Here is a 94,437-nt window from a genome sequence, read left to right as displayed (position 1 = left end):
CGGTTTTTGGGGGGGGGGGGGGGGGGGTTTTTTGTGTAGGTGTGGGTGCTCTGTGTGGGGGGGGGGGGGGGGGTGGGGGGGGGGTGGGGGCCTTCCCCCCCCCCCCCCCCCCCCCCCCCCCCCCCCCCCCGGCCCCGCTCGCTCTTACGGGCGGTTGTCGTCGGGGCGGGCGCGGGTGCTGTCGCGCTTGAGCGGCAGGGGCTCCGACGTGCCGAGGCGCTGGCGCAGCTCGGAGAGGCCCTTGAGGGTGATGCGCAGCTGCGGTGCGTCCAGGAGGAGTTCGCCGGTGCGCGGGTGGTGGTGGGACTGCGGGACCTCGGTGAGCCAGCCGGCGTCGACCGCGGACTGGCGGGCGCGCCAGGCGCGGTCGCGGCGCTGCCGGTACGCCCAGCGGAGGTCCTCGAGCGCCCTGAACAGACGGTTCTGGCCGAGGGCGATGGCCGGGTCGCGGGAGAGGATCTTCGCCGCGTCGGCGGCGGAGAACGTGCCGCGCGCGGAGGCGAGGCGGTGCCAGGACTCGGCGGCGGGCGCGAGCGCCTGGACGTGCGATTCGGCCGTGTCGGCGCGGTCGGCCTCTTCAAGGACCATGAGGGCGAGGTCGCGGTTGGTGAGGCCGCTGCGGCGGCGCTCGGTGCGCGGGCTTGGGGTGACGTTCATGCATCCACTCCGTTCGTCGTGCTCTGCAACGACTCTACGGGAGGGGTACGACATTTCCTTCGCTGCGCGAACCCGCGTACGCGCAGCTCAAGAACCGAATTTCAGCGCCGGTCAGAGCCCGGCCAGATAGGACTCCAGGGTCGCGGTGTAGGCCGCCGGGTCCTCGTTCCAGGACGCGGTGTGGCCCGAGGCGGTCTCCATGACGGTGGTCTGCGCGGGGTCGAGCAGGTCGGCGAAGTCGAGCGTCGCGGTGTGATCGACCGTGGCGTCGGCGGTGTCGACGTACAGCAGGACCGGCAGGTCGAACTCGTCGGCGAAGTTGCGCTGGTCGAGGTCCGCGAGGTCGATGTCGGCCCGGAACTCGACGATCCGCTTAGCGGCCCAGGTGATCGGGGCGATCACGTCCCGGTCGGCGGCCTGCATGTCGAGGGTCGAGTTCCAGTCCATGACGGGCGAGTCGAAGACGAGGCCCTTGACGGCGGACGGATCCGCGATGTGACGGTAGGCGGTGGCGACGACCGCGCCGCCCATGGACCAGCCGTGGAGGATCACCTCCTTCGCGCCGTTGGCGAGCGCGTATTCGACCGCGGCGGCCACGTCCTCGCTCTCGTACTCGCCGAGGCTGTGCATCCCGTTGGGGGCCTTGGGGGCGCCTTCGTCGTTGCGGTAGGTGACGGCGAGGACGGAGTAGCCGAGGTCCGCGTAGATCCCGATGCCGCGCAGGGTCTCGGCGGGGGCGGCGTTGCGGCCGTGGACGGTGATGACCCACGTGTCCGCGTTGCCTTGGGCCGCATCGATGCTCGGGACGAACCAGGCGGGCATGCCGCCGAGCTCGGCCGGGACCTCGACGTCCTCGTAGGCGAGGCCGAGACCGGTCTCCGGGTCCTCGCCGAAGGTCCACTTGTCGATCCGGGCCTGGGCGCCGGCGGTGAGCGTGCCGGTGAGCACTTCCTGGACCGCGCGCGTCACCGTCTCGTCGTCGCTGGCGAGGATGTCGCCGAGGACGGCCTGGCCGCCGTCCCACTCGAGCCCCCACGTGCCGGGCCGCTCGGTGGCCTCGGTGAGCGGGAGCGTGACGGTGGCGCCGTCGGCGGCGGCCACGGTCAGCCCGTACGGGTCGTCCTCGTGGGTGACGTTGATGACCTCGCCGGAGAAGTACCAGCCCGCGCCCGCGATACCGGCGAGGGCGAGCACGAGGAGCGCGCTGAGCGTGATGACGACCGGGCGCAGCCAGCGCCGCTTGCGGGCCGGGGCCTCGGTGTCCAGGGGAGTCTTCAAAGCGCGTCCAAGGATCGAGTGGAGGGGTGACGGCTCGATCTTAGTTCGCGCCGTCTCGGGCCGCCTCGCTCGGGAGTGCTACTCCCCCAGGGTGAGGCGGCGGTCAGGCGGGCAGGGTGAGCGTGTTCCGCCAGCCGCCGTCCGAGGTCGCGGACCAGGTCAGGGTGCCGCCGAGGAGCGCGGCGCGCTGGTGGAGGCCGAGGAGGCCGTGCCGGGAGCTCGGCAGCGGCACGACCGGCCGGGTGGGCGCGGTACTGGTGATCGTGACGACGACGCCGCCGCCCTCCTGGACGAGCGCGACCTCCGCGCTGGCGCCCGGGGCGTGCTTGCGCACGTTCGTCAGCGACTCCTGGACGGTGCGGTAGATCGCGCGTTCGGCGGGCGGGCCGAGCTCGGGGTGCGGGCCGATCCGCAGGGTCGCCTCGATGCCGCTGCCCGCCACGAGGTCGGCGAGCTGCGCGAGCGTCGGCTGCGGGGCCAGCTCGGTCGGGCCGGAGCCGCCCGCGCGCAGCACGTTCACCATGTGCCGCAGCTCGTCGAGGGTCCGCACGCTCAACTGCCGGATCGTCCCGGCCGCTTCCTTCGCCTCGGCGTCGCCGGTGCTCACCTGGAGCGCCCCGGCCCGGACCGCGATCAGGCTGACCTGGTGGGACACGACGTCGTGCATCTCGCGGGCGAGCTGCGAGCGCTCCTCGGCGAGGACCTTCTGCGTCGCCATCAGCTGCTCGTGCTCGCGCGCCTCGGTGATCTCCTCCAGGCGCGCCGAGAGCTCCCGGCGGGCCTGCACGAACTGGCCGAGGAACGCCGCCGCGGCGGCCGGGGCCAGCGCGTACGCGATGTACGCGAGCCACCAGGAGTCGATCACGATCTCGCCGAAACCTTCGACCGGCCAGATCATGCAGGTCGCCAGGACCAGGGTGCACACCGCGACGAGCCATTTGCGGTGCGAGACGACCGCGAACGTGAACAGTGCGATGAGGGCCGCCGCGGACTGGCCGATCAGCCACGCGCCCGGCAGCGTCAGGACGAACACGGCGAGCGGAAAGCGCCTGCGCGCGAACAGCGCCAGGACGCCCAGCCCGGTCAGGACCGTCTGCCAGGTGAGCTCGGGCCACCAGTACGTGTACCAGAGGTCGGCGGCGGCGACCGCGACGATCGCGGTGTCCGTCATCCACGGCCGCCACCGGCGGCGCAGCGCGTTCACCGGCGCTCCCGCAGGAGCCCGGCGCGTTCGGCCGCGAGCGCGGCCTGGACGCGCCCGGAGACCTCGAGCTTGGTGAGGATCGCGCTCACGTGGTCCTTGACGGTGCCCACGCCGAGGTAGAGCCGGGCGGCGATGTCGCCGTTGGAGAGGCCGTCGGCGAGGAGGACCAGGATCTCGCGCTCGCGGGCGCTCAACCGGTCGACGAAGCCGCCTTCAGGGGTGCGCCCGGCGAGGTAGCCGTCGACGACGGTGGAGGTGACTTTCGGGGAGAGGACGACGCCGTCGGCCGCGAGCGTGCGCACCTGCAGCGCCAGGTGCTCGGGGTCGGTGTCCTTGAGGAGGAACCCGGCCGCGCCCATGCGCAGCGCGGCGGCCACGTACTCGTCGGTGTCGAACGTGGTGAGCATCGCGACGATCGGCGGCCTGGGCAGGGCGCGGAGGCGTTCGAGCACGGTGAGGCCGTCCACGTCGGGCATGCGGATGTCGAGCAGCACGATGTCCGGGTGGACCCGCCCGACCTCGGCGACCGCCTGGCGGCCCGAGACCGCGCCCACCACCTCGATGTCACCGGCGGCGTTCAGGATGTGCTGGAAGCCGGTGCGGATGAGGGCCTCGTCGTCGACAACCAGTACCCGGATCATTGATGAGGCCTCCTCGAATGCTCTGAGACGATTGGTAGCACGTTCCCGCCACTTCCCGCCCCTTTCCGGGAGGGAGGTGCGGGCAAGACCCGCCGATCGGCGGGTGCATTCCGGCCGGGCGGGGGAACCGTTGCTCCCCGCCAGCGGGCCGGGAACCGCGCATCGCCGGATGGGAACGGCCCTATTACGGCCGCACGCTGGCCCGATGACGAACATCATCGACTTCAAGCCGCGCGCTATCGCGGCCGCCCCGGAGGACCCGCCGCCCGCCCGCGACGCCTCCCTCGGCCGCATCGTCGGCCTCGACGCCGCCCGCGCCCTCGCCGTCTTCGGCATGTACTACTCGCACGTCGGGCCGTGGGCCGACGAGGCGGGCACGTGGAAGAGCTTCCTCATGGACATCCCCCACGGGCGGTCCTCGGCGCTGTTCGCGACCCTCGCCGGGCTCTCGCTCGTCCTCATCGCGGGCGGCTCCCGCCCGAAGACCGGCCGGCCGATGCGGCAGGCGGTCGTGCGGATCGCCATCCGCTCGGTGCTGCTGCTCGCGCTCGGCTCGTGGCTGGTCGCGATGGGCACCTCGATCGTGGTGATCCTCGCGTACTACGGCCTGTTCTTCCTGCTCGCGCTGCCGTTCATCAAACTGCGGGCGCGCACGCTCGCGATCCTCGCCGTCGTCTTCGGCATCGGCGGGCCGATCCTCATCCAGTGGATGTGGAGCGTGGACACCTCGTGGACGGAGGCGTTCAACGCGAAGGACCCGCTCGCGATGTGGAGCGGCGAAGGCGTCCTGACGCTGCTGATCAGCGGCACCTACCCGGGCATCGCGTGGATGGCGTACATGTTCGCGGGCATGGCGATCGGCAAGCTCGACCTGACGAAGCTCGCGGTGCAGGTGCGGCTCCTCATCATCGGCCCGGCGCTGGCGCTCCTCGGGTACGGCGGCGCGTGGCTCATCGGGAAGCTCCTGCCGACGCCGGACACGTCGGCGGCGGACGCGAGCTGGGAGGCCTTCGACCAGGCCTGGTCGAAGGCCTTGGAAGGCAAGGACTCCGCGAACTGGACCGACGAGCAGTGGAAGGCCTTCGACGCCGAGCACGCCTCGCTCTACGACCTCATGCCCGACGGCAAGGACATGACCGGCGGCTTCGACTGGACGACCCTGGTCGCCGCGAGCCCGCACTCGAACATGCCGTTCGAGCTCGCCGGGAACATCGGCGTCGCGTTCACCGTCATCGCCGGGCTCGTGTTCCTGCTGGGCCGCTTCGCGAAGCTCCGGTTCTGGCTCGCGCCCCTGATCGCGGTCGGCTCGATGTCGCTGACGGCGTACGTCGCGCACATCGCGGCCGTCTGGTACCTCATCGACCACCCGGTGAACGAAGTCGGCTACGAGACCGGCTGGCGCATGTGGGCGGTGTTCGTCGTCGTCATGCTGGCCTTCGCGCTCCTGTGGAAGCGGTTCTTCAAACGCGGCCCGCTCGAATACCTCATGCACTGGGCGACCCTCCCCGCCAAGCTCGTCAAGTAACCCCCGCAAGCCGGGAACCGCGGACCGACCCTTGTCTGGGGGCCAGGCCGGTCCGCGGTTCCCTCTACGCTTCCCTCGCGGCAGCAATGAAATCGGCCAGCGCCGGGGTCAGGGGCGCCTTCTTCGGCCAGGCGAGGGCGACGGTGCTCGGGGCGATGCCCTCGACGTCGCGGTAGGCGATGTCGGGGCGGGCGTAGTAGCGGGCGGCCGAGGCCGGGGCGAGGGCGATGCCGTCGCCGTTGGCGATCGCGGTGAGCCAGTCGTCCGGGTGCTCGGTCACCGCGCCCACCCGCACCGGGCGGCCGCCCCGAAGTTCGGCGCCGACCCAGTGGTCCCGGAACGCGCCGGTCGCCGCCGGGGCCGCGATGAACGGCTCGTCCAGCAAGTCGGTGAACTCGAGCGTCTCCCGCTGCGCCAGTGGATGGTTCGCGGCCATCGCGATGCAGCGCGGCTCGGTCAGCAGTTCCAGAAGGAGGTAGTACTCCTGATTCGGAAACGGCAGCCGCATGAACGAGGCCTCGACCTCGCCGGAGACCAGCGCCTCGACCGGTGCGCCCCAGCTCGCCTGGCGCAGTTCGACGCGCCAGTCGGGGCGGCGTTCGCGGAACGCCGCGATGATCTGCTGGGTCTTCTCGTTGGCGGCGCTGGCGAGGAAGCCGATTCTGAGCACTTTGGACGATTCGGCTTCGGCGGCGCGGACGGCGCGTTCGGCCCGGTCCCAGGCGTCGAGGACCGCGCCGGTCGATGCGGCCAGCGCCGCACCGGGCCCGGTGAGGGTCATGCCCGCTTTCGAGCGCTCGAAGAGGACGGCGCCGAGCCGGTCCTCGAGCTGGCGGATCTGCTTGGTGAGCGCGGGCTGCGAGAGGTAGAGGCGGGCGGCGGCCCTGGTGAGGTTGCCTTCCTCGGCGACGGCCTGGAAGTAGCGGAGAAGCCTCGTGTCCACATCCATAACCGCAGGTTATCGATGCATGTATTGGACGGGGCCCGCGGGGCGTCGGAGACTGGAGCCGATCCGGCGGAACGGCCGCCGGGCGCTTTCGGAAAGCCGGGCATCATGGTCGTCGCGTTCGTCGCCGTCACGCTGGTCACCATCGCCGCCAACGCGATCGAATCGGTCGCGAACTTCATGAGGGCCGAGTGGGTGAAGCAGAACTCGCACGCGGTCGGCGTCCCGGACTCGTGGCTGCCGTTCCTTGGAGTCGTGAAGGGCGCGGCGGCGCTTGGCCTCGCGGCCGGGTTCTTCTGGCGGCCGCTTGGCGTGGCCGCCGCGGTCGGGCTGGTGGTGTTCTTCGTGCTCGCGCTGGTGCTCCACGTGCGCGAGCGGGTCTTCCACAACATCGCCGGGCCGATCCTGTTCCTGGCCCTGAGCATCGGGACGCTGTGGCTCATGCTCGCCGCATGAAAACGGTCGGCGGGACCCGGGGAGGTCCCGCCGACCTTGGGGTGGGTCAGCAGATTGCGTTAGCCGATGCCGGCGGCGATGGCGCTGACGAGGTCGCCGTCGCTGGTGTCGCCGGAGAGCTCCCAGGCGAAGGCGCCGCCGAGGCCCTGGCTGTTGGCCCAGGCCGTCTTCGTCGCGATCGTGGCCGGGGTGTCGTAGCTCCACCATTCGCCGTTGCAGTAGGCGTAAGCGGTGCCCGCGACGGTTCCCGTTGCGGGGCATTCGTTCACGAGGACCTTGTAGTCCTCGATCCCGGCTTCGTAGGTGCCCGGTGCCGCGCCTGTCGCCGATCCCCCTGGCGTCGATTGGGTGACGCCGGTCCAGCCTCTGCCGTAGTAGCCGAAGCCGAGTAGGAGTTTCGAAGACGGAATGCCGAGCGATTTGAGCTTCGCGATGGCGGTGGCCCCGTCGAAGCCCGCGATCGGCTGGCCGCTGTAACTGTTGAGCGGCGCGTTCGGGGCGGTCGGTCCGTCGGCGTCCCAGGCACCGAAGTAGTCGTAGGTCATGACCATGTAGAAGTCGACGTACTGGGCGGCCGAGGCGTACCCGCCGAGGTCGATCTTGCCGCCAGAGGTGCCGTCGCCGGTGATCGCGGAGGTGACCAGCTCGCTCCCGAACTTGGCGCGCAGGGCGCTCATGAGGTTCGGGTATGCGCTCGTGCCGCTGGTGTCGCAGGTCAGGCCGCAGGCGTTCGGGTACTCCCAGTCGATGTCGATGCCGTCGAAGACGCCGTTCCAGCGGGAGTCGTGCAGCAGGTTGTAGCAGGACTCGGCGAAGGCCGCCGGGTTCTGCGCGGCCTGGCCGAAGCCGCCGGAGTAGGTCCAGCCGCCGAAGGACCAGAGGATCTGGAGGTCCGGGTACATCTCCTTGAGCTTCTTGAGCTGGTTGAAGTTGCCGCGGAGGGGCTGGTCCCAGGTGTCGGCGACGCCGTCGACCGACTGGTCAGCCGTGTAGGCCTTGTCGATCGCCGCGTACGAGTCGTCCATCGTGCACTGGCCGTTCTTGACGTTGCCGAACGCGTACACGATGTGGGTGAGGTCCTCGGCCGAGCCGGAGGAGACGATGTTCTTGACGTGGTAGTTGCGTCCGTAGACGCCCCACTCGGTGAAGTAGGCCGCGTTGATCTTGCCGCCGCTGCCGGGGTCGCCGGTCGGGGTCTCGGTGGGTTCGTCAGTGGGTGTCGCGGTCGCGGTCGCGGAGGCGGTGGCCGTCGGAGTGGAGTCACCGCCGCAGGCGCCCTTGGACTCCCAGACGCCCCACTCGCCGGTGGTGCCGGGGGTCTCGCCCTGGGTCCACCACTTGGCGCGGTACTCCGTGCCGTTGTAGCTGGCGGTGTCGTTGGCGACGTAGACCTGCGTGGACGACCAGGCCGCGGAGCAGGCGGTCGCCGCGGAGGCCGTGAAGGGGTTGGCGACGGTGTAGATCGCGCCTGCGGTCACCATGGCCAAGGCCGCGGTGAGCGCTGCGATCATCCGTCTTGTTCTCAGTCGTCTCAATGTTCCTCCCAAAAGTAAAGAGACTTAACTGTTAGTTCTCTTTATTTTTACGGGAACGCGGATCGAAGTCAAGACATTCGGCATCGAAAAATTTCAATAGCCGGGAAGGTCTGAAATGGGAGCGTTCTTTTGCAACACAGAGCGACCACTGCCTCCACACTTTCGTCTTGCGCGGCACCGCTACAGTGGTTTGCGAAGGCAGGCAGGGCCAAGAGGGGCGGCACCTCCACGCCGGCGCTCGCGAGTCGAGTGCGGACGCGGGGGCACCGCCCCTCGCTCGTCCTCTTTGTTGCGAATGGGTTTACGGCGCTTTACAACCAGCCGTTTCTCCGGAAGCCCCGGTACAGCATGAAGCAGACGGCGGCCATCAGCAGCAGCGCGAGCGGATAGCCTACGGCCCAGTGCAACTCGGGCATGTTGTCGAAGTTCATGCCGTAGATCCCGGCGACGATCGTGGGCGCGATGGCGATAGCGGCCCAGGCGGAGATCTTCTTCGTGTCCTCGTTCTGCCACGTGCCGATCTGGCCCTGATGGGCGGTGAGCACGGTCGTCAGCAGGCTCATGCACGTCTCGATCGCGGCGTCCACGCGCAGCAGGTGCCCGGCGACCGCGCCGAACCCGGGGTGGCGCAGGACTTCGTTGTGCCCCTGCTTCAGCATGCGCGCGAAGGGAACGAGCGGGCGCACGGCGTTCTGGAACTCGAGGGTCTCGCGGATGAGGAAGTAGATGTCCTGGTTGCGGTCGACCCGCTCGCCCGAGAAGATCGTGCGCTCGAGGTCGCTCACGTCGTCGGCGAGGTCCTCGATCGCGCCGTCGTACTGCTCGACGACCGCGTCGAAGAGCGCGTGCACGACGCCCGGCAGGCCCTCGGCGCGGAACCCGGGTTCGGCGCCGAGGCGGTGGCGAACGGCGGGAACGGGATCGACGAGCCCATGGCGGACGGTCACCAGCGCGCGGCCGTCGGTGTAGAAGGTGAGGTCGCCGGTCTCGACCTGCTGGGTCGCCTCGATGTACCAGACGGTCTTGACGAGGACGAGGACCGCGCCGTCGACGGTCTCGACCTTCGGGCGGCGGTGCGTGATCGACACTGGTGCGGTCGCGAAGCGGTCGAGGCCCAAGGCCTCCAAGGCCTCCCCGAGGACCGCGGGCTCCGGCGCGTCGAGCTCGACCCACACGAACTCGGATTCGGCTGCGGCCACACGCAGATCGGCGGCGCCCCCGCGCCGGCCCTCGGCCCCGCCGGGACCGACCACGGTGTAATCGATCATCCGCACCCCCGAATTCCGGCCCCCAGCGTATAGCCGTCCACAAGCCCCCACCCACCACTGGAGGGGAAAATACAGTCCGCGGCGATCATGGCCCGCCCCACCGACAGAAACGCCCGCCGAACAGGCCGCAGCGGCCGGAATTCATCCGATCGAGTGAATGTCAGGTCTCGTAGACGATGCGTTGCGCCGCGTCGTGGGCGCGGCGCGTGAGCCTGCGGTAGTGGTTGAGGAACTGCTCGGTGTCCTCGCCGAAACCGAGGGTCTGCGCGAGCCCCGCCAGCTCCGGGCCCGAGCGCGGCAGGTCGTCGCGCGGGACGCCGCGCGCGAGCGTCATGTCGTTGCGCACGCGCGACACGAACTCCCACGCCTCCCGCAGCGCCGCGAAGTCCTCGCCGCTCAGATACCCGGCCGCCGCGGCGGCCTCCAGCGCGGGCACCGTGCGGGTCGTGTGCAGGGCGGCGTCGCCGCCGTGCTCGAGCTGCAGCAGCTGCGCGGTCCACTCGATGTCGACCAGTCCCCCGCGCCCGAGCTTGGTGTGGCCGTTGGGGTCCGTGCCGCGCGGCAGCCGCTCGGAATCGACCCGGGCCTTGACGCGCCGGAACTCGATCCGCTCGGCCTCGCTCAGCCCGCCGGGCCGGTACCGCACCTGGTCGGCGAACGCGGTCCAGGCCTCGCACAGCTCCGCGTCCCCGGCCACCGGCCGCGCCCGCAGCAGCGCCTGGCGCTCCCACAGCCGCGCCCGGTCGGCGTAATAGCGCTGGTACGCAGCGAAACTCGGTGCGATCAGGCCGCCCTTGCCCTCGGGCCGCAGGTCGAGGTCGACCTGCAGCGGCGGGTCGGCGGTCGGGGCCGCCAGGAGCGTGCGCACCGACTCGACGATCTTCGTGGCGGCCTTGCGCCCCGCGTCGCCGACTCCCGTGTGGACGAACACGACGTCGGCGTCGGAGCCGAACCCGGTCTCGCGGCCTCCCAAGCGGCCCATGCCGATCACGGCGATCGGCGGCGCGTCCGGGACGTCGCGCGAAGCGATGTGGAGGGCCGATTCGAGCACCGCGTCGGTGAGGTCGGAGAGCGCGAGGCCCACGGCCTGGTCGTCGAGGAGCCCGAGCAGGTCGGCGGCGGCGATGCGGATGAGCTCGCGGCGGCGGATCGCGCGCACCGCGCCGATCGCGGCGGCGGGCTCGGCGTGCCGCGAGGCGGCCTGGCTCATGCCCATCGAGAGCTCCGCGCGCGAGCGCGGCGTCAGGTCGGCGTTGTCCGAGAGGTACCGGAGCGATTGCGGCACATGGAGCAGCAGCGAGGTGAAGTAGCGGGACGTGCCGAGGAGCCGGGCGAGGCGCACCGCCGCAGGGCCGCCGTCGCGCAGCAGCCGCAGGTACCAGGGCGTCGAGCCGAGCTTGTCGGAGACCTGCCGGTACGCGAGCAGCCCGCGGTCGGGCTCGGGCGAGTCGGCGAGCTCGTGGAGCACGACCGGCAGCAGCGCCCGCTGCACTGTGGCCGTTCGGGAGACGCCCGAAGTGAGCTTCTTGATGTGGGTCAGCGCGCTCGCGGGGTCGGCGAAGCCGAGCACGGCCAGGCGCGAGGCGGCCTCGGACTCGGTCATGCGCAGCTCGTGCGTGGGCACGCGCGTGACGGCGTCGAGCAGCGGCTTGTACAGCAGTTTCTCGTGCAGGCGGCGCGCGGTGGTCGCGTGCGCGCGCCAGGCGCCGAGGAACGCCTCGTCGGTCTTGTACCCGAGCGTGCGGGCGAGGTGGTGGAGCGGTTCGCCGCCTTCGGGAACGCGGTGGGTGCGCAGGAGCCGCTGGAGCTGCAGGCGGTGCTCGACGGTGCGCAGGAAGATGTACGTGTCGGCGAGCTCGTCGCCGTCGCGGCGGGACAGGAAGCCCGCGGCCACAAGGACTTCCAGGGCCTCCAGTGTGGACCGCACTCGCAAGCTGGCGTCACCGCGACCGTGGACCAGCTGCAGCAGCTGCACCGCGAACTCGATGTCCCGCAAGCCGCCCGGGCCGAGTTTGATCTCGAAGCGGCGCTCGGCGCGCGGCACCGACTCGGCGACTTTGCGGCGCATGTCGCGGATGTCGGCGACGACGCCGGGCCGGTCGGCCGCGCCCCAGATGAACGGCTGCACGGCCGCGAGCCAGTCGAGCCCGAGCTGCAGGTCCCCGGCGGCGGGCCGGGCCTTCAAGAGCGCCTGGAACTCCCAGGTCCGGGCCCAGTCCTTGAGGTAGGCGAGGTACGAGTCGACCGAGCGCACGAGCGCGCCGTGGCGGCCCTCGGGCCGCAGGCCCGCGTCGACGGGCCACGTCGCGGGCCCGACGATCTGTATCATGCGGGCGGCCTGGCGGGTGGCGAGGTCGAGGTCGCCTTCGGCGACGAACACGACGTCCACGTCGGAGACGTAGTTCAGCTCTTCGGCGCCGGTCTTGCCCATGGCGACCACGGCGAGCCGGGTGTCGCCGGGGATCTCCGCCCGCGCCAGTTCCAGGCCCCGGGCGAGCACCGCATCAGCCAAGCGGGACAGCGCAGCGGCTGTGGCGCGCAGGTCCATGCCGCCGGTGAGGTCGCGCGCGGCGATCCGCAGCAGGTTGGCCTTCCACGCGGCGTTGAGCTCGAACGCGCCCGCGGCGCGCAGGCGCGCGAGACCGGCGTCCTCGTCCTCGGTGAGCGCGGCCTCGGTCTCGGGGCGGGCGCGCATGAAGTCGGCCAGCGCGTTGCTCGCTTCGACGACGGCCTGGCGGGCCTCGTCGGTTCCGGTGCTCTTCTCGGGCTCAGGCATCGAGGACCGGCAGCGCCTTCCGCTCGCCCGCGGCGACGCGCGCGAACCGCTGGATGATCGGCGTCCAGGTGAAGACGATGTGCTCGTCGACCTCGGCGGCCTTGGCGAGCGCGGCGTCGTCGAAGGCCCCGAACCCGGCGAGTTGCTCGGGCGTGAACTCGAAGTGGGACTGGACGCCCCAGGCGGTGTCGCGGATGCGGAAGATCTCCAGGGCCCCTTGCGGGGAGGCCGCGAGCAGGGTGGCTTCCTCTGGGAGTTCGACGAGTTCCTGGCGGCGCCAGCGGATCACGTCGATCGTCATGGGCGCGGGGCCGAAGATGAGGTCGCGTCCGGCGGCGTCGCGTTTGGCGAGCATCCGGGGCCCGAAGGGCTCGTCGCGGTCCTCGACGACGCCGCCGAAGGCCTTGGCGAGCATCCGCGCGGAGGAGCAGATCGCGAGCACGGGGGTGGAGTCGGCGACGGCGGTCTCCATGAGCCCGGTGAGGTCGTCGCTCCAGTCCTTGCCGCGCCCGCCCCCGAGGGCGATGAGGGCGTCGTGCCCTCCGGCGGAGTTCGGTACGGCCTCACCGAGGTGGGGCCGTACCGTGTCGAGTTCCATTCCGGCGTCGGAGAGCCATACGGCGGCCCGTCCGAGCCCTTGCGCGGGGTCGTTCTCAATGACGAGAGCAGTGGTCACTCCCCCATGCTAATCCGTCAGAGGTTGATGTACCGCTTGCGTTCGAGAGGCGTCACGAAGGTGCGGTAGTCCTCCCATTCCTGGCGCTTGTTCTTCAGGAAGTAGTCGAAGACGTGCTCGCCGAGGACCTCGGCGACGAGGTCGGAGGACTCCATCTTGTCGAGCGCTTCGGAGAGGTTCGCCGGGAGCGGCTGGTAGCCGGCGGCGACGCGTTCCTTGTTGGTGAGCGCCGAGACGTCGTCCTCGGTGCCCGGGGGCAGCTCGTAGCCTTCTTCGATGCCCTTGAGGCCGGCGCCGAGGAGCACGGCGTAGGCGAGGTACGGGTTGGTCGCGGAGTCGAGCGAGCGGATCTCGACGCGGGCCGAGTTCGGCTTGCCGTAGGCCGGGACGCGCACGAGCGCGGAGCGGTTGGCCTTGCCCCAGGAGACGTACGAGGGCGCCTCGGAGATCTGGCCGGGCTGCGGGCTGGTGAACAGGCGCTTGTAGGAGTTGACCCACTGGTTGGTGACCGCGGTGAACTCGGGCGCGTGGCGCAGGAGCCCGGCGATGAAGGCCTTGGCGGTCTTGGAGAGCCGCTGCTCGTCGGCCGGGTCGTGGAAGGCGTTGTCCTCGCCTTCGAAGAGCGAGAGGTGGCTGTGCATGCCAGAGCCGGGCTGCGTGTTGTACGGCTTGGGCATGAAGGAGGCGGTGACGCCGGAGGTCAGCGCGATCTCCTTGATGGTGTGCCGGAACGTCATGATGTTGTCGGCGGTGGTGAGCGCGTCGGCGTAGCGGAGGTCGATCTCCTGCTGGCCGGGGGCGACCTCGTGGTGGGAGAACTCGACGGAGATGCCGATGCGCTCGAGGGCGAGGATCGCCTGGCGGCGGAAGTCGCGGGCCACGGAGTGCGTGGTGTGGTCGAAGTAGCCGCCGTCGTCCACGGGCTCGGGCTTGGCGCCGGTCTCCGGGAAGATGTCCTTGAACAGGAAGAACTCGATCTCGGGGTGCACGTAGAACGTGAACCCGCGGTCGGCGGCCTTGGAGAGGGCGCGGCGCAGCACGTGGCGCGGGTCGGCCCAGGAGGGCGCGCCTTCGGGGGTGAGGATGTCGCAGAACATGCGGGCGGACTCGCCGATGCCGCGGCCCTCGAACGGGAAGACCTGGAACGTGGTCGGGTCGGGCATGGCGACCATGTCCGACTCGTAGACGCGCGCGAAGCCCTCGATGGCGGAGCCGTCGAAGCCGATGCCCTCGTCGAATGCGGACTCGAGCTCGGCGGGGGCGACGCTCACGGACTTGAGCGTGCCGAGGACGTCCGTGAACCAGAGCCGCACGAAGCGGATGTCGCGTTCTTCGAGCGTGCGAAGCACGAACTCCTTCTGGCGTTCCATGGTGTGTCCTCCTAGGTCCTGGGGCCGCAATTGTCTCACCTGTTTATGTCACTGACGTTAACCCAGGCAGATGGACGTTAAAACGTGAGATAGGTACCTTGGTGAGCATGTTCGCAGGCGATATCAAAGAGTTGTGGCGGTACCCGGTGAAGGGGCTGCGGGGCGAGTCCCTGCGCTCCGCGGTGGTGGATTTCGACGGGCTGGCCGGTGACCGGCTGTTCGGGCTGTTCGAGCCGGGGACGGACGATGCCGTGTGGGGTGGGAGCCATCCCAAGATGATGGGCTGGGAGGCGGCGTGGCCGGCGCAGTGCGGCTGCGCGGACGCGGTGTCGGGCGAGCCGGTGCTGTACGAGCCGGGCGGGGCGGCGTGGGGCGCGGCCGAGGCCGGGGTCGAGGCGCGCCTGGCCGAGACGATCGACGCGAAGAAGGGCGTCGAGGTCCGCAAGGTCAAGCGCGACTACGGGCGCATCCTGGTGATCTTCGAGGCCAGCGTGCGCAAGCTGAGCGAGCAGATGGGCCGCGAGATCGAGGCCTCGCGGTTCCGCGCGAACGTGGTCGTGGACGCCGACCTGGCGCCGTACGCGGAGTACGAACTCGAACCCGGGTCGAAGATCCGCTTGGGCGACAACGAGTTCACGCTGCAGAAGCCGTGCGAGCGGTGCGTGCTCCCCAGCTGGGAGCCCAGCGGCGCGAACCAGCGCGACATGGAGCTGCACAAGTTCATCATCAAGGAGCTCGACAACCACTTCGGGCTCTACCTGCGGGTCAGCGACCCGGTGACGATCAAGGTGGGCGACCCGGTCAACGGCTAGATAAGAGGACGCCCTGAGCCGGGGATCGGTCGGCTCAGGGCGCATCCCCAGCATAAGGCGTGGGTGCGACAAGCTGGGTTCACGCGGTTCGTTCAGTCACCCAGCGGTGGATGAACGGGTACAGCTCCTCAAGGGAGGCAGCGGAGGCCGTGGCGCGCGGCCAGGGCCGCCCGTAGTGGTCGATGTACGCGGTCGCGCAGCCGCGGTCGGCGGCGGGCGCGAGGTCGTTGCGGGGGATGTCGCCGATGCTCAGCAGGGCCTCGGCGGGGCGCTCCTCGAGCAGCTCGTCGATGATCGCGTCCATGCTCTCGGGCTTGCCCGCGTCGCCGATCACGTGGTCGAAGAGGCCGTCGAGCTCCAGGCGCTCCAGCGCGGGTTCGAGCCCGGCCGCGGGGGCGTTCGTCACCAGCGCCACTTCGATGCCGCGCGGCAGACTCCAGATGAACTCCTGGAAGCCCTTCGGGGCCCAGATGTCGAACCGGCCCTCGGCCATCAGCCTGCGCGTCTCGACGTACGCGTCGTGGCGGACCGCCTCGTCGATGCCGAACTCGCCCGCGAGGCGGCGCACCGCGTTGTCGGCGTCGTAGGCGTCGAAAGTGGAGGCGGTCGTGGGCTTGCCCGCGACGAACGCGGCGTGCGCGGTCAGGAAGGCGCGCTCGTCCTCGGCGTCGAGACGGGAGGCCACGAGGCGGGCGTAATGGGTCGCGTGCTCGGAGCCGAGCCGCACGGTGCCGTCGTAGTCGAACAGCAGGATCGCGTCGTTCACGTACTGAGACGCTACGCGAAAGGCCGCCCCGCCCACAGGGCAAGGCGACCAGTCTCACGGGTTATTCGAAGCTGTGGGCCTTCGTGGGGAACTCCCCGGCCCGCACCTCATCCGCGAAGGCCTTCGCGGCGTCCTGGAGGACGTCGGCGACCTCGGCGTAGCGCTTGACGAACCGCTGCGGGCGGCCGCGGCGCATCCCGGCCATGTCCTGCCAGACGAGGACCTGCGCGTCCGTGTCCGGCCCGGCGCCGATGCCCACAGTGGGTATGGGCAGCTGTTTTGTGATCTCGGCCGCGACGGACGCGGTGACCATCTCCAGGACCACGGCGAACGCCCCGGCCTCGGCTACGGCGTGCGCGTCGGCCTCGACCTCGGCGGCCTGGGCGTCGCGGCCCTGGACGCGGTAGCCGCCGACGGCGTGCTCGCTCTGGGGCGTGAACCCGATGTGGCCCATCACGGGGATGCCCGCGTTGACGAGGGCCCGGATCTGCTCGGCCATGCGGCGGCCGCCTTCGAGCTTGACCGCGTGCGCCCCGGCCTTCATGAACCGGACCGCGGTCTCCAGGGCCTGCGCGGGACCGGCCTCATAGGACCCGAACGGCATGTCGGCGACGACGAGCGCGCGCTCGGTCGAGCGGGCCACGGCCGCGACCAGCGGCACGAGCTCGTCGACCGAGACCTGCAGGGTCGTCTCGTAGCCGTAGACGTTGTTCGCGGCCGAGTCGCCGATGAGCAGCGCCGGGATGCCGGCCTCGTCGAACAGCGCGGCCGTGTACATGTCGTAGGAGGTCAGCATGGCCCACTTCTCACCGCGCTCTTTGGCTTCGATGAGGTGGCGGGTGCGGACGCGCTTGACGTTCTTGCCCGGCCCGTACAGGCTCGGGATCTCGTCGGCGCGCTGCTCGCTGGGGGAAGAAATCGATGAGGACGTCATCGTCGGTACTCCAGAATCTCCTCGTGGCCGGCCTCGCCGGTCCCCGGGTAATACTGATCCAAACTAACGCTCATCGATGTCCGTGTCACCCGGCGAACCGCTTGCTGTGACAAATCACCCGCTCAGTTTGCCCCTGAAGTGGTTGGTGATCGGCAGGCGCCGGTCGCGGCCGAACGACTTCACGGTGATCTTCGTGCCCGGAGCGGACTGGCGGCGCTTGTACTCGGCGCGGTCCACGAGCCCGGCGATGCGCTCGACGACCTCGGCCGGGTAGCCCTGCTCGACCAGGTCCTCGCGCCCGGCGTCGCCGTCGACGTACCCGACGAGGATGCCGTCGAGCACCGCGTAGTCCGGCAGCGAGTCCGAGTCGAGCTGGTCGGGGCGCAGCTCCGCGCTCGGCGGCTTCAAGATGATGTTCTCCGGGATCGGCTCGGTCTCGCCCAGGCTCCGGGCCTTCTCGTTGCGCCAGTTCGCGAGCTCGTAGACGAGCGTCTTCAGCACGTCCTTGATCGGCGCGAACCCGCCGCACGAGTCGCCGTACAGCGTCGAGTAGCCCACGGCGTACTCGCTCTTGTTCCCGGCCGCGAGCACCAGGTGCCCGTGCTGGTTCGACAGGGACATCCAGATGACGCCGCGCACGCGGGCCTGCAGGTTCTCCAGCGCCAGCCCCGAGACGGCGATCTCGGCGAGGTACGCGTCGACGATCGGCTGGATCGGCTCCACCACGTGGTGCAGGCCGCAGCGCTCGGCGAGGTCGGCCGCGTCGTCGAGCGAGTGCTGCGAGGAGTACTGGCTCGGGTTCGCCACGGTGTAGACGCGGTCGCCGCCGAGCGCGTCGCGGGCGAGGACGGCGACGACCGCCGAGTCGATACCGCCCGAGAGGCCGAGGAGCACCGACGGGAAGCCGTTCTTGTTCACGTAGTCGGCCAGGCCGAGGCGCAGCGCCGACCAGACCTCCTCCAGGCGGTCGAGGTCGGGCGCGAACGACGGCTCGATGCGCCGCTCCACGGCCGCGGGCTCCTCGGAGAGGACGTGCAGCGAAGCGCTCATCAGCGTCGCGGAGTGGTTCGCGATGTCGTTGCCGGCCGCCGGGCACTCGACGTCGGTGATCAGGAGCTCCGAGGCGAAGCGGTGGGCGCTGGCGAGGATCTTGCCGCTCGGGTCGGCGATGAAGCTGCCGCCGTCGAAGACGATCTCGTCCTGGCCGCCGACCACGTTGAGGTAGGCGACCGGGGCGCCGACCTGGGCCGCGCGCTCGCGCGCGAGGGCGATGCGCCGCTCGTGCTTGCCCTGCTCGTATGGGGAGGCGTTGATGTTGACGACGAACCCGGCGCCCGCCTCGGCCGCCGCCGTGAACGGCACGCCCTCGTCCCACATGTCGTGGCAGATGGTGAACGCGACGTCGACGCCGCCGATGCGCGCGAGGTGCAGTTCGTGGCCCTCGACGAAGTAGCGGTCCTCGTCGAAGACCCCGTAGTTAGGAAGTTGACGCTTGTAGTAGCGAAACAGGACCTTGCCGTCCTGGATCAGCGCCATCGCATTGCGGATACCGTGTCCGCTGGTCGAGCCCATGGGGCCGTCGGCGTCCAGGAATCCGACGGCGACGGGGAGCATTCCGTTCCCGTCCGCCTTGATTTCTTCGGCGAGCACGGCGAGGCGGTCGCGGCTCGCCTCCACGAAGGAGTGGCGCAGCGCGAGGTCCTCGACCGGGTAGCCGGTGAGGGACTGCTCGCCGGTCGCGAGCAGGTGCGCCCCGGCGGCCGTGGCGGCGGAGGCGGCCCGGCGGATGAGGTCGGCGTTGTGGTCGAGGTCGCCCACGATGGGGTTGTCCTGGGCGAGTGCGATTCGGAGCGTCGGCATGAGCCTATTCTTCCGCGCCCGCACGGCCTCCGTCACCGGAGTTCCGGGAAGTGGTCTGGATCAGAGCGAGCGGGCCAGCAGGACCCCGGAGAGCACGAGGCCGTAGACGACGATCGCGATCCGAAGCGGCCGTTCGGGGATCTTCTGGAAGACCCGCGCGCCGATGTACCCGCCGATGAACGTGGCGGGCACGAGCACGCCGATCGCCCACCATGCGACGTCGGCCCAGATGCCGTACATGACGCTGGTGACGACGCCGACGAGCATGGTGCAGAAGTTCTTCAGCGCGCCGACGCGGCCGAGGGTCTCCGAGACGCCCATGGCGATCACGGCCATGAGGATCAGGCCGAGCGCCGCGTTGAAGTACGAGCCGTACATGCACCCGGCGAACACGCCGATGTGGAGGACCGCAGGATGGAGGGCCCGGCCGCCGTTGAGCTTGGTGACCTTCCGGTTCACCCACGGGCCGATCGCCATGAGCACGGTCGCGGCGAGGACCAGGAACGGCACGATCGCCTCGAACACCGAGTGCGGGGTGTTCAAGAGCAGCAGCGCGCCGCAGACCGAAGCGGCCAAGGCCGTGGGGATCAGACCCAGCGCCCGGCGCTTCTGCCCGCGCAGGTTCTCGCGGGAGCCGACGGCGGCGGCCGCGTAGGCGGGCGCGACGGCGATGCCGTTGGTGGCGTTCGCCTGGAGCGGGGGCACGCCCACGGCCATCAGCGTCGGGTACGTGATGAGCGAGCCGCCTCCGGCCACGGCGTTGAGGCCGCCGCCGACGAGGCCGGCGAGCAGCAGTGCGGAGACCTGGAGCAGATTCATGGCTCAGGCAGCGTACGCTTGACCGCTGGAACGAGTCGGCCAGGCGGTCGCGGCGGATGCGGGAGACCACATCCGGCGAGGAACGTCCGGGCTCCACAGGGCAGGGTGGTTGCTAACGGCAACCCGGGGCGACCCGCGGGACAGTGCCACAGAAAAGAGACCGCCGGCTTCGGCCGGTAAGGGTGAAACGGTGGTGTAAGAGACCACCAGCGCGGCCGGTGACGGCAGCGGCTCGGTAAACCCCACCCGGAGCAAGGTCAAGAGGCGCCGCGAGGCGCTGCGTGAAGGTTCGAGGGCGGCCCGCCCGAGTTCGCAAGAACGCCTTCGCGGGTAGACCGCTCGAGCACGCCAGCAATGGCGCGCCTAGATGGATGGCCGCTCAACGACAGAACCCGGCGTATCGGTCGGCTCGTTCCCCTGGCTTTGCAGTGAGGACTCCCGTTTTGATCGAGGTCATGGCGGCGTCGCGCCCTGGTGGGGCGGCGCCGAACGAGGATTTCCATCTGGTCGGCGACGATTGGGCGCTGGTGCTGGACGGCATCACGCGGTATCCGGACGACGGCTGTGTTCATGATGTGCCCTGGTACGTGCGGCTGCTGGGGGCGGCGATCGCGGTGCGGATCGGCGGAGCGGACCTCAGGGTGGCGCTCGCGGAGGCGATCGAGGCGGTGAACTCTCTGCACGCTCATTCGTGCGATCTGCGGAATCCGGTGACGCCCGGTGCCACGGTGGCGGTCGTGCGGCGCGTCGGGGACCGGGTCGAGTGGCTGGTGCTCGGGGACTGCGCGATCGCGGTCCGGGACCGAAAGAACGCGGTCACCGTTGAGTCGGACGGTCGGCTGGCCGGACTCAAGGGTGTGCCCGCTGTCGATGTGGCCGGGGTGTGGCGGTGGCCCGTGGAGTACGTCGCGAGCGTGCGCAACCGCGAGGGCGGGTACTGGGTCGCGGCGGCCGATCCGGAGGCGGCCGGGCAGGCGTTCACTGGGTCGTGGCCTGTCGAAGAGGTCGGTGACATGCTGCTGTGCACCGACGGGCTGACGCGGCTGGTCGAGCGGTACGGGTTCGAGTGGCCCGCCCTGTTCGAGTCGGGTGTGGAGGACCTGATCGGGCTCGTGCGGGAACTGGAGACGGGCGATACGCGGTTCCGTCCGGGCGCGAAGCGGCACGATGACGCGACCGGGGTGCGGCTGCGCTGGGTTTAGGCGAGCGGCCCGAGCTTGTAGTGGGCCAGGAGCTTCGCGGTGGCGCGGGTCATCTCGGGGAGGTCGTCGACGGGGTGCCAGCCGGCGTCCCAGACTTCGTGGCCGTCGACGAGGATCTGCGTGGTCTCGGGGTCGCGTTCGAGGTGGAAGACGTTGTCGACCCAGCGGCCCGAGGTGTGGACGACCGCGCACGGGTCGGCGGGGACCAGCTCGGCGAGTTCGGCTTCGATGCCGGTCTCCTCGGCGAGTTCGCGGCGGGCGCCTTCGATCGGCTGCTCGCGGCGGTTGAGGAGGCCCGCGGGGAGGGTCCAGCGCTTCCCGGGCGGCTGGCGCAGCATGAGGAGGCGTTCGCGGTCGGCGTCCATGACGAGGACGACCGAGCCGAGCGTGTAGGTCGGCGTGGCGATCCGCACGATCCGGCGGCGCATCACGGGCGGCAGGTTGTAGAACACCACTCCGGCGAGGCGCCGCAGCAGCGGCGCCTTCCGGCGCTGCACAGAGGGAGTCACCGCCAAACCCTAACCTTTCCCCTTGGGGCAACGGGAAAGGCCCGGAGCGAGCTACTCCGGGCCTTCCAACGCGTATCGCTACTGCGGGCCGAGCTTGCGGGTGCCCGTGTAGTACTCGAAGGTCAGGCCGCCGACGGCGAAGAGGATAGCGACGACGCCCGCGAACATCATCCACGGGAGCCAGAACACGACGCCCACACCGGCGAACACGGCGGTGAAGGCCAGGCCCAGGGGCCAGTACGAGCCGGGGCTGAAGAAGCCGACCTCGCCCGAGACGTCGGAGATCTCGCCGTCGGCGCGGTCCTCCGGGCGCGGGTCGATGCGGCGGGAGATCACCCAGAACACCAGCCACACCATGCCGGTGAGCAGGCCGGAGAAGATCAGCGCGACGGTGCCGACCCACTCGACCTCGTTCGGCACGCCGTAGGCCGGGTTCTCGTTGATGTAGGTGACGTACCCGTAGATGGCCGCGAAGATGAACATCGAGACCATGACGATGAAGAAAAGGCGGTTCTCGGTCTTCATAGCTGCTCCCCTAGCTCGCTTCGCCAGTGGCCTGGTCGGTGTCGAACGGGTGGGTCGTGGTCGCGTACGGCTCCTGGCCGATCAGCTCCAGCGCCTCAGGCGTCGACAGGCCCTCGACTCGGGCGTTCACGAAGGTCTCGTAGTCCTCCGGCGAGACGACGCGCATCTCGAAGTTCATGAAGGCGTGGTAGGCGCCGCAGAGCTCGGCGCAGCGGCCCACGAAGGTGCCCTCGGACTTGAAGTCGACCTCCCAGCGGGTGGTCTGCGCGTCCGATCCGGGGATGAGGTCGCGCTTGAAGAGCAGGTCCGGGACCCAGAAGGAGTGGATGACGTCCTCGGCGTTGCCGACGAAGCGCACGTCCTCCTGGTTGGGGACCACGATGATCGGGATGTAGCCCGAGTCGCCGGTCTCGGTGACGGGCTGTCCGTTCGCGCCGACGAGCGGCTCGCACTCCTCGTCGGAGTACGTGAACTGCCAGTTCCACTTGAACGCGGTGACGTTCGTGCAGTTCTGGGGCTCGTCGCTCATCTCGGTGACGTTGTCCTGCACGATGACCGTGTAGTAGAACAGGATGCCGATGAGCACGAACGGCAGCGCCGTGAAGGTGAGCTCGGCGGGCAGGTTGTACTTGGTCTGGCGGGGCAGCTCGGTGTCGCTGTCCTTCTTCTTGTAGGCGGCGATGCACCAGAAGGTCAGCCCCCACACGATGACGCCGACCGCGAGCGCGGCGACCGTGGAGCCGATCCACAGGTCGAACATCTGCTCGGACTGGGTCGTGGGGCGCGTGCGCGGCCAGCCCAGGTAGAACGCGTCGTCAAGGCTGCACCCCGCGAGCACGATCGGGAGCAGCGCGGCGATCCCGGTGAGACCTATCGCGCGGCGGGCTCGGCCGCGACGTTCTCGGGACGGTTTTCCGACCACCTGTCTCATGCCTTTCTCAGCGCTCGGCTCCGCGTCCGCCGCCGGGCGGGCGGCAAGGCGCAGATCTTGACGGCAAGAGCCTACTGCTTGGCCCGGGCCCGGAAGTGCAAGGGGTTGGGTTCGCGGCGGGATGTCTTCTACATTTGACTGGTGACCGACACGTACTTCGACGGCGCGACCGCGCAGCCGCCCCATCCGGCGGCCCGCGATGCTTATGCTGCGGCTTTGTCGGAGGGCTGGGCGGGGCCCGGCCGACTGTACACATTGGGCCGGCGGTCCCGGATGCTGCTGGAGGCGGCGCGCCAGTCGGCGGCCGCGTCCCTGGGCGTGAGCCCTGATGAGGTCACTTTCACATCGAGCGGGACACAGGCCGTGCACGCGGGCGTACTCGGCGTCATCGCCGCCCGGAGCGAGCCGGGGCCGCTGGTGCACAGCGCCGTGGAGCACTCGTCGGTCCTGCACGCGGCCCAGTGGCACGAGCGTTCGGGAGGGACTGTCGTCTCGGTCCCGGTCGACCGGCTCGGGCGGGTCGACGTCGACCCGCTCGCGGGGGTAGAGGACGCCTCGGTGCTGGCCGTGCAGAGCGCGAACCACGAGGTCGGGACCCGTCAGCCGATCGCGGCGATCGCCCAGAACATCGGGGGCGTGCCGCTGGTGTGCGACGCGGCGGCGAGCCTGCCGTGGGAGCCGGTGCCCGAGGGGTGGTCGGTGCTCGCGGCCAGCGCCCGGAAGTGGGGCGGGTTCGCGGGTGCGGGGCTTCTGGTGGTGCGCAAGGGGACGCGCTGGCGTAACCCGTTCCCGGGCGAGGACTCCTCCATCCGGGAGGCGATCGGCGAGGTCGACGTGCCTGCGGCGGTGGCGGCGGCGGCTTCGCTGCGGGCGGTGGTCGCCGAGCGCGAGGAGCTGTCGAAGCGGGTGCGGGCGATGACGGAGCGGATCAGGGAGCACATCGTCGATACCGTCCCTGAGGTTGAGTTGCCGGGCGACCCGGTGGACCGGCTGCCGAACATCGTCACGTTCTCGTGCCTGGGTGTGGACGGCGAGGTGCTGCTGACGGAGTTGAACCGGGCGGGGTTCGCGGTGTCGTCGGGTTCGGCGTGCGCTTCGACGCGGCTGCGGCCTTCGCATGTGCTGCAGGCGATGGGGGTGCTCAGCCACGGGAACGTGCGGGTGTCGCTGCACCGGGAGACCACCGAGGACGAGGTGGACCGGTTCCTGGAGGTGCTGCCGGGCATCGTGGAGGGCATCCGGCGGCTGTCCCGGTAGCGTCCGGAGGCGCCGTGCGTTAGGGCTTGCGCGCCTTCGGGTTCGGTGGTTCGGACCTTGGTCCTAAGACGATCGGGATCACGGGGCGACCCGTGCCGAGTTCTATTGCAAAGAGTTTGCAACTGTGGAAGCGTGGCTGTAGCCAAGTACTGCCAAGAAAAGTGAGAGAGGCGATCATGACCGTCTACACGCTTCCCGACCTGCCCTACGACTACGGCTCGCTGGAGCCGCACATCAACGGGCACATCCTCGAGCTGCACCACGACAAGCACCACGCCGCTTACGTCAAGGGCGCCAACGACATGCTGGAGCGCATCGAGGAGGCGCGCGACAAGGGCGACTTCTCCGGGATCGTCGGGCTCGAGAAGACCCTCGCGTTCAACGTCTCCGGGCACGTGCTGCATTCCCTGTACTGGGAGAACATGAGCCCCGAGGGCGGCGGGCGGCCCGAGGGCGAGCTGGCGGACGCGGTCAACGAGTACTTCGGGTCGTTCGAGGGCTTCCACGGGCAGCTCTCGGCGGCGACGACGCTCGTGCAGGGCTCGGGCTGGGGCGTGCTGTCGTACGAGCCGGTCTCCAAGCGGCTCATCGTGGAGCAGGTCTACGACCACCACGGGAACGTCGCGCAGACCTCGGTCCCGCTGCTGGCGTTCGACGCTTGGGAGCACGCGTACTACCTGCAGTACAAGAACGTCCGCCCCGACTTCGTGAAGGCGATGTGGGAGGTCGTGAACTGGCAGGACGTCGCTGCGCGGTACGCGGCCGCGACCGCCGCCTAAACCGGTTTGCCGCATGGGCCGGGTCCTGGGAGGATTCGGCCCATGCCGATCCCCCCTCGACAGATCCGGGCCGTCTTCGACGACGCCGCGATCACCGTCTACCAGGCCTACGCCCCCGAGATCGCCGAACCCGCGCTGGCCGCGCAGACGTTCGTCCCGCCGTTCAAGCGCGAGCGCATGACGTGGATCAAGCCGTCGTTCCTGTGGATGATGTACCGGTGCGGGTGGGCGGCCAAGCCCGGCCAGACCCGGGTGCTGGCGATCCGCATCAGCCGCGAGGGGTTCTTTTGGTCGCTGGCGAACTCGTGCGGGAGCAGTCCCGCTGCGGGCGAGACCGAGGACGCGTGGAAGGCCCGGCTTGCGGCATCTCCGGTGCGGGTCCAGTGGGACCCGGAGCGGGACGTGCGCCTGGCGCGGCTGGAGCACCGGTCCATCCAGATCGGACTGTCGGGCGAGGCGGTGGGTCTGTATGCGGGCCAGTGGATCAAGGGCATCGAGGACGTGACGGCGCTCGCGCAGGACATCGGCTCGAAGGTCGCCGCCGGTCGCCTTGACGAGGCCCGCGCGCTGCTGCCGGACGAGCGGCCGTTCCCGCTGGATGCGGCCACGGCCGACTTCATCCGGGCCACCCCTAACGCCGTCAGGCTGTAGACGGCCAGCATCGAGTCGAGCAGGGCCTCTTGGGCTGCGGCGCTGTAGGTCTCGGGGTCGAAGCAGGCGAGCTGGGCGGCGCCTTCGGTGGCGCCGACGAGCGCGAAGACGGCGGTGTCGACCCGCTCAGGCCCCCAGTCGGGCGCGGCGGCGGACACGAGGCGCGCGACCCGGTCGCGCCAGACGCGGTTGTTCTTGCGGTGCAAGGCGATCAGCTCCTCGTCCCCCACTGACGCGGCGAGGAACCCCATCCACACGAGCGCTTCCTGGGCGGAGTCCTCGTTGAGCGCCATGCCTTGGGCGAGGACGGCGCGGAGCGCGGCGCGCGGCGACGGGGCCTCGGCTTCGAGGCGTTCGACGCGCACGCGGGTGCGGGCGTGGAGGAGGTCGCGGGCGTGCGTGAGCAGGGCTTTGCGGCCGGGGAACCGGTGCATCACCAGGCCGGTGGTGCACCCGGCTTCGGCGGCGACCGCGCGGATCGTCAAATGCTCGATGCCTCTGCCCGCGAGGATGCTCCAGACCGCTTTCGAGATCCGCTCCTGCTGCGCTTCGTGGTCGGCCCTGCGTGCGATGGCCCTGCCCTCCTCGTTGTCGTAACAAGTGTTACGGTAACACTTGTTACGACAACTCTGACGAGGAGGACCCCATGTCGACCACCCTGACCTGGACCATCGAAGCCCGCGACTGGGACGACCCGCAGGGGACCGCGCTGCGCACGAGCCAGCGCGCCGAACTCGACGAGCGGTACGGCTGCGACGACCACGAACCGGGCCCGCTGCCGTCCGCTGCGGACGTCTCGGTCTTCCTCATGGCGTTCGGCCCCGGCGGTGAGGCGGTCGCGTGCGGCGCGCTGCGCGAGCTCGACGCCGCATCGGCCGAGGTCAAGCGCATGTACGTGGTCCCCGGGTCGCGCGGCTCCGGCGTCGCGGCCGCTTTGCTCGCCGCGCTGGAGGACGCCGCCCGCGGGCGGGGCTGGACCACCGTGAAGCTCGAGACGGGCGTGGAGCAGCCCGAGGCGATCCGCTTCTACGAGCGCGAGGGCTACCACCGGATTCCGCGCTTCGGGCACTACGCCGACTGGGACATCTCGGTCTGCTACGCGAAGGACCTGGTCAAAGCCTGAGTGCGCACGCCTGGGAGCGCTTAGGCTCGGCGGTGGGCCGTGCAGCTCGCGCGGCCCGCCGAGCCGATGGGAGGCCGACCATGGGAAAGCCGGAGGGGCCGCGCCCCGAGGACGCCCCGAACCGCCTCGACGACCAGGGCCGCAAGACCGGCCTGTGGGCCGAGGAGGACGCCCACGGTGGCTTCGTCGTCGGCGACTACGTCGCGGACCAGCGCGAGGGCATGTGGCGCCACTACGCGGACGACGGCCGCCTGCGTTCCGAAGGCGGCTACGCCGACGGCCTCCTCCACGGCCAGTGGACCTGGTGGCGCGCCAACAAGCAGCTCCTCCAGCGCGGCGACTTCGACCACGAGAAGCGCCAGGGCCTCTGGGAGCGCTGGACCGCCGAGGGCGCCCTCATCGACAGCGGCCGCTACGAGCAGGACAAGAAAGTCGGCGAGTGGCACTACTACCACCCCGACGGCACCATCAAGAAGACCACAGTCCACAAGCCCCGCAAGGCCTTAGCGGAACGGTTGATACACGGCCCTGCCGGTGCGCCTCGCTTCGAGTGCGAGGGCGAGCCGCGCCCGGTTGAACTCGCCGCAGCGTTCAAGCGCCTGCTCGGGGGTGAAGAACCCGAACGCCTCGATCTCGCCGGGCCGGGGCCGGATCGCGGCGGGATCATCGATGACGCCCGCGTCGAAGACGTAATAGGTCAAGGGCTCGGCGATGAGGCCGGTGTCGGTCAGCCAGTCGACCACGAGAAGATCGCCGACGTCGAGGCGCAGGCCGAGCTCTTCCTCGATCTCGCGGGCGCATCCCTCATGCGGCGACTCGCCCCGGTCGACCCAGCCGCCCGCGAAGCCCCAGTGGTCGCGGGAAGCCGGTTTGACCAGCAGCACGCGGCCCTCCGGGTCGGTGATGAATGCGGCCGCGCCCGTTCCCGAGACTGCGATCCGGTCGATTCGGCTCGGGGTATCCGTGTCAGTCATGCGGCCGAACCTAGCCTGTTCCACCGACAGCCGCCTCGACTGCTTCGAGGTTCGCGGACCACCAGGCGATGAGGCGGTGGTCGTCGAAGAAGAGGTGGTCGCAGGTGGTGCTGGCGCGGTTGTAGTGGAGGTCGAGGTGCCAGCAGTGGGCGAGCATCTTCCACCAGCGGTGGCGGGCGGCGCTGGTGAGGGCGGCCGGGTCGATCGAGCGGACCGCTCGGTAGCCGGTGAGGAAGGCGGCGGTCTTGTCGAGGTCGATGCGGGCGTCGGGAGTGGAGAACTGCCAGGCGGCGGCCCGCACGAGTTCGAGGGCGTACGAGCCGACCCTGATGCGGTCCCAGTCGATGACGGCTTTGACGCGGTCCCCGGACCAGATGAGGTTGAAGTCCTGGCAGTCGCCGTGCGTCCAGCCCTCGGAGCCGGTCGTATCACCCGGGTCCGGCCGGAGGTGGGCATGGGCGGCGATGAGGGCGCGGCGGTCGTGCAGGAGCGGGACGACGGCGCGGTCGAAGTCGTCTTGGGCGGGGCTGTTCGCGGCGAGTTCGAGGAAGCGCCCGGTTTCGGCGAGCGCCGCATCGGGTTCGATGATGGCGGCCGGGACCGGTTGGGGCGCAGGGAGACCGAGAGCAGGGTCGGCGAGGGCGGTGTGGATGCTGGCGATCACCTCGCCCATGTGCCGGGCCTGGGCGGGCGACATGTCCGCGCCCGGGTGGGTGCCTTCGATCCATTCGCAGAGGTAGTAGGAGTTGCCTGCGGTCGCGAAGACCAGATCGCCCCCAGTGGTGGCGATTGGCGGCGCGACCGGGACGCCAGCCTCCGCTAGGCGGTCGAGCAGGCCGAGATTGCGGCCGACGACGGCTGGGTCGCGGTCGGTGAGGTGTTTGAGGGCGAAGCGGCCGCGTTCGCAGTCGAGGTACCAGTTCCGGTTCATCCGGCCGTCGGGCAGGAAGCGCAACTCGTGGACCGCACCGAGTTCGTATGCGGCGGCGATCGCGTCGAGGTCAGCGGGTTTCGGAGCGTCAAGGTCGGTCGGCACCAAGGCAAGTTAGCCGGGGAGGCCGAGTCATGCAGCACCTGGTCGAGCTTTAGCCTGCTTTCAAGACCGCCTCGATGACGTCGCGGCGGAGCGCTTCGGTCTCGGGATCGCCTGGGTCCCAGGTGCAGGCGATGTTGACGGCAACGGCTCTCCCGGTGGCAGCGATGGTGCTCACCGCGCGCACGAACGTCTCCAGGTCCGGGCCCCCGGCGGCCTGGTAGCGGGCGTCGAGGTGCTCGGCGGGATCGATCGTGTCGAGGTCGAGGTTGACCAGGAGCGGGCCCGCGGGCAGGTCTTCGGCCTGCAGTGCCTCGATCGGCAACCGCCGCAACGGGCTCGAGTCGAGGAACTGCTGCTCGGCCGGGTCGAGGTCGCGGGCGTCGACCAGGACGGCGCGGTCTTCGGGAAGCGGGCGGAGCCCGAGGGGCTCGGCGATGGCTTCGGCGCGGTAGCCGAAAGCGAAACGCAGAGCCATGCCGCCGATGTACCCAGAAGTGGTCGTCTCCATGGTCTGGACGTCGCCGTGCGCGTCGACCCAGACCACCGCCGGATCGAGCCCCGCGCGCTGCAGCCCCGCGAGCATCCCGATGGAGACCGTGCAGTCGCCCGAGACCACCGTCAAGTGCCCGCTCTCGGCGTACGATCCCGAGACCACTTGCGCGACACGGTCGTACAGCGCCACAAGGCGCGCCCACACCTCCCCTTCAGGCAGCTCGGGGCGGATGTCGACGATCGCATTCCCGACCGGGAGTGGGAGGTCGGGAATGCGCTCATCGAGGTGGAAAGGCACGTGGAAGACTGCCATCCCTCGAGACTAGCCGAGCTATTTGACGGCGTGGGTGACGTCGCGCTCCTCCGCGTAGAAGCAGGCCGTCGGGTGCGTTCCCTTGTCCCCCACGTCGAGTGTGGGGACCTCCTCGGCACAGTGGTCGGTGGCCTTCCAGCAGCGGGTGCGGAAGCGGCAGCCCGAAGGCGGGTTGATCGGGGACGGCACGTCGCCTTGGAGGATGATCTCGTCGCGCTGGCCGCGCAGGTCCGGGTCGGGGACGGGGACCGCCGAGAGCAGCGCCTGCGTGTACGGGTGGCGCGGATGGTCGTAGATCTCGCGGCCCGTGCCCCGCTCGACCACCTTGCCCAGGTACATGACCGCGACCTCGTCGGCGATGTGGCGCACCACCGACAGGTCGTGCGCGATGAACACGTACGCCAGCCCGAGCTCGTCCTGAAGGCGCTCAAGGAGGTTGATGACCTGCCCCTGGATCGACACGTCCAGGGCGCTCACCGGCTCGTCGAGCACCAGCACCTGCGGGCGCAGCGCCAGGGCGCGGGCGATGCCGATGCGCTGGCGCTGGCCGCCGGAGAACTGGTGCGGGTAGCGGTTCACGTGGTCGGGGCTGAGGCCGACCATGTCGAGCAGCTCCTTCACTTCGTCGGCGCGCTTCGCCTTCGGGACGACGCCGGGATGGATCTCGAAGGGCTCCCCCACGATGTCGCCGACCGTGAGACGCGGGTTGAGGGAGGTGTACGGGTCCTGGAAGACCAGCTGGATGTCCCGCCGGAACGGGCGTATCTTGCGGGTCGAGAGGTTGCTGATCTCCTTGCCCTGCAACTGGATCGAACCGGATGTCGGGGCTTCGAGCCCGACGAGCAGTTTGGCCAGTGTGGACTTCCCGCAGCCGGACTCGCCGACGACGCCGAGGGTCTTGCCCGGGTAGAGCCGCAGGTCGACGCCGTCGACCGCCTGGACGTGGCTCACCGTGCGCTTGATGGCGATGCCGCGCTGGATCGGGAAGTGCTTCACCAGGTCCTTCGCTTCGAGGACCGGCTGGGTGCCCGTATCCGCCTGGCCCAGTTCAGCGTTCATCGGTGTAGACCTCCTCGGCGAAGTGGCAGCGGCTGCCGTGGTGCTCGGCCGGTTCGAGCCAGGGCGGGATGTCCGTGGCGCACTTGTCCTCGGCCGCGAAGCAGCGCTCGTGGAACGTGCAGCCGCCCGGCAGCTTGGCCGGGTTCGGCGGGAGGCCGCGGATGACCTCGAGTTGCTGCCCGACCGTGTCGACGCGCGGGATCGCGCGCAGCAGCGACTTCGTGTACGGGTGGGCGGGGCGCTTGAAGGTCTCGCGGATACTCGCCCGCTCGACCACCTCGCCCGCGTACATGACCGCCACGTCGTCGGCGACGTCGGCGACCACGCCGAGGTCGTGGGTGATGAGGATCAGGCCCATGTGCCGCTCGGCCTGTATCCGCTTGAGCAGCCGCATGATCTGGGCCTGGACCGTGACGTCGAGGGCCGTGGTCGGCTCGTCCGCGATGAGGACCTCCGGGTCGAGCGCGAGGGCCATCGCGATCATGACGCGCTGGCGCATGCCGCCGGAGAACTGGTGCGGGTAGTGGCCGACCCGGTTCTTCGCGTCGGGGATGCCGACGAGGTCGAGGAGTTCGACCGCCCGGGCCTTGGAATCGGCGCGGCTGAGGCCGCGGTGGACGCGGAACAGCTCGCCGATCTGGAACCCGACCGACCAGAGTGGATTGAGCGCGGACAGGGCGTCCTGGAAGACGATGGCGATGTGGTTGCCGCGCACGGTCCGGCGCGTCTCCTCGTCCTGCTTGAGGAGGTCGACGCCGTGGAGGAGGACGCGGCCGCCGGTGATGTGCCCCGGCGGGGTGTCGAGGATGCCCATGATCGCCTGGGAGGTCACCGACTTGCCCGAGCCGGACTCGCCGACCACGGCCAGTGTGCGGCCCTGCTCGACGGTGAAGCTCGCGCCGCGCACGGCCGGTATCCGCTTGCCGCGCACCTGGAACTCGACGCGCAGATCGTCCACTTCGAGCAGTGGCGCGTTCAGGTCGGCGCCGGGCAGGGTGTCCCCGACGACGCGCATGGTCTCTGCCATCGCGCTCACCTCAGTTTCGGGTCGAGGGCGTCGCGGAGCGCGTCGCCGAAGGTCGCGAACGCGAACACGGTCAGGATGAGCAGCGCCAGCGGCCAGGCGAAGAGGTAGACGTAGCCGCCTCCGGCCCACTCGGTGCCCTTGGACAGCAGCACGCCCCAGCTGGTGGCGGGCGGCTGGACGCCGATGCCGAGCACGGCCAGGGCCGCCTCGGTGACGATGATCCCGCCGATGGTGGTGGGCACGATCGCGGTGACGGGCACGATCGCGTTGGGCAGGATGTGCTTGAACATGATCCGCCGGTCGCTGGCGCCGAGGCACCGGGCGGCGACCACGTAGTCGAGGTTCTTCGACTCCAGCGTCGCAGCCCGGGTGTAGCGGCAGAACTCCATCCAGCCGAACAGGGTCAGCGCGAGCGCCGGTGCGGCGATCGTCTCGAACAGGTTGTCGGCGGAGACGCGGCCGCGGAAGAGGCTGAGGATCAGCATGGCGCCCATGAGCATCGGGATCACGATGAAGACGTCGAGCGCGCGGGAGATGACCCCGTCGGTCCAGCCGCCGTAGTACCCGGCGTAGATGCCGAGGACCAGGCCGATGAGGGCCGAGGCGATGATGACGCTGAGCGCCAGCGTGATCGTGGGCCGGGTGCCGTGGACGAGGGTCGCGGCGAAGTCGCAGCCGAACGCATCGGTCCCCAGTGGATGGTCTCCGGTGAACCAGGTGGCGGGCCGCTCCTTGGCTTCGCGTCCGAAGCAGGTCGTCGGGTCCTTGTCGGTGAACAGGCCCGGGAAGGCCGCCATCGCGAACACGAACAGGAGCACGACGGAGGCGATGATGACGTCGGGCCGCTTCCGCATGGTGTGGAAGGCGTCCGACCACAGGGTCGCCTGCCGTTCAGCGCTCGGGGCGGGGGCGGTCAGCTCACTCATAGCGAATCCTCGGGTCGAATGCGGCATAGAGGAGGTCGACGACCACGCTCACGAAGACCACCACGACCGCCGAGACGGAGAGCCCGACGATGACGAGGTTGCCCTCCTGGCGCTGCACGGCCTCGAAGATCATCCGGCCCATGCCGGGAATCCCCATGACGCCCTCGGTGAGGACGGCCCCGGAGAGCATGAAGGCGAAGAGGAACCCGATGCCGGTGATGATCGGGATCATCGAGTTGCGGATCACGTGCACGATCGTGATGCGCATCGGCTTGAGGCCCTTGGCCTTCGCGGTCCGGACGAAGTCCGAGCCGAGGTTCTCCAGCTGCGCGGCGCGGATGAGGCGGGTCATGGTGGCCAGGCCGACCGTGCCGACGATGATGCCGGGGATGATGATCGTGGTCCACGGGTAGTCGGGGTTGTAGTTGGGTCTGAACACCTGGCCCATGAAGGACTCGGTGCCCCATATACCTCTGGCCCAGCGGGTGAGCGGGACCGCGACTATGTACACGTAGGACAAGAGGATGAGGAACACCGGGACGGAGTCGGCCAGGATGGTCGTGCCCCGCACGGTGTGGTCGATGAGCTTCCCGCGGTGGCGCGCGGCCCAGGTGCCCAGCACCATCGAGACCGCGACGAGCGTGATCGTCGCGAACACGAAGAGCCGCAGCGTGTTCGGGATGTAGATGGCGAGGAGCTGGGCGACGTCGCGGTTGCCGTTGAGGGTGGTGCCGAGGTCGCCGGTGACGTACTGCTGGAGGCGGTCGACGAACGGCACGAGGCAGGGGTCGCCGATGCGTTCGTAGCATTTGTTGTCGAGCCCGTAGAGCCGTTCGACCTGCGCGAGCATCGCCGGGTCGGGCGTGCGCTCGCCTCCGAAGAACAGCGTCGCGGGGTTGCCGCGGATCTGGACCGAGAGCGCCATCAGGTAGTGCAGCAGGAAGAGCACGATGCCGAGGGTGAGCAGCGCTTGGAGGAGACGGCGGATGACGTAGCGTCCCATGGGTTATCCGTTCTGAGGGATGCGGGCGGGCCGCTTCCGGCCCGCCCGCTGTAGGGAGTCGCTGTCTACTTGAAGGTGACTTCGCGCAGCTCGCAGTCGCCGCCCGGGCCCGAGTAGATCGGGTGGACGTAGACGTTCTCGAGGCGGTCGGTGTAGAAGTAGTTGAACTTCTCACCGAACACCGGGGCGCTCGGCATGTCCGCGGCGAGGATCGCCTCGGCCTCCTGGTAGAGCGCGACCGCTTCATCCAGAGTGGACGCGGCACCGGCCGCGGCGATCTTCGCGTCGTATTCGGCGTTCGCATAACCCATGTCGTTGGTGTCGACACCGCCGCCGTAGATCGGCTCCAGGTAGTTCTCGTTCAGGTTGTAGTCGGGGCTCCAGCCGTTGCGGAACGGCCCGTCGAGCTGGTGTCCCTCGCGGGCGGGCAGGTAGTCCGTCCACTCCATGGTGACCAGCTCGTACTCGATCCCGAGCGACTGCGAGATGGAGTCGCCGATGGCGCGGAAGATGTCCACGTTGTCGTTCGCGTCGTTGACCCAGATCTTGAGCTTCTCGCCCTCGGGCCAGCCGCCGGCCTGCGCCAGCAGGTCCTTCGCGCCTTCAGGGTCGTACGTGCAGTACTCGCCGCAGGTGCCCTGGCCGCCGCCGAGGATCGAGGCGGGGACGAAGGTGTCGAGCGGGTAGAAGCGCTCGGGGCCGACCACGTTGAGCACGCCCTCGCGGTCGATGGCCATGGAGATGGCGCGGCGCAGGTTGACGTCCTGGAACTTGGGGTCGTACAGCGGGAACGAGAGCATCAGGATGCTCGGGTCCTCCTGCTGGATCAGGCGCGTCGTGAGGTCCTCGTCGGTCATCGCCGTCTCGTAGTCCGCCGCGGTCGGGCGGCAGACGTCGATGTCGCCGGTGAGGAAGTCGGCCCAGCAGTCGTCGCCCGCGAGGTAGACCTTCCACTTGACGCCGTCGATGCTCGCCGGCATGTCGCCCGCGTAGTCCTCCCAGCGGACCACGCTGCCGCCCGCCTCGATGTCGTACTCCTCTTCGAACATGAAGGGGCCGTTACCGATCGGCTTCTTCTCACAGGCCTCCACATTGTCCAGGCACTCCTGGGCGACGGGGTAGAACGCCTCGTAGCCGAGCATCGTGGGGAAGCCGAGGAACGGCGCGGAGAGCTTGACCTCGAGGGTGAGGTCGTCGACCGCGGTGAGACCGGAGAGGTGGGTGGTCTCGACCGGGTCGTACTCGGGGACCTCCGGGTCGGCCCAAGTGTCCTCGGGCTTCGGCGCGGGGTTCATCGCGTCGTAGCCTTCGACCGTGGCGAAGAAGTAGTTCAGCGGCAGTACGTTGGGCGCGTAAGCGGTACGGTCCCACGAGCGGATGAACGCGTCGGCGTTCACCGCCTCGCCATTGTGGAACGTCAGGCCTTCCTTGATCTTGATGGTCCAGGTCTGGTTGTCGGTCGAGGTGATCTCCTCGGCGGCCAGGTTCTCCGGTTCGCCGGTCTCGCGGTCGTAGTAGACCAGGCCGTCGTAGACGTTCTTGATGATCCGGAAGCCCTCGGACTCGCCCGAGCCCCCCGGAATGAGACTGCGGACGTCGCCGATCTGCATGTTGACGATGGCGTCGCCGCCGCCTCCACCGCCGACATCGCCCTCGTCTCCAGTACAGGCGGCGGTCGCCACCGTCATTCCGGCGGCGGCGACCGCGGCCACCGTCATTCGCATTCGTCGCACTGGACGCTCCAGAGTGTGAGTGGGTCGTGGGATACCTCACACCATGTCGCACAACACACTCAAAAGAAAGAGTGCGTTGTGAAATCGTTACGCAGCAGACGGTTCGCAGAGACTTTGGCGCGCAAGTATTTCGGCTGTGTTGCGCACAGAATCGCAATTATCAAGACACAGGTTTTGATAACGGGGCAAGGCGGTCCCCGCTGATAACTCCGGCAATAGGTACGCGGAGGCCTCGGCCGCGGCGGCCGGTCCGTAGGACTGCTCCAGCCGGTGCACGAACTCGACCGGGTTGACCGCATAGCCTTGCGGACCAACGGATTCGAGGGCCAGCGCGGTCATCTGCGAGCCGACCTCGGCGGACCGGCGCAGGCTCATCCCCCACCCGAGACCGGCGAGGAGCCCTGCGGTGAAGGCGTCCCCCGCGCCCGCGGGGTCGATCGTGTCGCTGGAGCGCGCGAAAGGCACGCGGATGCGGTCCATGTCGTGGCCCGCGATCTCGACGCCGTCCTGGTCGAGCGTGGTGACGCGGACGCGCACCTTCTCGAGGATCTGGTCGTCGCTCAGGCCGGTGGTGGCCTGGAGGAACTGGTACCGCTCCTGGCTCGTCACAAGGAATTTGGCGCCGGTCAGGAACTCGACGGCTTCCTCCCCTTCGAGTTCGCCGGGGTCGGCGCTGAACTCGAGGCCGAGGTCGCGGCACTGGTCGGCGTAGGCGTGCATCGCCTTGGCCTCGCCCGGTCCGATGTGGACGAGGCGGAGGGTGCCGCCGCGCTCCATGACCTCGATGAGGTCGAGCTCTTCGCCGTCGACCACGACGGGCGCCTGGCCGAGCCGGGTCATGCCGTGGCCGACCGTTTCGGCGGTCGAGCCGGTGACGGCGGTCTTCATGCCTTGCACTGCAAGTGCCACTGCGATTGTCCTCGTTCAGTCGGGGACGTGAATGAAAGCGCTAGAAGCGCTACGTGATCGGGCGGTGGGGCCCGTGGTGGGAGCAGACAGCCTAGCGCACGGCTCAGCCCGGCCGATCCGGAGATCGACCGGGCTGGCTGTCCGAATCGATGCTCCTAGTGGAAGGAGTCGCCGCAGGCGCAGGAGCCCTGGGCGTTCGGGTTGTCGATGGTGAAGCCCTGGGCGTCGATGCGGTCGGCGAAGTCGATGCTGGCGCCGATGAGGTAGGGGATGCTCATCTTGTCGACCACGACGCCGAAGCCCTCGTAGTCCTGGACGGTGTCGCCGTCGCGCACGTCGGTGTCGAAGTAGAGGCCGTAGCGCAGACCGGAGCAGCCGCCGGGGCTGACTTCGACGCGCAGTCGCAGGCCTTCCTCGCCCTCCTGCTCGATCAGGGCTTTGACCTTGGTGGCGGCAGCCTCGGTGAGCACGACGCCGACCTTGGTGGCGTTGTCCTTGACGTCTTCGGCCTGCTGAGCGGTGCTCACTGGCAACTCCCTCGTGTGTGTGCGAGATCCACGTCGAACGGGTCTCTTCGACAGGTCAACAGTACCCAACAGGCGCGGACCCGTCGCTATTCCCGTAGCGCAGTGAAGGGAATCTGCAACACAGTCCGGAGGTCACATCCCCGTAGGTGTGACGTGTCCTGCCGACCAGTCCTCGACCGTACCTACTCCTGCCATTCATTCGCCACTTTCTCGGCGAGTGACGTGAGGCCCTGTACGGGTTCGCGCATGGCGGCCTCGGGGCTGCCGACGAGGTCGACGACCGAGTGGACTCCGGCGAGGTCGGGGTGCGAGTCGAGGTCGGAGCGGCCGGCGAGGACGAGGCAGGGCCTGCCGTGGGCGGCCGCGCCGGAGGCGACCTCGGCGGCGAGCTTGCCGCGCAGGCTCTGGGCGTCGAAGGAGCCTTCGCCGGTGATGACGAGGTCGGCTTCGGCGATTTTGGCGTCGAGGCCGACGGCGTCGCAGGTGAGGCGGGCGCCGGACTCGCGGTGGCCGCCGAGGAGGAAGAACGCGAAGCCGAGGCCTCCGGCGGCTCCGGCGCCGGGCAGTTCGGAGGCGCCGACCGGGCCGAGCTTGCGTTCGGCGAGTTCGGCGAAGGCGGAGAGGGACATCTCCAGGAACGGCAGGGCGCTGCCGCTCGCGCCCTTCTGCGGGCCGAACATGTAGGTCGCGCCGTGGGGGCCCAGGAGCGGGGAGTCGACGTCGGTGGCGGCGATGAACTCGACACCGCGGGTGCGGGCGTGGCCTTCGATGTCGGCGCAGGCCGAGAGGACGCCGCCGCCGTAAGGGAGTGCGGCGCCGGTGGAGTCGAGGAGGGTGAGGCCGAGGGCGGTGAGCATCCCGGCTCCGGCGTCGTTGGTGGCCGAGCCGCCGAGGCCGACGACGACGCGGCGGGCGCCGGTCTCGATGGCGTCGGCGACGATGAGGCCGAGGCCGTAGGTGGTGGTGCGGCGCGGGTCGCGTTCGGCGGCTTCGAGGAGGTGGAGGCCGCACGCGGCGGCGGACTCGATGTAGGCGGTCTCACCGTCGCGCAGGTAGTCGGCCTTGACGGGGCGGCCGAGGGGGTCGCAGGTCTCGACGGTGCGGCGGACCGCGCCGGGGAGGGCGTGGGCGAGGACGTCGACGAACCCGGGGCCGCCGTCGGCGAGCGGCAGGGTGACCGTGGCGTCGCCGGGCCGGGCGCGGCGCCAGCCCGCGGCGACGGCGTCGGCGGCTTCGGCGGCGCTCATGGTGCCGGCGAACTTGTCGGGAGCTATGAGGATGCGCACACCAAGAGCGTAGTGGATGCCCGGACGCTGGGTGTAACCGCTTTCCAGCTATGGGCCGGGCCCACCCTGTGGACGGCTTGTCCGGATAGCGGATTCAGGCGCCCCGTACAGGCGTCGAGAAGGTTTAACATTGCCGCCATGACGGGCTTCAACGAACCTGCTTCCACTCAGACCGCGCTCCTGCTCCTCGGACGCGGCACCGACTCCGGCTCCGAGCGCGGCGTCGACTGCCCCGGTGAGCTGCCCGCGCCCTCCGACCCCGACCTGGTCGAGCGCGCCCGCGCCGCCAAGGAGACCCTGGGCGGCAACGTCTTCATCCTGGGCCACCACTACCAGCGCGACGAGGTGATCCAGTTCGCCGACGTCACCGGCGACTCGTTCAAGCTCGCCCAGCAGGCCGCCGCGCGGCCCGACGCCGAGTACATCCTGTTCTGCGGCGTGCACTTCATGGCCGAGAGCGCCGACATCCTCACCGGCGACCACCAGCAGGTCATCCTGCCGGACCTGGCCGCCGGGTGTTCCATGGCGGACATGGCGACCGCGTCCCAGGTCGAGCAGTGCTGGGAGGACCTCAAGCGCGTCGGCATCGCCGAGACCACGGTGCCTGTGACGTACATGAACTCCACGGCCGCGATCAAGGGCTTCGTCGGCCGCGAGGGCGGCATCGTGTGCACCTCCTCGAACGCCGAGCGGGCGCTGCGGTGGGCCTACGAGCAGGGCGAGAAGGTCCTGTTCCTGCCCGACCAGCACCTCGGGCGCAACACGATGGTCCGCGAGATGGGCTACTCGCTCGACGACTGCGTGCTCTACAACCCGCACAAGCCGAACGGCGGCCTGACGGACGAAGAGCTGCGGAACGCCAAGATCATCCTGTGGAAGGGCCACTGCTCGGTCCACGGGCGCTTCACCCTCGAATGCGTCGAGGAGATGCGCCGCCTCGACCCCGAGGTCAACATCCTGGTGCACCCCGAGTGCAAGCACGAGGTCGTCGAGGCCGCCGACTACGTGGGCTCGACCGAGTACATCATCAAGGCGCTCGAAGCGGCCCCGGCCGGTTCCTCGTGGGCTATCGGTACCGAGCTGAACCTGGTGCGGCGCTTGGCGAACCAGTTCCCGGACAAGAAGATCTCGTTCCTGGACAAGACGGTCTGCTACTGCTCGACGATGAACCGCATCGACCTGCCGCACCTGGTGTGGGCCTTGGAAGAGCTGGTCGCCGGGCGCGTGCCGAACACGATCACCGTGGACGCCGCGACCGCCGAGTACGCGCGCGAGGCGCTCGACCGGATGCTCGCACTGCCGTAGCCAACACCGACTGAACGTGCAACCAACGGCGCGGGTCGCAGCGTGTCCCTGAAGTGGGCACCGCGGCCCGCGCCGCCACGTTTTGAACGGCAAGTTCGTTGCCCGGTTTCTGGTGCGCATGATCACCGTGGGTTATGGCGCTACCTGGGCGTTTTTCCCGTGGCCGTTCCGTTATCGTTGGTCCGCCGAGCGAAATCGAGGCGTACGCCGAACTACGATTCGCTCCACTTACGTTCCCGGCTTCAGTCCCAGAACTCCACCCACCGAGGAGACCTCTTGAGCAGCACCGACGCCACCCCTTCCGAAACTGAACGTTCAGAAGACGTGCTGATCATCCACGGCGGCACCCCCCTCGAAGGCGAGGTCCTGGTCCGCGGTGCGAAGAACCTCGTCTCGAAGGCGATGGTCGCCGCCCTCCTGGGCACGTCCCCCTCGGTGTTGCGCTCGGTGCCCGCGATCCGCGACGTCGAAGTCGTCACGGGCCTGCTCCGCGTCCACGGCGTCGACGTCGAACTCGACGGCGACACGCTCTACATGGACCCCACCTCGGTCGAGTCCGCCGGCGTCGAGGAGATCAACGTCCACGCCGGGACCAGCCGCATCCCGATCCTCCTGTGCGGTCCCCTCCTGCACCGCCTCGGCCGCGCCTTCATCCCCGACCTCGGCGGGTGCAACATCGGCGGCCGCCCCATCGACTTCCACCTCGACGCGCTCCGCAAGTTCGGCGCGGTCGTCGAGAAGAGCGCCGACGGCACGCACCTGTCGGCCCCCAACGGCCTCCACGGCATCCGCTACGAGCTCGAGTACCCGTCGGTCGGCGCGACCGAGCAGGTCCTGCTCACCGCCGTGATGGCCAAGGGCACCACCGAACTCCGCAACGCCGCGATCGAGCCCGAGATCATCGACCTCATCTGCATCCTGCAGAAGATGGGCGCGATCATCAAGGTGCACACCAACCGCGTGATCGAGATCGTCGGCGTCGACGAGCTCAAGGGCTACTCGCACCGGGCCCTGCCCGACCGCATCGAGGCCGCATCGTGGGCCTCGGCGGCGCTCGCCACCCAGGGCAGCGTGTACGTGCGCGGCGCGCAGCAGGCCGACATGATGACGTTCCTCAACGTGTTCCGCTCCATCGGCGGCGCGTACGAGGTGAACGACGACCCGAACGAGGGCGGCATCCGCTTCTGGCACCCGGGCACCCCGCTCAAGCCGGTCGCGCTCGAGACCGACGTGCACCCCGGGCTCATGACCGACTGGCAGCAGCCCATCGTCGTCGCGCTCACCCAGGCCGACGGCCTGTCGATCATGCACGAGACCGTGTACGAGAACCGCTTCGGCTACACCTCCGAGCTGCGCCGCATGGGCGCCAACATCGAGCTGTACTCCGACTGCCTGGGCGGCACGCCGTGCCGCTGGGGCCGCCGCAACTTCCTGCACTCGGCCGTCATCGCCGGGCCCACGAAGCTGCACGCCGCCGACGTCCAGATCCCCGACCTGCGCGCCGGGTTCAGCCACCTCATCGCCGCTATGGCCGCCGAGGGCACCTCGCGCGTCTACGGCGTCGACCGCTACATCACGCGCGGCTACGAGAACTTCGAGTCGAAGCTCCTCGGGCTCGGCGCGAAGATCGAGCGGCCCACCAGCAGGTAGCTGAGCCGGAGCTGCCCGAAATGGCGTAGGTATGCTTGGAGGGCAGCATCCCGCAGCGAGTCGAGGAAGGCCTTAAGTCCGTGGCGAAGAAGTCCGTGCAGGCGGAGACACCTGCTCCCGAGGAGACCCAGACGGCTTCCGCCACCGACAAGAAGGGGAAGGCCACTCCCAAGCGGCCCAACCAGTCCAAGGCGCGCCCCCCGGTCAACCCGCCCATGACCGCGAAGGAGAAGCGGGAGGCCCAGAAGAAGGCCGGCCCGCTCACCAAGGAGCAGAAGAAGCAGGCGCGCGAAGACCTCCGCAACGAGCGCTCCCGCATCGCCGAAGGCCAGTGGAAGGGCGACCCGCTCTTCGACAAGTACCACCTGCCGCGCGACCGCGGGGCCGAGCGCCTGCTCGTGCGCGACATCGTCGACTCCCGCTGGTCCTTCGGCCAGTACTACATGTTCGGCGCGTTCGGCATCCTGATCCTCTCGACCTCCGGCTCCGTGCAGCTCCAGAGCTACCTGTTCATCGCGCTCATCGCGCTGACGGCCGTCATCGTGCTCGAATCGGTGTTCCTGGCGCGCCGCGTCAACCGGATCGTGTTCAAGCGCTACCCGAAGACCGAGCAGCGCAAGGGCGGCCTGTACTGGTACGCGATCCAGCGGAGCATCATGCCCCGCTCGATGCGCAACCCGCGCCCGCGCATGAGCTACAAGGCCAAAGAAGACGACCTCGGCAAGGTCGTCAAGTAGGCGAGACGGGTCCGGCTCCGCAAATTGACGACTCGCAAGCTTCGTCGAAGGACTTGTCCGCTTTTACTCCGGTCCGGCCCGGGATCGTTCTGCCGTCGTCCCCGGGTCGTCCATGGCTTACCCTCGAATTGTCGTAGCCCTCCCTGACCCCGGAAAGTAGTCAACGTGGTGGATGTCGCGGCCGACTTGCGGGCGGGGCTGTTCCGCGCCCTCGGCCCGCTCGATCGCGCCACCATGCGGCACGCGATCGCCGACACCGTCGCCCTCCAGCAGATCCGCGAAGAGGCCACGGTCAGGCTCGCCCGCGCCGCAGCCGAGGCCGACCAGTCCCGGCTGCTCGGCGTGCGTGCGGTGATCCTCCGCGTCCTCGGCGACTTCGACGGCGCCGAAGTCGACGCGGCTGCGGCCGTCAAGTACGCCGAAGCGGTCGGCGCCGACCTGCTCCTGGCCCCCGCGCGGGCCCGCCTCGCGCAGGTGCTGCGCGTGCGCGGCCGCCACGAAGAGGCCGACCAGCTGTTCGCGCTCGCCGAAGCCGGAGAGCTCCCCCGGACCCTCACCGGCGCCGTGCGCGCCTACGCGGGCCTCTCGTGCATCGCGCAGGGCCGCATCACCGAATCGCTCATCCACGTGCAGCGCGCCTCCGAGCAGAACCCGCACGGGTTCGTCATGCAGATCGTCGAGACCGCGCTCTCGCTCATCGAGGAGCACGCCGCGAAGAACGGGTTCGGGCCGCCGCCGCGCGGCTGGCCCGAAAGGGCCGGGCACCCCGCGCCCGACCGGTTCCAGGACCCGCAGACCGGCCGGTTCGGGTACCTCGGCGCCGACCAGAGGCCCGTCGTGCAGGCCGCGTTCAGCCAGGCCGGGGACTTCCGCGGCGGCGTCGCGGCCGTGTGCCAGGCCGACTGGGGCGCGATCGACCGCACCGGCACCGTCGTCGTCCCGATGCTCTACAACTCGATGGAGACGCCGACGGCCGACGGGCGGACCGTGACCGGGTTCGTCAACGGCGTCGCCGTCGCCTCCCAGCGCGGGCGCGTGCTCGTCGTGCACAAGACCGGGCGCGTGGTCGTGCCCCCGAGGTACCAGCGCGTCGAGGTCCACCCCTCCGGGTTCCTCGCCACCGACGGGTACTCGTGGGGTGCACTCGGCTTGGACGGCAACGAGATCGTGCCGCTGCGCGCCGACCGGGCCGAAGCGCTGCGCACCCTCGACGCGGCCGTCTCCATCGACGACGGGCCGCTCTAGGCTCACGGCCTGTTCACCTGGCCTGTGATCTTGGAGTCTTGGACGCTAGCCGTGCGGCAGGTAATCTCTTGGGCATGGAGTTTCGTCATCTCGGCCGCTCAGGCCTCGTTATTTCCGAACTGGTCTACGGCAACTGGATCACCCACGGCGGGCAGGTGGAAGAGGACGCCGCCGTCGCGTGCGTGAACGCCGCCCTCGAAGCGGGCATCACCACCTTCGACACCGCCGACGTCTACGCGCAGGGCGCCGCTGAAGAGGTCCTGGGCCGCGCGCTCAAGGGCCAGCGCCGCGACGGGCTCGAGATCTTCACCAAGGTCTACTGGCCGATGGGCGAGGGCAAGAACGACCGCGGGCTCTCCGCCAAGCACATCAAGGAGTCCATCAACAACTCCCTCCAGCGTCTGCAGACCGACCGCGTCGAGCTGTACCAGGCCCACCGCTGGGACGTCGAGACGCCGCTGGAAGAGACCATGCAGGCGTTCGCGGACGTCGTGCACTCCGGCAAGGCCCACTACATCGGCGTCTCCGAGTGGAACGCCGAGCAGATCCGCGCGGGCGCCGCGCTCGCCAAGGAGCTGAAGATCCAGCTCGTGTCGAGCCAGCCGCAGTACTCCGCGCTGTGGCGGGTCATCGAGGCCGAGGTCATCCCGGCCTCGGAGGAGCTGGGCATCGGGCAGATCGTCTGGTCGCCGCTGGCGCAGGGCATCCTCACCGGCAAGTACAAGCCGGGCCAGGCCGCCCCCGCCGGTTCGCGCGGCGCGGACCCGAAGTTCGGCCGCTTCGTCGAGCAGTGGCTCAACGACGACGTGCTCGAGCGGGTCCAGCAGCTCGGCCCGATCGCCGAGGAGCAGGGCCTCACCATCGCGCAGCTGAGCCTCGCGTGGGTCCTGCAGAACACGAACGTGTCTGCGGCGATCATCGGCGCGACCCGGCCCGAGCAGGTCCAGGAGAACGTCAAGGCCGTCGGCGTGAAGCTCGACGACGAGGTCATGGAGAAGATCAACAAGCTCCTGGAGCCGGTCTCGGTGACCGACCCCAAGGAGACGAAGGCGCCGAACCCGCGCGCCTAAGTGCTCAGCCCGTGCTCGCGATCTTCGCGAGCACGGTCTGCAGGAGTTCCGGAGCGGCCGCATCGAACCATTCGATGCGGCCGTCCCGTTTGAACCAGGAGCGCTGGCGGCGCACGAAGCGGCGCGTGCCCTGGGCGGTGAGGCGGAAGGCCTCGGCCTCGTCGTACTCGCCGGAGAAGTGGGCCAGGACCTGCTGGTAGCCGAGGGCGCGGGACGCGGTGCGGCCCTCGCGTAGGCCCTGCTTCTCGAGGTCGCGGACCTCGTCGAGGAGCCCGGCGTCCCACATCGTCTGGACGCGGCGCTCGATGCGTTCGTCGAGGACGGCGGTGTCGAGGTCGACGCCGATGCGGACCGCTTCGAGGTGGGCCTTCGGCTCGGGCAGGCTCGCGGTGAAGGAGCCGGTGAGCTCCACGACTTCGAGGGCGCGCACGACGCGGCGGCCGTTCGAAGGCAGGATCGCGGCAGCGGCGGCGGCGTCGAGGGACTTCAGGCGCTCCCAGAGCGCGGCGGAGCCCTCGGCTTCGAGTTCGGCTTCGAGGCGGGCGCGGATCACGGGGTCGGTGCCGGGGAAGTCCATCTCGTCGAGCGCGGCCTGCACGTACAGGCCGGAGCCGCCGACGAGGACCGGGCGCTTCCCGCGGGCGCGGATATCGCTGATGGCTTCGCGGGCGAGACGCTGGTAACTGGCCACATCGGCCGGTTCGGTGACGTCGAGGACATCGAAGACATGATGCGGCACACCGCGCTTCTCGGCCTCGGTGATCTTCGCCGTCCCGATGTCCATGCCCCGGTAGAGCTGCATCGAGTCGGCGTTCACGACCTCGCCGTCCAGGGCCTCGGCAAGCGCGACCGACAGGGCGGTCTTCCCCGCTGCGGTGGGGCCTACGACGGCGATCACCGGCGGCTGTAGGGTGGGGAGGCTGCCAGCGTGCGATGCAGAGCCCAACGATGAGACCCCTTCGGTTCATGTGTCGGCACCACCCGGCTGGCGGCGACCCGTCAACCACCGTAAGGTACGGGAAGTACGTCCCTAAGTTCGTGTGAAGGATTTGAGATTACCGCGATGAGTGACCTCGGAGACTGGACCAGCTTCGGCCGCGTTGACGCCGACGGCACGGTCTATGTGAAAACCTCCTCCGGCGAGCGCGCGGTCGGCTCGTGGCAGGCCGGCTCCACCGAGGAGGGCCTCGCGCACTTCGCGCGCAAGTACGCCGACCTCGTTGTCGAAGTCGATCTCATCGCCGCCCGCTTGAACTCGGAGTCCGCCGACGTCGAGCAGGCCGCCTCGCAGCTGCGCAAGCTCCGCGAAGGCCTCGACACCGCGGCCGTGGTCGGCGATGTCGACGGCCTCGCCGCGCGCCTCGACGGCCTGGCGAAGCACGCCGACGACAAGCTCGGCGAGTTCAAGGCCGCCAAGGACGCCGAGCGCGCCGAAGCCGTCGCCGCCAAGGAGGCCCTCGTGGCCGAGGCGGAGGAGCTCGCGGCGAAGGACAGCCACTGGAAGGCCTCGGGCGCCCGCTTCTCGGAGATCATCGAGGAGTGGAAGGCGATCCACGGGGTCGACCGCAAGACCGACCAGAAGCTGTGGCGCCGGTTCTCTTCGGCCCGCGACACGTTCACGCGCCACCGCGGCGCGTACTTCTCGCAGCTCGACGCCGAGCGCAAGGTGATCGGGTCGACCAAGGAAGAGCTGATCGCCCGCGCCGAGGCGCTGTCGACCTCGACCGACTGGGGACCGACCGCCGACGCGCTCAAGGGCCTCATGGCCGAGTGGAAGGACGCCGGGCGACTGGCTCCCGACGCCGAGCAGAAGGCCTGGAAGCGGTTCCGTGCCGCGCAGGACGTGTTCTTCAACGCCCGCTCGGAGGTGTTCTCGGCCCGCGACGCGGAGCTGGACGCCAACCAGGCCGCGAAGGAAGAGCTGCTGAAGCAGGCCGAGGCGCTGGACATCGAGGCCGACCCGAAGGCCGCGCAGAACGCGTTCCGCGACCTGCAGGCCGGGTGGCACGACATCGGCGCCGTCCCGCGCAAGAACCAGCAGAAGCTGCAGCGGCGCCTGCGCAACGTCGAGGACAAGCTCCGCGACGCGCTGGACACCGCTTGGCGCAAGGTCCCGGTCGAGAAGAACCCGCTGCTGCTCCAGATGCGCCAGCAGGTCGCCGAGGCCGAGGAGAAGCTCGAGCGCGCCAAGGCCGACGGGAATGCGGGCCGCATCAAGAAGGCGGAAGCGGACCTGGCGAGCAAGAAGCAGTTCCTGCAGCTTGCGGAAGGCTCTAAGTAAGCGAAACCTGCCGTTGTCTCCAGGTTCGCGGAAACGCATGAGCGCGTTCGCGGACCGGTCGGGATAATGGGACAGGGCTACAACGGCGTGGACCGATCCGGTTCACGCCGTTCGCTTTGCCCCAAGGCCGTTCCCCGCCGCGCACCCCGTCGAAAGGAAGGCAGACGCCCATGACCCTTGAGAACGATCCGCTGGAGACGCTTCCCCCGCAGTTCATCCCCACCGAGAACGTGTTCAACCTCCGCGACGTGGGCGGCTGGAACGCCCTGGGCGGCAAGAAGGTCCGGACCGGTCAGGTCTACCGCTCCGACAACTTCGGCAACGCGACCGAGGCCGATATCGACCAGGTCGTCAACCACCTCGGTATCAAGCACGTCATCGACCTGCGCCGGGCCGCGGAATGGGACGAGTCCGCGAAGTTCCCCGACATCGACGGCGTCGATTTCCACCACCACGAGATGCTCCACATCAGGTGGGAGGACATCGGCCTCCACTCCTCGAACTTCACGGAGGAGGCCGAGCTCGTCGAGTTCCTGCGGCACCGCTACACCGGGATGATGGAGTCCGGGTACCTGTCCGTGCGCGACACGCTCGACGTGATCGCGAGCGGCGAGCCGGTCGTCTTCCACTGCATGGCCGGGAAGGACCGGACCGGGATCATCGCGGCCGTGCTCCTGTCGATCCTCGGGGTCGACGACGAGGACATCGCCGCCGACTACGAGCTGACGCGGTTCGGTTCGGCGCGGTGGCGTGCGTGGCGCGACGAGCGTTACGGCAAGCCGGAGGTCGAAGGCGGCCTGGACGTCCCGGCCGAGGCCATGCGCCAGACCATCAAGGAGATCAACGCCCGCTTCGGCTCCATGGAGCGGTACGCCGAGTCGACGGGTTTCAAGGACGCGGACACCCTGCGCGACCTGCTGCTCCAGTAGTCGCTGAGTCTCGCACCGGCCGACCGCTAGCCGGTCGGCCGGTGAAAATCGATTGCCGAGTGTCGGACCCTGCTCGTACCGTGATCCGGTGGGCTCAGAGCGGTTGAAAACTCCAGAACTGTCCGAAACAGACGATCTGCAGCCACGGCGTTCGGCACTGACGAACCTGTGGCGCATCAAGAAGTACCTGTACCCCTACCGGTTCCGGCTGGCGCTGCTGTGGACGATGGTCCTCCTGAACATCGCCTCCGGCCTGGCCATTCCCCCGCTGGTCGGCAGGGCCATCGACGGCCCGATCGCCGACAGGGACATGCGGGGCCTGTGGATCATCATCGGGTTCATCGCCCTCCTCGGCGCGGCCGACGCGATCCTCCAGCTCTCCCGGCGCTACATGCAGACCACGACCGCTATGGCGATCGAGGCGGACATGCGGGCGGGCCTCTACGCGCACCTCCAGCGGTTGCACACCGGCTTCCACGACCGCTGGCAGACCGGGCAGCTCCTCGCCCGCGTCACCTCCGACCTGGGCATGATCCGGCGGTTCTTCGCCGGGGGCCTGGTCTTCGCGATCACCTCGATCGGCATGATCGTGATCATCCTCGGCCAGCTGCTGTTCATCGAATGGCGGCTCGCGCTCATCGTCGCGGCCTCGGCCGTGCCGCTGTTCCTCATCGGCCGCAAGTTCTTCAAGGGCTACCTGCCCGCGGCCAGGTCCGAGCAGGACCAGTCGGGCGAGGTCTCCAGCGCCGCCGAGGAGTCGGCGCTCGGCATCCGGGCGATCAAGGCGCTCGGACGCGGGCCGCTCATGGCCGCGCGCTTCGAGAAGGAGGCCGCCGAGCTGCGGGACCGGGGCATCCGCAAGAGCCTCATCGCGTCCCGCTCCTGGTCGGGCTACGACGCGATCGCCACCGCCGCGATCGGCGCGGTCCTCGTCCTCGGGTCGGTCATGGTCGCCGAAGGGCGGTTGAGCGTGGGCGACCTGACCGCGTTCGTCATGCTGCAGCTCGCGCTGCTGTGGCCGATCGAGGCCTCGGGCTGGGTCATGGCCCACGGCAACGAGGCCATGACCGCCGCCGACCGCGTCTACGAGGTCTTCGACACCGAACCGGCCATCAAGGACCGGCCCGGCGCGAAGGCCGTCGACCGCAGCGACGTGCGGGGCGAACTCGTCTTCGAGAACGTGCAGTTCGGGTACGAGGACGACACGCGCGACATCCTGCGCGGCGTCGACCTGCGGATCAAGCCCGGCGAGACCGTCGCGATCGCGGGCAAGACCGGCTCGGGGAAGTCGACCCTCGTGTCACTCCCTTCCCGCTTGAACGACCCGACTGGCGGCCGCATCCTCTTGGACGGCACCGACATCCGGGACCTGCAGCTCGCGAACCTGCGCTCGGTCGTGACGACCGCGTTCGAGGAGGCGACGCTGTTCTCGATGAGCGTGCGCGAGAACCTCGCGCTCGGCCGGCCCGACGCCACCGAAGCGGAACTCCAAGAGGCCCTTCAGGTCGCGCAGGCCGAGTTCGTGCACGACCTGCCGTACGGGCTCGACACCCGCATCGGCGAGCAGGGCCTCTCGCTCTCCGGCGGCCAGCGCCAGCGCCTCGCGCTCGCCCGCGCCGTCGTCGTGCGGCCTGCGGTGCTCGTCCTCGACGACCCGCTGTCGGCGCTCGACGTGCACACCGAAGAGCTGGTGGAACGGGCGCTCGCGCAGGTGCTGCGGGAGACGACCGCGCTCGTCGTCGTGCACCGGCCCTCGACGGTGGCGCTCGCGGACCGCGTTGCGCTGCTGCACGAAGGCCGGATCGCGGCGTTCGGGAAGCACTCGGCGCTGATGGCCCAGAGCCCTGAGTACGTGGACGTGCTCTCGGCTGAGTCTGAGGAGGTGGCGGCATGACCATGACCGACAAGCCGGCCGACAAACACGTGTCGTGGCGCGGCCAGGCGGAGTCGGCCGAGGCCGACCGCACGAGCGCCGAAGTGGACGACGCGGCGTCGATCAAGGAGCTGCGGACGCAGTCGCGCAAGCTCCTCGGTTCGATGATCCGACCGCATAAGAAGGCGGTCTGGTTCCTGTGCGCGATCCTGCTGGTGCAGAACTTCACGAGCATGGCCACGCCGCTGCTGGTCATGTTCGGGATCGACAACGCGATCCCGGCGATCAGCGAGCGCGGCGACTACTCGGTGCTGATCGGCATCGCGGTCGCGTTCGCGGTGGTCTCGGTCGTCAAGTACGTGTGCGTGCGGCTGTACATCGCGCAGTCGGCGAAGGTCGGCAACGCAATGCTGTTCGCGCTGCGCAACAGGGTGTTCCGCAAGTTCCAGGACCTGTCGGTGTCGTTCCACGAGCGGTTCACGTCGGGCCGCGTGACGGCCCGGCAGTCCTCTGACATGGAGGCGATCCGGGAGCTGACCGAGAACGGCGTGGACGACCTGGTGCTCGCCGGGCTGAACGTCGTCACGATCACCGTGGTCATGCTGGTGATCGACACGCGGCTGGCGCTGGTCACGCTCTTGACGTTCCCGTTGATGATCATGCTGGGCCGCTGGTTCAACAAGGTGTCGACGCTGGCGTACCGGCGGGCGCGCGAGACCGTGGCGCTCCTGATCGTCTACTTCGTGGAGTCGATGGGCGGGGTGCGCGCGGTGCAGGCGTACCGGCGCGAGGACCGCGACCGGGAGCTGTTCGCGGGCCTGAACACGGACAACCGGTTCGCACAGGCGAAGGGGCACCAGCAGAACGCGTTCATGTCCGGCGGGATGCGCGGGATCGGGCACCTGGCGACGATCGTGGTGCTCGCGTTCGGCGGCTGGCAGGTCATGCAGGGCAACACCGAGGTCGGTGTGCTGGCGGCGTTCCTGCTGTACATGAAGCGGTTCTTCGACCCGCTGAACGAGCTGGTGCAGTTCTACAACGTGCTGCAGTCGGCGACGTCGGCGCTGGAGAAGATCTCCGGCGTGCTCGACGAGGAAGTGGAAGTGGCCGAACCGGAGTCGCCGCGCCAGATCGCGTCGCCGCGCGGCGAGCTGCGGTTCGACGGCGTGCGGTTCCAGTACCGGGAGGACCAGGTGGTGCTGCCGGGCCTGGACCTGCGCATCCCGGGCGGGCAGACGATGGCGCTCGTGGGGGCGACGGGTGCGGGCAAGACGACGATCGCGAAGCTCGTGAGCCGCTTCTACGACCCGAAGGCGGGCACGGTCTCGCTCGACGGCGTGGACCTGCGGGACCTCTCCGAGCGGGACCTGCGCGCGAACATCGTGATGATCACGCAGGAGAACTTCCTGTTCAACGGCACGATCGCGGAGAACATCGAGCTGGGCAAGCCTGGGGCGAGCCGCGAGCGGATCATCGAGGCCGCCAAGGTCGTCGGCGCGCACGAGTTCATCGACGCGCTGCCGGACGGGTACGACACGCATGTGCGCAAGCGCGGCGGGCGGCTCTCGGCCGGGCAGCGGCAGCTGGTGGTGTTCGCGCGGGCGTTCCTCGCGGACCCGCGCGTGCTGATCCTCGACGAGGCGACCTCGTCGCTCGACATCCCTTCGGAGCGCCTGGTGCAGCGCGCGCTGCGCACGATCCTGGCGGACCGGACGGCGATCATCATTGCGCACCGTCTGTCCACGGTGGAGATCGCCGACCGGGTGCTCGTGCTGGAGCACGGCCGGATCATCGAGGACGGCCACCCCGATGAGCTGATCGACCACGGCGGCGAGTACGCGACGCTGCACCGGCAGTGGGAAGACAGCCTGGTCTAGCGCTTCGGGGGGGGGGGGGGGGGGGGCCCCACCCCCACCCCCCCCCCCCCCCCCAAAACCCCCCCCCCCCCCCCCCCCCCCCCCCCCCCCCCCCCTCGCCTGTACCGGATAGTGAGTGGTGCAAACGTTCGTGAATAATCGGCATTCAGTGAGCGCTCAACGCCCGTTGAGCGAGATTGAACGCCGGGAGCGGAGCCGTGGAGCGACAGGAGATCGAGGCCTTCCTCGCACTGTGCGAGGAGCTGCACTTCGGCCGCACCGCCAAGCGCCTCCGCGTCTCCCCCGCCCGCGTCACCCAGCTCATCCAGAAGGTCGAACGCCTCGTCGGCGCCCCGCTGTTCGAGCGGACGAGCCGGGGCGTGGTCCTCACCGAGCTCGGGCGCCAGTTCCGGCAGGACCTCGGACCCGCCCACGAGGCCGTCCAGGAAGCGGTGCGCCGCGCTGTGGGTTCGGGGCGCGGCATCGGCGGCGAACTGCGCCTCGGCTTCCTCGGGACCGAGAACGGCAGGCACCTGGTGGCCCTCGGCCGCGAGTTCGAGTCGCGGCACGAGGACGCCACGACGAGGCTCCTCCTCGAATCCGAGATCGGCGACCACCTCCGCCCCCTGCGCGAGCACCGGGTGGACCTGATGGCCACGCTCCTGCCGTTCAACGACCCCGAACTCGTGGTCGGACCGGTGATCATGCGTGAACCGCTGCTCATGGCCATGCCCGAACACCACCCGCTCGCCGCACGCGGCCAGGCCCGCATGGAGGATCTGGCCGACCACGAGGTCATCGTCTCCTCAGCGGAGGACGACACCTGGATCGACTTCTTCGTGCCGCTACGGTCGCCCTCGGGGCGGCCGATCAAGCGCAAGTACCTCGTCGACACACTGCAGGCGGGGATGGCCATGATCGTCACCGGTTCGGCGATCGGCCCGATCATCACCCAGTTCGCGAAGTACAACCAGCACCCCGGCATCACGTACCGGCCGCTGATCGACGCCCCGACCGTCGAATCGGCCCTGGTCTGGCCCGCGGCCAAGGAGAACGAGGCCATCCGCGCCTTCGCCCGCATCGCTGAGGAGCGCGGCCCGATCGACCTCGAATGGGACCCGTTCGCGGCTCAGCCGCCCGGCGAGTCCTGAAACGCCCGCTTCGCGAGGGCGCGCTTGAACGAACGGTTGAAGAACCCGCGCATCATGAACGCGAGCAGCGCGCGGGCCACCGGAGGACGCAGCAGGCCCGAGACCGCCCGGCCGAGCCGGACCCCGTTCAGCCGCAACCGCACCCGCGCGACGGCCCGCCGGACCGACATCGCCCGCCGCGCCCGCATCCCGGCCAGGCGGCATCGCATCGCGGTACCGACCGAGAGGCGCGGCGAAGTCCGCTCGCCGTCGACCGGTGCCGGCAGGTAGACGGGGAGGGGTCGTTCGAGATGTTCGATGTCCATTTCGGTGTTCCTAGGGGTTCGTTCCGCTCTTGCGGCTCACCCTTAGATCCTCGCTGCCCGGCAGCGCCACCGGCAATATTGATCTTGTTAAGGACAGTTCAGCGCTTCTCAACGGAGACGAGGCAACCGTTCGGACCGCCGCGATGTCCTCCGGAGTGGACAACCGCACGACCGCACCGATCTCGGCCATGTACTTGCGTTGTTCGGGAGGGAAACTCGCCAGCACCTTCGCCGGGTCTTTGAGGAGTTCGGTGTAGATGACGAGCCCCTGGGCGTAGAACAGGTCGACCAGGCGCGGTTCGCCTGCGAGCGTCGCCATCACGTTGCTCGGATTGCGGTCGAGGCCGCCCCAGTACGGGACCGTTTCGGCCGCTTCGGCGTTCAAGCGCTCGGCTTCAGCACGGACCGCCGCGACCGGGTCGCCCGGTTCCGCCTCGTCCCAGCGATTCCAGATCGCGGCGGCCTGGTCGCCCTCGGCAGGGGCAAGGAACTCCATGACGGTGATCCGCCCGCCGCCCTCGAGCGGCGAATCGAGCTCGACCCGAGGCAGGAGCGGATGGCCCGGCAGTGCACGGCACAGCCGCACGAACACTTCATAGGCCGGCTCGAACGGGCTGACCCGCGCGGCCAGCTCGCCGTCGGGCGAGCGCCACACCGTCGCCCAGTCCCCGACGCCGCACACGTTCCACCCGTCCGCGAGCAGCCATCCGGCCGCCTCCCGGTGGTTCAACTCCGCCAAAGCGGCCGGATCAGAAAGGAACCCGCACAGCACATCGCTCACGCCCGCAGCCTACGCAGCACCCCGCCGATCCAGAAGCGAATTACCCGCCGCTGCGATCGCCCGGATCATCAGCCGCTGTCCTTGCGAACTGGGACCGAAATGACCGTGCCGACCATCCGGACATTCCCGTTCTCGTCGTACTCCCAGGCGTCGGGCTCGTCCGACAGGTCTTCGAGCGCGAGTCGCACCATGTCGGCGCGGGCCCGCTCCTCCCACTCGCGTCGCTCAAGGCTGCGCAGGCCGCGGCGCAGCATGTCTGAGGTGCTCTCGCCCTTGCGCCTCAGGCTCTCGATGATCCGCTCGTCATCGCCGGTGGGACTGAATCCGATCACCATGGACCCAGTGTCCAGCATTCGCACCACAGCTCGCCCGGTACGTCCGCGGTGTCGGGTTTCAGGGAAATCGCGCTCGTGGCAACCGTTGGGTCTAGCCTCGGAGATAGGAGCGTTATCGCAGGTGGAATGGGGTGGTCGCGATGTTCGAATTGCTCGCTAAGAACTGGGCGTGGATACTGGTGCGGGGTATCTTCACCATCGTGTTCGGGGCCATGGCCGTGTTCTGGCCCGAGATCACGCTGCTCGCGCTCGTCATCCTGTTCGGCGCGTACGCGGTGGTCGACGGCATCACCGCGATCGCCATGGGCGTCAAGCGGTCGAGCGGGCGCGGCATCGTCATCACCATGGGCGTCCTCGGCGTGATCGCCGGTCTCATCGCCCTGTTCTGGCCGGGCATCAGCGCCCTCGCGCTGCTCTACCTGATCGCGATCTGGGCCATCGTGATCGGCATCGGCTCGATCGTGAGCGGCTTCGGGCTCTCGCGCGACGCGGGCGGGCGCTGGCTGTTCATCATCTCCGGCCTCGCCGGAGTCGTGCTGGGCATCGTGCTGCTCGTCAGTCCGGGCAAGGGCGCGGTCGCGCTCGTGGTGACGATCGGGTTCTTCGCGGCCATCTGGGGCTTCTTCACGGTCTTCACGGCCGTGCGGCTGCGCCGCCTCGCCAAGGAGCTTGACGCCCGAGGGGACTTCACGGATATTTAGGACTGTACATATTTGACAACGGAGCGCGAAGGTTGGGCGCGCACCCCTCGACGACCAGGAGTCGCCATCATGCACCCACCGCACTACCTCCGAAACGCCGTGAGGACCGCCCTGGTGGTCCTCACGGCGTTGTTCGCCGTCATAGCGACCGCTGCCCCGGCATCGGCCGCGACCGGCTTCTCCGCCCAGGACACAGGCGAGGACGGCTGCACGAACTTCGCGGTAGAAGGCACCGCCGACTGGTTCGTCATGGGCATCCCCGAGCAGCCGCCCGTCAAGCTCAGCGGGAAGACGTACACCTATTCCGGCGGGTGGGCCTGCCTGCCGATCCTCAATGAGGACCGGCACGTCGAGTTCACCGGCTACGACCGCGACGGCAAAGCGATCGCCGAACTCCGCATCCCCGTCTCGACCGAGCGGTACCCGGGCGGGGCCGCGTTCGAGGAGCACATCGCCGGACCCTTCGGGTCCGCGATCGAGTACCTGACCGTCGCCGTCTGCGTCACCCAGCCCGACACCGGGTCCGGGGAAGAGCGCGACTGCGGCGAGACGCAGTACGTCTACCAGCAGCCTATTCACGGCACGTTCGCGGCGCCGACCTCGTTCTCCCTCAGCGACCTCGGCGAAGACCTCTGCACGCACTACGACACCACCGGCACCGCCGAGTGGCCGGACATCGTCGTCGCCCCGACCGTGGCGATCGACGGCACGGCGATCACGACAGTGGACACCGACCGGGTCTGCCTCGGCGTCGTGCCGAAGCCCCGCCACATCGAGTTCCTCGCCTACTACAACGACGAAGTGGTGGACGGCCGCAACGTGCCGCTCTCGGGCACCGACGGCAAGTTCGAGTACTCGTTCGACCTGACCACCGCCGAGTACAAGTCGATCACCCACGTGACCGCGGCCATCTGCATCACCGACAACATCATCGGCGCGCCTTCGCAGGACTGCACCGAGCCCGTCAAGCTCAGTTAGGCGGACGCGAAAGCGGCCCGTGCGGAATGCACGGGCCGCTTTCGCTCTGCCTACTTGGCTTCGGACGGTCTCGGCGAAGCTTGCGAGCCGTCAGTTAGCCCAGGTTCGCCAGGCGTCGATCTGCTCGCGGACGTTCGCGAGCTGGTCGGCCACCGGTTTCGGGCCGGTCGAGCCCGGGGTCGTGCGGCCCGCCAGCGCGCCGTCCACATCGAGCACGGCCTTCACGGTCGGGTCGAGGTGCTCGGAGATGCCGGCCAGGTCGGCGTCGGCGATCTCGTGCAGCTCGATGCCGCGCGTCTCGCAGTGCGCGACACAGGCACCGGCGATCTCGTGGGCGCTGCGGAACGGGACGCCCTTGCGCACCAGCCAGTCCGCGATCTCCGTGGCGAGGCTGAACCCGGTCGGGGCGGACGCGCGCGGGACCTCGACCTTGAACTTCATGGTCGCGACCATGCCGGTGACGGCGGGCAGGAGGAGCGCCAGGTTGTCGAGCGAGTCGAAGACCGGCTCCTTGTCCTCCTGGAGGTCCTTGTTGTACGTGAACGGCAGGCCCTTGAGGGTGACGAGCAGGCCGGTCAGGTTGCCGACGAGGCGGCCCGACTTGCCGCGCGCGAGCTCGGCGACGTCGGGGTTCTTCTTCTGCGGCATGATCGACGAACCCGTGGAGAACGCGTCGTCGAGGGTGACCCAGCCGAACTCCTGGCTCGACCAGAGGATGACCTCCTCCCCCAGGCGGGAGAGGTGGATGCCGACCATCGAGCACGCGAAGAGCAGTTCGGCGGCGAAGTCGCGGTCCGAGACGCCGTCGAGCGAGTTCGCCACGGGGGCGTCGAAGCCGAGTTCCTCGGCGACGGCGACCGGGTCGAGCGGCAGCGACGAGCCGGAGAGCGCGCCCGAGCCGAGCGGGGACAGCGCGGCGCGCTTGTCCCAGTCCCGCAGGCGGTCCAGGTCGCGCAGGAGGCCCTGCGCGTGGGCCAGGAGCTGGTGGCCGAGGGTGATCGGCTGCGCGTGCTGCAGGTGGGTCATGCCGGGCGCGGGCGCGTCGACGAGGCCGGCGGCCTGTTCGGTGAGTGCCGAGACGAGGTCGGTGAGGTCGGCGGCGAGGCCGCGCGCGTGGTCGCGGCAGTACAGGCGCAGGTCGGTGGCGATCTGGTCGTTGCGCGAGCGTCCGGCGCGGAGCTTGCCACCGAGGTCGCCGAGGCGTTCGACGAGGCCGCGTTCGAGCGCGGTGTGCACGTCTTCGTCGGCGACGGTGCCGGTGAACGCGCCGGAGGCGACGTCTTCGCCGAGCGAGTCGAGGGCGGCGAGCATCTTGTCGAGCTCGTCGGCGGTCAGGAGGCCCGCGCGGTTGAGCACGCGCGCGTGGGCTTTCGAGGCCTTGAGGTCGTACGGCGCGAGGCGCCAGTCGAAGCCGATCGAGGCGTTCAGGGCCTCGAGCGCGGCGGCCGGGCCGCCCGAGAAGCGGCCTCCCCACAGTTTCGCCATTACGCGGCGTCTCCCTTGCTGAGCTTCACGGTCATTGCTGGTGGTCTTGGGACGCATACGGGTCATGAAAGGACGGGGGCGAAGCCCCTCCGGTTTGGGGAGAGGCGTCGCTTGCGGCGCCGGCGGGCGGGGCGACGGGTGCGGGCCCTTTGCCCGCCCAGTGGAGCATCTGGTCGGCGACGTGGGCGCCGGTCACGCCGTCGCGGGCGATCACTGCGATCGTGTCGTCCCCGGCGATCGTGCCGATAATGTCGTGCAGGCCGGAGCGGTCGATGGCGCTGGCGAGGTACTGGGCCGCGCCGGGCGGGCAGCGCAGGACGGCCATGTTGCCGGAGTGGTCGGCGCCGACGAGGAGTTCGCGCAGGAGCCGCTGGAGGCGGTCGGAGGCGATCTCGGTGTCGCGAAGGGGCCGTTCGCCTTCCGCGAAGATCGAGTAGACGGCGGAGCCGCCGTCGGTGCCTCGCACTTTGACCGCGCCGAGCTCTTCGAGGTCGCGCGAGAGCGTGGCCTGCGTTGCCTCGATGCCGTCGGCGGCGAGGAGGTTCGCGAGCTCGGTCTGGGAGCGGATGGGGCTGCCCGAGATCAGCTCGACGATGCGGGCCTGGCGGGCCGCCTTCGTGGTCGGCTGGTTCATGCCTGTTCCTTGAGGAGCCAGGCGAGGAGGGCCTTCTGGGCGTGGAGGCGGTTCTCGGCCTGGTCGAACACGCGCGAGTGCGGGCCGTCCATGACTTCGTCGGTGATCTCCTCGCCGCGGTGGGCGGGGAGGCAGTGGAGGACGATCGCGTCGTCGGCGGCGTGCGCGAGCAGTTCCGTGTTGAGCTGGTACGGGGTGAGCTCGGCGATGCGCTTCTCGTTGTCGGCCATACCCATCGAGACCCACGCGTCGGTGGAGACGACGTCGGCGCCGGTGACGGCCTCGACCGGGTCGGCGGTGACGAGCACGGAACCGCCCGTGGCAGCGTTGATCTCGGCCGCGCGGGCCAGGACCTCGGGGGCGGGCTGGTAGCCCTCGGGGGCGCCGATGCGGACGTGCATCCCGGCCATCGAGCAGGCGATCACGGTGGAGTTGCCCATGTTGAACGCGGCGTCGCCGAGGTAGGCGATGCTCGTGCCCGGGAGCGGCTTGTGCTCGGCGACGGTCTGGAGGTCGGCGAGGAGCTGGCACGGGTGCCAGCCGTCGGTGAGCGCGTTGACGACCGGGACGCTCGCGTTGGCGGCGAGCTCTTCGATCCGGTCGTCGCCGAAGGTGCGGATCACGATCGCGCTCACGTACCGCGAGAGGACCCTAGCGGTGTCGGCGACGGTCTCACCGCGGCCGAGCTGCGTGGACTGGGCGTCGATGACGACCGAGTGCCCGCCGAGCTCGGCGATGCCGATGTCGAAGGAGAGCCGGGTCCGGGTGGAGGGCTTCTCGAAGACGACCGCGACGGACTTGGGGCCCGCGAGCGCGGGGTAGCCGTGGCGGTCGCCCTTCATCTTCGCGGCGAGGTCGAGGACTTCGGCCTGCTGGGCGACGGTGAGGTCGTCATCCTTGAGGAAGTGCTTGAGCGTCACGGTCGACCTCCCGGGGCCGGAACAACGGTGTCGAGGGCGGTGATGAGCTTGTCGCAGAAGGCGTCCAGCTCCGATTCGGTGATCGTGAGCGGGGGCGCGATCCGGATAGTGTCGGGCCGGGGCGCGTTGGCGAGCACGCCGAGGCCGATGAGCTCGGTGACGACCTCCCCGGCGACGGGCTCGGTCAGGGCGATGCCGCGCCACAGGGCCTGGCCGCGGATCTCGGTGACCCGGGGGTCGTCCGCGAGCCGGGCGTCGAGGTGGCGGCCGAGGGCGAGCACGTTCTCGAAGAGGTGGTCGCGTTCGATGGTGTCGATGACGGCCAGCGCTGCGGCGCAGGCGATCGGGTTGCCGCCGAAGGTGGAGCCGTGGACGCCGGGCGTGAACGCGGCGGCGACTCCTGCGCCCGCGAGCATGGCGCCGATCGGGACGCCGCCGCCGAGGCCCTTGGCGAGGGTGATGATGTCGGGTTCGACGTTCTCGGCGTGGTGGGCGAACCAGGCGCCGGTGCGGCCGAAGCCGGACTGGATCTCGTCGACGACGAGGAGCGCTCCGGCTGCGGAGGTGAGTTCCCTTGCGGCCGTGAGGTAGCCGGGGGCGGCGGTGACGACGCCGCCTTCGCCCTGGATCGGCTCGAGGAAGACCGCGGCGGTCTCGTCGTCCACTGCGGCCTTCAGCGCGTCGATGTCGCCGAAGGGCACGAACTCGACGTTGCGGCCGAGCGGCTCGAACGGCGTGCGGATGGCGGCCTTGCCGGTGATCGAGAGGGCGCCGAGGGTGCGGCCGTGGAAGCCGTTCTCGGCGGCGACGATCTTGGTCCGGCCGGTCTCGGCGCCGGAGAGCAGCGCGAGCTTGAGCGCGGCCTCGTTAGCCTCGGTGCCGGAGTTGCACAAGAACACCTTGCCGTCGAGCTGGGCCAGGTCGAGCAGCTTCTCGGCGAGCTCGACCTCCTTCTCGTGCAGGAAGAGGTTCGAGGTGTGGGCGAGCCGGGCGGCCTGGGTGCTGACGGCCTCGACCAGCGCGGGGTGGTTGTGCCCGAGGCTGGAGACGGCGATGCCGCCGATCATGTCGAGGTAGGCGGCGCCGTCCACATCGGTCACGTAGCGGCCCTCGCCTTCGCGCAGGACCACGGGCGGGAGCCCGTAGTTGCCCATGAGGAAGGTGGAGAACCGGAGCTTGATCTCGTCAGAGTAGGTCATTTCGACTCCTGGACCATGGTGCCGACGCCGTCGGTCGTGAAGATCTCCAGCAGGGTGGAGTGGGGGACGCGCCCGTCGATGACGTGCGCCTGGGGGACGCCGCCCTTGACCGCGCGCAGGCAGGCCTCCATCTTGGGGACCATGCCCGCCTGGAGCGAGGGCAGCATGTCGGCGAGCTTGTTCGTGGTGATCTGCCGCAGGAGCGAGTCCTTGTCGGGCCAGTTCTCGTAGAGGCCTTCGACATCGGTGAGGACGATGAGCTTCTGCGCGCCGAGGGCCTCGGCGAGCGCGGCGGCGGCCGTGTCGGCGTTCAGGTTGTAGAGGACGCCTTCGTGGTCGAGGGCCACAGTGGAGACGACGGGGATGCGCCCGGCGGCGATCAGGTCGTCCACGGCGGCGGTGTTGACCGAGGCGACGTCGCCGACGCGGCCCACGTCGACCCGTTCGCCGTCCACGTCGGCCCAGCGGCGCTTGGCGGTGAAGAGCTGGGCGTCCTCGCCGGACATGCCGACGGCGAACGGCCCGTGGTTGTTGATGAGCCCCACCAGTTCCCGGCCGACCTGGCCGACCAGGACCATCCGGACCACGTCGGCGGCCTCGGGGGTCGTGACGCGCAGGCCGCCCTTGAACTCGGAGGCGATGTTCAGCTTGCTCAGCATGGAGGAGATCTGCGGGCCGCCGCCGTGCACGACGACGGGCTTGATGCCGACGTAGTGCAGGAACACCATGTCGGCGGCGAACGCGGCCTGCAGCTCGGGGTTGATCATGGCGTTGCCGCCGTACTTGACCACCACGATGGAGCCGGTGAAGCGCTGGAGCCACGGCAGGGCCTCGATCAGGGTCTCGGCTTTGCCGAGGGCCTTCTGGAGGTGGGGGGCGAGGTCACTGAGACTCATCAGCGTTTACTCCGTTTCGGGGAAGCGAGCGAAGCGAGCGGCGGGCGGGGCGACGGGTGCGGGCGGCTGCTCATGTGCTGTAGGCCGAATTCTCGTGAACATAGTCGTGGGACAGGTCGTTGGTCCAGATGGTCGCGGACGCGGCGCCGTTGTGGAGCTCGATGTCGATCTTCACGTTGCGGCCCTTGAGATCGACGAGGTCGCGGGACTCGCCCGCGGCGCCGGCCTTGCAGATCCACACGTCGTTGACGGCCACGTCGACCGCGTCGGCGTCGAACGGCGCCTTGGAGGTGCCGACCGCGGCGAGGATGCGGCCCCAGTTCGGGTCCGAGCCGAACAGGGCGGTCTTGACGAGGTTGTCGCGGGCGACGCAGCGGGCGACCTCGACGGCGTCGTCCTCGGTCGCGGCGCCGGAGACGGTGATCGCGACGTCCTTCGTGGAGCCTTCGGCGTCCGTGAGGAGCTGGTGCGCGAGGTCCTTGCAGACCTTCGTGAGCGCCGAGATGAACTCGTCCGCTTCGGCTTCGACGCCCGAGGCGCCGGAGGCGAGGAGCAGCACGGTGTCGTTGGTCGACATCGAGCCGTCGGAGTCGAGCCGGTCGAACGAGTAGCGGCAGGCGGTGCCGAGCGCGGCGTCCGCGAGCGGCTGGTCGACCACGGCGTCGGTCGTGATGACCACGAGCATCGTCGCGAGGCCGGGGGCGAGCATGCCCGCGCCCTTGGCGATCCCGCCGATCGTCCACCCGGCGGCGGTCGTGACCGCGAAGTTCTTCGCCACGGTGTCGGTGGTCATGATCGCGGTGGAGGCCTGGACGCCGCCGTCCTCGGCGAGCGCGGCGGCAGCGGCCTCGACGCCCGGGAGGATCTTGTCCATCGGCAGCTGCTCGCCGATGAGCCCGGTCGAGCAGACCGCGATCTCGACCGCGCCGCAGCCGAGGACCTCGGCGGTCTTCTCGGCGGTGGCGTGCGTGTTCTGGAAGCCCTCGGAGCCGGTGCAGGCGTTCGCACCGCCGGAGTTGAGGATCACGGCCTTGAGCTTGCCGGTGGTGAGCACCTGCTGGGTCCACTTGACCGGGGCGGCCTTCACGCGGTTGCCGGTGAAGCGGCCCGCGGCGACCTGCAGCGGGCCCTCGTTCACGACGAGCGCCATGTCGGGGTTGCCGGAGGCCTTGAGCCCGGCGGTGACGCCGGACGCCTTGAAGCCCTTCGGGGTCGTCACAGTCATGCGTTTACTCCGGTCTGGGGAACGGCGAGCGAAGCGAGCCGGCGGGTAGGGCGACGGGTGTGGGTCACGGTGCCACTCCGTTCACGGTGAGGCCCGCGGCCTCGGGGAGGCCGAGCATGAGGTTGGCGCACTGCACGACCTGCGCGGCCGCGCCCTTGCCGAGGTTGTCGATCGCCGAGGTCACGATGATCCGGCCCGAGTCTTTGTCCACAGTGCCCTGGAGCTGGACGGCGTTGGTGCCGTAGGTGGCGGCCGTGGTCGGCCACTGGCCTTCACGCAGGACGTGCACGAAGTGCTCGCCGTCGTAGGCCTTCACCAGCGCGGCGTGCACGTCGGCAGCGGTCACCTCGGCGGTGGCCTTGGCGGTCACCGTGGAGATGATGCCGCGCGGCATCGGAGCGAGCAGCGGCGTCATCGCGATCGATGAAGCGCCGGAGGCCTGCTTGATCTCGGGCACGTGCTGGTGGGCGCCCACCTTGTAGGGGCTCATCGAGCCCATGACCTCGCTGGCGAGGAGGCTCTTCTTGGGGGCGTTGCCCGCGCCGGAGGTACCGGAGGCGGCGACGACCACCACGTCCTCGGGCGAGGCGATGCCCGCGTCGAGGAGGGGCCGCAGGGCCAGGATCGTGGCGACGGCGTAGCAGCCGGTCGCGGCGACCCGGGACGAGGCGATGATCGCCTCGCGCTGGCCGGGCAGCTCGGGCAGGCCGTACGTCCAGGTCCCGGCGTGCGGGCCCGGGTAGTAGGCCTCCCACTGGGCGGACGATTCGAGCCGGTGGTCGGCCCCGAGGTCTACGATCTTCTGACCGGCGGGGAGCTGGGCGGCCAGCGCGGCCGACTGGCCGTGCGGAAGCGTCATGATGACCAGGTCGGCCTCGGCGAAGGCCTCCGGGCTGGTCGGGGTGAAGCGTCGGTCGCCGTACGCCGTGAGGTGGGGGTGGACTGCGGTGATGTACTCACCGGCGTTGCTGTGCGCGCCTGCGGCGACGACGTCGAGCTGCGGGTGGTCGGCGAGCAGCCGGAGCACCTCGCCCCCGGCGTAGCCGCTGGCGCCCGCCACGGCGACCTGATAAGTCACTGGAAACCTCCATGCTGAATGACTATGCAGAGTACTGTATCAGCATTCAGACGAAGCGGCGCACGCCTATTCCGGAGGTTGGGACGTGATCAACGCCCCTGTTCGCGGGCGACGGCCGGTCGCCGGTCGCTAAAGGCCCCCACTCACCTCCCCTGTTCGCGGGCGAAGATCGCCGCTTGCACTCGGCTGGCCAGGCCCAGCTTTGCGAGCACGCGCGTGACGTGCGACTTCACCGTGGCCTCGGCCATGCCGAGCTCGCTCGCGATCTCTGCGTTCGACATGCCCTCGCCGATGAGCGCGAGCACCTCGGTCTCGCGCGGCGTCAGGTTGGCGAGCCCCGCGCCGTCGACCGCGATGGGCGCGTACGCCGGGCGCGAGCGCGCGAACTCGGCGATCAAGCCCCGCGTGACCGCGGGCGAGATCAGCCCGTCACCGCGCGCCACCGTGCGCACCGCCTCGACCAGGGTCTCGGCGTCCGCGTCCTTGAGCATGAACCCGCTCGCGCCCGCCCGGAGCGCGTCGAACACGTGCTCGTCGTCGCCGTAGCTCGTCAGCACCAGCACATCGGCGACACCGCGCAGCTCGGCCGCCGCCGCGATGCCGTCCTTGCGGGGCATCCGGATGTCCATCACGACGACGTCCGGGCGCAGCTCCCCCGCCAGCGCGACCGCCTCGACGCCGTCGGCGGCCTCGCCGACCACCTCGATGTCGTCCGCGCTGTCCAGCAGCATCCGCAGCCCGGCGCGGACCGCCGCGTGGTCGTCGGCGAGCAAGACCCGTGTCATCAGCGTTTACTCCTGTTCGGGGCAGCGAGCGAAACGAGCGGTTGGGCGGGGTGACGGGTGCGGGTCATCCGATGCCTCCCGTGGGGATCTCCGCGCAGACCTTCCATCGGTCGCCCTCCAGCCCGGCGTGCACCTTACCTCCCAAAAGTCGGACCCGTTCCGTCATGCCCACCAGACCGGCCCCGCCGCCCGGCACCGGCTCGGCTTCCGGGTTCAGCGCGTTCTCGACCCGCACGGTCAGCCGCTCGGGCTCGAACGCGATCACCACCGACGCGTCAGACCCGTACTTGAGCGCGTTCGTCAACGCCTCCTGCACCAGCCGGTACACCGTCAGCTCCACCTCGCCGGGCAGATCCGGTTGCGCCCCTTCGATGTCGAACTCCACTTTCAACCCGACGGCGCGGATGCGCTCGACCAGCCCCGGCACCTGGTCGATCCGGTACGAGGCCAGCTCCTCGCCTTCGTCACCGGCGCGCAGCAGCCCGATGATGCGCCGCAGCTCGGCCAGGCCCTCGACGGAACTGGAGCGGATCGCCGCGACCGAGGTGCGCACCGTCTCCGTGTCGAGGTCCTTGCGGGACTGCAGGGCCGTGGACTGCAACGCGATCGCCGACAGGTAGTTGGCGACCGTGTCGTGCAGCTCGCGGGCCATGAGGGTGCGCTCCCGCAGCACCGCCTCGCGGCGGCGCACGTCCGCCAGCCGTGTCGCCTGCTCGGCGCGTTCGGCCTCCAGGTTCGCGCGGTCGTGGGCCTGGCGCACGATCAAGCCCGTGCCGATCGGCGAGAGCAGGATGATGGCCACGATCGCGGCCGTGCTGAGCACGCCCGCCGCGCTGTGGCTGTCGATCCCGACCCACACCGCCGCCCCGATCACGAGCGCCCCCGCCGCGAGCGCCAAGGGCTTCACGCGGTCGCGGCGCCCGTACCGCACGAACGAATACAGGTTGTCGGTGAACACGCAGGCCGTGGCGAGCGAGAACCCGATGAACAGCTCCAGGCCGATGCCGAGGGTGCCCAGCACCAGGCACCACCCCGGGCGCGCCCGCCGGATCACCACGCCCAGGCAGGTGAGCGCCAGCGGCACGAACCGCAGCGCCACCGGCGCTTCCTTGTAGTGCTCGTAGCTGCCGAGTCCGATGAAGACCGCGCCCACCGCGAACAGCAGCGCCGCGGCTATCGCGTCGCCGCGTCTGATGCGGCTGAGGAGACCCGGTGGACTTGTCATGCACCAATCACATCACGTCCGCGTCGAGGTGCCATCGGTCTGAGTGCGTATCCCGGCATGCGACTTTGGTCGTACCCGGCTCAGCGCCTGGACGTACGGGACGCCATCATGGACCCGTGCCCGGAACTGAAAAACCCTTCAACACGCCGCCCGAACCCGAATGGGCGCGCTACACCGGCCCGGTCCGGACCCTCGTCATCGTCAACGCCCTCTTGGCGTTCACTGTGGAGATGGCGATGTTCGCCTTCGTCGGCTGGTGGGCGCTCGCCCTCGACCTCGCCTGGTGGGTCCGCGTCCTGATCGCGGTCGCGGCCGTCGGCGGGCTCATCGCGATGTGGGGCGCGTTCGCCGCGCCCCGGGCCCGGTTCGTGCTGCCGACGGCCGCGGTCGTCGCGGTCAAGGTGTTCGCGTTCGCGTGCGGTGCACTGGCCCTGTGGGGCCTCGGGTTCCCGCTGGCGGGCACCGCGTTCGCGGTCCTGACGGCCGCGAACCTCACCGTCACGACCTACGTCAGGCTGCGCCCCTAAACGACACTGCCCCACAGTCTGATCGCCCAGGTCGGGTCGTCCGTCGGGAAGTCGGTCTGCCAGTCGCCGTTCTCGATCTCGTTCACGGCCGCGCCGAAGAACGCGAACACGAGGACGTAGTAGGCGATCCAGACGATGGTCGCCGCGATCCCGATCCAGCCGAGGACGACTCCGGCGGTGGCCATGCCGTCGCCCTGCTCGCCGGACTCGCGGATCTGGCGCTTCGCGATGGTGCCGAAGATGAGCCCGAGGATGCCGATCGGGCTGCACACGCCCACGATCCCGCAGATCATCGCGGCGATCGCCATGCCGTTGGTCGGGCGCGGCGGCACGTACGGGTAGCCGTACGGCGGATATTGCGGCGGGTAGGGCGCATACGGGGGCGGCGGGGCGGGCTGCTGCGGGGGCTGCTCGGAGTACGGGTCGGGCGTGGTCATCGCGGGCACCTCTCAGAAAGAACTGCCTTCAGAGTAAGCGCTCGGAGCCAATCCCTTGTGCCCTCGCGCCGTCACCCGCCTCGAGTGACGCTTCGCGAAGGGCCCGTTCGCGGTCGAGGAGCGGCGTGAGCGCCCACCAGGTGAGGACGGCGACGGCCGCCCCGGTGGCGGCGCCCGCGGCCACGTCGGTCAGCCAGTGCGCGTGCTGCCAGTTGCGGGCGAGCATCATCGCGAGCGTCAAGGCGACAGCGAACGGCCACCAGTGCCGCAGGTGCCGGGCCGGGACGGCGAGCACGCCGATGACCACCACGATCGCGGCCATCCGGGCGCTGTGCCCGGACGGGAACGCCCAGGAACCGGTGTCCACCATGATGTCCAGCGGGCGCGGCCGCTCCGCGACGGCTTTGATCCCGTCGGTCACGAGCTTGGTCGCCGCGACCGCCGCGCACGCGTAGACGGCCGAGCGCCAGCGCCGCACCACGAGCAGGGCGATGACGCAGGCCGCGCCGAGCGCCAGGCCGAGCTCGGCACCGAGCAGGTTGAAGAAGTCCGCGAGGTACCACAGCGGACCGTCCTCGGGCCCGCCGACGAGCGCGTTCCACCAGTCGTCGAGGCCCTGCCACGGCGGCCCTTCCGGGTCGGCGCGGACCCAGAGGGCGTCGCCGAGCACCGCCAGCGGCACCGCGATCGACAGGATCAGGAGGAGCCGCGACCGCGGGAAGCCGTTGGGGGTCAAGCTAGTAGGTCGAGTAGTCGGAGACGGCGTTCGCGGCGGTGCTGATCACCGTGATCATGATGATGAAGTAGGCGACCCACACGAGGCTGAAGGCGATGCCGATCCAGCCGAGGATGCGCCCAGCCTTCGCCATGGGGCGGCCGATGCCCATGCCCATGTCGATCTCGCGCTGGGCGTTCTTGCCGAGCACGAGCGGGATGATGCCGAGCAGGCCGGTGCAGAACAGCACGCCGGTCACGAGGGCCGCGACGGCTTTGCCGTTGAGCTCCAGGCCGGGAGCGGCCTGCTGCGGGTAGGGGGGCGGGGCCATCGGCATGCCGGGCGGCGGGGGCGGCTGCATCCCCGGCGGCTGGGACGGCTGCTGCTGGGCGTACGGGTCGAACGTCATGGGGGCTCCTCAAAGCCGTTGGGCGGTATTCGCGCACGCACCGTAGCACTCCCGGATCAGCAGAACGGCGGCCATGCGCACTCCGAGGTCGTGGGCTCCGGATCGGGTTCCGAGGAGGTCGTCGGGTCCGGTTCGGGCTCAGAGGAGGTGGGGTCGGGCTCGGGTTCCTCGCTGGTGTCGTCCGGCGAGGGCGAGTCGGAGGCGCTCGGGGAGGAGGAGGTCTCGCCGCCGCAGCCGTCGGCCTCGGGGTTGGCCTCGCAGTAGGCGCTGTCGGGGTCGATCTGGCCGTCGTCGCCGACGATGTCCTCGGTGAGGTCCTCGCCTTCGCCGGACGCGCCGGGCAGCTGCTCGGCCTCATAGCCGTTGGTCTCGATGGCGGTGTCGATGACGTTGCGCCACAGCGACACCCCGCCGTCGGCGGCGGCCTCGCCGTTGGCCCAGGCGGCGACGCTCAGCTGCGGTATCGCGCCGACGAACCAGGCCTGCGTGGTCTCGCCGTGGTAGTCGGCGCCCGCGGCGAAGAAGTCGCGGTCCTCGATGGCCTCGGCTTCGCCGAGGCCGAGGAACTGGAGGTCCTGGGCGGTGGTCTCGGCGACGGCCTGGGTCGTGGCGACGTCCTGCCCGGCAGGGACCTCGTCGTCGCCGGAGTCGATGACGCGCTCGATGAAGTGGGTGTCGGCCTGGAGGCCGCCCGCGGCGATGGTGGCGTAGACGCCCGCCATGTCGACGACGCTCACGGGGTAGGTCCCGAAGTCGGCGGCCTGGAGGCCCCCGTACTCCCCTGCCGCGAGGTCGTAGACGGTGCCCTGGCCGTCGGCGATGGCGTTGAGCCCCATCCCTTTCGCGGTGTCGAGCACCGCTTCGACGCCGTACTTCTCGGCGACGGCGTCCATCGCGCCGGTCCGGGACTCCTGGACGGCGACGGCGAGCGTGACGTCGGTGCTCTCGTCGCGCCACCAGGACTCGATGGAGGCGCCCGCTTCGAGCGCGGTCGCGGCGGTGATCATGTCGAACACCGAGGACGGCGGGTGCGGCGCGGAGGCGCCGATCAGGTCGGTGCCGGAGGTGCGCTCGGCGCCGTAGTAGCAGCGCACCGCGCCGGTGCCGGGCTCGACGGCGACGACCCCGGCCTCGCCGGGGGTCTGCTCGGCGGCTTCCTGGAGGGTCTTGTCGAGGGTGAGGACGACGCGGAGCCCGTCGGGCCGGGAGGCCTGGTCGTAGAGCTGCTCGGGGGTGAGGCCGTAGCGGGTCTCGAGTTCTGCGTTGATCTGCTCGACCAGCGAGGGGTGCCGGTCGGCGAAGTCGTCGGGGAGGGCCTGGCCGCCCGCGTACAGGTAGGCGGCGTCCTCCTGGTCGGCGCCGCCCGCGCCGCCGTCGGGGAGGCTGCCGAGCACGATCGACACGCCGACGGCGATCACGAGGCCCACCGCACCGGCGACGGCCAGGTGGAGCTTGTTCAGTTCGAGGTCGTTCAGCTTGCCGGGCAAGGGGATCGCGACGGCCGAAGCGCCTGCTGCGCGGCGTTTGCCGCTATAGCCGGAACCTCGGGCCCCGGCTCTGCGGTGGACGGGCGAACCGCCCTGCTGCGAGCCGGTCCGCCTCCGCCGCCTGCCGACGCGAGAGGGGTTCCCGTTATTCACGCCACTTACCTTAAAAGGCGCGGACCATGTGCTAACCCCCGGCTCAGACGTTACGGCCTGTAACTATCCGATTCGGACAAACAAATGGGGCGCCCCATCGCACCTGCGATGTTGCGCCCCAAGTGTTTTCGCTAGTTACTCGCACTCGCCTCCGGCGATTAGAAGCGGAGCGCCGCACCGAATCGCTCGGCGGCCACGGCCACGGCGGCGTCACGCACGGCCACGCCCTCCTCGTTCGTGAGGGTCCGGTCGGCGGCGCGCATCTCCAGCTTGAAGGCCAGGGACTTGCGGCCCTCGCCGAGCTTCGCGTCGCGGTAGACGTCGAAGAGCCGCAGCGAGTCGAGCAGTTCGCCCGCGCCTTCGCGCAGCGCCGCCTCGACCTCTCCGGCCGGGACGGCCTCGGCGACCACGATGGCCACGTCGATGAGCGTTGCCGGGAAGTGCGAGATCACCGGCGCGGGGTCCAGGCCCGGCAGCGGCAGCGCCGTCAGGTCCAGTTCCATCGCGGCGGTGCGCCGGGGCAGGCCCAGGCGCTCGCAGACCTCCGGGTGCAGCTCGCCGGCGTGGCCGACGACGACGCCGTCCACGCGCAGCTCCGCGCACCGGCCCGGGTGCCACGGCGCGGCCTCCCCTTGGGCCGCTTCGAGCTTCACGCCCGAAGCCTCGGCGACGACCTCGGCGGCCTCGACCGCGTCGGCCCAGTCCACGGCCCGGCCGGGCGCGTCGACCCCGGCCGGAACGGCCTGCCCGCACAGGACGGCCGCGACGTGGCGCGGCTGCACCGGCAGGCGCCGGATCGCGGCTGCGATCGCTTCATCTTCAGGGCGCTTGGAGACCGGCAGCTCGACCACTTCAAGGTCGGACCAGCCCTCGGCGGGCTGGAAGACCAGGCCCTCCTCGAACACCGCGAGGTCCTTCGCGCCGCGCGACAGGTTCAGCCGCACGGCGTTCACCAGGCTCGCGAGCACCGTGGTGCGCAGCAGCGGCGCGGCGTCGTCGAGCGGGTTGAGCACGGCGACGGCCTCGCGCTGCGGGTCCTTCTCGTCCAGGCCCAGCTCGTCGGCGCGTTCGCGCGAGACGAACGGGAACGTGTACGTCTCGGTGAACCCGTTGTCCGCCAAGGCGCGGGCCACGCGGCGGCGGCGCCGCTGCGAGGACGTCAGGCCGGTCCCGGCGATCGCGCGCGGGATGCTCGACGGGATGTGGCCGTAGCCGTGCAGGCGGGCCACCTCCTCGACGAGGTCGGCCGGGTCGGTCAGGTCGGGGCGCCACGAAGCGGGCGTCACGGTCAGGACCTCGTCGCCCTCGACGGTGCAGCCGGCGGCTTCGAGCATCGAGACGACCGTGGTGCGGTCGTAGTCGACGCCGATGGTCTTGGACGGCAGGTCGACCGGGATCAGGATCGGCGAGACCGGCTGGCGGTGGTCGATATCGGCCACGGATTCCACGAGGGTCCCGCCGCCGTACTCGACGAGCAGGTCCGCCGCGCGCTGGGCGGCGAGCAGCGTGATCCCCGAGTCGGCCCCGCGCTCGTAGCGCTTGGAGGCCTCGGAGGTCAGCTTGTGCCGCCGCGAGGTGCGGGCGATCGACACCGGGTTCCAGTGCGCCGCTTCGATGAGCACGTTCCGGGTGGTCGGCCCGACCTCGGAGGTCTGGCCGCCCATGACGCCCGCGAGCGAGAGCGGGCCGGTGCCGTCGGTGATGACCATGTCCTCGGGGTCGAGCTTGCGCTCAACGTCGTCCAGGGTCTTCAGGGTCTCGCCCGGCTTCGCGCGGCGCACGACCATGACGTCCTCGAGGGCGTCGCGGTCGAACGCGTGCAGCGGGTGCCCGAGTTCGAGCATCAGGTAGTTGGTGACGTCCACGGCCAGGCCCAGCGGGCGCATCCCGGCCTGGGTGAGCCGCTTGGCCATCCACTCCGGCGCTTCCGCGTTCGCGTCCACGTCGCGCACCTCGCGCAGCGTGAACCGCGTGCAGCCGTCAGTCTCCACCCGGATCGGGTAGGGCGGGTGCTCGGTCGCGGCGGGCTCGGCGGCCTTCGCGGCCGGGTCGGTGAACGCGACGCCGAGGCGGTGCGCGACCTCGCGGGCGATGCCGCGCACGGAGAAGCAGTACCCCATGTCGGGGGTGATGGCCAGCTCGAAGACCACGTCGTCGAGGCCGACGTAGGCACGCGCGTCGGCGCCGACCTCGCCCTCGGGAAGGACGATGATGCCGTCGTGCTCGTCGGAGACGCCGAGTTCGCGGGCCGAGCAGATCATGCCGTCCGAGAGGCGGCCGTAGGTCTGGCGCGAGCCGATCTTGAACCCGCCGGGCAGTTCAGCGCCCGGCAGCGCCACGACGACGAGGTCGCCTTCGGCAAAGTTTCTAGCGCCGCAGATGACCGAGCGCGGCTCGGCCTCGCCGACCTCCACCCAGCAGTGGCGGATCGGCTTCTTGAACTCGGTCAGCTCCTCGATGGAGGCGACCCGGCCGACCACGAGCGGGCCGGTCACGCGGCCGCGCAGGTCGTCGACCTCTTCGACTTCGAGCCCGGCCTCGACCAGGGCGGCGTCGAGCGCCGCCGTGGTCAGGTCCGCGGGCAGGGCGGCGTACTCGGCGAGCCAGGAAACGGGAATCCTCATCGTCTACTCCTCCACTCGCAGCCCGGCGGGGAACCGGACGTCGCCGTCGATGATGTCGCGCAGGTCGGTGATGCCGTGGCGCAGCATGAGCGCGCGCTCCACGCCCATCCCGAACGCGAAGCCCGAGTACACGTCGGGGTCGATCCCGCAGGCGCGCAGCACGCGCGGGTTGACCATGCCGCAGCCGCCCCACTCGATCCAGCGCGGGCCGTCCTTGTGCGCGGCGAACCAGACGTCGACCTCGGCGCTCGGCTCGGTGAACGGGAAGTACGAGGGGCGCAGGCGCGTGATCGCGTCGGGCCCGAAGACCGACTTCGCGAAGTGGTCGAGGGTGCCCTTGAGGTCGGCCATGGTGATGCCCTTGTCGACCACGAGGCCCTCGGTCTGGTGGAACACCGGCGAGTGCGTCGCGTCCACCTCGTCGGTGCGGTACACGCGGCCGGGCGCGACCGTGTAGATCGGCGGCTCCTGCGTGAGCATCGTGTGGATCTGCACCGTGGAGGTGTGCGTGCGCAGCACCATGTTCGAGCCGAACTCGCCCTTGCCGTCGGCGATGTGGAATGTGTCCATCATGGTCCGGGCCGGGTGGTCCGGGTGGATGTTGAGCGCGTCGAAGTTGAACCATTCCAGTTCGACTTCGGGGCCCTCGCCGATCTCGTAGCCCATGGCCACGAACAGGTCGGCGATGCGGTCCATCTGGACGTTGATCGGGTGGCGCGCGCCTTCGCGGCGGCGGGCCGTGCGGGCGGTGACGTCGACGGTCTCCTCGCGGAGGATGCGGGCCGCCTCGGCCGCCTTCAGGATCTCCTCGCGGGCCTCGAACAGGCCGGTGATCTCGGTGCGGGCGGCGTTGACGTTGCGCCCGGCCTCACCGCGCTCCTTGCCCGGGATCGAACCGATCGCCCTGCGGGCCAAGGAAACCGGGGCCTTGTCGCCGAGCGTGGCGGACTTGGCGGCGGCAAGTTCCTCAAGGTTGGAAGCGGCCTCGATGATCGCGGCGGCGTCTTTGACGGCCCCGGCGAGGGCCTCGGGCTGGAGCAGGCCAGCCTCGTTATCTGTGCTCATTGATCTCTCTCCTGGCGGGACCTAAAGGAGTCTAGAAAAGACGCGCGGCTCGGCCGCAGCCCGCCAGAGAGGAAGTGGTCGACTAACGCCACAGCCCGCACCCGGCGGGCTGGATAAATTCGCGGTTGTCGGCTCGCATGCCACTAGTCTACCGATCCCTCTCTCGGCGAAGCTTGCGAGCCGTAAGTTAGCGCCGCTGGGCGGCCGCACTCGCGTAAAGGCACACACCGGCGGCGACGGCGAGGTTCAGGCTCTCGGCCTTGCCCCAGATCGGGACGCCGACCTTGCGGTGCGCCAGAGCGGCGGTCGCGTTGTCGAGGCCGTGGGCCTCGGAACCGAACAGCCACACGGTGGGCGCTTCGAGATCCCCCGAGCCGTCCAGCGCGTACAGGTCTTCCCCGTTGGCAGCGGCCGCGAGGATCTGGGCGTGCGGGAACAGGTCAAGGGCATCGCCCGTGTCCGCAGCGCGCACGACGGGCAGGTGGAACAGGCTCCCGGCGGAGGACCGCACGCACTTGCCGTTGTACGGGTCGACCGAGTCGGTCCCGAAGACCACGCAGTCGGCTCCGGCGGCGTCGGCGGCGCGCAGCACCGTCCCGGCGTTGCCGGGGTCGGTGATGCCGTGCAGGACCGCGACCAGCTTCGCTTCCTCAGGGAGGCTCTGGTCGAGGAACTTGCAGACCGCGACGAGCCCCTGCGGGGTCACGGTCTCGGCCAGCGCGGCCAGCGCCTGGTCGGTGCACGGGTGCACGTAGGCACCGGCGCCGACGGCGGCGTCGATCAGGTCCGAGTAGCGCTCGTCGGCGTCGAAGTCGTAGAACAGATCCTCGACGACACCGGCGGCGATCGCCTCGCGCACGGCCTGCGGGCCTTCGGCGAGGAAGCGGCCGGCCTTGTCGCGCTCGCGGCGGCGCTGCAGCTTCCGGGCATTGACAACCCGGGACGACCGTGCCGTGAGCGCGTCCGTCCCGGGTTCGTCAAACGACATGTTTACTGCTCGACCGGAGCGTTGACGTCCGCGGGGAGGGCCTTGCGGGCTACCTCGACGAGGGCGGTGAACGCCGCCGCGTCGTTGACGGCCAGCTCGGCGAGGATCTTGCGGTCCACCTCGACCTCAGCGAGGGACAGGCCCTGCATGAAGCGGTTGTAGGTGATGCCGTTCGCGCGCGCGGCGGCGTTGATGCGGGTGATCCACAGCTTGCGGAACTCGCGCTTGCGGTTCTTGCGGTCGCGGTACGAGTACGTGTACGAGTGGAGCAGCTGCTCCTTGGCCTTGCGGTACAGGCGCGAGCGCTGCCCGCGGTAGCCCTTGGCCTCTTCGAGTACGACGCGGCGCTTCTTCTTGGCGTTCAGCGAACGCTTGACGCGTGCCACAGTTCAGTCTCCTTGCGTTTAAAGCGGATGGGAAGTCAAACGGAGTGCGGGCTTAGAGGCCCAGCATCTTCCGGACCTGCTTCTGGTCGGCGGGGGCAACCTCGTTGCGGCCCTGCGCCTTGCGCTTGAAGCGACCGCTCTTGTGCTCCATGAGGTGGTTCTTGCCGGCGCTGCGGCGCATCAGCTTGCCGGAGCCGGTCACCTTGAACCGCTTCTTGGCACCGCTGTGGGTCTTCATCTTCGGCATCGTGCTTCTCCTCTGTGTTCAATGCCGGTCGGGTGCGGGCGCGCGCTGGCGCCCGCTTCCGGCCGGTGCGTAGTGCTCGGGGTCAGGCCTCGGGCTGCTTCTCGGCAGGCTCCGCGGCGGGCGTCTCGGCGGGCGCGTCCGAAGACGGTTCCGCAGGAGCCTCCGAAGGTGCTTCCGCGGGCGTCTCGGCCGGAGCCGGGGCCTCGGTCGCTTCGGCCTGTTCGGCGTCGCCGCCGCGTCCGCCCTTACGGCCTCCGCCGCCGCTGGCCTTGACGATCTCGCCCTTGGGGCGGATCGGGGCGACGACCATGATCATGTTGCGGCCGTCCTGCTTGGCGGCCGATTCGATGATCGCGAGGTCGGCGAGCTCTTCCGCGAGCTTGTCCAGCAGGCGCCGGCCGAGCTCGGGGCGCGACTGCTCGCGACCGCGGAACATGATCGTGATCTTGACCTTGTCGCCGGCCGTGAGGAACCGCACGATGTGACCCTTTTTGGTCTCGTAGTCGTGCTTGTCGATCTTCGGCCGGAGCTTCATCTCTTTGATGACGGTCTGCTGCTGGTTGCGGCGCGACGCACGGGCCTTCTGAGCGGACTCGTACTTGTACTTGCCGTAGTCCATGAGCTTGCAGACCGGCGGACGGGCGGTGGGCGCGACTTCGACCAGGTCCAGGTCGACGTCGGCGGCCAGTTGCAGGGCTTTGTCGATCGACACGATGCCGACCTGTTCCCCTGCCGGGCCGACCAGGCGCACTTCCTTGGTCCGAATCTGGTCGTTAATGCGCAGATCGCTGATGGGGCCTCCTTGGTTCGCGATTCTCGCCGATGTCAACATCGGCGCCCCTGTGGCTGTTCCGGTCGTCGGGGCGGGAGCCCCGGCGGCTTGTCGTTGCAAGCGTGACCCAGCACAGGCCTCAGCGTGTGAGGTCCCCAAAAGAAAAGACCCCGGCAACAGCCAGGGTCCACTCCAAGGGCACGGCGATCATGTCGCCGTACGTGACCCGTTCACCTGTCGGACTCCCCGTGAGGGGTCCCGGCTGCGGGTGGGAGCTGGACTCCGCTTGCGGCACCGCTCGCCGTCCAGGACGGCTCGGTGCGATCGACACGCAATACTAGCACCTAGCTGCGGGACTGCTCGAAGAGCGCTCGCAGCTGTTTGATCGCCGCCACAGCCCGTTCCTTGTCGCTGACCTGGACGGCCATGATCGACATCTCGTCGTCGTCCGCGAGTTCCACGGTGGCCCAAGTCATCTTGTCCGTGAAGTTGATGGCGGTGACGACCTGCCACGGGAAGTAGCGCTTGGAGGCGACGTTGGTCACCTCGATGCCCTTCGCGTCGGCGCGGACGCGCAGGCGCAGGAAGCTGAGCGAGATCCCGGCGCCGACGACGCCGAGGCCGATCATGGCGGCCTGGTCGGGCCAGGTGATGGTGCCGCCCTCGAAGGTCTGGCTGCCGAGGGTGAAGGACAGGGCGGTGAACCCGCCGAACGCGATGACCGCGCCGATCCAGGCCCCGATGCGGGACTTGCGGGGCCGGTAGTCGATTTGACCGAGATCGCTCATGGTCTGCTCCTGCACGGTGGTCACGCCCACTCCTCCAGTGTCCTTCGGTTCGCGGCTCAAGGCAATTGGTCGATCTCGAGGCTCGAGTCGAATGCAAGCAGCGTCTTCGGCTCGCCCGTCACGATGGGCCAGCCGGGGCGGTTCAGGCCACACCAGGCGACGTGCCCGGCGGCGATGTTCCCGTGCTGGCGCGAGCGCGACAGCATGAGGCCGACGTCGCGCGCGGACTTCTGGTCGAGGTCCATGACGACGGTGACGGGCAGGCCGAGGAGCACGAGCAGGGCGTCGCGGTCGCGGCGGCGGGCCTGCGACCAGGCCTCGGCGAGCGCGCCGGAGGGGATCGCGAGGACCACGTTCTGCTCGAGGGCGGTGAAGACGACGGCCTGCGGATAGGGCATGGAGGTCGCGAAGCCGACGATGGCGGACACGTCCAGGATGCGGCCGCCGATCACGTATCGGCCTCTCCTTCTTTGCCCTCGACGCCGAGTTTCTCGCGGGCCCAGGCCAGGTGCTCGGCGCTGGGGGCGTGGCCCTTGCGCTCGAAGAGGTCCTGGAGGTCGGCGAGCGAGCGGTCCCGTTCGAGGCGTTCGGCGACGGCGGCGGCGACGTACTCGTCGACCGAGGACGCGCGGCCGACCGCGACGAGGCGGCGGATCTGCTCGAGCTGTGAGGCGGGGAGGGTGACGCCCGAACGCAGGGGCCCGGCCCCCGCACCGGCGGGAGGATTGAGCGACGAATTGGCGCGATCGGTCACGATTTCCAGGGTAGCGGTGGCTCAGGCGTTCGCACTAGCCGCCATCGGCTGCTCACGTCAGTAGTACGGTCGTGGTGAGGCACATCCACCTCAGCAGTCTTCATGTTCGGAAGGACCAGTCATGGCTGAGAAGAAGTCCGGCGAGCGGCCCCACGACCCGAAGTTCCCGGAGAAGTTCCTGAACTTCATGCGCACCGGCTGGGGCGCGACGGACCTGGACGTGGCCGAGTCGGCGCAGGCTGCTTACACGGCCCGCCGCCGCGAGGCCGTCTCCGCGGCCTTCCCGGGCGAGACGGTCGTCGTCCCCACGGGCGCCGAGAAGACCCGCTCGAACGACACCTTCTTCCGCTTCCGCGCGGGCTCGGACTTCGCGTGGCTCACCGGCGACCTCGACCCCGAGGGCGTGCTCGTGCTGCACCCGAATGGCTCCGGCCACGACGCGGTCCTGTACCGGCGCCCGCGCAAGGGCACCGACTCCGACGAGTTCTTCCGCTCCGCGAAATACGGCGAGCTGTGGATCGGCCGCAAGAGCTCCCTGCAGGAGACCAGCGTCGAACTGGGCGTCGAAGTGCGCGACGTGGAGCGGCTCGAAAGCGAGCTGGCGAGCGTCGAGCGCGGCAAGGCGCGCGTGCTGCGCGGCTTCGACGCGGGCGTGGACGCGTTCTTCGCGGCCGAGGAGCCGGGCAGGGACGCCGACGGCCGCCCGCAGCTGACCCGCGACGGCGAGCTCGCCGCGGTGCTGTCTGAGCTGCGCCTGGTCAAGGACGCCTGGGAGCTGGAGCAGCTGCAGGACGCCGTCGACATCACCGTGCGCGGCTTCGAGGACGTCGCGCGCATCCTGCCGTCGGGCGGGACGATCCCCGAGCGCACCTTGGAGGGCGTGTTCGGGCTGCGTTCGCGCCTGGAGGGCAACGGCCTGGGCTACGAGTCGATCGTGGGCGCGGGCTCGCACGCGACGACCCTGCACTGGACCACCAACGACGGCCGCACCGCGCCGGGCGAGCTGATCCTCATGGACATGGGCGTGGAGAACAACCACCTCTACACCGCCGACGTCACCCGGACCCTCCCGGTGAGCGGGCGGTTCACGCCGCTGCAGCGCGAGGTGTACGACATCGTGCACGCCTCGCAGCAGGCGGGCATGGACGTCATCAAGCCCGGCACGGAGTTCCAGGAGATCCACCAGACCTGCATGCGGGTGCTGGCCGAGGGCCTCAAGGGCCTCGGGGTCCTGCCGGGCTCGGTCGACGAGGCGCTGGACAAGGACTCGCTGATCTACCGCCGCTGGACCCTGCACGGCTTCGGCCACATGCTCGGCCTCGACGTGCACGACTGCGCGAACTCCCGCCCCGAGCACTACTACAAGGGCGCCGTGCAGGAGGACTACGTGCTCACTGTCGAGCCGGGCCTGTACTTCCAGGCCAACGACGAGCTGGTCCCCGAGGAGCTGCGCGGCGTCGGCATCCGCATCGAGGACGACGTGCGGGTCACCGCCGCGGGCTGCGAGAACCTCTCGGCCGGGCTGCCGCGCACGGCCGACGACGTGGAGACCTGGCTCGGCGAGCAGCGTGCGGCCGGACCTCGCCTGCCGACGCTTGCGGAGGCATAAATTTGCAGAGCTTGGCTGTATAAGACCTGGTAGCGACGGAGGTCACAGGGCCGGTGGAGGCCCTGTGAGCCCGGCGCGTATAGTCCGAATTAAGACTTATATCCACCGCACCGGGCCGGCGGCGGCGAGCATCACCGCACACCGACCGCCAGCCGCCGCCGGCCTTTAAAGCGCCAGATCCGGCCCGGATGCGACTCCCTCTTCAAAAGCCCTCCCCCGCAACGCATCGCGTGAGCGGGTACAGCCTTAGGCTCGGCTAAGAACCCCTCGCGAGACACCGGGTGATACAGTTGGACCCGTTAAATAAGACGGACGTACTGTTTAGAAGCGGATCCACTCTGCGCGACCTCGGCTCCCTGGCCTTGAGGTTGCGGCAGACTGAGACCGATCTTCAGTTCTGAAACCAAGGAGCTCTCATGGTGAGCACGGACTCCTTCGGCGCCCGCGAGACGCTGCGGGTCGGCGAACACGACTACGACATCTTCCGCATCGACAGAGTGGAAGGCCACGACCGCCTCCCCTACAGCCTCAAGGTCCTCCTCGAGAACCTGCTGCGCAACGAGGACGGCGCGGACATCACCGCCGACCACATCCGGGCGCTCGGCTCCTGGGACCCGGCCGCCAAGCCCAGCACCGAGATCCAGTTCACGCCCGCCCGCGTGATCATGCAGGACTTCACCGGCGTCCCCTGCGTCGTCGACCTCGCCACCATGCGCGAGGCCGTCCGCGACCTCGGCGGCGACCCGTCCAAGATCAACCCCCTCGCGCCCGCCGAGATGGTCATCGACCACTCCGTGATCGTCGACTTCTTCGGCAACCCCGACTCCTTCCAGCGCAACGTCGAGCGCGAGTACGAGCGCAACCGCGAGCGCTACCAGTTCCTGCGCTGGGGCCAGACCGCCTTCGACGAGTTCAAGGTCGTCCCGCCCGGCACCGGCATCGTCCACCAGGTCAACATCGAGCACCTGGCCCGCGTCGTCATGACCCGCGACGGCGTCGCCTACCCCGACACCTGCGTCGGCACCGACTCCCACACCACCATGGAGAACGGCATCGGCGTCCTCGGCTGGGGCGTCGGCGGCATCGAGGCCGAAGCGGCCATGCTCGGCCAGCCCATCTCCATGCTCATCCCGCGCGTCGTCGGCTTCAAGCTCTCCGGCGACCTCCCGGCCGGGACCACCGCCACCGACCTCGTGCTCACCATCACCGAGATGCTCCGCGACCACGGCGTCGTCGGCAAGTTCGTCGAGTTCTACGGCGAAGGCGTCACCTCCGTGCCCGTCGCCGACCGCTCCACCCTCGGCAACATGGCCCCCGAGTTCGGCTCCACCTGCGGCATCTTCCCGATCGACGAGCGCACCGTCGACTACCTGCGCCTCACCGGCCGCAGCGACGAGCAGATCGCCCTCGTCGAGGCCTACGCCAAGGCCCAGGGCATGTGGCACGACCCGTCGAAGGAAGCCGCGTACTCCGAGTACCTCGAGCTCGACCTCTCCACCGTCGTGCCCTCCATCGCCGGGCCCAAGCGCCCGCAGGACCGCATCCAGCTCGACCACGCCGGACACCAGTGGCGCCGCGACGTCGCCAACTACGTCCACGACGAAGCCGGCGAAGAGTCCTTCCCCGGCTCGGACGCCCCGGCCGAGAAGGCCAACGGCGCCCGCCCGCACAACCCGCAGACCGTCAAGACCGAGGCCGGCGAGTTCGAGCTCGACCACGGCGCCGTCGTGATCGCCGCGATCACCTCGTGCACCAACACCTCCAACCCGTACGTCATGGTCGGCGCGGGCCTCCTCGCCAAGAACGCCGTCGAGGCCGGCCTGCTCTCCAAGCCGTGGGTCAAGACCTCCCTCGCGCCGGGCTCGCAGGTCGTCACCGGCTACCTCACCCGCGCCGGGCTCTCCCCGTACCTCGACAAGCTCGGGTTCAACCTGGTCGGCTACGGCTGCACCACCTGCATCGGCAACTCCGGCCCGCTCCCCGAGGAGACCTCGGCCGCGGTCCAGGCCGGCGACCTCGCCGTCGCGGCGGTCCTCTCGGGCAACCGCAACTTCGAGGGCCGCATCAACCCCGACGTCAAGATGAACTACCTGGCGTCCCCGCCCCTGGTCGTCGCGTACGCGCTGGCCGGGACGATGGACCTCAACCTGACCACCGACGCGATCGGCAAGGGCAAGGACGGCCAGGACGTGTTCCTGCGCGACATCTGGCCCTCCGCCGAGGACATCCGCGAGGTCGTCGACGGCAACATCGGCCGCGACATGTTCCTCAAGGAGTACGCCTCGGTCTTCGACGGCGACGCGACCTGGCAGTCCCTGCCGATCCCGACCGGCAGCACCTTCGAGTGGGACGACGCCTCGACCTACGTGCGCAAGGCCCCCTACTTCGAGGGCATGCCCGCCACGCCGGGCGCCGTCGAGGACATCACGGGCGCCCGCGTCATGGCGAAGCTCGGGGACTCGGTCACGACCGACCACATCTCCCCCGCCGGGTCCATCAAGGCCGACTCGCCCGCGGGCGAGTACCTGAAGGGCCAGGGCGTGAGCCCGAAGGACTTCAACTCCTACGGCGCCCGCCGCGGCAACCACGAGGTCATGGTCCGCGGCACGTTCGCGAACATCCGCCTGCGCAACCAGCTCGCGCCGGGCACCGAGGGCGGCTGGACCCGCGACTTCACGCAGGCCGGCGGCCCCGTCTCGACGATCTACGACGCGGCCCAGAACTACGCCGCCGCCGGGACCCCGCTCGTGATCTTCGCGGGCAAGGAGTACGGCACCGGCTCCAGCCGCGACTGGGCTGCCAAGGGCACGCTGCTCCTGGGCGTCAAGGCCGTCATCACCGAGTCGTACGAGCGCATCCACCGCTCGAACCTCATCGGCATGGGCGTCCTGCCGCTCCAGTTCCCGGAGGGCGAGTCGCACCAGAGCCTCGGCCTGACCGGCGAGGAGACCGTCTCGATCTCGGGCGTCACCGCGATCAACGACGGCATCCCGGACACGGTCACCGTGACCGCGGTGAGCCCCGACGGCACCGAGACGGTCTTCGAGGCCGTGGTCCGCCTGGACACCCCGGGCGAGGCCGAGTACTACCGCAACGGCGGCATCCTCCAGTACGTCCTGCGCGGACTGCTGGCCCAGTAGCGCCATGAACGGATAGGAAGGGGCGGACCGGAAACGGTCCGCCCCTTTCCCGTTCCCACCCCTCGCAAAGGAGCGAACCATGAACGACCAGCGCGGCGCCTCGCCCTTCGGCTACGGCGTCCACCACGTGCAGCTCGCGATCCGCCCCGCCGGGGAGGCGGCCGCCCGCGCGTTCTATGTCGGGGTCCTCGGGATGACCGAGGTCGAGAAACCGCCGGAGCTGGCCAAGCGCGGCGGCCTGTGGCTGCGCACCGACGCCCTCGAACTGCACCTGGGTGTGGACGCGGGCCACGTGCCCTCCGTGAAGGCCCACCCCGGCATCCTCGTGTCGGACCTGGACGGGCTCGCCGCGCGCCTCGAAGCGGCCGGGCACCCGGTCGCGTGGGACGCGGACTTCCCCGGCTACCGGCGCTGCTATGCGCGGGACCCCTTCGGCAACCGGCTCGAATTCCTGACGCCGCTCGGGGACTGAGATCCCAGTCGACTGGGGTGCGACTGGGTTCCTGTTGCGGGCGTTGACGATGGGGGTGCGGCGCTGGCAGGCTTTCCGACATGACCGACGGATATGAACTGGCGCAGGTGAACATCGCCCGACTGCTCGCGCCGCTGCACACCCCGAAACTCCGCGGCTTCCTGGCGGGCCTGGAGAAAGTGAACGCGGCGGCCGACGCCGCCGAGGGCTTCGTCTGGCGGCTCGTCAGCGAGGACGGCACGGACGCGACCGACTTCCGCTTCTTCGGGGACGGCTGGCTGATCGTGAACATGTCGGTGTGGACCTCCCCGGACGCCCTGCACTCCTATGTGTACGGCGACGTGCACCGCGCGTACCTCCAGCGCCGCCGCGAGTGGTTCGAGCACCTGACCGACGCGTACACCGCGATGTGGTGGGTCCCGAAGGGCGAGCGGCCGACCATCGCCGAGGCCGAGGAGCGCCTGACGCTGCTGCGCGAGCACGGCCCCACTCCTGAGGCCTTCACGTTGAAGGAGAGGTTCGCCGCTCCGGAGGCGTGAACGGGCTCACCCCGCGGAATCGCCAGCGCCGCGGCACCGTTCCAGTAGAGGTGATTCACGAGGTCGAAGTCGTCGTCATCGGGGCCGGGCAGGCCGGGCTCTCGGCCGCCTACTTCCTGCGGCGCCGCTTCGAGCCGGAGACCGGGTTCGCGGTGCTCGACCACGCCCCGCACGCGGGCGGCGCGTGGCAGTTCCGCTGGCCGACGCTGACGTTCGCGACGGTGAACGGGGTCTACCGGCTGCCGGGCATGGACGTGCCCGAGCCCGACCCGTCCACGCCCGTGTCCGGTGTGATCTCCAATTACTTCTCGGACTACGAGCGCGAGTTCGACCTGCGGGTGCGCCGTCCCGTCTCGGTGAGCGCGGTGCGGTCGCTCCCGGACAAGCGGCTCGAGGTCGTCACCGACCAGGGCTCCTGGATCACCCGGGCGCTCATCAACGCGACCGGCACCTGGGAGCGCCCGTTCTGGCCCCGGTACGCCGGGCAGGACCGATTCAGCGGCCGCCAGCTGCACACGGCGCAGTACCGCGGTCCCTGGGAGTTCGAGGGTCGGCGCGTGGCCGTGGTCGGCGGCGGGATCTCCGGGATTCAGCACCTGCTGGAGATCGACCCGCTCGCTGCTTCGACGCACTGGCTCACGCGACGCGAACCGCAGTGGCGCGCAGGGGATTTCAACCCGGACCGGGGGCGCGAGGTGGTCGCGATGGTCGAGGAGCGGGTGCGGCGGGGACTGCGGCCGCAGTCGGTCATCTCGGTGACGGGCGTGCCGCTCACGCCCGAGATCCGGGCCGCGCGCGAGTCCGGGGTGCTCGAGCGGCTACCGATGTTCGACCGGATCACTCCTGAAGGTCTGAGCTGGGACGACGGGCGGTTCATCCCCGTCGACACGATTCTGTGGGCCACGGGGTTCCGGGCGGCGCTGGACCATCTCGCGCCGCTGCAACTGCGCGGGCCGGGCGGCGGGATCGTCATGGACGGGACCCGGGTGGCGGCCGATCCGCGCGTGCACCTGGCGGGCTACGGCCCGTCGGCGAGCACGGTGGGCGCGAACCGGGCCGGTCGGGCGGCGGTCGGCGAGATCAGGCAGTACCTCGGGTCGAAGGCCGCGCCCGCCGGGGCACGAGCCTGATCACGGCCTGCACGGGCCAGTGGTCGGACGGGGTGAGGCCGCCTTCGGTGTAGGCGTTCACGCCGATGCGGTGGACCTCGATGGCGCAGTCCCGGCTGGACCTGGCGAGTATCCAGTCCATGCGGGTCGGGCCTTCGCTCGGCTCGGGGCGCCAGCGGTTGAACGTGGCCCAGTTCGGGGTGACGTGCTCGGCGGCGTACTCCCAGGTGTCGGCGAGGCCGCCGCCGGTGAGCGCGCGGTAGGTCGCGGAGTCGGGGCCGCAGTTGAAGTCCCCGGCGACGATCACCGGGTCGAGGAAGCGCGCGACGGCGTGCAGGAGGATGCCGGCGCCTTTGCGGCGGGCCTTCTCGGAGCGGTGGTCGAAGTGGTTGTCGACCACGTAGAAGCGGTTGCCGGTGGCGCGGTCCTCGAGGTGGACCCAGGTGAGCATGCGGACGGTGCCGCTCCCCCAGTTGCGCGAGCCGATCACGTTGGGGCGCTTGGAGAGCCAGAGGTGGTCGTATTCGAGGGGGACGAGCCGGGCGGCGTCCCAGAAGATCGCGGTGGCCTCGCTGCGGGAGCCGCCCGCGCGGCCGAGGTGGACCCAGTCGTAGCCGTCGAGGTCCTCGCGGAGTTCGAGGAGCTGGCGGAAGCGGCCCTCCTGGGTGCAGATGACCGTGGGCAGCTCGTTCTCGAGGACGGCCTTGACGAGGGGGCGGCGCTTCCACCAGGAGTGCGGGGCGCGGCCGGAGGCGGATTTGAGGTTGTAGGTCATGACGTGCAGGAACGGCGGTTCTACGGGGCCCAGCAGCGGGTGGCTCCCGTCCGTTGCGCCCGGCGGGGCGGCGATCAGCGCGTCGTTCACCTTTTTAAAGTATCCGCGCTGCCGCCGCCCCGGAGTCCGTTTACGGGAGCTCGAGGAGCGCTTGCGCGGCCCAGTGGTCGGAGGGCGTGCGCCCGTCCTTGGAGTAGGTGTTCACGGCGGCGCTGAGGATGCGCACCTCGGGCGTGGTGAGGATCCAGTCGATGCGGCGGCCGGTCTCGGTGGGGACGGGGTCCCAGCCGTTCCAGGTCGCGTAGACGGGGGTGGCGGGCTCCTCGGCGGCGAGCATGGTGTCGACGAGGCCGCCGTCGGCGAGGATCTGGTAGGTCGGGGTCTCGGGGACCTGGTTGAAGTCGCCCGCGACGATGACCGGGGAGGTCCAGGGCGCGATGACGTCGAGGTTCATCTGCGCGCCCTTCTGCCGGGCGGGCTCGGACTGGTGGTCGAAGTGGTTGTTGACGACGTAGAAGTCCTTGCCGGTGCGCAGGTCCTGGAAGCGGACCCAGGTGAGCATGCGGACGACGTTGTTGCCCCAGCCCTTGGAGGCGATGAGCAGCGGGGTGTCGGAGAGCCACAGGTGGTCGTAGTCGAGGACCTTGAGGCGCTTGCGGTCCCAGAAGACCGCGGTGGCCTCGCTGCGGGAGCCGCCCATGCGGCCGAGGTGGATCCAGTCGTGGTCCTTGAGGTCTTCGAGGACGTCCTGGTTCTGGCCGTACAGGCCCTCCTGCGTGAGCAGGATCGTGGGGCGTTCGCGCTTGAGGACCGTGGCGACGAGGGGGCGGCGCTCGTCCCAGGTGCGGGGCGCGGGGTCGCCGCCCTCGTAGCGGAGGTTGAAGGAGAGGACGTGGAGCTGGTCGCCGCGGGCCTGGCCGATGAGGGGGCCGCCGAAGGCCTCTTCTGCCTGGGCCGCACCGGGGAAGGCGGTGGCGGCGAGGGTGGCGGCGCCGGCCGCGAGGCCGGCGCCGAGGACATTTCGTCTACTGAGGATGGTGGTCATGGGAACCTCTATATCTCAGGATGAAACCGGGTGGAGGGTAAGTGAACGACAAATGCCGCGTACCGACAACCCTCAAGCGGTGAACATGCCGTGAATGCACCTGGGCCCCATGCGAAACGCCCTCCTCGAAAAGAGGAGGGCGCGCGTTCATGCTCCTAAAGCGGCAGTGCCGCGGAGGCGGGGATGGTCCGCTTCGCCTCCGCGACCGGCTTCCGGCTCGACTCGCCGGACCCGGGTACGGCTCAGGGCCGCGGGAGGTGAGAAACCCGCGGCCCTGGATCGTACTGCCGGAGATAGGTTAGCATAACCTAACTTGATTGCTCAAGCGGTGTTCACCAGCGCAGGAACGCGCCGACGCCTCCCGCCTTCTCGTCGATCCCGACCCCGTCGCTGAGGATCGAGACCTGCGCGTCCGAGGCCAGCGCCATCTCGATCATCGCCTCGCCCAGCTGGGCGTCCGCGATGGCCGCGGCCAGCTCGGGCTCCCCTGGGGCGATCGAGTCGGCCAGGACCGTGCCGTCGGGGATGCGGCGGCCGCTCCACACCGAGTCGCGCTCGATGACGAGCCGGTCGACCCGGCCGCCCTGGAGCGCGTCGAGCACGGCCTCGGAGCCCGCGACGGTCTTGCGCGGGGACTCGGCGAAGTCGGTGGTCAGGCGCGTGTCCCGGGCCGCCCGCGCGGCCGCGACCTCGGGCGCGAGGGACTGCTGGATCTGCGCGGGAGTGGACTGGCTGAGCACCAGCTGCGAGGCCACGATCTCGGCCTTGAACCCGTTGCTGAGCGACTTGGAGGACGCCTCGACGAGTTCGGGTTCGCCGGTGATGACCAGCAGCTCCCAGCCGAAGGTCGCCACGTGCTCTTCAAGGGAGGAGTGGGCGGCGGCGAGGAATTTCTGCAGGTGCTCGGCGATGCGGTAGTCGAAGAGGTCGTGCTGGTTGTTCGACGTGGCGCCGTCGCGCCCGCCCCAGGCGCTGTGCGAGGCGCTGGGGCCGCGCATGATGCGCCATTCGGCGGTGTCGAGCTCGAAGTGGAGCCCGGAGACCTCCTCGCACTTGCCGAAGCGGCTGTCGAGGAGGCGCATGCCCTTGCCGTCGACGACGGCGATGCCGATCGGGGAGCCCTCGGCCCAGGCGCCGAACATCGGGGCGATGTGGGAGCGGGGGGCGAGGGCGACCCGGTCGGTCAGCGGCGTCTGCATCTCGACGTTGTAGGTCTGGCCGCTGGCGAGGCCGACGAACAGCGCGCGGCCGATCCCGGGCGCGCCGGGGCGGACGAGCTGCTCGAGGTCGAGCTTCATCTCCTCCAGGCGGCGGCCGAGCATGGAGCGCGTGCCGTTGTCGACGGATTCGAGCAGATGCTTCAGGCCCTGGTCGAGCCGGGTCTTCCAGGGCGGCTGTGAGCCTTCCTGCCGGGGGTCGGCGTTGACGTAGAGCGAGAGCACGCCGGTGTCGTCGCGCAGTTTCACCAGCCTGAGTTGTGTCTCGCGGTCCATCGGCATGGCTATCGCCTCCTCGATCGAGCGGAATTCGCCTCAGGATATTCCCGGAGGTGCCCGTTCGTGAAGGTTTCGCCAGTTGCGCCTGGAACGCTCTTAGAGCGCGCACCCGTCGGGGCCGCAGGCTTCCGCGTCCTCGGCGCCGCTGATCTGGGTGAGCGCCGGTCGCTTTTCGCCCCAAGCCTTCTCGAGGATCTCGGCGAACAGCTCGGTGGGCTGGGCGCCGGAGACGCCGTACTTCTCGTCGACGACGAAGAAGGGCACGCCGGTGGCGCCGAGCGCGGCGGCCTCGGCCTGGTCGGCGCGGACCGACTCGCGGTAGGCCTCGGGGTCGTCGAGCACGGCGAGGACCTCGTCCTTGCCGAGCCCGGCGGCGACGGACACCTCGATGACGCGGTCGCGTTCGAAGATCGAGGCCTCGTCGGCGAAGTTCGCGGCGTAGAAGGCCTTCCAGACCTCGGCTTCGATGCCCCGCTCGGAGGCGAGGTGCAGGAGCCGGTGCAGGTCGAAGGTGTTGCCGTGGTCGCGGCCCTCGGCCTGGTAGGCGAGGCCTTCGGCCTTGGCGAGGTCCTGGAGGCGGTACTCGCCGGCCTGGGCCTGCGCGGGACTCATGCCGTACTTCTTGACGAGCATGTCGACGACCGGCGCGGTGTCGCCCGGCTCGCGGTGCGGGTCGAGCTCGAAGGACCGGTGCCGGACCTCCACGTCCACCTTGCCGTCGAGCTGCTGCACGGCCTTGTCGAACCGGGCCTTGCCGACGTAGCACCACGGGCAGGCGATGTCGGACCAGATGTCAACGCGTAGTTTTTCCACGCAATGCCCAACACTTGAAGCTTCCACTGAATTCCGGGCTGTGCCCGACGCCTCTCCCCCGCCCACGATCCGGGACGCCCACCGCACCCGCCACGAGCGCCCGAGTCCCCGTTCAGGTACCCTTTCTCAGGCTCGGCGCGCTTCCGCGCGCCCTCCGGGTGCTTAGCTCAGCGGTAGAGCACCTCCCTTACAAGGAGGTGGTCACAGGTTCGATCCCTGTAGCACCCACCAGCCAAAACGGCCCGCAGCGGAATTCCGCTGCGGGCCGTTTGTCGCCATATCCGGGGCCATCCCGGTGCTATTCGTCCTTCAAGAAGTCCTTTCCGAAGACCCCGTCAAGGAGGTCGGTCCCCTTGGTGATGACCGGCCGCAACTGCTTGCGGTAAACCGTCCGCGTAGTGGAGGTCTTGACGTGACCGACAAGATCGGCGATCAACTCATCGGTCGCGCCTTGATCCGACATCCAGGAGACGAAGGTGTGTCGCAGCTCCCGGGGCGTCCACTCCCCTGCCACCTTCGCCTTGGTCACGATCGACCGGAAGAAGCGCCGCACGTTGCGCGCCTCCTTCACAGTGTCGTGCCGGGTACCGAAGACGTAGACGATGCCCTCATGCTTGTGCTTGTTGCGCTTGCGGTCCTCGATCTGCTTGACGCGGTGGTCTTCCAGGATCGTGAGCACGTATGAGGGCAGAGCGATCGTGCGGCGGCTCTTCTCAGTCTTGGTGTCGCCGTGAATGCGCACTGAGCGCCAGACCTCGACGTGTGGCGGCAGGTCGTCTCCGTGGATGCGCCCGCAGGAGCATCGCTCTCCCTTGATCGGATTGAGATGCGTGTGTTCCCATCGCAGCGGCCGAGCTTCCTCGGTGCGTACCCCGGTGAACATGGACAGCGCCACATACGCGTAGATCCAAGTCTCACTGCTCTTGCGGCACTCGCGCACGATCGCCTTGCCGTTCTCAAGGGTCAGCGCTTTGCTTGGACGCCCGGCCTTCCCTGCGGGCGCGTCACACAGTTCGGCAACGTTGCGCGCGACCTTGTTGCGCCGCTGGGCAAATCGAATCACGCGTCGCAGCGTCCCGAGGACCCGCCGAATGGTGCTCGTGGAGAGCTTCGTCGTCAGGGTCGACAGGAAGTCGTCGACATCATCGGCGGTGAGCCGCTTGAGCTTCGCCCGCCCGAGAGCAGGCACGATGTGGAGCTCGATCTCTTCGCGCCTCCTCTCGACGGTGTTCGCCTGCTGCGTCGGGAGCCCGCGCTTGAGCCAGTCGCTGCATGCCTGAGCGACGGTGTACTTGTCTCCCAGTTCGATGCCGCTGGCGTGGTCTTCCTTGAGCTCCTTGAAGGCGTTCCGCACCTCGGTCTTGGTGCGGCCTCGGACCTTCGGGCGGTTACGGCTGCCATCGGGCTTGTAGCCCAGGGAGATCTCGCCGATGAAGCAGTTCTCGGCGTCGCTCCAGTAGATGGTGCCTTCACCGTGGCTGGCCTTCTTACGTTGCGATGATGTGTCGCTCACGTCTAGTTCTCCTCGGTGCCTTCAGTGATGAGCAGGGTGCGGTACTCGATGAGGAACTCTGCGGGGATGCGGCGGGAGCGGCCGACCGTGACCGAACGCAGGCGGCAGCGGCGCAGCTCCTCGTAGATCCGGCTGCGCCCGATGCGCAGGATGCGTCCGGCTTCTTCAGGTGTGTAGAAGGGCATGACCGGGCCGTCTCCCGCGATAGCGTCGGCGGGCGTGGACTCGGAGTGGGTGTGTGCCATGCTGTGTTCTCAACTTTCTATTTGAGGGCTCCGGCGGGTTTGCGACTCGCGCCGGGGCCTTTTTCGTGTTCGGGGTCGTGCACCGCTTGCACCGCTTGCACCGTTTCGGATGGCCTCTGACCTGGGAAAGTTTCAAACGGTGCATCGTTGCCCTAGAAGGCGGTACAAGCGGCAGGCCTGAAACTTGTCGGGTTCCTACAACGGTGCGGGTAGGGGCTCCTGGTCGTCGTCGCCGAGGTTGGCGCGGTACTTGCCGCGGCCGGTCTTGGCGAAGCGTCCGCTCTTGTCGCGGTCGAGCGTCGACTTGACGGTGTTGGCTCGAATGCCTGTACCTGCGGCGATGTCGGTGGGCCCGGAGTCGGGGTGCTCCTTGAGCCAGGCCTCGATCACGTCAGCGGTCGTGGGCGGGCGGTCGGGCAGCTTGTCGAGAATTGTCCACTTGCCCTTCTTGGCGTCGAAGCGCGCGTTGTACGTGATCTCTTCGACATCGCGGCCAGTGATGCTCAGTGTCGCTTCACTGTCGTTCCTGCCGCGTTTGAAGGCGATGGTGGTGTCGGCTGCCCCGGCGATGCCGTTGGTGCCGGAGACTTCATCCAGGAAGTCGTCATCCTTCTTCTGCGTCTTTTTGTTGGTGTGGTGGATGACGATGATCGCGATCTCGTGGTCTTTGGCCAGGCTGGTGATGATGCCCATGGCGGCGTAGTCGGCGTCGTAGGCGTTGGACCCCCGATGCGGTTGGGGGCGAACCTTGGCGAGCACGTCGATGATGACCAGGCGCGCATCGGGATGCTGCTTGATCCAGTCCTCGATCTGCTCCTTCCCGCCTTGGTCGAGTGGGGGGCATTCGGTCTGGAACGTGACCCGCTTCGATGCCGGTGCGCCGTCGAGCACTTGCAGCATCCGGCGTTGCAGACGGGCGAAGCCGTCTTCGAGGGCGAGGTAGAGCACGTCGCCTTCCTCGACATCGATCTTGTTGAAGACCTTGCCTCCGGAGGCGATGGCAGTCGAGATGTCCATCATCGCGTAGGACTTTCCGGCCTTGGGCGGAGCGACGATGACCGAGACGCCTTGGCAGATCAGGTGCGGAACCGCCCACAGGATTGGTGGGTAAATGTTCGTCGCGAGCACGTCACCGGTAACGGATTCAGGCGCGGGCTTGAACGAGTCTTTGCGGTTGGGATCGGCTGAGCTGAAGCCCTGAAGCACAGGGTCATCGGGGTCCCATAGGTCGGTAATGGTGTCGACCACGAGATTCTCCTTCCTTACTGCGGTTGCTAGTTGGTGGATTCGGGCAGGTGGCGGGGGTTCTTCGCTCCGGCGGTCAGGCCGGAGGCGATGGTGCGGGCGGTCTCGTTCGCGCCCAAGCCCGCCGCGTGGGCGGCTTCGGTGAGCGCTTCGGTGGCTTCGTGCTCGGCGAGGTATCCGGCGGCGACGAGCTGCCCGAGGGCGACCGCAGCGGTGTAAAGGCGGTGGTTGCGGGTGCCTTCGGGTGCGGTGGCGACAGCCTGGGCCTCGCGGTTAACCGCCGAGGTGATGTAGGCGTTCAGGCGCGCGCTGCGGCGCCCGGCTTGGATGTGCCTGGCCGGGGCCAGGGTTCGCGGTGCGGGGCGTTCTGCGGGGCGCAGACGGGTCTGGAGCCATGCCGGGAGCGGCAAGGGGTCGAGCGTGCAGATCGGGGCGTAAGGCTTGCCGCCGATGATCGATCCGGGCGCGAGGACGTACCCGCCGTGCGAGCGGGTGTCGACGAGCGGGGCGAGGCCGCCGTTATTGCCTGCGGTGTTGCGGAACTCGGGGCCGTGCTCGGGGTGGGCGAAGTACAGGTGGAAGCCGCCCGAGGGGGTGGCCACGGTGAACGTCTGGCCGAACCCGGACTCACCACCTCCTACGGCTTCGGCGAGCTGGTCGTAGCCGACCGCGCCGGTGTAGAGCGACCCGTCCGCGTTGAAGCGCTGCTCGCCGCCTTTGGGGCGGTCGAGGTCGACGACGACGAGGTTCGAAGGGCCGCACGCGAGCCCGATGTTCGAGTTGTGGCGGCTCCACCACCAGTGGATACGGTCGGGGTCGACCGTGGCGCGCTGCTCCCACCGGTTCTTGACCTCGGGCTGCTTGGCGTCGTGGATGACGGGGAAGACGTGCCAGCCGCGCGCAGCGCATGCCAGAGCCGCCTCCAGCAGACGGTTGCGGACGGCGGGGCCGAGCAGTGCCGTATCGGGCGTGGCCACTTCAGCCTCAGCCATGGCTCGGTCGTCCTTCTTGGTGTGTCGCATTGCGTTGCAAGTCCTCTCTTCACTTTCCTTGTCGTGCAGAAATATCGCCCCTGGCCGGGTCGTGCCATATCGGACTGTTCTTGTCCGTTATGGATTGCTGGAAATGGTGCACCTCGTTGCGGCGAAAGGCAAGAAAGGTCACGCGACCTCGCCCAAAAACGCACCTGTCCGTTTTGGGATGGGTCGGTTTGTAACCCGGCACACCCCGATGATGGTGTCCACTGGCCACCTTCAGCTCCTGTTTTCCCTGGTCAGGAAGGTGACCGGGGGTGGTGTCCATCAAGGTTGAAAATGGTCGGTGTTTTCGCAGGTCAGGAGCTCATGATGGTGTCCACTGTTCACGTTGGGCCCGGCCCCGTGTTGGGGCCGGGCCGTGGTGGCTAGAAGCAGTCGGGGTCGAGTCCTGCGTTGAGCAGGCAGTCGAGGCAGTCGCCCTCAGTGCAGCAGTCGCCGGGTTCGTCGTCGCAGACGCACCGGTAGGGCCCGCCGCGGCGGAAGTCGCCGCCGCAGTTGTGGCAGGTCGAGCAGTCGGGCTTGCAGTCGATGGTGCAGGCGGTGTTGGTCGGTTCGGGCATGGCTGGTGTCCTCTCGATCGGTGGCGGGGCGGCGCCGAGAGCTGCGGCGTCGGTTGTGGTGCCGGGCTTACCGGCTGCCGAGGTTGTTGGAGATCTCGACGATCAGGGCTTCGATCTCGGCCTCCATGAGGTCGGCTTCGGCGTTGTGCCGCATCTGGTCGGCCTTCCGCCGGGCCTGCCAGGCGTCCCAGCGGTGCTGCTCGATGATGTCGGCGCATGCGACGATCCGGTCGAGCTTGGGGATGGCGGCCTTGCGGTCGCGGGCGGGGATGAGTTCGATGACTTCGGCGCGGGCCTTGGCCAGGCGCGGGCGTTCTTCGGCGGCGAACGCGTGGTTGCCGTTGACGACGGACTTGGCGATGACCTTGGCCTGCTGGGCGAGCCATTCGAGTCGGTGTCGGAGTTTGCGGCTGTCCATGGATGCTCCTTGCGTGAATGTCGTTGTCGGGCTTGTGGTGTCAGGCGGAGAGCTTGAAGATCCCCATGATGGTGAGGCTGCTCATGCGCATGTTCTTGCTGAGGAACGCGGCGACTTCGTCGACCGCTTGCTCGGAGTCGATCGGGTGGGCTCTGGTGACGTACGTGTTGCCGTAGGCGATCTGTGATCGGTGCATGTGGAGGTAGCTGACGAGGTACTTGTGCACGGGTGGCCTTCCGTTGCGCTAGTGCGGGTTCGGGCCGGAGTCGCTGGGGGCTGCGGCGGGTAGGTTGAGGTGTTTGAGCGCGAGGCGGGTGTGGCGGGCGGCGCGGCGCATGGCTCCGCGTTGGACGCCGGTGGGCCGCTGGCCTGCCCACCACGGGTAGCGGGCGGTGAGGGTGCGCATGGCCTCTTCGAGGTGGAACGTGGCCCTGGTGTGGATCTCGGTGAAGTCGGGTGCGATCGGGTCGTCAGGCATGGGTTTCCTTGTGGTCGTTGCTGGTGGCGGCGGCTTCGTAGCGGCCGTGGCCGGTCTTGCGGATGAGCGCGGGGTCGGCGGTGAGGGTCTCGAGGATGTTGAAGACCTGCCGTTCGGACAGGCCCAGGGCCTCGCGCAGCTTCACGGGCTGGTTGACGCCGCGCCGGATGAGGTCGAGGGCCTGGCGGGCGGTGTCGGTGAGAGCGGCTTCGGCCCCGGCGGCAGGGTCGAACTGGGCCCAGGCGGGGAAGTCGATGACCTGCCCGTAGTGGCCGCCGGTCTCCTCGGCGGCCGTGTCGGTCTCGCCGTGGTCGTGCTCGGCGGGTGCGATGCCGGCGCGGCTGGACTCGACGAGCGCGCGCATCGCGGCGAGCTGCATGGTGTCGGTGGCGTTCCGGTTGGTGTAGGCGGGTCCGGCGTTGGTGGCCGAGGCCAGGTCCAGGCGGGCGCGGTCGCTTTCGGGGATCTGGTCGAACCAGCGGATCGAGGCGCCGGAGTCGTCGCCGAGGTGGTAGGCGCGGAACGGCGCGGAGCGTCCGATCGCGCGGCCGTCGCCGCCGGTCGGCGCGGACCGGTACCCGTAGCCGGGGATGTCGGGCAGCTGGGTCGGGTCGATGCCTTTGGCGACGCCGCCGACGAGGTCTTTGGTGTTGCTCGTGGAGGTCTTGAGCATGATCAGGTTGGAGGAGATGATGTTGTTGCGCAGCGCTTCTTCGCCGAAGGTGTTCAGGTCGAGCTGCTGGTCGAGGCCGAGGATGCCCATGCCGACCTTGCGGCCGCGGCGGGCGATGTCGAGCAGGGCTTCGCGGATCTGCTTGTCCTTGCAGGCGGTGGAGAACTCGTCGACGACGATCAGCAGCGCCGGGCGGGCCGGTGAGGGCGTGAACCCGTCCCAGCCTTCAACGGCGTTCTCGGCCTTGCGGAACCGCATGACGCGCTGCGCGGACGCGAGCATGGTGCGGATGGCGCCCATGCCGCGGGCGCACCAGTCGGCGTTGGCCGACAGGGCCGAGGACGACGCGCCGTCTTCGGGGTCGCCGTACCAGATCACGGTGCGGCCGTCAGCGGTCAGGGAGTGGCAGATGATGTCGGCGATGCGGGACTTGCCCGAGCCTTTCTGGCCGACGACGAACCCGCCGTGGAAGGTGTTGGGGTCGAACACCCGCCAGTTCGCGGTGCCGTCGCCGTCGGTGTGGGGGCCGAGGCGGATCTGCTCGGTCGCGCGGTCGAAGGTCGACCCGGTGTAGGGCACGGTGTCGCCGATCGGGCGGCCGGTGACCACGGTCAGGCGTCCCAGGGAGGCGTCTTCGAAGTCGGGGTGGTCTTCGATGATCACCTTGGGCACCAAGGTGTTCAAGCCCGAGGCGATCCTCGGCGCGGCGTTGACCGCGTCGGACAGCGTCTGCGTGCCGGGCACCAGTTGCAGGCCGAAGACCAGGGTGTGCTCGGTCTCGGTCTCCAAGGCCAGGACCGTGCCCGCCAGGACCCCGCTGGGCTTGCCGATCCGCTCGGCCCACTTCGCGACCAGCTGCTCGGCCGGGCCCGGCTGGGGTTCCGGCTCGGGTTCGGGTTCGACGATCTCGCCTTCGAGGACCTCAGGCTCGGGGACGGCGTTCGGGTCGGGGTTGGCCAGACGCCGTGGCGCCCACCAGGGCCAGGACACCGGGAGCCACACGGTGACGCCGACAGCGGCGGTGACCAGGGACGGTCCGGTGGTGATCCACACCAGCGACCAGACGGTAGCGAGTGCGAGGGCGGCCAGGGCGGCGAGGACGCGGGTGCGGGGCCAGGAGCGGGCCTTCGCGGCGATCGCGATACCAACGGCGGCAACGGCAGTAGCGGCCACAGTGGCGGCGATGACCAGGCCGAGCAGCCCGGCGAAGGCCGCCATGGCCCACGCGATGGTGGCTTCGGTGGCCACGGCGGCGGCCAGCAGGTGCGGCAGCGTCTGCGCGCGGACAGGACTGGCAGCGGCTTCGGTGGCGAGGAAGCGCCCCTGGGCGTCACGGCTGAGAGTGGTCACGGCCGGGTTCTCCTTTCAACATGGGGTGGTGGGGGGGGGGGGGGGGGGGGGGGGGGGGGGGGGGGGGGGGGGGGGGGGGGGGGGGGGGGGGGGGGGAGGTGGAGGGGGGGGGGGGGGGGGGGGGGGGGGCGGGGGCGGG

93 protein-coding genes, 1 tRNA gene, 1 other RNA gene and 2 pseudogenes are annotated in these 94,437 nt (G+C 69.6%); 29 read left to right on the top strand and 68 right to left on the bottom strand.

From position 1 onward, the window contains the following. Positions 1–144: 144 nt before the first annotated feature. From ACZ60M_RS14105 to ACZ60M_RS14090, 4 genes are all read right to left on the bottom strand, one after another. The gene (locus tag ACZ60M_RS14105; RefSeq protein WP_465418055.1) at positions 145–657 is read right to left on the bottom strand and encodes a phage antirepressor KilAC domain-containing protein; all 513 of its coding nucleotides are present in this window, start codon (positions 655–657) and stop codon (positions 145–147) included. Positions 658–768: 111 nt separating this feature from the next. Then, positions 769–1,935, bottom strand: coding sequence for an alpha/beta hydrolase family protein (locus tag ACZ60M_RS14100; RefSeq protein WP_465418053.1), 1,167 nt, complete (start codon positions 1,933–1,935; stop codon positions 769–771). Between the two features lie 103 nt (positions 1,936–2,038). Then, a complete protein-coding gene (locus tag ACZ60M_RS14095) occupies positions 2,039–3,139 on the bottom strand; it encodes a sensor histidine kinase (protein ID WP_465418052.1) in 1,101 nt (366 codons plus the stop codon). Then, positions 3,136–3,780 (bottom strand): response regulator, encoded by a 645-nt coding sequence (locus ACZ60M_RS14090; RefSeq protein WP_465418050.1) that lies wholly within the window; start codon positions 3,778–3,780, stop codon positions 3,136–3,138. The genes ACZ60M_RS14095 and ACZ60M_RS14090 overlap by 4 nt, the downstream gene beginning before the upstream one ends. A 205-nt stretch (positions 3,781–3,985) precedes the next feature. On the opposite strand from ACZ60M_RS14090, the gene ACZ60M_RS14085 reads away from it, so the two are divergent. Then, the gene (locus tag ACZ60M_RS14085; RefSeq protein ID WP_465418048.1) at positions 3,986–5,305 is read left to right on the top strand and encodes a DUF418 domain-containing protein; all 1,320 of its coding nucleotides are present in this window, start codon (positions 3,986–3,988) and stop codon (positions 5,303–5,305) included. A gap of 64 nt (positions 5,306–5,369) precedes the next feature. On the opposite strand, the gene ACZ60M_RS14080 is transcribed toward ACZ60M_RS14085, so the two are convergent. Next, positions 5,370–6,254, bottom strand: a complete 885-nt coding sequence (locus ACZ60M_RS14080) for a LysR family transcriptional regulator (RefSeq protein ID WP_465418046.1) — start codon at positions 6,252–6,254, stop codon at positions 5,370–5,372. Positions 6,255–6,359: 105 nt separating this feature from the next. Between ACZ60M_RS14080 and ACZ60M_RS14075 the strand changes: the two genes are divergently transcribed. Further along, entirely contained in the window at positions 6,360–6,707 is a 348-nt protein-coding gene (locus tag ACZ60M_RS14075) for a DoxX family protein (RefSeq protein ID WP_465418044.1), read from the top strand. 59 nt (positions 6,708–6,766) lie between these two features. Here the strand turns inward: ACZ60M_RS14075 and ACZ60M_RS14070 are convergent, their stop codons facing one another. The 5 genes from ACZ60M_RS14070 to glnA form a co-directional block, all read right to left on the bottom strand. Further along, a complete protein-coding gene (locus ACZ60M_RS14070; RefSeq protein WP_465418042.1) occupies positions 6,767–8,218 on the bottom strand; it encodes a glycosyl hydrolase family 18 protein in 1,452 nt (483 codons plus the stop codon). A 335-nt stretch (positions 8,219–8,553) separates the two neighbouring features. Continuing rightward, entirely contained in the window at positions 8,554–9,510 is a 957-nt protein-coding gene (locus ACZ60M_RS14065) for a magnesium and cobalt transport protein CorA (protein ID WP_465418041.1), read from the bottom strand. 160 nt (positions 9,511–9,670) lie between these two features. After that, positions 9,671–12,286, bottom strand: a complete 2,616-nt coding sequence (locus ACZ60M_RS14060) for a bifunctional [glutamine synthetase] adenylyltransferase/[glutamine synthetase]-adenylyl-L-tyrosine phosphorylase (protein ID WP_465418039.1) — start codon at positions 12,284–12,286, stop codon at positions 9,671–9,673. After that, entirely contained in the window at positions 12,279–12,962 is a 684-nt protein-coding gene (locus ACZ60M_RS14055) for a type 1 glutamine amidotransferase (RefSeq protein ID WP_465418038.1), read from the bottom strand. Before ACZ60M_RS14055 ends, ACZ60M_RS14060 begins: the two co-directional genes overlap by 8 nt. Positions 12,963–12,979: 17 nt before the next feature. Further along, complete coding sequence (gene glnA, locus ACZ60M_RS14050) at positions 12,980–14,332, bottom strand: type I glutamate--ammonia ligase (RefSeq protein ID WP_465418037.1); 1,353 nt, start codon at positions 14,330–14,332, stop codon at positions 12,980–12,982. A 107-nt stretch (positions 14,333–14,439) separates the two neighbouring features. On the opposite strand from glnA, the gene ACZ60M_RS14045 reads away from it, so the two are divergent. Then, positions 14,440–15,144: an MOSC domain-containing protein gene (locus tag ACZ60M_RS14045; RefSeq protein ID WP_465418035.1), complete on the top strand. Its 705-nt coding sequence runs from the start codon at positions 14,440–14,442 to the stop codon at positions 15,142–15,144. Positions 15,145–15,223: 79 nt separating this feature from the next. On the opposite strand, the gene ACZ60M_RS14040 is transcribed toward ACZ60M_RS14045, so the two are convergent. The 4 genes from ACZ60M_RS14040 to ACZ60M_RS14025 form a co-directional block, all read right to left on the bottom strand. Beyond that, entirely contained in the window at positions 15,224–15,910 is a 687-nt protein-coding gene (locus ACZ60M_RS14040) for an HAD family hydrolase (RefSeq protein ID WP_465418034.1), read from the bottom strand. Positions 15,911–15,971: 61 nt separating this feature from the next. Further along, positions 15,972–16,844 carry a 3-methyl-2-oxobutanoate hydroxymethyltransferase gene (gene panB, locus ACZ60M_RS14035; RefSeq protein ID WP_465418032.1) on the bottom strand — a complete coding sequence of 291 codons (873 nt, stop codon included), beginning with the start codon at positions 16,842–16,844 and terminating at the stop codon, positions 15,972–15,974. 114 nt (positions 16,845–16,958) lie between these two features. Next, positions 16,959–18,704: an NAD+ synthase gene (locus ACZ60M_RS14030; RefSeq protein WP_465418030.1), complete on the bottom strand. Its 1,746-nt coding sequence runs from the start codon at positions 18,702–18,704 to the stop codon at positions 16,959–16,961. Positions 18,705–18,764: 60 nt separating this feature from the next. Further along, a complete protein-coding gene (locus ACZ60M_RS14025; RefSeq protein ID WP_465418028.1) occupies positions 18,765–19,523 on the bottom strand; it encodes a sulfite exporter TauE/SafE family protein in 759 nt (252 codons plus the stop codon). A gap of 31 nt (positions 19,524–19,554) precedes the next feature. Between ACZ60M_RS14025 and rnpB the strand changes: the two genes are divergently transcribed. Both rnpB and ACZ60M_RS14015 read left to right on the top strand, forming a co-directional pair. Next, positions 19,555–19,939, top strand: an RNA gene (gene rnpB / locus ACZ60M_RS14020) — RNase P RNA component class A. 27 nt (positions 19,940–19,966) lie between these two features. Next, positions 19,967–20,725: a PP2C family serine/threonine-protein phosphatase gene (locus tag ACZ60M_RS14015; protein WP_465418026.1), complete on the top strand. Its 759-nt coding sequence runs from the start codon at positions 19,967–19,969 to the stop codon at positions 20,723–20,725. Here the strand turns inward: ACZ60M_RS14015 and ACZ60M_RS14010 are convergent. From ACZ60M_RS14010 to ctaC, 3 genes are all read right to left on the bottom strand, one after another. Next, positions 20,722–21,222 carry an NUDIX hydrolase gene (locus ACZ60M_RS14010; RefSeq protein WP_465418065.1) on the bottom strand — a complete coding sequence of 167 codons (501 nt, stop codon included), beginning with the start codon at positions 21,220–21,222 and terminating at the stop codon, positions 20,722–20,724. The two genes, ACZ60M_RS14015 and ACZ60M_RS14010, sit on opposite strands and share 4 nt — an antisense overlap. Before the next feature lie 90 nt (positions 21,223–21,312). Continuing rightward, positions 21,313–21,759 carry a cytochrome c oxidase subunit 4 gene (locus ACZ60M_RS14005; RefSeq protein WP_465418024.1) on the bottom strand — a complete coding sequence of 149 codons (447 nt, stop codon included), beginning with the start codon at positions 21,757–21,759 and terminating at the stop codon, positions 21,313–21,315. A 10-nt stretch (positions 21,760–21,769) separates the two neighbouring features. Beyond that, a complete protein-coding gene (ctaC, locus tag ACZ60M_RS14000) occupies positions 21,770–22,690 on the bottom strand; it encodes an aa3-type cytochrome oxidase subunit II (RefSeq protein WP_465418022.1) in 921 nt (306 codons plus the stop codon). A 141-nt stretch (positions 22,691–22,831) separates the two neighbouring features. Between ctaC and ACZ60M_RS13995 the strand changes: the two genes are divergently transcribed. The 3 genes from ACZ60M_RS13995 (at position 22,832) to ACZ60M_RS13985 (ending at position 25,377) form a co-directional block, all read left to right on the top strand. Next, positions 22,832–23,947 (top strand): cysteine desulfurase family protein, encoded by a 1,116-nt coding sequence (locus ACZ60M_RS13995; protein WP_465418021.1) that lies wholly within the window; start codon positions 22,832–22,834, stop codon positions 23,945–23,947. 176 nt (positions 23,948–24,123) lie between these two features. Further along, a complete protein-coding gene (locus tag ACZ60M_RS13990; RefSeq protein ID WP_465418019.1) occupies positions 24,124–24,726 on the top strand; it encodes a superoxide dismutase in 603 nt (200 codons plus the stop codon). Positions 24,727–24,768: 42 nt separating this feature from the next. Further along, positions 24,769–25,377, top strand: coding sequence for a DUF4291 domain-containing protein (locus ACZ60M_RS13985; protein ID WP_465418018.1), 609 nt, complete (start codon positions 24,769–24,771; stop codon positions 25,375–25,377). Between the two features lie 14 nt (positions 25,378–25,391). On the opposite strand, the pseudogene ACZ60M_RS13980 reads toward ACZ60M_RS13985, so the two are convergent. Beyond that, positions 25,392–25,889, bottom strand: a pseudogene (locus ACZ60M_RS13980) (TetR/AcrR family transcriptional regulator); the annotation flags it as partial. 134 nt (positions 25,890–26,023) lie between these two features. Here ACZ60M_RS13980 and ACZ60M_RS13975 point away from each other — a divergent pair. Continuing rightward, positions 26,024–26,500, top strand: a complete 477-nt coding sequence (locus ACZ60M_RS13975; RefSeq protein WP_465418016.1) for a GNAT family N-acetyltransferase — start codon at positions 26,024–26,026, stop codon at positions 26,498–26,500. Between the two features lie 80 nt (positions 26,501–26,580). After that, positions 26,581–27,000: pseudogene (locus ACZ60M_RS13970) on the top strand (toxin-antitoxin system YwqK family antitoxin); the annotation flags it as partial. Between the two features lie 3 nt (positions 27,001–27,003). Here ACZ60M_RS13970 and ACZ60M_RS13965 read toward each other — a convergent pair. The 11 genes from ACZ60M_RS13965 to ACZ60M_RS13915 form a co-directional block, all read right to left on the bottom strand. Further along, entirely contained in the window at positions 27,004–27,474 is a 471-nt protein-coding gene (locus ACZ60M_RS13965) for an NUDIX domain-containing protein (protein ID WP_465418014.1), read from the bottom strand. A gap of 10 nt (positions 27,475–27,484) precedes the next feature. Next, positions 27,485–28,510, bottom strand: a complete 1,026-nt coding sequence (locus ACZ60M_RS13960; protein WP_465418012.1) for a phosphotransferase — start codon at positions 28,508–28,510, stop codon at positions 27,485–27,487. Positions 28,511–28,559: 49 nt separating this feature from the next. Beyond that, positions 28,560–29,315: an arginase family protein gene (locus tag ACZ60M_RS13955; RefSeq protein ID WP_465418010.1), complete on the bottom strand. Its 756-nt coding sequence runs from the start codon at positions 29,313–29,315 to the stop codon at positions 28,560–28,562. An 18-nt stretch (positions 29,316–29,333) separates the two neighbouring features. After that, positions 29,334–30,374, bottom strand: coding sequence for an ABC transporter ATP-binding protein (locus ACZ60M_RS13950; RefSeq protein ID WP_465418008.1), 1,041 nt, complete (start codon positions 30,372–30,374; stop codon positions 29,334–29,336). After that, positions 30,364–31,401 (bottom strand): ABC transporter ATP-binding protein, encoded by a 1,038-nt coding sequence (locus ACZ60M_RS13945; protein ID WP_465418007.1) that lies wholly within the window; start codon positions 31,399–31,401, stop codon positions 30,364–30,366. Before ACZ60M_RS13945 ends, ACZ60M_RS13950 begins: the two co-directional genes overlap by 11 nt. 5 nt (positions 31,402–31,406) lie before the next feature. Beyond that, positions 31,407–32,327, bottom strand: a complete 921-nt coding sequence (locus ACZ60M_RS13940; protein ID WP_465418005.1) for an ABC transporter permease — start codon at positions 32,325–32,327, stop codon at positions 31,407–31,409. Beyond that, complete coding sequence (locus ACZ60M_RS13935) at positions 32,320–33,330, bottom strand: ABC transporter permease (protein ID WP_465418003.1); 1,011 nt, start codon at positions 33,328–33,330, stop codon at positions 32,320–32,322. The genes ACZ60M_RS13940 and ACZ60M_RS13935 overlap by 8 nt, the downstream gene beginning before the upstream one ends. A gap of 65 nt (positions 33,331–33,395) precedes the next feature. After that, on the bottom strand, positions 33,396–35,054 hold the full coding sequence (locus ACZ60M_RS13930; protein ID WP_465418064.1) for a peptide ABC transporter substrate-binding protein: 1,659 nt from the start codon (positions 35,052–35,054) through the stop codon (positions 33,396–33,398). Between the two features lie 96 nt (positions 35,055–35,150). Further along, positions 35,151–35,972, bottom strand: a complete 822-nt coding sequence (locus ACZ60M_RS13925) for a PfkB family carbohydrate kinase (RefSeq protein WP_465418001.1) — start codon at positions 35,970–35,972, stop codon at positions 35,151–35,153. Between the two features lie 155 nt (positions 35,973–36,127). After that, complete coding sequence (gene erpA, locus ACZ60M_RS13920; protein WP_465418000.1) at positions 36,128–36,499, bottom strand: iron-sulfur cluster insertion protein ErpA; 372 nt, start codon at positions 36,497–36,499, stop codon at positions 36,128–36,130. Between the two features lie 182 nt (positions 36,500–36,681). Further along, complete coding sequence (locus tag ACZ60M_RS13915) at positions 36,682–37,785, bottom strand: glycerate kinase family protein (protein WP_465417998.1); 1,104 nt, start codon at positions 37,783–37,785, stop codon at positions 36,682–36,684. Between the two features lie 138 nt (positions 37,786–37,923). On the opposite strand from ACZ60M_RS13915, the gene nadA reads away from it, so the two are divergent. The 5 genes from nadA to ACZ60M_RS13890 all read left to right on the top strand — a co-directional run bounded on the left by nadA (position 37,924) and on the right by ACZ60M_RS13890 (position 43,792). Continuing rightward, complete coding sequence (gene nadA / locus ACZ60M_RS13910) at positions 37,924–39,090, top strand: quinolinate synthase NadA (protein ID WP_465417996.1); 1,167 nt, start codon at positions 37,924–37,926, stop codon at positions 39,088–39,090. A 276-nt stretch (positions 39,091–39,366) separates the two neighbouring features. Beyond that, positions 39,367–40,740, top strand: coding sequence for a UDP-N-acetylglucosamine 1-carboxyvinyltransferase (murA, locus tag ACZ60M_RS13905; protein WP_465417994.1), 1,374 nt, complete (start codon positions 39,367–39,369; stop codon positions 40,738–40,740). 80 nt (positions 40,741–40,820) lie between these two features. Further along, entirely contained in the window at positions 40,821–41,477 is a 657-nt protein-coding gene (locus ACZ60M_RS13900; protein ID WP_465417992.1) for a DUF3043 domain-containing protein, read from the top strand. A 165-nt stretch (positions 41,478–41,642) separates the two neighbouring features. After that, complete coding sequence (locus ACZ60M_RS13895) at positions 41,643–42,722, top strand: WG repeat-containing protein (RefSeq protein WP_465417991.1); 1,080 nt, start codon at positions 41,643–41,645, stop codon at positions 42,720–42,722. Positions 42,723–42,796: 74 nt separating this feature from the next. Continuing rightward, positions 42,797–43,792, top strand: coding sequence for an aldo/keto reductase family protein (locus tag ACZ60M_RS13890; RefSeq protein ID WP_465417989.1), 996 nt, complete (start codon positions 42,797–42,799; stop codon positions 43,790–43,792). A 4-nt stretch (positions 43,793–43,796) separates the two neighbouring features. Here the strand turns inward: ACZ60M_RS13890 and miaA are convergent, their stop codons facing one another. Then, entirely contained in the window at positions 43,797–44,738 is a 942-nt protein-coding gene (miaA, locus tag ACZ60M_RS13885; protein WP_465417988.1) for a tRNA (adenosine(37)-N6)-dimethylallyltransferase MiaA, read from the bottom strand. Positions 44,739–44,855: 117 nt separating this feature from the next. Here miaA and ACZ60M_RS13880 point away from each other — a divergent pair, with 117 nt between their 5' ends. From ACZ60M_RS13880 to ACZ60M_RS13860, 5 genes are all read left to right on the top strand, one after another. Then, a complete protein-coding gene (locus ACZ60M_RS13880) occupies positions 44,856–46,073 on the top strand; it encodes a DUF349 domain-containing protein (protein ID WP_465417986.1) in 1,218 nt (405 codons plus the stop codon). Between the two features lie 170 nt (positions 46,074–46,243). After that, entirely contained in the window at positions 46,244–47,002 is a 759-nt protein-coding gene (locus ACZ60M_RS13875) for a tyrosine-protein phosphatase (RefSeq protein WP_465417984.1), read from the top strand. Positions 47,003–47,228: 226 nt separating this feature from the next. Further along, a complete protein-coding gene (locus ACZ60M_RS13870) occupies positions 47,229–48,896 on the top strand; it encodes an ABC transporter ATP-binding protein (protein WP_465418062.1) in 1,668 nt (555 codons plus the stop codon). Then, positions 48,893–50,752, top strand: a complete 1,860-nt coding sequence (locus ACZ60M_RS13865) for an ABC transporter ATP-binding protein (protein ID WP_465417982.1) — start codon at positions 48,893–48,895, stop codon at positions 50,750–50,752. The genes ACZ60M_RS13870 and ACZ60M_RS13865 overlap by 4 nt, the downstream gene beginning before the upstream one ends. A 197-nt stretch (positions 50,753–50,949) precedes the next feature. Then, entirely contained in the window at positions 50,950–51,882 is a 933-nt protein-coding gene (locus tag ACZ60M_RS13860; RefSeq protein WP_465417980.1) for a LysR family transcriptional regulator, read from the top strand. Here ACZ60M_RS13860 and ACZ60M_RS13855 read toward each other — a convergent pair. The 3 genes from ACZ60M_RS13855 to ACZ60M_RS13845 all read right to left on the bottom strand — a co-directional run bounded on the left by ACZ60M_RS13855 (position 51,861) and on the right by ACZ60M_RS13845 (position 53,303). Next, a complete protein-coding gene (locus ACZ60M_RS13855; protein ID WP_465417978.1) occupies positions 51,861–52,187 on the bottom strand; it encodes a hypothetical protein in 327 nt (108 codons plus the stop codon). The genes ACZ60M_RS13860 and ACZ60M_RS13855 overlap by 22 nt on opposite strands. A gap of 10 nt (positions 52,188–52,197) precedes the next feature. Further along, positions 52,198–52,968, bottom strand: a complete 771-nt coding sequence (locus ACZ60M_RS13850) for a hypothetical protein (RefSeq protein WP_465417977.1) — start codon at positions 52,966–52,968, stop codon at positions 52,198–52,200. Between the two features lie 68 nt (positions 52,969–53,036). Further along, the gene (locus ACZ60M_RS13845) at positions 53,037–53,303 is read right to left on the bottom strand and encodes a hypothetical protein (protein ID WP_465417975.1); all 267 of its coding nucleotides are present in this window, start codon (positions 53,301–53,303) and stop codon (positions 53,037–53,039) included. A 140-nt stretch (positions 53,304–53,443) separates the two neighbouring features. On the opposite strand from ACZ60M_RS13845, the gene ACZ60M_RS13840 reads away from it, so the two are divergent. Together ACZ60M_RS13840 and ACZ60M_RS13835 are read left to right on the top strand one after the other, a co-directional pair. Beyond that, positions 53,444–54,004 (top strand): HdeD family acid-resistance protein, encoded by a 561-nt coding sequence (locus ACZ60M_RS13840; RefSeq protein WP_465417974.1) that lies wholly within the window; start codon positions 53,444–53,446, stop codon positions 54,002–54,004. A 69-nt stretch (positions 54,005–54,073) separates the two neighbouring features. Next, a complete protein-coding gene (locus ACZ60M_RS13835) occupies positions 54,074–54,982 on the top strand; it encodes a hypothetical protein (RefSeq protein ID WP_465417972.1) in 909 nt (302 codons plus the stop codon). Positions 54,983–55,072: 90 nt separating this feature from the next. Here ACZ60M_RS13835 and argH read toward each other — a convergent pair whose 3' ends face one another. The 9 genes from argH to ACZ60M_RS13790 all read right to left on the bottom strand — a co-directional run bounded on the left by argH (position 55,073) and on the right by ACZ60M_RS13790 (position 64,429). Next, on the bottom strand, positions 55,073–56,467 hold the full coding sequence (gene argH / locus ACZ60M_RS13830) for an argininosuccinate lyase (RefSeq protein WP_465417970.1): 1,395 nt from the start codon (positions 56,465–56,467) through the stop codon (positions 55,073–55,075). A gap of 31 nt (positions 56,468–56,498) precedes the next feature. Next, on the bottom strand, positions 56,499–57,101 hold the full coding sequence (locus tag ACZ60M_RS13825) for an arginine repressor (protein ID WP_465417968.1): 603 nt from the start codon (positions 57,099–57,101) through the stop codon (positions 56,499–56,501). Beyond that, entirely contained in the window at positions 57,098–58,021 is a 924-nt protein-coding gene (argF, locus tag ACZ60M_RS13820; protein WP_465417966.1) for an ornithine carbamoyltransferase, read from the bottom strand. The genes ACZ60M_RS13825 and argF overlap by 4 nt, the downstream gene beginning before the upstream one ends. After that, positions 58,018–59,220 (bottom strand): acetylornithine transaminase, encoded by a 1,203-nt coding sequence (locus tag ACZ60M_RS13815; protein WP_465417964.1) that lies wholly within the window; start codon positions 59,218–59,220, stop codon positions 58,018–58,020. The genes argF and ACZ60M_RS13815 overlap by 4 nt, the downstream gene beginning before the upstream one ends. Next, complete coding sequence (gene argB, locus ACZ60M_RS13810; RefSeq protein WP_465417962.1) at positions 59,217–60,116, bottom strand: acetylglutamate kinase; 900 nt, start codon at positions 60,114–60,116, stop codon at positions 59,217–59,219. Before argB ends, ACZ60M_RS13815 begins: the two co-directional genes overlap by 4 nt. A 70-nt stretch (positions 60,117–60,186) precedes the next feature. Then, positions 60,187–61,341: a bifunctional glutamate N-acetyltransferase/amino-acid acetyltransferase ArgJ gene (argJ, locus tag ACZ60M_RS13805; RefSeq protein ID WP_465417960.1), complete on the bottom strand. Its 1,155-nt coding sequence runs from the start codon at positions 61,339–61,341 to the stop codon at positions 60,187–60,189. A gap of 64 nt (positions 61,342–61,405) precedes the next feature. Then, complete coding sequence (gene argC / locus ACZ60M_RS13800) at positions 61,406–62,419, bottom strand: N-acetyl-gamma-glutamyl-phosphate reductase (protein ID WP_465417959.1); 1,014 nt, start codon at positions 62,417–62,419, stop codon at positions 61,406–61,408. A 143-nt stretch (positions 62,420–62,562) separates the two neighbouring features. Beyond that, positions 62,563–63,204, bottom strand: a complete 642-nt coding sequence (locus ACZ60M_RS13795; RefSeq protein WP_465417957.1) for a response regulator — start codon at positions 63,202–63,204, stop codon at positions 62,563–62,565. A 64-nt stretch (positions 63,205–63,268) separates the two neighbouring features. Beyond that, positions 63,269–64,429 carry a sensor histidine kinase gene (locus ACZ60M_RS13790; RefSeq protein ID WP_465417955.1) on the bottom strand — a complete coding sequence of 387 codons (1,161 nt, stop codon included), beginning with the start codon at positions 64,427–64,429 and terminating at the stop codon, positions 63,269–63,271. Between the two features lie 116 nt (positions 64,430–64,545). Between ACZ60M_RS13790 and ACZ60M_RS13785 the strand changes: the two genes are divergently transcribed. Further along, positions 64,546–64,956, top strand: a complete 411-nt coding sequence (locus tag ACZ60M_RS13785) for a YrdB family protein (RefSeq protein ID WP_465417953.1) — start codon at positions 64,546–64,548, stop codon at positions 64,954–64,956. On the opposite strand, the gene ACZ60M_RS13780 is transcribed toward ACZ60M_RS13785, so the two are convergent. The 13 genes from ACZ60M_RS13780 to ACZ60M_RS13720 all read right to left on the bottom strand — a co-directional run bounded on the left by ACZ60M_RS13780 (position 64,953) and on the right by ACZ60M_RS13720 (position 75,781). Next, the gene (locus ACZ60M_RS13780) at positions 64,953–65,393 is read right to left on the bottom strand and encodes a DUF4190 domain-containing protein (protein ID WP_465417952.1); all 441 of its coding nucleotides are present in this window, start codon (positions 65,391–65,393) and stop codon (positions 64,953–64,955) included. The genes ACZ60M_RS13785 and ACZ60M_RS13780 overlap by 4 nt on opposite strands. 28 nt (positions 65,394–65,421) lie before the next feature. Next, positions 65,422–66,129: a phosphatase PAP2 family protein gene (locus ACZ60M_RS13775; protein ID WP_465417951.1), complete on the bottom strand. Its 708-nt coding sequence runs from the start codon at positions 66,127–66,129 to the stop codon at positions 65,422–65,424. Between the two features lies 1 nt (position 66,130). Then, positions 66,131–66,517, bottom strand: coding sequence for a DUF4190 domain-containing protein (locus tag ACZ60M_RS13770; protein WP_465417949.1), 387 nt, complete (start codon positions 66,515–66,517; stop codon positions 66,131–66,133). Between the two features lie 56 nt (positions 66,518–66,573). Next, positions 66,574–68,157 carry a penicillin-binding transpeptidase domain-containing protein gene (locus ACZ60M_RS13765; protein WP_465417947.1) on the bottom strand — a complete coding sequence of 528 codons (1,584 nt, stop codon included), beginning with the start codon at positions 68,155–68,157 and terminating at the stop codon, positions 66,574–66,576. 158 nt (positions 68,158–68,315) lie between these two features. Further along, entirely contained in the window at positions 68,316–70,781 is a 2,466-nt protein-coding gene (gene pheT, locus ACZ60M_RS13760) for a phenylalanine--tRNA ligase subunit beta (RefSeq protein ID WP_465417945.1), read from the bottom strand. A gap of 3 nt (positions 70,782–70,784) precedes the next feature. Beyond that, a complete protein-coding gene (gene pheS / locus ACZ60M_RS13755) occupies positions 70,785–71,846 on the bottom strand; it encodes a phenylalanine--tRNA ligase subunit alpha (protein ID WP_465417943.1) in 1,062 nt (353 codons plus the stop codon). A 187-nt stretch (positions 71,847–72,033) separates the two neighbouring features. Next, entirely contained in the window at positions 72,034–72,834 is an 801-nt protein-coding gene (locus ACZ60M_RS13750) for a TrmH family RNA methyltransferase (protein WP_465417941.1), read from the bottom strand. Positions 72,835–72,836: 2 nt separating this feature from the next. After that, positions 72,837–73,220, bottom strand: coding sequence for a 50S ribosomal protein L20 (gene rplT / locus ACZ60M_RS13745; protein ID WP_465417939.1), 384 nt, complete (start codon positions 73,218–73,220; stop codon positions 72,837–72,839). 52 nt (positions 73,221–73,272) lie between these two features. After that, positions 73,273–73,467: a 50S ribosomal protein L35 gene (gene rpmI, locus ACZ60M_RS13740; protein WP_465417937.1), complete on the bottom strand. Its 195-nt coding sequence runs from the start codon at positions 73,465–73,467 to the stop codon at positions 73,273–73,275. Positions 73,468–73,549: 82 nt separating this feature from the next. Further along, positions 73,550–74,245 (bottom strand): translation initiation factor IF-3, encoded by a 696-nt coding sequence (gene infC, locus ACZ60M_RS13735; RefSeq protein WP_465418060.1) that lies wholly within the window; start codon positions 74,243–74,245, stop codon positions 73,550–73,552. Positions 74,246–74,583: 338 nt separating this feature from the next. Next, complete coding sequence (locus tag ACZ60M_RS13730; RefSeq protein WP_465417935.1) at positions 74,584–75,051, bottom strand: PH domain-containing protein; 468 nt, start codon at positions 75,049–75,051, stop codon at positions 74,584–74,586. A gap of 32 nt (positions 75,052–75,083) precedes the next feature. Further along, positions 75,084–75,479 (bottom strand): hypothetical protein, encoded by a 396-nt coding sequence (locus tag ACZ60M_RS13725; protein WP_112140276.1) that lies wholly within the window; start codon positions 75,477–75,479, stop codon positions 75,084–75,086. Further along, positions 75,476–75,781: a ribbon-helix-helix domain-containing protein gene (locus tag ACZ60M_RS13720; RefSeq protein ID WP_465417933.1), complete on the bottom strand. Its 306-nt coding sequence runs from the start codon at positions 75,779–75,781 to the stop codon at positions 75,476–75,478. The genes ACZ60M_RS13725 and ACZ60M_RS13720 overlap by 4 nt, the downstream gene beginning before the upstream one ends. Before the next feature lie 121 nt (positions 75,782–75,902). On the opposite strand from ACZ60M_RS13720, the gene ACZ60M_RS13715 reads away from it, so the two are divergent. From ACZ60M_RS13715 to ACZ60M_RS13695, 5 genes are all read left to right on the top strand, one after another. Continuing rightward, positions 75,903–77,390, top strand: coding sequence for an aminopeptidase P family protein (locus ACZ60M_RS13715; RefSeq protein ID WP_465417931.1), 1,488 nt, complete (start codon positions 75,903–75,905; stop codon positions 77,388–77,390). A gap of 419 nt (positions 77,391–77,809) precedes the next feature. Beyond that, the gene (gene acnA, locus ACZ60M_RS13710) at positions 77,810–80,530 is read left to right on the top strand and encodes an aconitate hydratase AcnA (protein ID WP_465418059.1); all 2,721 of its coding nucleotides are present in this window, start codon (positions 77,810–77,812) and stop codon (positions 80,528–80,530) included. Between the two features lie 79 nt (positions 80,531–80,609). After that, a complete protein-coding gene (locus ACZ60M_RS13705) occupies positions 80,610–81,002 on the top strand; it encodes a VOC family protein (protein WP_465417929.1) in 393 nt (130 codons plus the stop codon). Positions 81,003–81,082: 80 nt separating this feature from the next. Beyond that, positions 81,083–81,541 (top strand): DUF3291 domain-containing protein, encoded by a 459-nt coding sequence (locus ACZ60M_RS13700; protein WP_465417927.1) that lies wholly within the window; start codon positions 81,083–81,085, stop codon positions 81,539–81,541. 53 nt (positions 81,542–81,594) lie between these two features. Continuing rightward, on the top strand, positions 81,595–82,671 hold the full coding sequence (locus ACZ60M_RS13695; protein WP_465418057.1) for an NAD(P)-binding domain-containing protein: 1,077 nt from the start codon (positions 81,595–81,597) through the stop codon (positions 82,669–82,671). Here the strand turns inward: ACZ60M_RS13695 and ACZ60M_RS13690 are convergent. The 4 genes from ACZ60M_RS13690 to ACZ60M_RS13675 all read right to left on the bottom strand — a co-directional run bounded on the left by ACZ60M_RS13690 (position 82,622) and on the right by ACZ60M_RS13675 (position 86,779). Continuing rightward, complete coding sequence (locus tag ACZ60M_RS13690) at positions 82,622–83,515, bottom strand: endonuclease/exonuclease/phosphatase family protein (RefSeq protein ID WP_465417925.1); 894 nt, start codon at positions 83,513–83,515, stop codon at positions 82,622–82,624. The two genes, ACZ60M_RS13695 and ACZ60M_RS13690, sit on opposite strands and share 50 nt — an antisense overlap. Positions 83,516–83,555: 40 nt before the next feature. Then, on the bottom strand, positions 83,556–84,470 hold the full coding sequence (locus ACZ60M_RS13685; RefSeq protein ID WP_465417923.1) for an endonuclease/exonuclease/phosphatase family protein: 915 nt from the start codon (positions 84,468–84,470) through the stop codon (positions 83,556–83,558). 332 nt (positions 84,471–84,802) lie between these two features. Beyond that, complete coding sequence (locus ACZ60M_RS13680; RefSeq protein ID WP_465417921.1) at positions 84,803–85,969, bottom strand: VLRF1 family aeRF1-type release factor; 1,167 nt, start codon at positions 85,967–85,969, stop codon at positions 84,803–84,805. A gap of 93 nt (positions 85,970–86,062) precedes the next feature. Beyond that, positions 86,063–86,779 (bottom strand): DsbA family oxidoreductase, encoded by a 717-nt coding sequence (locus ACZ60M_RS13675; RefSeq protein ID WP_465417919.1) that lies wholly within the window; start codon positions 86,777–86,779, stop codon positions 86,063–86,065. A 156-nt stretch (positions 86,780–86,935) separates the two neighbouring features. Here ACZ60M_RS13675 and ACZ60M_RS13670 point away from each other — a divergent pair. Continuing rightward, positions 86,936–87,010: transfer RNA gene (locus ACZ60M_RS13670), tRNA-Val, on the top strand. 67 nt (positions 87,011–87,077) lie between these two features. On the opposite strand, the gene ACZ60M_RS13665 is transcribed toward ACZ60M_RS13670, so the two are convergent. The 9 genes from ACZ60M_RS13665 to ACZ60M_RS13625 form a co-directional block, all read right to left on the bottom strand. After that, a complete protein-coding gene (locus ACZ60M_RS13665; RefSeq protein ID WP_465417917.1) occupies positions 87,078–88,292 on the bottom strand; it encodes a site-specific integrase in 1,215 nt (404 codons plus the stop codon). Between the two features lie 2 nt (positions 88,293–88,294). Beyond that, the gene (locus tag ACZ60M_RS13660; RefSeq protein ID WP_465417916.1) at positions 88,295–88,537 is read right to left on the bottom strand and encodes a helix-turn-helix domain-containing protein; all 243 of its coding nucleotides are present in this window, start codon (positions 88,535–88,537) and stop codon (positions 88,295–88,297) included. A gap of 195 nt (positions 88,538–88,732) precedes the next feature. Further along, positions 88,733–89,785 carry an AAA family ATPase gene (locus ACZ60M_RS13655; RefSeq protein ID WP_465417914.1) on the bottom strand — a complete coding sequence of 351 codons (1,053 nt, stop codon included), beginning with the start codon at positions 89,783–89,785 and terminating at the stop codon, positions 88,733–88,735. A gap of 26 nt (positions 89,786–89,811) precedes the next feature. After that, positions 89,812–90,774: a bifunctional DNA primase/polymerase gene (locus ACZ60M_RS13650; protein WP_465417912.1), complete on the bottom strand. Its 963-nt coding sequence runs from the start codon at positions 90,772–90,774 to the stop codon at positions 89,812–89,814. Between the two features lie 410 nt (positions 90,775–91,184). Further along, positions 91,185–91,379, bottom strand: a complete 195-nt coding sequence (locus ACZ60M_RS13645; protein WP_465417910.1) for a hypothetical protein — start codon at positions 91,377–91,379, stop codon at positions 91,185–91,187. A gap of 67 nt (positions 91,380–91,446) precedes the next feature. Next, on the bottom strand, positions 91,447–91,797 hold the full coding sequence (locus ACZ60M_RS13640; protein WP_465417908.1) for a hypothetical protein: 351 nt from the start codon (positions 91,795–91,797) through the stop codon (positions 91,447–91,449). Positions 91,798–91,837: 40 nt separating this feature from the next. Further along, positions 91,838–92,023 carry a hypothetical protein gene (locus ACZ60M_RS13635; RefSeq protein WP_465417906.1) on the bottom strand — a complete coding sequence of 62 codons (186 nt, stop codon included), beginning with the start codon at positions 92,021–92,023 and terminating at the stop codon, positions 91,838–91,840. A gap of 18 nt (positions 92,024–92,041) precedes the next feature. Next, on the bottom strand, positions 92,042–92,275 hold the full coding sequence (locus ACZ60M_RS13630) for a hypothetical protein (protein WP_465417904.1): 234 nt from the start codon (positions 92,273–92,275) through the stop codon (positions 92,042–92,044). Further along, on the bottom strand, positions 92,268–94,298 hold the full coding sequence (locus ACZ60M_RS13625) for a hypothetical protein (protein WP_465417903.1): 2,031 nt from the start codon (positions 94,296–94,298) through the stop codon (positions 92,268–92,270). The genes ACZ60M_RS13630 and ACZ60M_RS13625 overlap by 8 nt, the downstream gene beginning before the upstream one ends. Positions 94,299–94,437: the final 139 nt, after the last annotated feature.

Source organism: Glycomyces sp. NPDC050141 (assembly GCF_055586545.1).
The sequence above is the reverse complement of the archived record's forward strand: the minus strand, read 5'-3'. Positions and strand labels throughout refer to the sequence as shown.

Bases quoted from the DNA above. Each gene is read 5' to 3' on its own strand.
- ACZ60M_RS14105 (WP_465418055.1), bottom strand. From the start codon at position 657: ATGAACGTCACCCCAAGCCCGCGCACCGAGCGCCGCCGCAGCGGCCTC.
- ACZ60M_RS14090 (WP_465418050.1), bottom strand. From the start codon at position 3,780: ATGATCCGGGTACTGGTTGTCGACGACGAGGCCCTCATCCGCACCGGC.
- ACZ60M_RS14085 (WP_465418048.1), top strand. From the start codon at position 3,986: ATGACGAACATCATCGACTTCAAGCCGCGCGCTATCGCGGCCGCCCCG.
- ACZ60M_RS14080 (WP_465418046.1), bottom strand. From the start codon at position 6,254: ATGGATGTGGACACGAGGCTTCTCCGCTACTTCCAGGCCGTCGCCGAG.
- ACZ60M_RS14075 (WP_465418044.1), top strand. From the start codon at position 6,360: ATGGTCGTCGCGTTCGTCGCCGTCACGCTGGTCACCATCGCCGCCAAC.
- ACZ60M_RS14070 (WP_465418042.1), bottom strand. From the start codon at position 8,218: ATGATCGCAGCGCTCACCGCGGCCTTGGCCATGGTGACCGCAGGCGCG.
- ACZ60M_RS14065 (WP_465418041.1), bottom strand. From the start codon at position 9,510: ATGATCGATTACACCGTGGTCGGTCCCGGCGGGGCCGAGGGCCGGCGC.
- ACZ60M_RS14060 (WP_465418039.1), bottom strand. From the start codon at position 12,286: ATGCCTGAGCCCGAGAAGAGCACCGGAACCGACGAGGCCCGCCAGGCC.
- glnA (WP_465418037.1), bottom strand. From the start codon at position 14,332: ATGGAACGCCAGAAGGAGTTCGTGCTTCGCACGCTCGAAGAACGCGAC.
- ACZ60M_RS14045 (WP_465418035.1), top strand. From the start codon at position 14,440: ATGTTCGCAGGCGATATCAAAGAGTTGTGGCGGTACCCGGTGAAGGGG.
- panB (WP_465418032.1), bottom strand. From the start codon at position 16,844: ATGACGTCCTCATCGATTTCTTCCCCCAGCGAGCAGCGCGCCGACGAG.
- ACZ60M_RS14030 (WP_465418030.1), bottom strand. From the start codon at position 18,704: ATGCCGACGCTCCGAATCGCACTCGCCCAGGACAACCCCATCGTGGGC.
- ACZ60M_RS14025 (WP_465418028.1), bottom strand. From the start codon at position 19,523: ATGAATCTGCTCCAGGTCTCCGCACTGCTGCTCGCCGGCCTCGTCGGC.
- ACZ60M_RS14005 (WP_465418024.1), bottom strand. From the start codon at position 21,759: ATGAAGACCGAGAACCGCCTTTTCTTCATCGTCATGGTCTCGATGTTC.
- ctaC (WP_465418022.1), bottom strand. From the start codon at position 22,690: ATGAGACAGGTGGTCGGAAAACCGTCCCGAGAACGTCGCGGCCGAGCC.
- ACZ60M_RS13990 (WP_465418019.1), top strand. From the start codon at position 24,124: ATGACCGTCTACACGCTTCCCGACCTGCCCTACGACTACGGCTCGCTG.
- ACZ60M_RS13985 (WP_465418018.1), top strand. From the start codon at position 24,769: ATGCCGATCCCCCCTCGACAGATCCGGGCCGTCTTCGACGACGCCGCG.
- ACZ60M_RS13975 (WP_465418016.1), top strand. From the start codon at position 26,024: ATGTCGACCACCCTGACCTGGACCATCGAAGCCCGCGACTGGGACGAC.
- ACZ60M_RS13965 (WP_465418014.1), bottom strand. From the start codon at position 27,474: ATGACTGACACGGATACCCCGAGCCGAATCGACCGGATCGCAGTCTCG.
- ACZ60M_RS13955 (WP_465418010.1), bottom strand. From the start codon at position 29,315: ATGGCAGTCTTCCACGTGCCTTTCCACCTCGATGAGCGCATTCCCGAC.
- ACZ60M_RS13950 (WP_465418008.1), bottom strand. From the start codon at position 30,374: ATGAACGCTGAACTGGGCCAGGCGGATACGGGCACCCAGCCGGTCCTC.
- ACZ60M_RS13945 (WP_465418007.1), bottom strand. From the start codon at position 31,401: ATGGCAGAGACCATGCGCGTCGTCGGGGACACCCTGCCCGGCGCCGAC.
- ACZ60M_RS13940 (WP_465418005.1), bottom strand. From the start codon at position 32,327: ATGAGTGAGCTGACCGCCCCCGCCCCGAGCGCTGAACGGCAGGCGACC.
- ACZ60M_RS13935 (WP_465418003.1), bottom strand. From the start codon at position 33,330: ATGGGACGCTACGTCATCCGCCGTCTCCTCCAAGCGCTGCTCACCCTC.
- ACZ60M_RS13930 (WP_465418064.1), bottom strand. From the start codon at position 35,054: ATGCGAATGACGGTGGCCGCGGTCGCCGCCGCCGGAATGACGGTGGCG.
- nadA (WP_465417996.1), top strand. From the start codon at position 37,924: ATGACGGGCTTCAACGAACCTGCTTCCACTCAGACCGCGCTCCTGCTC.
- ACZ60M_RS13890 (WP_465417989.1), top strand. From the start codon at position 42,797: ATGGAGTTTCGTCATCTCGGCCGCTCAGGCCTCGTTATTTCCGAACTG.
- ACZ60M_RS13880 (WP_465417986.1), top strand. From the start codon at position 44,856: ATGAGTGACCTCGGAGACTGGACCAGCTTCGGCCGCGTTGACGCCGAC.
- ACZ60M_RS13875 (WP_465417984.1), top strand. From the start codon at position 46,244: ATGACCCTTGAGAACGATCCGCTGGAGACGCTTCCCCCGCAGTTCATC.
- ACZ60M_RS13870 (WP_465418062.1), top strand. From the start codon at position 47,229: ATGGTCCTCCTGAACATCGCCTCCGGCCTGGCCATTCCCCCGCTGGTC.
- ACZ60M_RS13865 (WP_465417982.1), top strand. From the start codon at position 48,893: ATGACCATGACCGACAAGCCGGCCGACAAACACGTGTCGTGGCGCGGC.
- ACZ60M_RS13855 (WP_465417978.1), bottom strand. From the start codon at position 52,187: ATGGACATCGAACATCTCGAACGACCCCTCCCCGTCTACCTGCCGGCA.
- ACZ60M_RS13845 (WP_465417975.1), bottom strand. From the start codon at position 53,303: ATGGTGATCGGATTCAGTCCCACCGGCGATGACGAGCGGATCATCGAG.
- ACZ60M_RS13840 (WP_465417974.1), top strand. From the start codon at position 53,444: ATGTTCGAATTGCTCGCTAAGAACTGGGCGTGGATACTGGTGCGGGGT.
- ACZ60M_RS13835 (WP_465417972.1), top strand. From the start codon at position 54,074: ATGCACCCACCGCACTACCTCCGAAACGCCGTGAGGACCGCCCTGGTG.
- argH (WP_465417970.1), bottom strand. From the start codon at position 56,467: ATGGCGAAACTGTGGGGAGGCCGCTTCTCGGGCGGCCCGGCCGCCGCG.
- ACZ60M_RS13825 (WP_465417968.1), bottom strand. From the start codon at position 57,101: ATGAACCAGCCGACCACGAAGGCGGCCCGCCAGGCCCGCATCGTCGAG.
- ACZ60M_RS13815 (WP_465417964.1), bottom strand. From the start codon at position 59,220: ATGACCTACTCTGACGAGATCAAGCTCCGGTTCTCCACCTTCCTCATG.
- argB (WP_465417962.1), bottom strand. From the start codon at position 60,116: ATGAGTCTCAGTGACCTCGCCCCCCACCTCCAGAAGGCCCTCGGCAAA.
- argJ (WP_465417960.1), bottom strand. From the start codon at position 61,341: ATGACTGTGACGACCCCGAAGGGCTTCAAGGCGTCCGGCGTCACCGCC.
- ACZ60M_RS13795 (WP_465417957.1), bottom strand. From the start codon at position 63,204: ATGACACGGGTCTTGCTCGCCGACGACCACGCGGCGGTCCGCGCCGGG.
- ACZ60M_RS13790 (WP_465417955.1), bottom strand. From the start codon at position 64,429: ATGACAAGTCCACCGGGTCTCCTCAGCCGCATCAGACGCGGCGACGCG.
- ACZ60M_RS13780 (WP_465417952.1), bottom strand. From the start codon at position 65,393: ATGACCACGCCCGACCCGTACTCCGAGCAGCCCCCGCAGCAGCCCGCC.
- ACZ60M_RS13770 (WP_465417949.1), bottom strand. From the start codon at position 66,517: ATGACGTTCGACCCGTACGCCCAGCAGCAGCCGTCCCAGCCGCCGGGG.
- pheT (WP_465417945.1), bottom strand. From the start codon at position 70,781: ATGAGGATTCCCGTTTCCTGGCTCGCCGAGTACGCCGCCCTGCCCGCG.
- pheS (WP_465417943.1), bottom strand. From the start codon at position 71,846: ATGAGCACAGATAACGAGGCTGGCCTGCTCCAGCCCGAGGCCCTCGCC.
- ACZ60M_RS13750 (WP_465417941.1), bottom strand. From the start codon at position 72,834: ATGTCGTTTGACGAACCCGGGACGGACGCGCTCACGGCACGGTCGTCC.
- rpmI (WP_465417937.1), bottom strand. From the start codon at position 73,467: ATGCCGAAGATGAAGACCCACAGCGGTGCCAAGAAGCGGTTCAAGGTG.
- ACZ60M_RS13715 (WP_465417931.1), top strand. From the start codon at position 75,903: ATGGCTGAGAAGAAGTCCGGCGAGCGGCCCCACGACCCGAAGTTCCCG.
- ACZ60M_RS13705 (WP_465417929.1), top strand. From the start codon at position 80,610: ATGAACGACCAGCGCGGCGCCTCGCCCTTCGGCTACGGCGTCCACCAC.
- ACZ60M_RS13700 (WP_465417927.1), top strand. From the start codon at position 81,083: ATGACCGACGGATATGAACTGGCGCAGGTGAACATCGCCCGACTGCTC.
- ACZ60M_RS13685 (WP_465417923.1), bottom strand. From the start codon at position 84,470: ATGACCACCATCCTCAGTAGACGAAATGTCCTCGGCGCCGGCCTCGCG.
- ACZ60M_RS13680 (WP_465417921.1), bottom strand. From the start codon at position 85,969: ATGCCGATGGACCGCGAGACACAACTCAGGCTGGTGAAACTGCGCGAC.
- ACZ60M_RS13660 (WP_465417916.1), bottom strand. From the start codon at position 88,537: ATGGCACACACCCACTCCGAGTCCACGCCCGCCGACGCTATCGCGGGA.
- ACZ60M_RS13650 (WP_465417912.1), bottom strand. From the start codon at position 90,774: ATGGCTGAGGCTGAAGTGGCCACGCCCGATACGGCACTGCTCGGCCCC.
- ACZ60M_RS13645 (WP_465417910.1), bottom strand. From the start codon at position 91,379: ATGCCCGAACCGACCAACACCGCCTGCACCATCGACTGCAAGCCCGAC.
- ACZ60M_RS13640 (WP_465417908.1), bottom strand. From the start codon at position 91,797: ATGGACAGCCGCAAACTCCGACACCGACTCGAATGGCTCGCCCAGCAG.
- ACZ60M_RS13630 (WP_465417904.1), bottom strand. From the start codon at position 92,275: ATGCCTGACGACCCGATCGCACCCGACTTCACCGAGATCCACACCAGG.